The organism is Hymenobacter edaphi, from assembly GCF_003258365.1.
In the GTDB taxonomy this organism is placed as follows: Bacteria; Bacteroidota; Bacteroidia; order Cytophagales; family Hymenobacteraceae; genus Solirubrum; species Solirubrum edaphi.
The window spans coordinates 1,197,095-1,308,143 of the sequence record NZ_QHKM01000001.1; the positions used below are offsets into that span (position 1 = coordinate 1,197,095).

General features: G+C 65.3%; 107 protein-coding genes and 2 tRNA genes (2 of these 109 cut by a window edge). 54 read left to right on the forward strand and 55 right to left on the reverse strand.

What is annotated here, in order from left to right; all coding sequences use genetic code 11:
- Nucleotides 1-357, reverse strand: partial view of a sensor histidine kinase gene (locus DLM85_RS04880; protein ID WP_111476918.1) — the 5' portion only. The gene continues 765 nt to the left of window position 1, outside the view; only the first 357 of its 1,122 coding nucleotides appear in the window; the start codon lies at nt 355-357; its stop codon lies beyond the left edge, outside the window.
- Nucleotides 354-1,556, reverse strand: coding sequence for a sensor histidine kinase (locus tag DLM85_RS04885; protein WP_111476919.1), 1,203 nt, complete (start codon nt 1,554-1,556; stop codon nt 354-356). Before DLM85_RS04885 ends, DLM85_RS04880 begins: the two co-directional genes overlap by 4 nt.
- Nucleotides 1,557-1,815: 259 nt before the next feature.
- Here DLM85_RS04885 and DLM85_RS04890 point away from each other — a divergent pair, with 259 nt between their 5' ends.
- Nucleotides 1,816-2,157, forward strand: coding sequence for a hypothetical protein (locus tag DLM85_RS04890; protein ID WP_111476920.1), 342 nt, complete (start codon nt 1,816-1,818; stop codon nt 2,155-2,157).
- A gap of 36 nt (nt 2,158-2,193) precedes the next feature.
- Here the strand turns inward: DLM85_RS04890 and DLM85_RS04895 are convergent, their stop codons facing one another.
- The 5 genes from DLM85_RS04895 to ispG all read right to left on the reverse strand — a co-directional run bounded on the left by DLM85_RS04895 (nt 2,194) and on the right by ispG (nt 6,532).
- Nucleotides 2,194-2,850, reverse strand: coding sequence for an HAD family hydrolase (locus DLM85_RS04895; protein WP_111476921.1), 657 nt, complete (start codon nt 2,848-2,850; stop codon nt 2,194-2,196).
- Nucleotides 2,851-2,922: 72 nt separating this feature from the next.
- The gene (locus DLM85_RS04900) at nt 2,923-3,573 is read right to left on the reverse strand and encodes an HAD family hydrolase (protein ID WP_243635864.1); all 651 of its coding nucleotides are present in this window, start codon (nt 3,571-3,573) and stop codon (nt 2,923-2,925) included.
- A gap of 79 nt (nt 3,574-3,652) precedes the next feature.
- The gene (locus tag DLM85_RS04905) at nt 3,653-3,943 is read right to left on the reverse strand and encodes a GIY-YIG nuclease family protein (protein WP_111476923.1); all 291 of its coding nucleotides are present in this window, start codon (nt 3,941-3,943) and stop codon (nt 3,653-3,655) included.
- A gap of 37 nt (nt 3,944-3,980) precedes the next feature.
- On the reverse strand, nt 3,981-4,325 hold the full coding sequence (locus DLM85_RS04910) for a DUF7668 domain-containing protein (protein ID WP_111476924.1): 345 nt from the start codon (nt 4,323-4,325) through the stop codon (nt 3,981-3,983).
- A gap of 122 nt (nt 4,326-4,447) precedes the next feature.
- Nucleotides 4,448-6,532, reverse strand: coding sequence for a (E)-4-hydroxy-3-methylbut-2-enyl-diphosphate synthase (gene ispG, locus DLM85_RS04915; RefSeq protein WP_111476925.1), 2,085 nt, complete (start codon nt 6,530-6,532; stop codon nt 4,448-4,450).
- Nucleotides 6,533-6,755: 223 nt separating this feature from the next.
- On the opposite strand from ispG, the gene DLM85_RS04920 reads away from it, so the two are divergent.
- Complete coding sequence (locus DLM85_RS04920) at nt 6,756-7,124, forward strand: hypothetical protein (RefSeq protein ID WP_111476926.1); 369 nt, start codon at nt 6,756-6,758, stop codon at nt 7,122-7,124.
- 73 nt (nt 7,125-7,197) lie between these two features.
- On the opposite strand, the gene DLM85_RS04925 is transcribed toward DLM85_RS04920, so the two are convergent.
- The 3 genes from DLM85_RS04925 to DLM85_RS04935 all read right to left on the reverse strand — a co-directional run bounded on the left by DLM85_RS04925 (nt 7,198) and on the right by DLM85_RS04935 (nt 9,778).
- The gene (locus DLM85_RS04925) at nt 7,198-7,857 is read right to left on the reverse strand and encodes an NAD(P)H-binding protein (protein WP_111476927.1); all 660 of its coding nucleotides are present in this window, start codon (nt 7,855-7,857) and stop codon (nt 7,198-7,200) included.
- Nucleotides 7,858-7,932: 75 nt separating this feature from the next.
- Entirely contained in the window at nt 7,933-8,619 is a 687-nt protein-coding gene (locus tag DLM85_RS04930; protein ID WP_165822009.1) for a MarR family winged helix-turn-helix transcriptional regulator, read from the reverse strand.
- Nucleotides 8,620-8,803: 184 nt separating this feature from the next.
- A complete protein-coding gene (locus tag DLM85_RS04935) occupies nt 8,804-9,778 on the reverse strand; it encodes an NAD(P)H-quinone oxidoreductase (RefSeq protein WP_111476929.1) in 975 nt (324 codons plus the stop codon).
- A 164-nt stretch (nt 9,779-9,942) separates the two neighbouring features.
- On the opposite strand from DLM85_RS04935, the gene DLM85_RS04940 reads away from it, so the two are divergent.
- Genes DLM85_RS04940 through DLM85_RS04950 form a run of 3 tightly spaced genes read left to right on the forward strand, consistent with a single transcriptional unit; the run spans nt 9,943 to nt 11,768 of the window.
- Nucleotides 9,943-10,455 (forward strand): hypothetical protein, encoded by a 513-nt coding sequence (locus tag DLM85_RS04940; protein ID WP_111476930.1) that lies wholly within the window; start codon nt 9,943-9,945, stop codon nt 10,453-10,455.
- Between the two features lie 42 nt (nt 10,456-10,497).
- On the forward strand, nt 10,498-10,986 hold the full coding sequence (locus DLM85_RS04945) for a glycine-rich domain-containing protein (protein ID WP_111476931.1): 489 nt from the start codon (nt 10,498-10,500) through the stop codon (nt 10,984-10,986).
- Nucleotides 10,986-11,768, forward strand: coding sequence for a hypothetical protein (locus DLM85_RS04950; protein ID WP_111476932.1), 783 nt, complete (start codon nt 10,986-10,988; stop codon nt 11,766-11,768). Before DLM85_RS04945 ends, DLM85_RS04950 begins: the two co-directional genes overlap by 1 nt.
- 183 nt (nt 11,769-11,951) lie before the next feature.
- Here the strand turns inward: DLM85_RS04950 and DLM85_RS04955 are convergent, their stop codons facing one another.
- Nucleotides 11,952-14,138, reverse strand: a complete 2,187-nt coding sequence (locus tag DLM85_RS04955; protein WP_111477508.1) for a glutamine synthetase III family protein — start codon at nt 14,136-14,138, stop codon at nt 11,952-11,954.
- Between the two features lie 272 nt (nt 14,139-14,410).
- Between DLM85_RS04955 and DLM85_RS04960 the strand changes: the two genes are divergently transcribed.
- Nucleotides 14,411-16,279, forward strand: coding sequence for an LTA synthase family protein (locus DLM85_RS04960; RefSeq protein ID WP_111476933.1), 1,869 nt, complete (start codon nt 14,411-14,413; stop codon nt 16,277-16,279).
- Between the two features lie 31 nt (nt 16,280-16,310).
- Complete coding sequence (locus tag DLM85_RS04965; RefSeq protein WP_111476934.1) at nt 16,311-16,676, forward strand: hypothetical protein; 366 nt, start codon at nt 16,311-16,313, stop codon at nt 16,674-16,676.
- Nucleotides 16,677-16,683: 7 nt separating this feature from the next.
- Here DLM85_RS04965 and DLM85_RS04970 read toward each other — a convergent pair whose 3' ends face one another.
- Nucleotides 16,684-17,556: a pirin family protein gene (locus DLM85_RS04970; RefSeq protein ID WP_111476935.1), complete on the reverse strand. Its 873-nt coding sequence runs from the start codon at nt 17,554-17,556 to the stop codon at nt 16,684-16,686.
- Nucleotides 17,557-17,683: 127 nt separating this feature from the next.
- Between DLM85_RS04970 and mtaB the strand changes: the two genes are divergently transcribed.
- Complete coding sequence (gene mtaB, locus DLM85_RS04975) at nt 17,684-19,033, forward strand: tRNA (N(6)-L-threonylcarbamoyladenosine(37)-C(2))-methylthiotransferase MtaB (protein WP_111476936.1); 1,350 nt, start codon at nt 17,684-17,686, stop codon at nt 19,031-19,033.
- A gap of 80 nt (nt 19,034-19,113) precedes the next feature.
- On the opposite strand, the gene DLM85_RS24955 is transcribed toward mtaB, so the two are convergent.
- The 3 genes from DLM85_RS24955 to DLM85_RS04990 are packed head-to-tail and all read right to left on the reverse strand — an operon-like array spanning nt 19,114 to nt 21,905.
- Nucleotides 19,114-19,737: a helix-turn-helix domain-containing protein gene (locus DLM85_RS24955; RefSeq protein ID WP_133256906.1), complete on the reverse strand. Its 624-nt coding sequence runs from the start codon at nt 19,735-19,737 to the stop codon at nt 19,114-19,116.
- Between the two features lie 46 nt (nt 19,738-19,783).
- Nucleotides 19,784-20,647 (reverse strand): hypothetical protein, encoded by an 864-nt coding sequence (locus DLM85_RS04985; protein WP_111476938.1) that lies wholly within the window; start codon nt 20,645-20,647, stop codon nt 19,784-19,786.
- Nucleotides 20,648-20,654: 7 nt separating this feature from the next.
- Nucleotides 20,655-21,905: an ABC transporter permease gene (locus DLM85_RS04990; RefSeq protein ID WP_111476939.1), complete on the reverse strand. Its 1,251-nt coding sequence runs from the start codon at nt 21,903-21,905 to the stop codon at nt 20,655-20,657.
- Between the two features lie 260 nt (nt 21,906-22,165).
- Here DLM85_RS04990 and DLM85_RS04995 point away from each other — a divergent pair, with 260 nt between their 5' ends.
- From DLM85_RS04995 to DLM85_RS05005, 3 genes are all read left to right on the forward strand, one after another.
- Nucleotides 22,166-23,446, forward strand: coding sequence for an asparagine synthetase B (locus DLM85_RS04995; RefSeq protein WP_111476940.1), 1,281 nt, complete (start codon nt 22,166-22,168; stop codon nt 23,444-23,446).
- A 65-nt stretch (nt 23,447-23,511) separates the two neighbouring features.
- Nucleotides 23,512-24,315 (forward strand): carboxypeptidase-like regulatory domain-containing protein, encoded by an 804-nt coding sequence (locus tag DLM85_RS05000; RefSeq protein WP_133256907.1) that lies wholly within the window; start codon nt 23,512-23,514, stop codon nt 24,313-24,315.
- A gap of 176 nt (nt 24,316-24,491) precedes the next feature.
- Nucleotides 24,492-26,369, forward strand: a complete 1,878-nt coding sequence (locus DLM85_RS05005) for a glycoside hydrolase family 2 protein (protein WP_111476942.1) — start codon at nt 24,492-24,494, stop codon at nt 26,367-26,369.
- A gap of 332 nt (nt 26,370-26,701) precedes the next feature.
- Here DLM85_RS05005 and DLM85_RS05010 read toward each other — a convergent pair whose 3' ends face one another.
- The 4 genes from DLM85_RS05010 to lpxK all read right to left on the reverse strand — a co-directional run bounded on the left by DLM85_RS05010 (nt 26,702) and on the right by lpxK (nt 31,575).
- Nucleotides 26,702-27,793 carry a hypothetical protein gene (locus DLM85_RS05010; RefSeq protein ID WP_133256908.1) on the reverse strand — a complete coding sequence of 364 codons (1,092 nt, stop codon included), beginning with the start codon at nt 27,791-27,793 and terminating at the stop codon, nt 26,702-26,704.
- A complete protein-coding gene (locus DLM85_RS05015) occupies nt 27,777-28,418 on the reverse strand; it encodes a MiaE family protein (RefSeq protein ID WP_111476944.1) in 642 nt (213 codons plus the stop codon). The genes DLM85_RS05010 and DLM85_RS05015 overlap by 17 nt, the downstream gene beginning before the upstream one ends.
- 126 nt (nt 28,419-28,544) lie before the next feature.
- Nucleotides 28,545-30,518, reverse strand: coding sequence for a putative porin (locus tag DLM85_RS05020; RefSeq protein ID WP_165822010.1), 1,974 nt, complete (start codon nt 30,516-30,518; stop codon nt 28,545-28,547).
- The gene (gene lpxK / locus DLM85_RS05025; protein ID WP_133256909.1) at nt 30,511-31,575 is read right to left on the reverse strand and encodes a tetraacyldisaccharide 4'-kinase; all 1,065 of its coding nucleotides are present in this window, start codon (nt 31,573-31,575) and stop codon (nt 30,511-30,513) included. The genes DLM85_RS05020 and lpxK overlap by 8 nt, the downstream gene beginning before the upstream one ends.
- 102 nt (nt 31,576-31,677) lie before the next feature.
- Here lpxK and DLM85_RS05030 point away from each other — a divergent pair, with 102 nt between their 5' ends.
- The 5 genes from DLM85_RS05030 (at nt 31,678) to DLM85_RS05050 (ending at nt 37,187) form a co-directional block, all read left to right on the forward strand.
- Nucleotides 31,678-32,367 (forward strand): uracil-DNA glycosylase family protein, encoded by a 690-nt coding sequence (locus tag DLM85_RS05030; RefSeq protein WP_111476947.1) that lies wholly within the window; start codon nt 31,678-31,680, stop codon nt 32,365-32,367.
- A 97-nt stretch (nt 32,368-32,464) separates the two neighbouring features.
- Complete coding sequence (locus tag DLM85_RS05035; RefSeq protein WP_111476948.1) at nt 32,465-33,568, forward strand: Nif3-like dinuclear metal center hexameric protein; 1,104 nt, start codon at nt 32,465-32,467, stop codon at nt 33,566-33,568.
- Nucleotides 33,558-34,304, forward strand: coding sequence for a zinc ribbon domain-containing protein (locus DLM85_RS05040; protein ID WP_111476949.1), 747 nt, complete (start codon nt 33,558-33,560; stop codon nt 34,302-34,304). The genes DLM85_RS05035 and DLM85_RS05040 overlap by 11 nt, the downstream gene beginning before the upstream one ends.
- Nucleotides 34,305-34,380: 76 nt before the next feature.
- The gene (locus tag DLM85_RS05045) at nt 34,381-35,925 is read left to right on the forward strand and encodes a tetratricopeptide repeat protein (RefSeq protein ID WP_133256910.1); all 1,545 of its coding nucleotides are present in this window, start codon (nt 34,381-34,383) and stop codon (nt 35,923-35,925) included.
- Nucleotides 35,922-37,187 carry an anthranilate synthase component I family protein gene (locus DLM85_RS05050; protein WP_111476951.1) on the forward strand — a complete coding sequence of 422 codons (1,266 nt, stop codon included), beginning with the start codon at nt 35,922-35,924 and terminating at the stop codon, nt 37,185-37,187. The genes DLM85_RS05045 and DLM85_RS05050 overlap by 4 nt, the downstream gene beginning before the upstream one ends.
- 18 nt (nt 37,188-37,205) lie before the next feature.
- Here the strand turns inward: DLM85_RS05050 and DLM85_RS05055 are convergent, their stop codons facing one another.
- Nucleotides 37,206-37,754, reverse strand: a complete 549-nt coding sequence (locus DLM85_RS05055; RefSeq protein ID WP_111476952.1) for a cupin domain-containing protein — start codon at nt 37,752-37,754, stop codon at nt 37,206-37,208.
- Between the two features lie 75 nt (nt 37,755-37,829).
- Nucleotides 37,830-38,660 (reverse strand): helix-turn-helix domain-containing protein, encoded by an 831-nt coding sequence (locus DLM85_RS05060; RefSeq protein WP_111476953.1) that lies wholly within the window; start codon nt 38,658-38,660, stop codon nt 37,830-37,832.
- A gap of 339 nt (nt 38,661-38,999) precedes the next feature.
- Here DLM85_RS05060 and miaB point away from each other — a divergent pair, with 339 nt between their 5' ends.
- The 8 genes from miaB to groL all read left to right on the forward strand — a co-directional run bounded on the left by miaB (nt 39,000) and on the right by groL (nt 47,139).
- The gene (gene miaB, locus DLM85_RS05065) at nt 39,000-40,442 is read left to right on the forward strand and encodes a tRNA (N6-isopentenyl adenosine(37)-C2)-methylthiotransferase MiaB (protein ID WP_111476954.1); all 1,443 of its coding nucleotides are present in this window, start codon (nt 39,000-39,002) and stop codon (nt 40,440-40,442) included.
- Between the two features lie 41 nt (nt 40,443-40,483).
- Nucleotides 40,484-40,864: a four helix bundle protein gene (locus tag DLM85_RS05070; protein WP_111476955.1), complete on the forward strand. Its 381-nt coding sequence runs from the start codon at nt 40,484-40,486 to the stop codon at nt 40,862-40,864.
- 57 nt (nt 40,865-40,921) lie between these two features.
- Entirely contained in the window at nt 40,922-42,247 is a 1,326-nt protein-coding gene (locus DLM85_RS05075) for a sigma-54 interaction domain-containing protein (protein ID WP_111476956.1), read from the forward strand.
- Nucleotides 42,234-42,782 carry an LptE family protein gene (locus DLM85_RS05080; RefSeq protein ID WP_111476957.1) on the forward strand — a complete coding sequence of 183 codons (549 nt, stop codon included), beginning with the start codon at nt 42,234-42,236 and terminating at the stop codon, nt 42,780-42,782. The genes DLM85_RS05075 and DLM85_RS05080 overlap by 14 nt, the downstream gene beginning before the upstream one ends.
- Nucleotides 42,783-42,927: 145 nt before the next feature.
- Nucleotides 42,928-44,469: a hypothetical protein gene (locus tag DLM85_RS24960; protein ID WP_133256911.1), complete on the forward strand. Its 1,542-nt coding sequence runs from the start codon at nt 42,928-42,930 to the stop codon at nt 44,467-44,469.
- A complete protein-coding gene (secG, locus tag DLM85_RS05090) occupies nt 44,470-44,883 on the forward strand; it encodes a preprotein translocase subunit SecG (protein ID WP_111476959.1) in 414 nt (137 codons plus the stop codon).
- Nucleotides 44,884-45,174: 291 nt separating this feature from the next.
- Nucleotides 45,175-45,462 carry a co-chaperone GroES gene (groES, locus tag DLM85_RS05095; protein ID WP_111476960.1) on the forward strand — a complete coding sequence of 96 codons (288 nt, stop codon included), beginning with the start codon at nt 45,175-45,177 and terminating at the stop codon, nt 45,460-45,462.
- 33 nt (nt 45,463-45,495) lie between these two features.
- A complete protein-coding gene (groL, locus tag DLM85_RS05100) occupies nt 45,496-47,139 on the forward strand; it encodes a chaperonin GroEL (RefSeq protein ID WP_111476961.1) in 1,644 nt (547 codons plus the stop codon).
- A gap of 91 nt (nt 47,140-47,230) precedes the next feature.
- Here groL and DLM85_RS05105 read toward each other — a convergent pair whose 3' ends face one another.
- Together DLM85_RS05105 and DLM85_RS05110 are read right to left on the reverse strand one after the other, a co-directional pair.
- Nucleotides 47,231-48,475, reverse strand: a complete 1,245-nt coding sequence (locus DLM85_RS05105) for an MFS transporter (protein WP_133256912.1) — start codon at nt 48,473-48,475, stop codon at nt 47,231-47,233.
- A gap of 166 nt (nt 48,476-48,641) precedes the next feature.
- Nucleotides 48,642-50,378 carry a peptide MFS transporter gene (locus DLM85_RS05110; protein ID WP_111476963.1) on the reverse strand — a complete coding sequence of 579 codons (1,737 nt, stop codon included), beginning with the start codon at nt 50,376-50,378 and terminating at the stop codon, nt 48,642-48,644.
- Nucleotides 50,379-50,641: 263 nt separating this feature from the next.
- Between DLM85_RS05110 and pckA the strand changes: the two genes are divergently transcribed.
- Nucleotides 50,642-52,237: a phosphoenolpyruvate carboxykinase (ATP) gene (gene pckA, locus DLM85_RS05115; protein WP_243635865.1), complete on the forward strand. Its 1,596-nt coding sequence runs from the start codon at nt 50,642-50,644 to the stop codon at nt 52,235-52,237.
- An 89-nt stretch (nt 52,238-52,326) separates the two neighbouring features.
- Here pckA and DLM85_RS05120 read toward each other — a convergent pair whose 3' ends face one another.
- From DLM85_RS05120 to DLM85_RS05135, 4 genes are all read right to left on the reverse strand, one after another.
- Nucleotides 52,327-52,875: a hypothetical protein gene (locus DLM85_RS05120; RefSeq protein WP_111476965.1), complete on the reverse strand. Its 549-nt coding sequence runs from the start codon at nt 52,873-52,875 to the stop codon at nt 52,327-52,329.
- Nucleotides 52,872-53,294: a hypothetical protein gene (locus DLM85_RS05125; protein WP_111476966.1), complete on the reverse strand. Its 423-nt coding sequence runs from the start codon at nt 53,292-53,294 to the stop codon at nt 52,872-52,874. Before DLM85_RS05125 ends, DLM85_RS05120 begins: the two co-directional genes overlap by 4 nt.
- Before the next feature lie 80 nt (nt 53,295-53,374).
- Complete coding sequence (locus DLM85_RS05130) at nt 53,375-54,352, reverse strand: phosphatidylglycerol lysyltransferase domain-containing protein (RefSeq protein ID WP_111476967.1); 978 nt, start codon at nt 54,350-54,352, stop codon at nt 53,375-53,377.
- Nucleotides 54,353-54,479: 127 nt separating this feature from the next.
- Nucleotides 54,480-55,430, reverse strand: coding sequence for an NmrA/HSCARG family protein (locus tag DLM85_RS05135; protein WP_111476968.1), 951 nt, complete (start codon nt 55,428-55,430; stop codon nt 54,480-54,482).
- A 284-nt stretch (nt 55,431-55,714) separates the two neighbouring features.
- On the opposite strand from DLM85_RS05135, the gene DLM85_RS05140 reads away from it, so the two are divergent.
- Complete coding sequence (locus DLM85_RS05140; protein WP_111476969.1) at nt 55,715-56,212, forward strand: SRPBCC family protein; 498 nt, start codon at nt 55,715-55,717, stop codon at nt 56,210-56,212.
- Between the two features lie 99 nt (nt 56,213-56,311).
- Here DLM85_RS05140 and DLM85_RS05145 read toward each other — a convergent pair whose 3' ends face one another.
- Entirely contained in the window at nt 56,312-57,493 is a 1,182-nt protein-coding gene (locus DLM85_RS05145; RefSeq protein ID WP_207890955.1) for an SDR family oxidoreductase, read from the reverse strand.
- 154 nt (nt 57,494-57,647) lie between these two features.
- On the opposite strand from DLM85_RS05145, the gene DLM85_RS05150 reads away from it, so the two are divergent.
- On the forward strand, nt 57,648-58,469 hold the full coding sequence (locus DLM85_RS05150; protein WP_111476970.1) for a S1/P1 nuclease: 822 nt from the start codon (nt 57,648-57,650) through the stop codon (nt 58,467-58,469).
- 66 nt (nt 58,470-58,535) lie between these two features.
- On the opposite strand, the gene DLM85_RS05155 is transcribed toward DLM85_RS05150, so the two are convergent.
- Nucleotides 58,536-59,003: a hypothetical protein gene (locus DLM85_RS05155; protein ID WP_111476971.1), complete on the reverse strand. Its 468-nt coding sequence runs from the start codon at nt 59,001-59,003 to the stop codon at nt 58,536-58,538.
- 78 nt (nt 59,004-59,081) lie between these two features.
- Here DLM85_RS05155 and DLM85_RS05160 point away from each other — a divergent pair, with 78 nt between their 5' ends.
- The 3 genes from DLM85_RS05160 to DLM85_RS05170 all read left to right on the forward strand — a co-directional run bounded on the left by DLM85_RS05160 (nt 59,082) and on the right by DLM85_RS05170 (nt 61,110).
- Nucleotides 59,082-59,789 carry a 16S rRNA (uracil(1498)-N(3))-methyltransferase gene (locus DLM85_RS05160; RefSeq protein WP_111476972.1) on the forward strand — a complete coding sequence of 236 codons (708 nt, stop codon included), beginning with the start codon at nt 59,082-59,084 and terminating at the stop codon, nt 59,787-59,789.
- 92 nt (nt 59,790-59,881) lie between these two features.
- Entirely contained in the window at nt 59,882-60,550 is a 669-nt protein-coding gene (locus DLM85_RS05165; RefSeq protein WP_111476973.1) for a DUF4159 domain-containing protein, read from the forward strand.
- On the forward strand, nt 60,547-61,110 hold the full coding sequence (locus DLM85_RS05170; protein WP_111476974.1) for a hypothetical protein: 564 nt from the start codon (nt 60,547-60,549) through the stop codon (nt 61,108-61,110). The genes DLM85_RS05165 and DLM85_RS05170 overlap by 4 nt, the downstream gene beginning before the upstream one ends.
- A 14-nt stretch (nt 61,111-61,124) precedes the next feature.
- Here the strand turns inward: DLM85_RS05170 and DLM85_RS05175 are convergent, their stop codons facing one another.
- The 5 genes from DLM85_RS05175 to DLM85_RS05195 all read right to left on the reverse strand — a co-directional run bounded on the left by DLM85_RS05175 (nt 61,125) and on the right by DLM85_RS05195 (nt 64,660).
- Nucleotides 61,125-62,003, reverse strand: a complete 879-nt coding sequence (locus DLM85_RS05175) for a methylated-DNA--[protein]-cysteine S-methyltransferase (RefSeq protein WP_111476975.1) — start codon at nt 62,001-62,003, stop codon at nt 61,125-61,127.
- A 147-nt stretch (nt 62,004-62,150) separates the two neighbouring features.
- Nucleotides 62,151-62,708: a 1-acyl-sn-glycerol-3-phosphate acyltransferase gene (locus DLM85_RS05180; protein ID WP_111476976.1), complete on the reverse strand. Its 558-nt coding sequence runs from the start codon at nt 62,706-62,708 to the stop codon at nt 62,151-62,153.
- A 43-nt stretch (nt 62,709-62,751) separates the two neighbouring features.
- Nucleotides 62,752-63,543: a patatin-like phospholipase family protein gene (locus tag DLM85_RS05185; RefSeq protein WP_111476977.1), complete on the reverse strand. Its 792-nt coding sequence runs from the start codon at nt 63,541-63,543 to the stop codon at nt 62,752-62,754.
- 2 nt (nt 63,544-63,545) lie between these two features.
- Nucleotides 63,546-64,394 (reverse strand): MBL fold metallo-hydrolase, encoded by an 849-nt coding sequence (locus tag DLM85_RS05190; protein ID WP_111476978.1) that lies wholly within the window; start codon nt 64,392-64,394, stop codon nt 63,546-63,548.
- An 80-nt stretch (nt 64,395-64,474) separates the two neighbouring features.
- Nucleotides 64,475-64,660 carry a hypothetical protein gene (locus DLM85_RS05195; protein WP_111476979.1) on the reverse strand — a complete coding sequence of 62 codons (186 nt, stop codon included), beginning with the start codon at nt 64,658-64,660 and terminating at the stop codon, nt 64,475-64,477.
- Nucleotides 64,661-64,971: 311 nt separating this feature from the next.
- Between DLM85_RS05195 and DLM85_RS05200 the strand changes: the two genes are divergently transcribed.
- Nucleotides 64,972-65,223: a hypothetical protein gene (locus tag DLM85_RS05200; protein WP_111476980.1), complete on the forward strand. Its 252-nt coding sequence runs from the start codon at nt 64,972-64,974 to the stop codon at nt 65,221-65,223.
- Between the two features lie 213 nt (nt 65,224-65,436).
- On the opposite strand, the gene DLM85_RS05205 is transcribed toward DLM85_RS05200, so the two are convergent.
- From DLM85_RS05205 to DLM85_RS05215, 3 genes are all read right to left on the reverse strand, one after another.
- Nucleotides 65,437-65,510: transfer RNA gene (locus tag DLM85_RS05205), tRNA-Asp, on the reverse strand.
- Nucleotides 65,511-65,692: 182 nt separating this feature from the next.
- Nucleotides 65,693-66,748: an FKBP-type peptidyl-prolyl cis-trans isomerase gene (locus DLM85_RS05210; RefSeq protein WP_111476981.1), complete on the reverse strand. Its 1,056-nt coding sequence runs from the start codon at nt 66,746-66,748 to the stop codon at nt 65,693-65,695.
- 134 nt (nt 66,749-66,882) lie between these two features.
- Nucleotides 66,883-66,956 (reverse strand) — tRNA-Asp (locus DLM85_RS05215).
- Between the two features lie 288 nt (nt 66,957-67,244).
- On the opposite strand from DLM85_RS05215, the gene DLM85_RS05220 reads away from it, so the two are divergent.
- Nucleotides 67,245-68,195, forward strand: a complete 951-nt coding sequence (locus DLM85_RS05220; protein ID WP_207890956.1) for an acetyl-CoA carboxylase carboxyltransferase subunit alpha — start codon at nt 67,245-67,247, stop codon at nt 68,193-68,195.
- A gap of 246 nt (nt 68,196-68,441) precedes the next feature.
- Here the strand turns inward: DLM85_RS05220 and DLM85_RS05225 are convergent, their stop codons facing one another.
- Nucleotides 68,442-69,413, reverse strand: a complete 972-nt coding sequence (locus DLM85_RS05225) for an ADP-ribosylglycohydrolase family protein (RefSeq protein WP_111476983.1) — start codon at nt 69,411-69,413, stop codon at nt 68,442-68,444.
- A 501-nt stretch (nt 69,414-69,914) separates the two neighbouring features.
- Here DLM85_RS05225 and DLM85_RS05230 point away from each other — a divergent pair.
- The gene (locus DLM85_RS05230; RefSeq protein WP_111476984.1) at nt 69,915-70,163 is read left to right on the forward strand and encodes a hypothetical protein; all 249 of its coding nucleotides are present in this window, start codon (nt 69,915-69,917) and stop codon (nt 70,161-70,163) included.
- 90 nt (nt 70,164-70,253) lie between these two features.
- On the opposite strand, the gene DLM85_RS05235 is transcribed toward DLM85_RS05230, so the two are convergent.
- The 6 genes from DLM85_RS05235 to DLM85_RS05255 form a co-directional block, all read right to left on the reverse strand.
- Nucleotides 70,254-71,327 (reverse strand): DNA polymerase beta superfamily protein, encoded by a 1,074-nt coding sequence (locus DLM85_RS05235; RefSeq protein WP_111476985.1) that lies wholly within the window; start codon nt 71,325-71,327, stop codon nt 70,254-70,256.
- Between the two features lie 75 nt (nt 71,328-71,402).
- A complete protein-coding gene (locus DLM85_RS05240) occupies nt 71,403-72,164 on the reverse strand; it encodes a nucleotidyltransferase domain-containing protein (RefSeq protein ID WP_111476986.1) in 762 nt (253 codons plus the stop codon).
- 234 nt (nt 72,165-72,398) lie between these two features.
- Nucleotides 72,399-73,181: a class I SAM-dependent methyltransferase gene (locus DLM85_RS05245; RefSeq protein ID WP_165822011.1), complete on the reverse strand. Its 783-nt coding sequence runs from the start codon at nt 73,179-73,181 to the stop codon at nt 72,399-72,401.
- Nucleotides 73,174-74,217, reverse strand: a complete 1,044-nt coding sequence (locus tag DLM85_RS25345) for an SRPBCC family protein (RefSeq protein WP_165822012.1) — start codon at nt 74,215-74,217, stop codon at nt 73,174-73,176. The genes DLM85_RS05245 and DLM85_RS25345 overlap by 8 nt, the downstream gene beginning before the upstream one ends.
- Nucleotides 74,218-74,256: 39 nt before the next feature.
- Nucleotides 74,257-74,811, reverse strand: a complete 555-nt coding sequence (locus tag DLM85_RS05250; protein WP_243635866.1) for a GbsR/MarR family transcriptional regulator — start codon at nt 74,809-74,811, stop codon at nt 74,257-74,259.
- Between the two features lie 25 nt (nt 74,812-74,836).
- Nucleotides 74,837-75,772 carry a TIGR01777 family oxidoreductase gene (locus tag DLM85_RS05255; protein ID WP_111476988.1) on the reverse strand — a complete coding sequence of 312 codons (936 nt, stop codon included), beginning with the start codon at nt 75,770-75,772 and terminating at the stop codon, nt 74,837-74,839.
- 366 nt (nt 75,773-76,138) lie between these two features.
- Between DLM85_RS05255 and DLM85_RS05260 the strand changes: the two genes are divergently transcribed.
- The 8 genes from DLM85_RS05260 to DLM85_RS05295 all read left to right on the forward strand — a co-directional run bounded on the left by DLM85_RS05260 (nt 76,139) and on the right by DLM85_RS05295 (nt 86,149).
- Nucleotides 76,139-76,954, forward strand: coding sequence for an SDR family oxidoreductase (locus tag DLM85_RS05260; RefSeq protein WP_111476989.1), 816 nt, complete (start codon nt 76,139-76,141; stop codon nt 76,952-76,954).
- 141 nt (nt 76,955-77,095) lie between these two features.
- Nucleotides 77,096-79,846: an MGH1-like glycoside hydrolase domain-containing protein gene (locus tag DLM85_RS05265; protein ID WP_111476990.1), complete on the forward strand. Its 2,751-nt coding sequence runs from the start codon at nt 77,096-77,098 to the stop codon at nt 79,844-79,846.
- Nucleotides 79,847-79,973: 127 nt separating this feature from the next.
- Nucleotides 79,974-80,615, forward strand: coding sequence for a cyclase family protein (locus DLM85_RS05270; protein ID WP_111476991.1), 642 nt, complete (start codon nt 79,974-79,976; stop codon nt 80,613-80,615).
- A 126-nt stretch (nt 80,616-80,741) separates the two neighbouring features.
- The gene (locus tag DLM85_RS05275; RefSeq protein WP_111476992.1) at nt 80,742-81,728 is read left to right on the forward strand and encodes an NADP(+)-dependent, decarboxylating phosphogluconate dehydrogenase; all 987 of its coding nucleotides are present in this window, start codon (nt 80,742-80,744) and stop codon (nt 81,726-81,728) included.
- 84 nt (nt 81,729-81,812) lie between these two features.
- A complete protein-coding gene (locus DLM85_RS05280; protein WP_111476993.1) occupies nt 81,813-82,415 on the forward strand; it encodes a TMEM175 family protein in 603 nt (200 codons plus the stop codon).
- 335 nt (nt 82,416-82,750) lie between these two features.
- A complete protein-coding gene (locus DLM85_RS05285; RefSeq protein ID WP_165822013.1) occupies nt 82,751-84,439 on the forward strand; it encodes a M28 family metallopeptidase in 1,689 nt (562 codons plus the stop codon).
- A 546-nt stretch (nt 84,440-84,985) separates the two neighbouring features.
- On the forward strand, nt 84,986-85,357 hold the full coding sequence (locus tag DLM85_RS05290; protein WP_111476995.1) for a hypothetical protein: 372 nt from the start codon (nt 84,986-84,988) through the stop codon (nt 85,355-85,357).
- A 336-nt stretch (nt 85,358-85,693) separates the two neighbouring features.
- Nucleotides 85,694-86,149 carry a hypothetical protein gene (locus tag DLM85_RS05295; protein ID WP_111476996.1) on the forward strand — a complete coding sequence of 152 codons (456 nt, stop codon included), beginning with the start codon at nt 85,694-85,696 and terminating at the stop codon, nt 86,147-86,149.
- Nucleotides 86,150-86,224: 75 nt separating this feature from the next.
- Here DLM85_RS05295 and DLM85_RS05300 read toward each other — a convergent pair whose 3' ends face one another.
- Nucleotides 86,225-88,987, reverse strand: a complete 2,763-nt coding sequence (locus DLM85_RS05300; RefSeq protein WP_111476997.1) for a polynucleotide kinase-phosphatase — start codon at nt 88,985-88,987, stop codon at nt 86,225-86,227.
- A gap of 84 nt (nt 88,988-89,071) precedes the next feature.
- Here DLM85_RS05300 and DLM85_RS05305 point away from each other — a divergent pair, with 84 nt between their 5' ends.
- Nucleotides 89,072-89,578, forward strand: a complete 507-nt coding sequence (locus tag DLM85_RS05305) for a hypothetical protein (protein WP_133256913.1) — start codon at nt 89,072-89,074, stop codon at nt 89,576-89,578.
- An 81-nt stretch (nt 89,579-89,659) separates the two neighbouring features.
- On the opposite strand, the gene DLM85_RS05310 is transcribed toward DLM85_RS05305, so the two are convergent.
- The 3 genes from DLM85_RS05310 to DLM85_RS05320 all read right to left on the reverse strand — a co-directional run bounded on the left by DLM85_RS05310 (nt 89,660) and on the right by DLM85_RS05320 (nt 93,203).
- Nucleotides 89,660-90,100: a DUF5991 domain-containing protein gene (locus tag DLM85_RS05310; protein ID WP_111476999.1), complete on the reverse strand. Its 441-nt coding sequence runs from the start codon at nt 90,098-90,100 to the stop codon at nt 89,660-89,662.
- Nucleotides 90,101-90,259: 159 nt separating this feature from the next.
- Nucleotides 90,260-92,260, reverse strand: a complete 2,001-nt coding sequence (locus tag DLM85_RS05315) for an OmpA family protein (RefSeq protein ID WP_207890957.1) — start codon at nt 92,258-92,260, stop codon at nt 90,260-90,262.
- Between the two features lie 526 nt (nt 92,261-92,786).
- Entirely contained in the window at nt 92,787-93,203 is a 417-nt protein-coding gene (locus DLM85_RS05320) for a winged helix-turn-helix transcriptional regulator (protein WP_111477000.1), read from the reverse strand.
- Nucleotides 93,204-93,359: 156 nt separating this feature from the next.
- Here DLM85_RS05320 and DLM85_RS05325 point away from each other — a divergent pair, with 156 nt between their 5' ends.
- Both DLM85_RS05325 and DLM85_RS05330 read left to right on the forward strand, forming a co-directional pair.
- The gene (locus DLM85_RS05325) at nt 93,360-93,734 is read left to right on the forward strand and encodes a DoxX family protein (RefSeq protein ID WP_111477001.1); all 375 of its coding nucleotides are present in this window, start codon (nt 93,360-93,362) and stop codon (nt 93,732-93,734) included.
- 221 nt (nt 93,735-93,955) lie between these two features.
- Nucleotides 93,956-94,516, forward strand: coding sequence for a hypothetical protein (locus tag DLM85_RS05330; protein ID WP_111477002.1), 561 nt, complete (start codon nt 93,956-93,958; stop codon nt 94,514-94,516).
- A gap of 22 nt (nt 94,517-94,538) precedes the next feature.
- Here DLM85_RS05330 and DLM85_RS05335 read toward each other — a convergent pair whose 3' ends face one another.
- Entirely contained in the window at nt 94,539-95,963 is a 1,425-nt protein-coding gene (locus DLM85_RS05335; RefSeq protein WP_111477003.1) for a 3' terminal RNA ribose 2'-O-methyltransferase Hen1, read from the reverse strand.
- A gap of 279 nt (nt 95,964-96,242) precedes the next feature.
- Between DLM85_RS05335 and DLM85_RS05340 the strand changes: the two genes are divergently transcribed.
- Nucleotides 96,243-96,806: a hypothetical protein gene (locus DLM85_RS05340; protein WP_111477004.1), complete on the forward strand. Its 564-nt coding sequence runs from the start codon at nt 96,243-96,245 to the stop codon at nt 96,804-96,806.
- A gap of 95 nt (nt 96,807-96,901) precedes the next feature.
- Here DLM85_RS05340 and DLM85_RS05345 read toward each other — a convergent pair whose 3' ends face one another.
- On the reverse strand, nt 96,902-97,423 hold the full coding sequence (locus DLM85_RS05345) for an NUDIX domain-containing protein (RefSeq protein ID WP_111477005.1): 522 nt from the start codon (nt 97,421-97,423) through the stop codon (nt 96,902-96,904).
- A gap of 101 nt (nt 97,424-97,524) precedes the next feature.
- On the opposite strand from DLM85_RS05345, the gene DLM85_RS05350 reads away from it, so the two are divergent.
- The 3 genes from DLM85_RS05350 to DLM85_RS05355 all read left to right on the forward strand — a co-directional run bounded on the left by DLM85_RS05350 (nt 97,525) and on the right by DLM85_RS05355 (nt 99,587).
- On the forward strand, nt 97,525-98,955 hold the full coding sequence (locus tag DLM85_RS05350; RefSeq protein WP_111477006.1) for a DEAD/DEAH box helicase: 1,431 nt from the start codon (nt 97,525-97,527) through the stop codon (nt 98,953-98,955).
- A 155-nt stretch (nt 98,956-99,110) separates the two neighbouring features.
- A complete protein-coding gene (locus tag DLM85_RS25910; RefSeq protein ID WP_243635867.1) occupies nt 99,111-99,257 on the forward strand; it encodes a hypothetical protein in 147 nt (48 codons plus the stop codon).
- 99 nt (nt 99,258-99,356) lie between these two features.
- Complete coding sequence (locus DLM85_RS05355) at nt 99,357-99,587, forward strand: hypothetical protein (protein ID WP_341537756.1); 231 nt, start codon at nt 99,357-99,359, stop codon at nt 99,585-99,587.
- Nucleotides 99,588-99,691: 104 nt separating this feature from the next.
- On the opposite strand, the gene DLM85_RS25350 is transcribed toward DLM85_RS05355, so the two are convergent.
- From DLM85_RS25350 to DLM85_RS05365, 3 genes are all read right to left on the reverse strand, one after another.
- Entirely contained in the window at nt 99,692-99,865 is a 174-nt protein-coding gene (locus tag DLM85_RS25350) for a hypothetical protein (RefSeq protein ID WP_165822014.1), read from the reverse strand.
- Nucleotides 99,866-100,565: 700 nt separating this feature from the next.
- On the reverse strand, nt 100,566-101,135 hold the full coding sequence (locus DLM85_RS26330) for a helix-turn-helix domain-containing protein (protein ID WP_111477007.1): 570 nt from the start codon (nt 101,133-101,135) through the stop codon (nt 100,566-100,568).
- A 389-nt stretch (nt 101,136-101,524) separates the two neighbouring features.
- Nucleotides 101,525-103,315: a L,D-transpeptidase family protein gene (locus DLM85_RS05365; RefSeq protein ID WP_111477008.1), complete on the reverse strand. Its 1,791-nt coding sequence runs from the start codon at nt 103,313-103,315 to the stop codon at nt 101,525-101,527.
- Between the two features lie 392 nt (nt 103,316-103,707).
- On the opposite strand from DLM85_RS05365, the gene DLM85_RS05370 reads away from it, so the two are divergent.
- Both DLM85_RS05370 and DLM85_RS05375 read left to right on the forward strand, forming a co-directional pair.
- Complete coding sequence (locus tag DLM85_RS05370; RefSeq protein ID WP_111477009.1) at nt 103,708-105,513, forward strand: M1 family metallopeptidase; 1,806 nt, start codon at nt 103,708-103,710, stop codon at nt 105,511-105,513.
- Between the two features lie 147 nt (nt 105,514-105,660).
- Nucleotides 105,661-106,584: a cyanophycinase gene (locus DLM85_RS05375; protein ID WP_111477010.1), complete on the forward strand. Its 924-nt coding sequence runs from the start codon at nt 105,661-105,663 to the stop codon at nt 106,582-106,584.
- 167 nt (nt 106,585-106,751) lie between these two features.
- On the opposite strand, the gene DLM85_RS05380 is transcribed toward DLM85_RS05375, so the two are convergent.
- Nucleotides 106,752-107,726, reverse strand: coding sequence for an isoaspartyl peptidase/L-asparaginase family protein (locus tag DLM85_RS05380; RefSeq protein WP_111477011.1), 975 nt, complete (start codon nt 107,724-107,726; stop codon nt 106,752-106,754).
- Nucleotides 107,727-108,071: 345 nt separating this feature from the next.
- On the opposite strand from DLM85_RS05380, the gene DLM85_RS05385 reads away from it, so the two are divergent.
- The 4 genes from DLM85_RS05385 to DLM85_RS05400 all read left to right on the forward strand — a co-directional run bounded on the left by DLM85_RS05385 (nt 108,072) and on the right by DLM85_RS05400 (nt 110,961).
- Complete coding sequence (locus DLM85_RS05385; protein ID WP_111477012.1) at nt 108,072-108,488, forward strand: DUF3127 domain-containing protein; 417 nt, start codon at nt 108,072-108,074, stop codon at nt 108,486-108,488.
- A 104-nt stretch (nt 108,489-108,592) separates the two neighbouring features.
- Entirely contained in the window at nt 108,593-109,474 is an 882-nt protein-coding gene (locus tag DLM85_RS05390) for an SDR family NAD(P)-dependent oxidoreductase (protein WP_111477013.1), read from the forward strand.
- Between the two features lie 135 nt (nt 109,475-109,609).
- Nucleotides 109,610-109,993: a hypothetical protein gene (locus tag DLM85_RS05395; RefSeq protein ID WP_133256914.1), complete on the forward strand. Its 384-nt coding sequence runs from the start codon at nt 109,610-109,612 to the stop codon at nt 109,991-109,993.
- A 320-nt stretch (nt 109,994-110,313) separates the two neighbouring features.
- The gene (locus tag DLM85_RS05400; protein ID WP_111477015.1) at nt 110,314-110,961 is read left to right on the forward strand and encodes an AlbA family DNA-binding domain-containing protein; all 648 of its coding nucleotides are present in this window, start codon (nt 110,314-110,316) and stop codon (nt 110,959-110,961) included.
- Nucleotides 110,962-111,030: 69 nt separating this feature from the next.
- Here DLM85_RS05400 and DLM85_RS05405 read toward each other — a convergent pair whose 3' ends face one another.
- Nucleotides 111,031-111,049: the 3' portion of a DinB family protein gene (locus DLM85_RS05405; RefSeq protein ID WP_111477016.1), read on the reverse strand. The gene runs 524 nt beyond the window's last position; 19 of the gene's 543 nt are visible here — the last part of the coding sequence; its start codon lies off the right edge, out of view — the gene reads right to left on this strand; its stop codon occupies nt 111,031-111,033.

Sequence of the window (111,049 nt, forward strand, 5' to 3'; positions counted from 1 at the left end):
GTAACTGCCCCGGTGAAACGCCGAATGGGGCCGTTCGTGAAACAGAACCGGCGTTACCACCAAATCAAACCAGAGGACCGTCAGCATTGTCAGCAGGGCGCAGGCGGCCACCCAGGCGGCCAGCAGCGGCAGAAACGCGAGGAACTGGCGCTGCCGCATCAGCCGGGGCAGCAGCCAGTACAGCAGCGGGTACGTGGCCAGCATGGAGGCCGGCAGCTGGTTGAAAAACAAGCCGCTCACGTACAGCCGGGCGCCGTTGCCCCAGTGCGCGGGCAGCTGCATGATCAGGGAAAAGGCCAGCATGGCCGCCCAGAACAGCCCGTGCCGGACGACCCGGTGTCGTAGCCAGGTGCTCATGCCGGCACCGGGCTGGTCGCGCCTTCCAGCAGCCGGGCCAGGGCCGGCCGCCGGCGCCGCGCCGTCATCGACCCGCGCCGGCGCCGGCGCGGCGCCGCGGCCTCATCCAGCTCCCGCAGGCGCAGGCGCAGCTGCACGCTAAAGGTATCGGGCCGTGCCTCCACCGCTATCTGGTGCTGGCCGGGGTAGAGCAGCTGCAGGCGCTGGCGCACGTTGCGCAGGCCAATGCCGCCGGCCCCGGCGGGGGCATCGGCATTTTTCGTGTTATGGATGGTGCAGGTCAGGCAGTCGGCCTCCAGGGCCAGCCGGATGCTGATGCGGGCGGCGCCCAGTTGCTCGGCGGAGCCGTGCTTGAAGGCGTTTTCGACCAGCGGCAGCAGCAGCAGGGGCGCAATGGCCGCCCGGGGCGGCATGGCGGGGGCCTCGAACACCACCGTCAGGCGCGGGCCGTAGCGCAGCTGCTCCAGGGCGACGTAGTTGCGCAGCAGGGCCAGCTCGTCGGGCAGGCGCACCAGCGGCGCGTGGCCCTGCTCCACCACAAAGTGCAGCAGCCCCCGCAGCCGCTCCACCACCCGCGGCGCCTCCTCCGACTGCCGGAGCGTGAGGGCGTAGAGGTTGTTGAGGGTGTTGAAGAGAAAATGCGGGTGAATCTGGGCCTGCAGCAGCTGTAGCTCGGCCTGGTAGTTTTCCTGCTGCAGCTGCTCGTTGGCCAGCTCCTTGCGGCGCCAGCGGCGGTAGCCCCACAGCCCGGCGCCGGCCCCGGCCGTCAGCAGCAGGGGCAGGTGCATGCCCGCCGACAGGGCCAGCCACTCATCCGGGCCGCCGACGGCCAGCGCCACCCGCAGGGGCAGCAGCAGCTTCACCCACACGGCATAGGAGAGGAACGCCGCCGCGCTCAGCCAGCCCAGCGCCCGGAGCAGCAGGCGGCCGTAGCGGGGCTGCTCGGCCCAGAGCTCGGGCAGCACCCCGTAGAGCAGCGCGTAGGTGGCCGGCCCGTAGGTCGTCAGCACCAGCAGCAGCCCGAAAAGCAGGCCCAGGCTCAGGTGGTCGACAAACGCGCACTTGTAGCGCAGCAACACGGCCTCCAGCAGCCCAATGGCCAGCCAGAACAGCCCGTGGCGCAGGCCGCGTCGCTCCTCTACCGTCCGCAGCGCCTGCCGCAGCGTCTGCCAGAGTGTCTGTTGTAGTGCCTGAGCCATATCCACCGGTTGCGTTGAGCCCAGCTGAATATACCGATTCTGCCGCGGGTAAACCGCTTGTTATCTGATTTATAGACCAACAACAATGCTTCATCGACCAACGGCAGTACCGGCGGTTCATCGACCAACGGTTACCGTATTTCCGGCCCCGGGCGTCGCCGGGCGAATAGGCCGGCGCGGGCTGTCGGGGCGGGCCATCTTTACGTCAGTTAGCGGCTGGCCCCTAACCCGTATTTCACCCCTAGCCTACCCCAACGCCATGAAAACGCCCCTACTTGCCGCCTGCTTCTGCCTGCTGATGCCGGCCCTCGCCCACGCGCAGCAAGCCCCAAAAAGCGGCTACTGGAACCTGGAAACCAACCTTACCACCCAGGACTACACCATCGTGCGCTTCTACAACGACAAGGACGAGCTGCTGCGCGAGGAGCGCCTCGACGCCCTCTGCCTCAACCTGAGCCAGGGCACGCCGCTGTGCCGCCGCACGGCCCGCCTGCTCAACGCCACCCTGGCCCAGGTCATTCAGAACCCTGCCGGCTCCACCCAGCTGGCCGCGCAGCTGGGCCAAAGCCGCCGCATCCAGCGCGTGTACGCCGTGCGCTAGGTGCCCAAGCCGGGCGATGGGGCCCCAGCTCCGCTCCTACTCCAACGCCTGAATCTGCGCGGCCGACAGCTGCGTGAGGTCGGCCACTACGAAGTCGGCGTGGTGCAGGTCCTGGCCGCTGGAATGCTCGCTGCGGTAGCCGATGCAGAACATGCCTGCCGCCTTGGCCGCCGTCACCCCGTTGGCCGAGTCTTCGATGACCAGGCAGTGCTTGGGCACTACGCCGGCCATTTGGGCCGCCTGCAGGAAGATGGCCGGGTTGGGCTTGGACTGCGGAAAGTCCTCCCCGCTCACCATGTTGTCGAAGTACGGGTAGAGCGCGAAGCGCGTGAACACCCGGTTGATGGTTTCGTGCGAGGCCGAGGAAGCCAGCTGCAGCGGCACGCCGGCACGGTGCAGGTCGAGCACTAGGTCGAGGGCACCGGGCAGCAGGGTCAGCGTGGTGTTGGCCTCGAAGGCCACGCCGAACAGCTCCCGCTTGCGCCGCACCAGTTCGGGCACCTCCTGGGTCAGGCCGTATTCCTGTTTGAGGCGCTGGTACATGTTGGTGGTCGAGGAGCCGAGAAAGGTGGCGTACTCGGTGTCGGAAATCAGCAGGCCCAGCTCGGCGAAGTGGCGAAAAAAGGCGTCGTGGTGCAGCGGCTCGGTATCAACGAGCACGCCGTCCATGTCGAAAATGACGGTGCGAATCACAGGATCGGGGGATGAAAACGGATAGCCAGCAGCTGCCAGCGGCCGGCCGTTCCGCGAAAGTAGTGCCTTTGCCTACAGCAGCTGCCGAAAAAACGGGTCGCGAAAGTCTTCGGCGAAGTGCAGCACGTTGTCGAGGTAGCTGAATTCGGCCTCCTGGTGCGTCGTGGTCAGCACCACGCAGCTCATACCGGCGTTGCGGGCCGCTTCGGCGCCCTTGGGCACGTCCTCAAACACCACGCAGTCCTGCGGCTCCACGCCCAGCGCAGCGGCGGCTTTGAGGAAGGTTTCGGGGTGGGGCTTGCTCTCTTGCACGTCGTCGGCGCTGACCACGGCCTGCACGTACTGACGGATATCGAGCCCGTCGAGCACGAAATCGATGTTGAAGGGAATAGCCGCCGAGCCGATGGCCACTGGAATGCCGTGCTGCTTAGCCGCCCGCAGAAACGCCAGCAGCCCCGGCAGCAGCTGCAGGTGGGGCCGGTACTCGGCCTGGTACCGCTCCTCCTTGCGGCGAGCCAGCTGGTCCATTTCGGCCTGGCTGAACCGCTCCGGCCCGAACACGCGCACCAGCACCTCCTGGTTTTTGCCGTACATCTGCGGCTTCACCTGCTCGTAGGTAAACTGCCCGCCCAGCTCCTCGTTGAAGAGCCGCTGCCAGGCGCGGGTGTGGTAGTCCATGTCGTGAATCATGGTCCCGTTCAGGTCGAAGAGGAAGGCTTTCAAGGCGGTTGGGGTTTTGATGGGTGACGTATCCAGAACGTCATGCTGAGCTTGTCGAAGCATCTCTACCGCTTCGTTGGGGTCAGCCAGCCCAGGTTTCCAAATCAATGGGTTGCCAGGTTGGATTAAACGCGGCAATGAGCGCGACTTTCTTCTGCCGGGTCCAGCCTTTCAGCTGCTTTTCACGCGCTATGGCCTGCGTGGCATCGGGGCAGACTTCAAAATATATCAGCAAGTCCGCCTGATACCGCCCGGTGAACTTCCCAGCGTCGCCCCGCCCGCTGCTGTGCTCATACAAGCGGCGCTTAAGGTCATTCGTGACACCGATGTAGAGGACGGTTTGGGTAGGGTTGGTCAGGATGTAGACGTACATATTGGCAAGATTAGAACGTCAGGCGAAACGCAATTGCTTATAGCACGTCCAAGTCGGTAATGGAGAAGCGGTAAAGTCCGTTCAGCGTTTTGTCGGTGTGAAAGGCGCACTGCAGCCACATGTCACTTTCCTGACCATCAAACCACAAGCGAACATCGACAAAGATTTTATCTGTGATGTCTGCGTGTCTAATTACGTCGACTTTATATGCACTAGCAGTTGGAGCCAAGGTCACCCTACCGCCGTATTCTATAACAGCGTGCTTGATATAGCCAGATGGTAACTCCTGGCTATAGTCAAGTTCCTGTAATGCATCATAGCTCTCAGCAGCCAAGTGCTCCACTATAAAGGAAACCGTGGCTCTTATTCGGTTCTTCTTCATGTAATGCCTTTAGAAGAGCTGCTTGATAGCTGTTCCGGCGCACCCAACGAAGCGGTAGAGATGCTTCGACAAGCTCAGCATGACGTTCTTTTCCCGTCGTTCTATCCAAGCCGTTCTACCACCTACACCCCCACCGGCTCCTCCACCGCCACCGGCTCCACCCAGCGGCCGTCTTCGCGGATGAGGTTGATCAGTTCGTCCACGGCGGCTTCTTCGGGCACCGACTTCTTGATGACTTCCTGACCGCGGTAGAGGGCAATTTTGCCCCGGCCCACGCCCACGTAGCCGTAGTCGGCGTCGGCCATTTCGCCGGGGCCGTTCACGATGCAGCCCATGATGCCGATTTTGACGCCCTTGAGGTGGTCGGTGCGGCGGCGGATCATGGCGGTGGTTTCGGGCAAATCGAACAGGGTACGGCCGCAGCTCGGGCAGCTGATGTACTCGGTCTTGCTCATGCGGGTGCGTGCCGCCTGCAGAATGCCGAAGCTGAGCTGGTTGAGCGCGTCGAGGCGGGCCAGCCAGGTGTTCTGGTCGGCATCGGGCAGCTTTTCGGTGCTGAGCACCACCCCGTCGCCGAGGCCGTCGAGCAGCAGGCCGCCCACGTCGGTGGCGGCGTAGAGCTGGGTTTGCTCGGGCGCCTGGTCGGGGTACTGGCGGTTGATGATGACGGGATTGGTCACGCCCAGGTTCAACAGCCGGAAGAAGGCCCGGCGGATTTCGGGCATGGCGTGGGCGTTGTCGGTGTAGAGAATGACGACGGCCGTCTTATCGGCCCGCAGCTGGTCGATGGCGGCCGACGTCAGCGAATCCAGGTGGTGGAACACGAAGTTGGCCTCGGGGTGCTTGGCGGCGGCCACGGCGTATTCGCTCTGGGTCAGCACCGGAAAGTGGTCCGCGCGCTGGCCCGCATCCAGCCACGCCGAGTAGTCAACCAGCTCCTTGAGGCCGTTGGGCAGCATGAACGGAATGGGACGCTGGCCCGAGTAGAGGTAGTCAGCCCCGAGGTCGTTCATCTGGAACTTGTCGAGGAAGGCCGAGTACAGGTGCCCCACGCAGCGCAGGTCGTTGTATTCCACCTGCGGCAGGCGCGAAATATCGGCCAGCACCCGCGGCACGTTCGTCCCGCCGATGTTCAGCACCTCGTGCGTCGGGCGTCGGTGGTACTGGTAGGGGTCGATGGGAATAAGGGAGTTGTCAGTTGTCAGTTGCGAGTTGTCAGGGCTGCTCTCGGCCTGAACATCACTGACAACTGACAACTGATTACTGTCAACTGATAACGGCGCAATCGGCTTGGCCTCGGCGGCCCGATTCGTGTACCGGTCGATGAGCATGCGGGCCACGGGGGCTTCGGCTTCGGGGGGCTCGGTCAGGCTCACGCGCACGGTGTCGCCCAGGCCGTCTTCCAGCAGCGTGCCGATGCCCACGGCCGACTTGATGCGGCCGTCCTCGGCTTCGCCGGCTTCGGTCACGCCCAGGTGCAGCGGGTAGGGCTGCAGGCCCTCGGCTTCGAGCTTCTGCACCAGCAGGCGGTAGGCCTGCACCATCACCTGGGTGTTGGAGGCCTTCATGGAGAGGACCACGTCGTAGTAATTCTCATCCTCGCAGATGCGCAGAAACTCCAGCGCCGACTCCACCATGCCCAGCGGCGTGTCGCCGTAGCGCGAGAGGATGCGGTCCGACAACGAGCCGTGGTTGGTGCCGATGCGCATGGCCGTGCCGTACTGCTTGCAGATCTGCACCAAGGGCCGGAACCGCTCCCGGATGCGCTCAATCTCGCCCTGGTACTCGGCGTCGGTGTACTCGATGGTCTGAAACTTCTTCTTGTCGACGTAGTTGCCGGGGTTCACGCGCACTTTCTCCACGATGCGGGCGGCCAGCTCGGCGGCGTTGGGCGTGAAGTGGATGTCGGCAATGAGGGGCACCGTGCAGCCGCGGCGGCGCAGCTCCTTCTTGATTTCGAGCAGGTTCTGGGCCTCCTTCATGCTGGGGGCCGTGATGCGCACGTACTCGCAGCCGGCCGCCACCATGCGCAGCGTCTCCTCCACCGAGCCCAGGGTGTCCATGGTATCGACGGTGGTCATGCTCTGCACCCGGATGGGGTAATGGCCGCCGAGCGGCAGGTCACCGATGTTGACGACGCGGGCCTCGCGGCGCTGGTACTTGGTCAGGCTGGGGCAGTAAATCTTGGATTCCGAGGAGGTGCTCATGCGCGGGGTAACGTAGTCGGGGCAAAAACCGCATTCCGGGCGGCAAAGTTGCCAGCGGGCAAAGGTACGAGGGTTTGCGGGTGCCGGAATGCTATCAGAACATCATGTCGAGCCCCGCGAGGCATCTCGCCGGATGGTAATTCCTTCGTTGAGGTTACTATCGTCATGTCGAACTGTCCCGACCAGCCCGACACGACGTGCCTTTATGCTGACCTTAGCCCCCATGCCCACTCCGCCCATCCACCTCGACCGGCACACCGGCCACCTGCATTTCAGCGCCGGCGTCATCACCGACACCACGACCCCGGCCGAGCTGCCCCGGCTGTTACCCACGGCCACCATCACGCCCTACGATATGGACAACGGCTGGCAGCAGTACCACGTGCGGCTGGAACAGGATGCATGGCGAGTCAATCTGGTATTGTGGCTGGTCGGCCGTTATTTCGTGCAGTGGCAGTTGGCCTACTACCCCGCCGAGACCCGCGCCAGAACCTGGGACGACTGGAACGAGGCCGCCGATCGGCGGCAGGCCCAGGAGTTTCAGCAGTGGCTCGACGCGCAGCTGGGGGCCGACCAGCGGCAGTTCGACTGAGGTGAGGTGTGGGTGGGCTACGCCGCGCGCAGCGGCGGCAGCAGCATCGGGGTGCGCTACGGCGGCCCCGCGCCTACTCCCCGGCCCGCTTAAAGACGTCTGCCAGGGTATCGACCTGCACGCCCACTTCCTCGTCGAAGCTGGCGTTGATCATGGCCCGGGCCACCGTGCGGCCGTGGACGGGCCGGTACCTGCGCAGCAGCGGCAGCTGCCCCAGCAGCGCCGCCGCGCCGATGGCCAGCTTTTCCAGCCCCCGGGAATTTTCGCGCGGCCCGGCCAGCACGCCCGGCTGCAGAATGCGCGTGCGGGCGAAGGCCAGCGTTTGCACGTCGCGCTCCAGCTCGCCCTTCATGCGGTTGTAGAAGATGGCGGAGTCCTTGTCGGCTCCGGCGGCCGATACCAGCACGTAGGTATCGGTGCCGTTGCGGGCCGCGTGTTCGGCCGTTTGCAGCTGGTAGGTGTGGTCGACGCGGTACTGGGCTTCCTTGCTGCCGGCCTGCTTGAGCGTGGTGCCCAGGGCGGAAAACAGCACGTCCCCCTGCAGCAGCTCCTGCCACTCGCTGGGCTTGTCGAAGTCGACGATGTGCTCTTCGAGCTTGGCGGGGTTGTGGTAGCCGGTGGGGCGGCGGGTAAACACTTTCACGCGCTCAAAGCGCGCGTCCGTCAGCAGCTGGCGCAGCAGGTATTCGCCCACCAGGCCCGTGGCACCGATTACGAGGGCCGTCTTTTTCATGCGGGTACAGTCAGGTTCAACAGCCGGCGGCAGGTCGCGCCGGTATGGAAGTGTACTGTCGAGCCGCGCCGCGGGTTACTGCTCCGGCGCGGCTGCGGCGCGGAGCGGCTCCCACTGCTGCAGCAGCTCCGCGAAGCTCTCGGGGCGTGGGGCGAGGAAAATGGGCAGGTGAAACCGGTCGAGGCGCTGCAGCAGGTACAGCAGTTGCTGGCGCTCTTCCGCGTTCAGGTCGCCGGCCACCAGCTGCGAGGCCTGCGTCATGCGGCCCACCACCTGCCGCAGCACCGCGTGGCCCTCCGGCGTCACGCTGAGCTGCTTGCGGCGGCGGTCGGTGGCGTGGGCCTGCTCGGCAATGAGGCCGTTGGCCAGCAGGCGCTTGATGACCTCGGTGCCCGAGGCTTTTTCGTGCACGTTGCGGGTAATCAGCTCGGTTTTGCTCAGCGGCTGGGCGCGGTAAAGGCTGGCCAGGTAGGCAAAGTCGTCGATGGTGAGCAGCGGCGTGCCGGCCAGGGCCAGGCGGCTGTACACGCGGGCGTAGCGGTTCATAAACACCACCAGCTTGCTGATCTGCACCTCCACGGTTTCGTGCGAGCGGTGCATCTCGTCGGGGTGGGGCTCGTGGGCGGCGGGCGTCAGCACGGCCTGGGCGTGCAGCCACGCGGCAAAGCGCGCCAGCTTGTTGGACGTGCTGTGGCTGCCCTGCTGGTGCTGCTCATAGGCTTCGACCTGGTCGAGCAACTGCTTCAGCAACGAGTAATCCATGGCGGACGAGGTAAGCGAAACCACCGCCCGGCAAGGCGGGCGGCGGCAAAGAGAAAAGGAGCGCGGGTGCCAGGGCCGCAGCCCAGCTCCGTTAAGCTGAAGCGTACGGGCACGAAGCGGCCGCGTTTGCATTCGGGCAACAAATATTCCGCGCGGTCGATGGAGTAAGCGACGCCGGCGCCGGTCAGCGGTTTACGCGCAGCACGATTTTGCCGATGTGGGCGCTGCTTTCCATCAGCCGATGCGCTAATTCGGCTTCGTGAAGGGCAAACTTACGGAATAGCACTGGCTTGAACTGCTTGTTGACCAGCAGCGGCCACACGTGGCGCTCCACTTCGGCCGCCAGCGCGGCCTTGAAGTCGGCCGAGCGCGGGCGCAGGGTGCTGCCGCTGATGGTGAGGCGGCGGCGCATTACCTCCAGGGCGCTGAATTCGGCCTGGGCGCCCTTCATGGCGTTGATGAACACCAGCCGGCCGTCGTCGCGCAGCAGGCGCAGGTTTTTGGCCGTGTAGTCGCCCCCGATCATGTCGAGCACCACGTCGACGCCCCGGGCCCGCAGTTCGGCCTCGAAGTCCTCGCGGTGGTAGTTGAAGCAGCGGGTGGCGCCCAGCGCCTCGCAGGCGCGGCATTTTTCGTCGGAGCCGGCCGTGGCGTACACCTCCGCGCCCAGCAGCCGGGCCAGCTGAATGGCCGTCACGCCGATGCCGCTGCTGCCCCCGTGCACCAGCAGCGTCTCGCCGGGCTGCAAAGCGCCGCGCTGAAACACGTTGTGCCACACCGTCAGCACGGTTTCGGGCAGGGCGGCGGCTTCCGTCATGCGCCAGCCGGCGGGCACTGGCAGGCAGTGCCGGGCATCCACCACGGCGTAGTCGGCGTAGCCGCCGGCCGCGAGCAGGGCGCACACTTCGTCGCCCACCCGCCAGCGCGTCACGCCCGTCCCGAGCGCGGCCACCACGCCGGCTATTTCCAGGCCCGGCACGGTGCCCGTCACCTCGCCCGCGCCGCCATACTTGCCCTGGCGCAGCAGCACGTCGGGGCGGTTGACGCCCGCGGCCAGCACCTGCACCAGCACCTGGCCGGGGGCGGGCTGCGGGGCGTCGAGGTGCTGGAGCTGCAGAACTTCGGGGCCGCCGGGGCGGCTGATGACAATGGCGTGCATGCTAGGTAGGTTAGTGGAGGAGGGCGTAGCCAGGCCGGGGATAAGGCTTGGCCTCGCAATAGAACGATTCTGCGCCCTCCGCGCAAGCTTCTGCGTCTTCTGCGGGCTAATTCCGTTGCCGCCGGCCGCGTCACCTTTCCCCGGCTTTTCCGTTCTTGGCACTGATGAAAGCTCCCGCCATCTTCCCCACCCTGCTCGACGCCACCCGCGCCCTGGGCTTGCGCGCCTGGCAAACCGGCCCGCTGTTCCGCAAGGCCTTCCGCTCGGCGGCCGAATCGGTGCAGGAAGTGCTGCGGGCCGAAGTGCAGAAGGGCAATGCTAAGGTGGTGGCCGACTTCCTGACCGACAAGGCCGCCCCGGCCGTGAAATCCCTGCTGCTGGAGCGCATGACCCTCCGGCTGCTGGCCCGCCTGGGGCTGCGCGGCGCGCTGGCCTCCAACGTGGTCGGCTGGATTCTGCCCTTCGTAGTGGAGAAAATCGTGCGGGCCGTGCTCAAAACCGACATGGCGGCCAGGATGCAGCAGCACCCCACCGTGACGAACGTGCGCCAGACCCTGGACGAGCTGACAACCCGCCTGCGCCGGGCCGTCCTGCCCGATTTCGGCTCGCGGGCCGAGGTGCTGGAGCACGACCTGCCCGAGCTGCCGGCCGCCGCCCCAACCGCCGAAGCTCCGTAGCGTAGAAAGCTCGTCCGTCCTTCCCCGCCGCTTCCTCGCCCCATGCGCCCCGACCACCTCGCGCTCTGGCAGAAAATCGAGGCCTTCGAGCTCGACGACCCGCACGCGGCCCTGACGTTTACCGACCGCCTGGCCCGCGAAAACGGCTGGCCGCTGCACTTCAGCCTGCGCGCCGTGCACGAGTACAAGCGCTTTATGCTGCTGCTGTGCGTGGCCGAGCACCCGCTCACGCCCTCCGACCAGGTCGACCAGGTGTGGCACCTGCACCTGCTCTACACCCGCTCCTACTGGGACGATTTCTGCCAGGGCACGCTGGGCCGCGCTATTCACCACGGCCCTACCCGCGGCGGCGCCCGGCAGCAGGAGCAGTTCACCGACTGGTACGCCCGCACCCGGGAGCTGTATGCCCACACCTTCGGCCACGCGCCGCCCGCCGACCTCTGGCCCGACAGCGCCACGCGCTTCGGCGACATCAACTTCCGGCGCGTCAACCTCGGCCGCTACTGGCTGCTGCCCAAATTCCGCTTCTGATGCAGCTGCTCCGCTTCTCGCCCGCGGAAGTGCTACTTCTGCAGCGCACCACCTGGCCCCCCGTGCGCCGCATGCTGCGCCTCACCTTCGCCGACCTGATCCTACGGGATGTGTTGCGGCTGGAAAACCGTCCCTTCCAGACCTCGCCCCATGCCCCGCTCGCGCCCTGCTACTACGTGCGCCTCGGCAACGCAGCGCCTACTTACCAGCCCCGCCCTCACGAGCAGCTATTGTTGCAAGTGCTGCCAACAGGCCGACAAATGATGCTGCTCCGTCACTACGTAGGTGTGCTGCTGGAAAGTATGCCCGAGCCGCACCGCTTCTGCTTGGTAGTGGCCGAGACTCTAGGGTTACAAGGCAGCATCCTGCGCAATGGTTGGTACAAGTTTTTCCAGTCGTTTGCCTTGACTCACGACGGAAGCGTATTGCGCATCACCCTGCGGCAGGAAACGGATGCGCTTATCACCCAGATGGCCCACGAGGTGCCAGCAGTAGCCACCGTGTTGCCGCTTTTGTATGGCAACGCGCTGCTGGTCGGAGTAGAACCGCCTTTGGCGCTGCGCCTGTTTGATCAGGAATTCTTGCGGGCCTTACGCGCCAATCGTGCAGGGAGCGACTGGGGCGCCGACGTAAGCGGCTCCGATGCGGACGGCGGGGACGCAGACTTTGGCGGCGGGCACTCCGGCGGCGGCGGGGCCAGCGCCGACTTCGGGGACGACAGCGGCTGCTCCTCGGGCTGCAGCAGCAGCGGCTGCGGGGGCTGCGGCGGAGGCGGCGACTAACACCTAAACGAAAAAGCCCGGCCACCCAAACGGGTTGACCGGGCTCTAGCCGTCGGCAGCGAAAACCGACTAAAAATGAAAAAACCCGCCGGCTCCCGCACTTGCTGCGGGGCCAACGGGCTTAGTGGCGAACCGGTCGAACTGCATTCCCACCCGAATTCGAACCGGTTGCACCGGCGGCTGCTAATGCAAGAAGAGCAGCTCGCGGTATTTTACCAGCGGCCAATCTTCATCGGCCACCAGAAGTTCCAATTTGTCAACCTGCCGACGAATAACGTCGAACAGCGGACGAATAGTTGCGCCGTAGACCAGGGCCCGCTCGCGCGTATCCTCCAGCTTGTTGGCTTTTTTCCGTTCGTCAATCATCTCCCCCACCGTGTTTTTGATGGTGGCGATGCGCCGCGAAATTTCCTTGATGGAGTCCACCGTTACCTGCGAGTACTCGTCATCGAGGCCCAGTTCGCGCAAGCCGCGCACGTTTTGCACGAGCTTGTTCTGGTAGGCTACCGCGGTCGGAATAATGTGGTTTACGGCCAAATCCCCCATCACGCGGCTCTCGATCTGCACCCGCTTGATGTAATCCTCGAGGAGGATTTCGTGGCGGGCGTGCAGTTCAACGTGCGAATATATACCCAAACGCTCGAATAACTGCGAAGAGGCGTCCGTCACGAAGGCGTCGAGGGCCGGCGGCGTGGTCGGCACGTTCGACAAACCGCGGCTGGCGGCCTCGTCCTTCCACTCGTCGCTGTAGCCGTTGCCCTCGAAGCGGATGGCTTTCGAGTCAATCACGTACTGGCGTAGCACGTCGATAATGGCCATTTCCTTTTTGCGGCCGGTCTCGATCAGCGCGTCCACTTCCTTGCGGAACACGTCCAGCTGGTCGGCCACGATGGCGTTGAGCACGGTCATGGCCGAGGAGCAGTTGGCCGACGAGCCCACGGCGCGGAACTCGAACTTGTTGCCGGTGAAGGCGAAGGGCGAGGTGCGGTTGCGGTCGGTGTTGTCGAGCAGGATGGGCGGAATCTTGTCGATGCCCAGCTTCAGGTACAGGTTGTCGCCCTTGTCGAGCGGCAGCTTGGCGTTGCGCTCCAGCTCGTCGAGCACTTCCGACAGCTGCTTGCCCACGAACACCGACATGATGGCCGGCGGCGCTTCGTTGGCGCCGAGGCGGTGGTCATTGGAGGCCGAGGCAATGCTGGCGCGCAGCAAATCGGCGTGCTGGTGCACCGCCTTCACCGTGTTGATGAAGAAGGTGAGGAACTGCAGGTTTTCCTTGGGCTTGCGGCCGGGCGAGAACAGGTTCACGCCGGTGTCGGTGCTCATTGCCCAGTTGTTGTGCTTGCCCGAGCCGTTGACGCCCGCGAAAGGCTTCTCGTGCAGCAGCACTTTCAGGTCGTGCTTGTCGGCCACCTTGTCCATGACGTCCATCAGGAGCTGGTTGTGGTCGATGGCCAGGTTGGCGTCCTCGAAGGTGGGGGCGCACTCGAACTGGTGCGGGGCCACTTCGTTGTGGCGGGTGCGCAGCGGAATACCCAGCTTGTTGCATTCCTCCTCAAACTCCAGCATGAAGGCGTGGAAGCGGGGCGGAATCGAGCCGAAGTAGTGGTCTTCGAGCTGCTGGCCCTTGGCCGGGGCGTGGCCGAACAGCGTGCGGCCGGTCATCAGCAAATCGGGCCGGGCCGAGTACAGCGCCTTGTCGACCAGGAAGTACTCCTGCTCAATACCCAGCGTGGTGTTCACGCGCTGCACGTCCTTGTCGAAGTACTGGCAGATGGGCAGGGCGGCGCGCTCCAGGGCGGCCAGCGACTTCAGCAGCGGGGCTTTGTAGTCGAGGGCCTCGCCGGTGTAGGCCACGAAGATGGTCGGAATGCACAGCGTTTTGGCGCCGGCCGTTTCCAGGATGAAGGCGGGGGAAGTCGGGTCCCAGGCGGTGTAGCCGCGGGCCTCGAAGGTGTTACGGATGCCGCCGTTGGGGAACGACGAGGCATCGGGCTCCTGCTGCACCAGCGCCGAACCTTTAAAGTTCTCGATGGGGCGGCCGTCGGAGTTCAAATCAAAAAACGAGTCGTGCTTTTCGGCGGTGGCGCCCGTCAGCGGCTGGAACCAGTGCGTGTAGTGCGTGGCGCCCTTGCTCATGGCCCAGGTTTTCATGGCCCCGGCCACGGCGTCGGCGACCGAGCGCTCCACCGGCTGGCCCTGCTTGATGGCCGCCTGCAGCTTCTTGAAATAGTCGCCCGACATGGTGGCGCGCATGGCCTCCAGGTTGAACACGTTGCGACCAAAGGATTCCGAACGACGTTCGGACGAAGTGACCGGCACCGGCTTACGCTGGTCGACCAAATTCAAAGCACGAAAACGGAGGGTTGCCACGAAATGGGGAAAGGTTAGAAAAGCGGGGAAATGCTTTTGATAGGGCCAAAGGTAGAAGCGAAACTTATTTTTCACAAGTACCCCCTGTTTTTTTAGGGCCTTTTTCGACGAAGCAAACGTTTTCATCGACCATACCCCCTAAAATAATTACCACTCCGGCGGCCGAACCGCCTGAAAACCCGCCGACCAACCGCCCGCTACCAGCCGCGCCGAGCGGGGCGTATTCGGCGGCACGGGCGCGGCCGTTACCTTTGCGGCTTCGCACTCCGCCCGTGAGAAACCGCTTTCATTACCAGCCGCGCTATTTTCTGTTCTGGCTGCTGCTGTTCGCCCTCGGGCGGGCCGTCTTCCTTCTCTACCACTACGCGCAGCACACGGCCACCCTCGACGCGGGTACCGTGGCGCGCACCTTTCTCTACGGCCTGCGCCTCGACGGCTCGGCCGCGGCCTACCTGAGCCTGCCGGCCTTCCTGCTGCTGGCCCTCGGCGGCCTGTTGCCGCGCTGGCGCGGGGCCCGGGCGCTCGGCGCCTACACCGCCCTGGCCGGCGTGGTGGTCGGGCTGCTGACCACCGTCGACCTGGAGCTGTACAAGGCCTGGGGCTTCCGCCTCGACAGCACCCCGCTGCAATACCTCGACACGCCGGGCGAAATGGCGGCCTCGGCCGGCTCGGCCCCCTGGCTGCCGCTTACCCTGATTTTTGGCGCGCTGCTGGCCGCGGGCTACGGGCTTTACCGGCGCCTGCTCGCGCCGCTGCCGCCGGCCCCGGCCTGGTTTCCGCGCTGGCGGGCGGTGCTCGTCGGACTCCTATATATAGCCCTGCTGGTGGTGCCGCTGCGCGGCGGCGTGCAGCAGATTCCGGTGAACCAGAGCGACGTGTACTTCTCCACGCAGTTTCCCTTCGCCAACCACGCGGCCATCAACGTGCCCTGGAACGTGGTGCAGTCCCTGCAGCTGGGCGAGGTGAAGCCGAGCACCACCGTGTATTTGCCCGACAGCACCGCCCGCCGCGTGGTGGCCGAGCTGTACCGCCCCGCGCCCGATTCGGCGCCGGTGCGGCTGCTGCGCGCCCGGCGGCCCAACGTGCTGTTCATCATCCTGGAAAGCTTTACGGCCAAACTGGTGGGCCACCTCGGCGGCGAGGCGGGCGTCACGCCTACCCTCGACAGCCTGGCGCGCACGGGCGTATCCTTCCGCAACCTCTACGCCAGCGGCGACCGAAGCCAGAAGGGCATCGTGGCCCTGCTCAGCGGCTACCCCAACCAGCCTACGACCAGCATCATCAAGTACCCGCGCAAGACCGAGGGGCTGCCCAGCCTGGCCCGCACCCTGGGCCGGCAGGGCTACCGGTCGGCGTTTTACTACGGCGGCGAGCTGGCTTTTGCCAACATGAAGTCCTACCTGCTGGCCGGGGGCTACCAGCGCCTGGTGGAGCGGCAGGACTTCCACCAGCGCGACCAGAACTCGAAGTGGGGCGCCCACGACCACGTGCTGCTCGCGCGCCTGCTGCGTGATTTGCGCCAGCCCCAGCCGGCGCCGTTCTTCGTCACGGCTTTCACCCTCAGCAGCCACGAGCCCTTCGAGGTGCCCATGCGCCCGCGCTTCCCCGGCACCGACCTCGACAATCAGTTTCGCAGCTCGGTGGCCTACACCGACCACGCCCTGGGCCAGTTTCTGCGGACGGCCCGGCAGGAAGCCTGGTGGTCGAACACGCTGGTGGTCATCGTGGCCGACCACGGCCACCCGCTGCCGGGCTGGTCGGCCATTCAGTCGCCGGAGAAGTTCCGGATTCCGCTGCTGCTCACCGGCGGGGCGCTGCGGCCCGACCTGGCCGGCCGCCAGGTAACCACGTTCGGCAGCCAGACCGACGTGGCCGCCACCCTGCTTCCCCAGCTCGGCCTGCCCGCCCGCGACTACGCCTGGAGCCGCAACCTGCTGGCCCCCGACCCGGCCGCGGCGCCCGGCGGTTTTGCCTTCTACTGCTTCACCGACGGCTTCGGCCTGATGACACCCGACGGGGAGCTGACCATGGACAACGTGGCGCACCAGTTGATGTACCGGGCGCCGGCCGTGAAAGACCGGCAGCTGCTCCAGGGGCAGGCGTACCAGCAGGAGTCGTTTGCCGATTTTATGCGGCGCTGAAGCCGTCTTCCGTTTCGTCCGCCTCCGCCCCATGCGCCAGTTGCTCTTCGTCTACAACGCCACCGCCGGCCCGGGCCACGCCCTGCTCGATTCGCTGCACAAGGTCCTCTCGCCCGGCACCTACCCCTGCACGCTGTGCGGCCTCACCTACGGCCTGACCAGCATGCGCCCCGAGTGGAAGGCGTTTCTGCGGACCCTGCCCCTGCCCGCCCGCTTCCTCTACCGCGACCAGCTGCCCGACACGTACCCGGCCCTGGTAGGGCAGCCGCTGTCGGCAGTGTTTATCGAGGCCGAAGCCGGCCAGGTGGCCCCGCTGGTTACGGCGGCGGAAATGCAGCCACTGGATCTGCCGGGGCTGATGGCGCTGCTGCGGGAGCGGTTGGCCCCCGCGGCGTAAGCCGGCATCAGCGCGTTTCGCTTTCCATCAACATGCCCATACGCCCCATCTGGTAGTCGCGCACGGCTTCCATCAGCTGCGTGGTGGTGTTCATCACGAACGGGCCCTGCCGGGCCAGCGGCTCGTTGAGGGGCGCGGCGGCCCCGAGCAACAGAAGCGCGTCGGCCTCGGCCCGCAGCTCGATGGTGTCGCCATCGGCCGCCAGGGGCAGCAGCTCGCGGGCCGCCAGGATCTGACTGTTCGCCCGCACGGAGCCGCGCACCGCGTACACGAAGGCGTTCTGCGGCTCGTCGACGCGCCACTGGTAGCGGCCACCGGCCTGCAGCTGCAGCAAAGCCAGCTGCACCGGGCGCAGGGGCTGCGCCGGCCCGGCGGCCCCCGGCCAGCTGCCGGCCACGGCCGTCAGTCGGGCCCGGCCCTCGTCAGATGCCACCTGCGGCAATAGCTCGGCGGGCAGGCCCTGGTAGGCGGGCTGTTCCATTTTCAGCGCCGCGGGCAGGTTGATCCAGAGCTGCAGCAGCTCCAGCTCGCCGCCCGTTTCGCGCAGTTCGCGCGGCAGGTTTTCGGCGTGAATAATGCCCCGGGCCGCGGTCATCCACTGCACTCCGCCCGCGCCCACCGTCTGCCGGTTGCCGCGGCTGTCGTGGTGCAGCACCGCCCCGGCCAGCACCAGCGTCACCGTCGCAAAGCCCCGGTGCGGGTGCGGGCCGAAGGGCAGCCCGGCGTTGTGGGGCGCCAGCGTGACGGGCCCGATGTGGTCGAGCAGCAGAAACGGGTCGATTTGCTCCAGCGCCCCCACCGGCAGGGCGTGGTGAATGGGCACGCCGTCGAGGTCGGCGGCGCGGGCGGCTTGGGGCGGCTGGGGCGTGCGTAGCGTCATGGCGCAAAACAACTACAGAAAACCCGGCGAATCACACCGACGGGCCGCGAAATCAGGGCGACGCCAGTGACTACCGGGTAACCGGCGGAACCACGACCCCGGCCGGCGTTGTATCTTTGCCGATCCTATGAACACGCGCACCGTTGCCTTTTACACGCTGGGCTGCAAGCTCAACTTCTCCGAAACCTCGGCTTTGGGCCGGCAGTTCGAGGAGCGTGGCTTCGCGAAAGTAGCCTTCGAGCAGGGCGCCGACGTTTACGTCATCAACACCTGCTCCGTCACCGACCACGCCGACCGGAAGTGCCGCAAGGTGGTGCAGCAGGCCCTCAAGCACAACCCCGAGGCCTACGTGACCATCGTGGGCTGCTACGCCCAGCTCAAGCCCCGGGAAATAGCCGAAATTCCGGGCGTGCACGCCGTGCTCGGCGCCGCCGAAAAATTCCGCCTGGCCGAAATCCTGGCCGAAACGGACTTCAGCAAGCCCGCCGCCGGGCAGCCCGGGCAGGTGTTTGCCTCCCCGATTTCCGAGGCCACCGAGTTTCACGCCGCTCATAGCTTCGGCGACCGGACGCGCACCTTCCTGAAGGTGCAGGACGGCTGCGACTATTCCTGCTCGTTCTGCACCATCCCGCTGGCCCGCGGCCACAGCCGCTCCGGCTCGGTGCGGAGCGTGGTGGAGCGCGTGCAGCAGCTGGCCGCCACCGGCGTCAAGGAAATCGTGCTGACGGGCGTGAACCTGGGCGACTTTGGCCTGCAGGGCGCGGAACGGCAGCGCCTCGAAACGTTTACCGATTTGGTAAAAGAGCTGGATAACGGCTCAGATATTCAGCGCTTTCGCATCAGCAGCTGCGAGCCAAACCTGCTCACCGACGACATTATCCGCGCAGTGGCCGCCTCGGAGCGGTTTATGCCGCACTTCCACATTCCGCTGCAGTCGGGCTCCAATAAAATCCTGGGGCTGATGCGCCGCCGCTACCGCCGCGAGCTGTACGCCGAGCGGGTGGCCCTCATCAAGGAGGTGATGCCCCACGCCTGCATCGGCGTCGACGTCATCGTGGGCTTCCCGGGCGAGACGGAAGCCGATTTTCGGGAGACATACCAGTTTTTGAACGAGCTGCCGATTTCCTACCTGCACGTCTTCCCCTACTCCGAGCGTGACAACACCCTGGCCCCGACCCTGCCCGGCCGGGTGCAGGACCGCGTGCGGCACGAGCGCACCACGCAGTTGCGCAGCCTTTCGGAAAAGAAAAAGCGCTTTTTCTACGAGCAGCACCGCGGCCTGGAAACCACCGTGCTCTTCGAAGACGACCTTGGCCCCGATGGCCGCATGGAAGGCTTCACCCCGAACTACATCCGGGTGGTGGCCAACTACGACCCGCTGCTGGTGGGCGAGTTGAAGCAGGTGCGCCTTACGCAGATCAACGCCAACGGGCTGATGGAAGCCGAAGAGCTGGGCTTCGAGGTGCTGACCCACTAGGCACCGGTAGAACAAGCTTCCTCAAACAAAGGGCCCGCCCGGATCATCCGGGCGGGCCCTTTGCCTTGTAACCCTGGGCACTAGCGCGGCTGGCGCAGCAGTTCCACCATTTGTTGCAGCATCTTTTGCTGCTCCTGCAGGTGCTGGTTGCGCAGCTCGGCCAGGGCCAGCTGGTGCTGCAGTTGCTGGGCATACAGGGCCGCCTCCCAGTTGGGGGCCGGGGCCGCAACTGGTACGGCAGGGGCTGCGGGTACCTGAACGGTAGGGCCAGGAGCGGCAGCCGGGACGGACTCAGCAGGCAGCACCGGCACGGACGGAGTTAAGTTGGAGCTTTCTTGTTCTTCTAGCGGCAGTGCCGGCACGGGCTTTTCCGCAGTTCGCAGCTGAGGCAAGGCAGGAGGAACGGGCACTACCGGCTTTGCCTCCGGGGCAACAATGTCGGCAGGCGGGGCCTGGCTCTGTTGCGGCGGTTGCACGTCATTATACATTTGGCCAACACCCTGCAAAAGCCAATCCTTTGACACATTTGGGTATACATCAAATACCTTGCACAAAAGGTCAAACCCGGGTTTATTGCGCTCCTCCACAATGTGTTGGATAACCGTAGCCGTTTTATCCAACGACAATGCAAACGCGTTTTTAGAAAGCCCGACTGCTTGGATTAGTTGGGTAAAACGCTGCCCAACGGTTTCTACATTTGCCATATACCCAAATGGTTTTTATAAAACAAATGTACAAACAAAATCTATCTTATTTCCCCTTGCTGTTTTTTCCTGCGCTGGCCTTCCGAGCCACGACTAGCAGCAACCCTTTGGGCTGCACCCGCTCGTAAGGAAAACGGTACGTTTCGTCGGGAAGAAACTCGAAGTCGAGGCGCGCCATGCCCACCGGATGAAACAGCAGCAACTCCTGCGGCGTCAGCGCGAATTCCAGGTGGTCGGGGAAATCTTCGTCGGGTGCGGCCAGATCCTCGGCCAGGCCGCGGGCGGGCGCGGCGTTCCAGTTGGCGAGCTGGTACAGCTCCGCTACGTGCGCCACCGCGGCTGAGTCGCCGTAATTGGCGGCTACCTGCGCCAACTCATTCCGCAGCCGCCGGCTGACGGCCGCCCGCAACCGGCGGCGCAGCCGGACCGGCGAATCAGCCAGCAGATCGGTTACGCTAAGCAGGTTGCCGGTGCGCAGATCGAATGTGAGATGCTGGGTCGCGGGGTCGTTGAGCCCCTGGTAGTAGCGCTGAAACTCGAACGACAGCAGGTAATCCTGGTTGAGCAGCACCGCGTACTCCAGCTCGGTCAGCCCGTCGCCGCCCGCGCGCCAGCGTTCCGTTTCCTCGTCGTAGCAGCACTCGCGGGCGGCGGCGACCAGTTGCCGGCGCGGGCTGGCCCCGGAGTTTTCTAGTCCGTGCTGCTCCGCAACCAGCCGCAGCAACTCCCGGTTGATGCGCCGGGCCACGGCCGCGTTGGGCAGCTTCACCTGCGGCACCTGAAAGCGGGCGGCCGGGCCGGTGGTAGCTACGGGCGCAACGGTGGCCTGGCTTCCTGGGGCCACCTGGGCCTGAGACTCTGCCCCGCTCAGCAGCGCGGCGGCCAGCCACGCGCACAGCACTTGTTTCATGACCGGACTACTCGTAGCGCAGCGCCTCGATGGGGTCCAGGTCGGCGGCCTTGCTGGCCGGGTAATAGCCCGAGGCCAGGCCCACGGTGATGCAGATAATCAAGCCCACCGTCATCCACAGCCAGGGCACCAGAAAGCCCCCCTCGCCCACCAGCAGCGACACCGCGTTGCCGGCCGAGACGCCGAGCACAATGCCGAAGGCCCCGCCCATCACGCAGATGACAATGGCCTCGATCAGGAACTGCTGGCGGATCTGCAGGGAGGTGGCGCCGAGGGCCTTGCGCACCCCGATTTCGCGGGTGCGCTCCGTCACCGACACCATCATGATGTTCATCAGGGCGATGCTGGCGCCGAGCAGGGTGATGAAGCCCACCACGAAGCCGCCGATGCGCAGGCTGCCCGACATGGTATCGAGCTTGCCGGCCAGCGAGTCGCTGCTTTCCATCTCGAAGCTGTCTTCCTGCCCGAGCCGGTCGTGGCGCACGGCGCGCATCAGGCCGCGGGCCTGGTCCATGGCGAAGGGCAGGTTTTCGGGCCGGGCCACGGCCGTTTTGATGTCGTAGGTCAGGGCCTGCTGCCGGGGCATCTGGTTGCCGGTGCTCAGCGGGATGAGCACCATGCGGTCGGCGCCGCCCCCGCCGCCCATACCCGAGCCGCTGCGCTCCAGCGTGCCCACCACCAGGAAGCGGCGGCCCAGCAGGTACACGTACTTGCCCAGCGCTGCGGACTGCGAGCCGCTGCCGAAGAGCTTTTCGCGGATTTCGGCCCCGATAATGGCCACGCTGCCGCCGCTTTCCAGCTCCTGCTGGGAGAAGGTGCGGCCCGAGGCGAGGTTGTAGCTTTGGTTGAGCAGGTAGTTTTCGTCGCCGGCCACCACGTTGGTGTTCGGGTTGGTTTCCTCGCTGCCGGCCTTCACCTTCACCGCCCCGCGGATAAAGGCCGAAAGGCCCACCCGGCCTTCGTCGCCGAGCTGCTGCTTGTACTGGGTGGCCTGCAGGTAGCTGATGGCCGGGTAGGTTTTGCCGCGCACCCCGCCGCGCCGAAATTTATTGGAGTAGCCCTTGGCCTCGATGTCGAAGGAGTTGGCCCCGAGGCTGGCAAAGGTGGAGTTCAGCGAAGCCTTCATGGCGTCGATGGCGGTGAGAATGCCCACCAGGGACATAATGCCGATGCTCACGATGAGTGCCGTCAGGACGGTACGCAGCAGGTTACTTTGAATGGAACGGAACGCTTCGCGAATGTTTTCCAGCAAATGCATGCCTACCGGGTCAAAAAAGCCAACAAAACCAACCACTGGCCGCGGGGCAGCAACTGCCCAATCAGCCCGCCGAAAGGTAACGGCTTTGGGGTAAACCTGTAGGCGTTTGCCTACATTTGTTTGGCTGGCTTCCGGCCCACCGCGCGCCGGCCGGGCCGGGCGCTGCTTGGGCCCGGCCGGCGCCCCGGCGGAACGCCCGGCCCGCCGCCGCCGTTCAGGGATGCAACGAACCGGCCGCTCCCCCCTTCCTTTGCTTTGTGATGCGTAGTGTTTTTAATCGTGTGCTGACCGGCGGGCTCTTGCTGCTCGCCACGCTGCTGCCCGCGGCGGTGCGCGCCAGCGAGATTCTGATTCCCATGGACGAGGCCCAGAAGGAGCACCTGAAGGCTTACGGCGCGGCCTACTGGCTGCTGACCAAGGACGTGGAGGTGGACTGGCTGCTGAACTACCGCGGCGGGGCCTTTGCCTGCCCGGCCATGCAGGGCATGGAGCAGGAGCTGGCCATCCGCGGGATAAGCTACCAGGTTATCAGCGACGCCCAGTACGCGGGCGTCCTGAGCCAGATAGCCGACCCCAACGCCAACATGGACGTGATGAAGCTGGAGAAGGCGCCCAAGATTGCCGTGTACACGCCCAAGGGCAAGCAGCCCTGGGACGACGCGGTGACCCTGGTGCTGACCTACGCCCAGATTCCCTACACCGAGATTTACGACGACGAGGTGCTCGACGGCAAGCTCACCAAGTACGACTGGCTGCACCTGCACCACGAGGACTTCACCGGGCAGTACGGCAAGTTCTTCGCCTCCTACCGCAACCGCCCCTGGTACCAGCAGCAGCAGCGCGACTCGGAAGCCGCCGCCAAGCGCCACGGCTTCGCCAAGGTGTCGCAGATGAAGGGCGCGGTGGTGACCAAGATGCAGGAATTCGTGGCCGGCGGAGGCTTCCTCTTCGCCATGTGCTCGGCCACCGACACCTACGACATTGCCCTGGCCGGCCTGGGCCTCGACATGGTGGAAGGCATGTATGACGGCGACCCGGCCGACCCGCAGGCCCAGCAGAAGCTCAACTACAACCGCACCCTGGCCTTCAAGGACTTCCAGATCGTGCGCGACCCGTACCAGTACGAGTACTCCAACATCGACATGCAGCCCATCGAGCGGGGCGTGGGCGAAGACAACGACTACTTCCAGCTCTTCACCTTCTCGGCCAAAAACGACCCGGTGCCCACCATGCTCACCCAGGACCACGAAAAGACCGTGAAGGGCTTCATGGGCCAGACCACGGCCTTCCGCAGGTCCCTGATCAAGTCCGACGTGCTGGTGCTGGGCGAAAACAAGGGCTCGGGCGAGGTGCGCTACATGCACGGTGAGCTGGGCAAGGGCACCTGGACCTTTTTCGGCGGCCACGACCCGGAGGACTACCAGCACTTGGTGGAAGAAGAGCCGACGGACCTTTCGCTGCACCCCAACTCCCCGGGCTACCGCTTGATTCTGAACAACATCCTGTTTCCGGCCGCCAAGAAGAAAAAGCAGAAGACCTGATATTACCTTCCGCTATAGCTATATATTTCCGGGCGTTTGTATTCCCTTATCTCCCCTATCACCGCATGACTCGCCTGCCGATACATTGCCTGGCTACGGCCGCGCTGCTAGGCCTGCTTCTGCCCGCTGGACTAAGCTCCTGCGCCAACGAAACGCCACTGGCGCCGCAGACGCCGACCCCGGTGCCGGACATCACCGGCACCATCCGGCCGGCCGGGGCCGCCACCGTCACCGTCGCTGATACCCGGGGCCTGAGCCGGACCGTCAAACCGGACACGACCACGGGCGTTTTTACCATCAGCAACCTGCCAATTGGCAATTACACGCTGGCCTTCACGCCTTCGCCGGGCTACAACCGCCCGGCCGAGCGGCTCACCAGCACCGTGCGCGGCCTCACCACCGACATCGGCGTGGTCACGCTGCAGGGCAATGGCACCGTTTCGCGGGGCGGCGGCAGCTGGACGGCCAACGGCAGCAGCTACACCGGTTTCTTTGCGACGGGTGCGGTATCGCCCGTCACCGGCCACGCGTCGGTCTACCTCTCCACGCTGGCCCAGGGCGGCGGGGAGCTGGTAAAGCTTGCCTGGGACGGCAACTTCCGGGGCCTTGGCACCTATTCGTTTGGCGTTGCACCGGGTCAAACTATTGCCGGGTACAGCAACCCGGCGGCCACGTACGGCGGCCTGGGACTGGCGTACTGGACGAGCCCGGCGGCCGGGTCCGTTACCGTGAGCCGGTTCGACGCGGTCAATGGTATCCTGGCCGGCACCTTCAGCTTTCAGGCGGCCGGCTCCAATCAAACCCCAGGCAGCCAGACGGTTGCCGTTACCGCCGGCAGCTTTTCGCTGCGCTACGTTCCGCGGCAATAACCGCCGGCCCGGCGCCGGCGCCAACTCCTTTGTGCGGGGCCGGGGGCAACCTGATCCTCAACCGCACCACGTTTTCGCCTCGAACAGCTTCGGGGCCTGGCCACCGCACGCGGCCGGTGCAGGCATCCCTGCACCGGCCGCGTGCGTTTGAATGGGCTGCACCCTTCCCAGCCCGCATGGATACCAACCACGTCAACTACGGACTCGCGCTCAGCGCCGAGGAACAACAGCCCATCGAAGACACGCCCAACCCGCTGCCGCGGGCGGTGCTACGCCTCAACAACGTGATGCTGCTCGACGGAGAGTGGCGCTTCGCCCTCGACGCCGACGACGCAGGCCTGAACGAGAGCTGGTACCTCGGGCGCGACTACGAGCACCGCGCCACCTGGCCCGGCTCGGTGGAGATGCACCTGGCCGAAGCCCGCGGCCTGAGCGACCCGGCCCGCTGGCACGACCAGGTGGTGGCCTGGTACGAGCGCGAATTCACCGTGCCGGCCTGCGCCGAGCCCGGCGGCCGCTGCATGTACCAGCTCACCTTCGGGGCCTGCGGCTACGAAACGCGGGTGTGGCTGAACGGCCGCCCGCTGCGCACCATCGAGGGCGAGGACGTGCACTACGGCGAGTACACGTCCTTTTCCTTTGAGCTGGACGAGAGCCTGCTACTGCCCGTCAACCGCCTCACCGTGCGCATTGCCGACACGATGGACGCCGAAACGCCGCGCGGCAAGCAGGAGTCGCACGTGTACAAGCGCGGCGGCATCTGGTACCAGACCTACACCGGGGCCGTGCGCTCGGTGTGGCTGGAAGTGGTGGAGCGCAACCGCCTCCGCTCCCGCGTGAGCGTGGTAAGCCTGGTGGAAGACCGGCTGGTGCGCTTCAACGTGGCCACCCGCATCCACGACCCGGGCCAGTACACGCTGCGCCTGCAGGTGTTTGAGCGCCCCAACGGGCATAGCCCCGCCACCGAGCCGCTGGCTTCGTCGGACTTCCCGCTGCGGCTGGAAGCGGGCCAGAAACAGCAGCGCGTGGTGCTGGAAGTGCCCGGCGCGGAGCTTTGGTCGCCGGAGCACCCGCAGCTCTACCGCCTGGTGGCCGAGCTCATCGACGAGCACGGCTACGCGGCCCGCATCGAGGCGCAGTTCGGGCTGCGCAAGATTGAGGCGCGGGGCCGCTACGTGTACCTCAACAACGAGCCCACCTACCTCGACGGCATCCTCTACCAGCCCGGCACGGCCAGCTACGAGGAAATTCGGCGCCACTTCCGGGCCATGAAGGAGCTGGGCTGCAACCTGGTGCGCGTGCACATTGCCGGCGTCGACCCGCGCATCTACCAGCTGGCCGACGAGCTGGGGCTGCTGCTGTGGGTGGAAGTGCCCAGCCCGCACTCCTCCACCCCGCGCAGCCGCCAAAACCACCGCGCCGAGCTGCTGCGCATGCTGGCCCTGATGGAAACGCACCCGTCCATCGTCATCTGGAGCCTCTACAACGAGGACTGGGGCGCCCAGGACATTGCCTCCAACGCCGCCACCCGCCGCTACATCATCGAGACCTACCACTACATGCACCTGGAGCACCCGCAGTTCCTGGTGGTCGATAACGACGGCTGGCAGCACATTTCCTGGGAGGGCCGGCTGAAATCGGACCTGCTCACGGCCCACCTCTACACGCCCGCCCTGGACCGCTGGCGCGAAGTGCTCGATCAGCTCACCGCCGGACAAATGGACGGGGTGGCGGCCTTCCCGCTGGTGGTCGGCGACCCGTTTTTCTACCGCCACCAGGTGCCGCTCATCGTCAGCGAGTGGGGCGGCTTCGGCTTTCCCGACTACGGCGGCCCGCAGGACGCCGACGCGCGCACCGAGCAGATCCGGCAGTTCAAGCACGAGCTGCGCCAGCGCCCCATTGCCGGCGACGTGTACACCCAGGCCACCAACATCGAGGATGAGCGCAACGGCCTGATCGATCCGCAGACCGGGGAGCTGTCGGTGCCGGCCGGGCTGCTGGACTCGCGCACCAAGCCCGAGGCCTCACCTGACCCGCCCATGCCCACGGTGTAAGCGGCAACTTCCGGACGATTGGCAACGCGGCCCGTCGGCGGCCCTCGGGCATGGGCCGCCGACGGGCCGCTTGGCAGATACTATTCCCCCGGCAATAGCCCGGGGCTGCCGGCGTACCGGAGGTTCGTGTTTTATCTTCCCAATCGACTATGCTGGGGGTTTTCCGCTCCCTGAACCGGCCTATTCGACGCCAGCCTGCACGCCACCGCCACCTCTTGCGCGCTTGCCCCGTCGCGTCGTTGAGCAGCGGCGGCCGCAGCGGCCGGGATGCTTCACCGGACGGATGCCAGATCGAGCAGCAGGCACAACACACTCACAATGAACCTATAATACTACCGCTTCATGCGCAGCGTCGCGGCTACTTTGCGAAAGTCTGCCAACGGATCAGCAGCCGGTTTGACTACGGCGGGTTTGCGGCCCTTTGCGGGGGGCGTGGGCCTGGCCGCCGCAGCCGGCGCGCCGAACACCACGCCGTGGAAAATCAGCGTAGCATCCTCATCGGTGCGGATGAGCTGGTAAAAGCCCGGGCGCCGTCCGCGCAGGTTGCTACTGCCGCTGACTTCGTAGCCGTAGGCCGGACTCGGGGGCAGCTGCCGCTCCTGGCTCTGCAGAAGGGCGCCGGGCGTAGTCAGGGCCTGGGCCCGGCGCAGCAGCCGCTGCCGGGCTTCGTCGGGCGGCGTGGGCGGCAGCACCTGCACGGTGAAGCGCGTGGCGAAGGTATCGGGCACGGCCCCGGCGCTGCCGGCTGGCCCGAACACGTAGGTTTTGTCGGCGGGGCGCACTTCCAGAAGCTGGTAGGGCGTGCCGGCCAGGCTGATGACGAAAGGCGCCAGCTCCAGCGGCGGCACCTGGCCCCGGGCGTCGTAGTAGCCGCCGAGCAGCATCTGCCGCAGCTCGGCTTCGGCTGCCGCGTCGCTGTCGGGGTACAGGCCGAAGACCAGCGTGAAGCCGACCGAGTCGCCGAAGGCCAGCACCATCAGGTCTTTGCCCGGCTCCAGGCTGGCGCCCTGGCCGAACACGGCCGGGTAGCCGTTGAACTGCAGCTCGTGCTGCTGCACCTGCGTGGCGCGCTTGGCCAGGTACTGCTCCACCACCAGAGTGCGCACTTTCAGGAAGTTGCCCTCGGGCACGCGCAGCACTTCCAGCAGGGAGCCGTCGGGTCGGGCCAGGCCGTTGAGCGACTCTTCGGCCACGTAGCCGGGGGCAGCCCGCACGTAAAACGTGGAGCCGGGCACGCGCCGGTGCCGGGCCGTGAGGGTGCTGCGCACGGTGTCGGGCAGGGCCGCGGGCGCCGCGGTGCCGGCCGGCGCTTCCTGGGCTACAGCCGCCTGCCCGAAACCCAGTAGCCACAGCAGGCCAGGTAGCCAGCCGCCAGGTAGTTGCAGCCAGCGCCGCGCCGCCCGCCGCTTAGTGCATCCGGTCATCCCGCACCGGCAGACTGGTCACGATGTCGCCCTCGATTTTGAGCAGCTCCTGCAGGCGGGTGTCCACTTCCTGCGGGTCGCAGTATTCCTTGGCCAGGTCCACGTAGGCCACGAAATGGCCCGCTTCGGACACCATCAGCTCGTAATAGAACTTGCTCAGCTCCGCGTCGGGAATGTGCTTCCAGAGCAGCTTGAACCGCTCGCAGCTGCGGGCCTCGATCAGGGCCGATACCAGCAGCTGGTCCATGAGCTGCCGCTCGCGGGCCCCGCCGCGGCGCACGTGCTTGAGCAGCTCCACCACGTACTCGTCGCGGCGCGGGCGGCCCAGCGGCAGATTGCGCTTGCGCAGCTCCTGCAGCACCCGCTCGAAGTGGCTCCACTCCTCGGCCACCAGCTCGGTCAGCTCGTCGACGAGGCGGGTTTTCTCGGGGTAGCTCACGATCAGCGAAATGCCGGTGCTGGCTGCTTTCTGCTCGCAGTAGGCGTGGTCGACGAGGATGTCGCCGATGTTCTTGCTGGCAATATCGACCCAGCGCGGGTCGGTGTTGAGCTTGAGCTTGAGGATGGTTTTTTCGCGCTGCTGGGCTACCTCGGCCGAGGGCAGTGCGGCGTGATGATCGGACATATCGGGGATTGTCAAATGGCTAAATGGTCAAATTACCGGCCGCTCTTTACTTGAAGCTATTGTTTAGCATACAAGAATGAACAGCCAACAAGTTAATCATTTAACAATGCAGCCATTCAAAGTCATTTAGTCGAAGAAATTCCACTTCAGCCCCAGTTGGAAGCTGCGGGGGTTGCCGGTGTAGAAGGGCGTGGGGAAGTAGCCGGCCTGGGGCAGGCCCTGGTTGACGTACGCCATTTTCAGGAACACCGATACGGTTTTGATGTCGGCCATGAAGAACACGTCGGCCACCGCGAAGCCGCGCGCGGTGAAGTGGTCCTGCACGTAGAACTGCTGCACGCTCGGCGCGTAGTCGTAGGGCGTCCAGCCCGACTGGAAGTACGTCTCGACCCCGAACTGACTGAACAGGGCCTTTTTGAAAATGAACCCCTGGGCGTAGATGCGCGAGTTGCCCACCAGCTTCGGCACGCGCAGGCCCTCGCCCTCGCCGCCCTGGGTGAAGGTCACCTGGTTGTCGAGGTGCAGCAGGCCGTAGCTCAGCTGGTGGCGCAGAAAGCCCACCAGCAGCTGCTTGCTGCCGTCGATTTGCATGGGCAGCAGGTCGCGCCGGTAGTTTTCGCGCTGGCCGTAGTACACCAGGTTGTAGATGGTCACGAACGAGGCCGAGGCCTGCACGCGCTGTTGCAGGGCGGCGTCGGCGCGGCTCAGGCGCTGGTTCAGGCTCACCGTGAGCTGGTCGACGGTGGTATTGCCCACGCTGAGAATGTCGCCGGTAGCGGTGGTATCGGGCCAGGCGTGGTGGTTGCCCCGGAACTGCTGCTGGGTGAGCGTGGGCGCGTAGGTGGAGTGCAGCACCTCGCCGGTGAGCGGGCCGAAGCGCAGGCGCCCGCGCAGCCACACTTCGTTGAAGAACTTGTACTCGCCGGCCGCTTCCACGTCGAAGAGCTTGCGCCAGCGGAAGGAAGCCGTGCCGCCGACAAACAGCTGGTTGGCCGCCACTTCGGGCAGCACGTCGATTTCCCGGTCGGGGTCGGCCGCCCGCGACTGGGTGCGCAGGCGGGCGTTGCGGTAGCGGCCGTAGAGGCGGTACTCCAGAAAATCGGTGCGGCCGAGCACGCCCAGCGTGTTTTCCAGCTGCCGGTAGGTGGAGCGGTCATCGGTCTGGGTCGAGCTGCGCAACACCCGGGCGTAGTAGTCGCGGTCGAGCGGGCCGACGGTAAAGTCGTCGGTGTAGCGGTTGTACTGCCGGCGCCAGTCGAGCAGGTGGTAGGCCGTCAGGCCGCGCCCCACCAGGTTGTAGGTATGGGTGAGGTGAAACTGGTCGCGGTGGTCCTTGTTCTGGGCCTGGCGCAGCCACACGTCCTCGCTGCGGTAGTCGAAGAGGTTGGCGAGCGTGTCGCCGTCGGTGGCGCGGGGCTTGATGCCGCCCTGCTCGATGGCCCGGTGCCGGGCCTGGTAGTAGTTGAGCAGCGCGTGGTACCGCTCGTTCTTGGTCTGGTAGCGGGCGAAGATGAGCACCCCCGCGTGGGTTACCTGCGGGTCGCGGTTGTTGGTGGTGCCCAGCTGCTTGTTGGCCCCGAACCGCTCGTAGGCAATGCCCACGTTCACCGCCTTTTTGATGCTGCGGGTGTAGGCGCCCTCGAACAGCTGCTCGCCCACCCCGCCCTGCACAAAGCGGAAAAAGCTGTAGGGCGAGCGGGTGTCGTAGTAGGGAATGGTGGCCGCGTCGCGGAAGTAGCGGTCGAAGGCGTTGCGGCCGACGCGGGCCCCCAAGCGGGTATTTGGCTCCCACAGCAGGCGGCGCGAGGCCAGGGCCACGTTGCCCAGGCTTTGCTGAAAGGTGCTGTCGTAGTACCAGTTGCGGCTGTTGTGCATGCCCGTCAGGGTGGTATCCAGCGGGTGGCCGTCGGGCTGGTTGCGCAGCACATCCACCTCCCGCACGACGAGGGTGGTTTTGGGCCCGTAAATGGCCTTGGTGGAATCGTCGACCACCTGGGCGCGGCTCAGCGTGGGCAGCAAGGCCAGCGGCAGCCCCAGCAGGAGCAGCCACCAGCGGCCAGGGCGTGGGGAGGTCGAACGGCAGATAATAGCGTCAGGCAACGGCACGGGGCGTAAGCAAGGGCGTGAGCAGGGCCTGCAGGCGCGCAGCGCCGTCGGCCAGGAAAGCGACCCGGATGGGAACGTAAAACAACGGCAAACTCGCCGCGCTGGTGTGCAAGGCCGGCTCGCGCAGGCGGGCGGCATCTTTTTCGGTGGTAATAATAACGGCCCCGGCCGGCACCGCCGCGCCCACCTGCCGCAACTCGGCCGCCGTGAAGGCGTGGTGGTCGGCAAAGCGGTGGTGGGCGGCAATGGGGTGGCCGCGCCGCCGCAGTTCGGCCAGCAGGGGCTCGGGCTGGGCAATGCCAGTGAGCACCACGACGGGCTGGTCCGGTCCGGGCGGCTGGTTGGTAGTGGCGAAAACCGGCTGCGGCGCGCCGTACTCGTAGCTCGAAAACAGCACCGGCACCCCGGGGCGGGCGTAGCGAAGGGCCCGGGCCGTAGCCTGCTGCCGGGCCGCCGCGGGCAGCGTCACCGGGCACTTGGTCACCACGATGACGTCGGCGCGGCGGGCGCCGCGGCGGCTTTCGCGCAGGCGGCCGGCGGGCAGCACGTAATCGAGCCAGAACGGCCGGGCCAGCTCGGTGAGCAGCACGTTCAGCTCGGGGCGCACGCGGCGGTGCTGGTAGGCGTCGTCGAGCACCACGGCCGTCACTTCGGGCGCCTGGGCGGCCAGCTCGGCCAGGCCGTGGCGGCGGTCCTCGTCGACCACCACCGGCACCCGGCCGCCGAAGCCGTGCAGGTGCTGCCAGGGCTCGTCGCCGATGCTGGCGGCCGTGTCGGCGCTGGTGGCGCGGCGGAAGCCCCGGGTCTGGCGGCCATAGCCGCGGCTGAGAATGGCCGGGTGCTGGCCCTGATCGAGCAGTTGCTGCGTCAGCCAGGCCACGTGCGGGGTTTTGCCGGTGCCGCCCACGCGCAGGTTGCCCACGTTGAGGAGGGGCACGGCCGCCGCCGTGCTTTGCCAGAAGCCCGTATCGTAGAGCCAGTTGCGCACCGCCGCCACGCCGGCGTACAGCCAGCTCAGGGGCAAGAGCAACAGGGTCAGCAAACGGGACATGGCAAGGGCAGCCGCGCGGCGCACGGCCACGACGGGCGGCAAAAATACGCGAAATGCCGCCGGCCCGGCCGCCCGGGGCGCTATTGCGTACTGATTTGGCCTATGACCGCGCCTTCCACCTTCGCCGAGCGCCTGCTGGCCCTGCTCACCGCCTTCCCCGCCGCCCCGCTCCTGCCCGACGACGTGCAGGCCCTGAACCCTTACCAAACCGAACCGACGCACGGCCTGCTCATGCAGTTTGCCCAGCGCTACTACGCTGATAATGAGCCGCGCGTGGCCCTGCTCGGCATCAACCCCGGCCGCTTCGGCGCCGGCAGCACCGGCGTGGCCTTCACCGACCCGGCGGCGCTGGAACGGCACTGCGGTATTCCGAACGCGCTGCCGCGGCGGCCGGAGCTGTCGAGCCAGTTCGTGTACCAGCTCATCGACGCGCTGGGCGGGCCGGCGGCGTTCTACGGGCATTTTTACCTCGGCTCGTTGTACCCGCTGGTGCTCGTGCGCCACGGCCGCAACTACAACTACTACGACTCCCGGACCGCGACGCAGGCGCTCTGGCCCGACATGCAGCAGTCCTTACAGCAGCAGGTGGCCGCCGGCCTGCGCCGCGACGTGGCCATCAGCCTGGGCCGGCGCAACGGGGAATATTTCGAGCGGCTGAACGCGGAGCTGGGCTTGTTCGAGCGGATTCTGGTCTTCGACCACCCGCGCTTCATCATGCAGTACAAGCGCCGCGAGGTGCCCGAGTACGTAGCGCGGTACGCGGCGCAGCTGGGAGAATTAATTTCTATCTGACGTTTTTTAGCCCGCAGAAGGCGCAGAACCCAGCGTCCTCAGTGGAAACTTCGGCGCCCTCTGCGGGCTAAAAACCTAGAACTACCTTCGCAGCACCATGTCCGCCACCGTCCAAGACCTCACCCGCGCCCTCGAAGCCTGGGCGCCCCTGCCCTACCAGGAAAGCTACGACAACGCCGGCCTGCAGTGCGGCGACCCGCAGATGCTCGTCAAAGGCGTCCTGATTGCCCTCGACTGCACGCCCGCCGTCATCGACGAGGCCGTGCGCCGCGGCTGCAACGTGGTCGTGGTGCACCACCCGGTCATTTTCGTGCCGCTGAAGCGCCTCACGGGCGCCACTGAGGTGGAGCGCACCATCATGCGCGCCCTGCGCCTCGACGTGGCCGTGTACGCGGCCCACACCAACCTCGACAACGTGCGCCACGGCGTGAGCCGCCACCTGGCCGAAAAGCTGGGCCTGACCAGCCTGCGCATCCTCGACCCCAAGCCCGGCCTGCTCGGCAAGCTCGTCACCTACGTGCCGCCCCGGCACACAGAAGCCGTGCTGCAGGCCCTCTACGCCGCCGGCGCCGGCCAGGTCGGCGACTACCACGACTGCAGCTTTCGCCTCGACGGCACCGGCACCTTCACGCCCGGCCCCGGCACCAACCCCGCCGTCGGCGCCCCGAACCAGCCCGAAACCGTGCCGGAGCAGCGCGTGGAAGTGCTGCTGCCGCTGCACCTGCAGCACAAGGCCTTGGCGGCGCTGCGCCAGGCACATCCTTACGAGGAAGTGGCCTACGAGCTGATCAAGCTGGAAAACGTGAATCAGGAGGTCGGCTCCGGCATGATCGGGGAGCTGCCCGAGGCGCTGCCGGCCCGGGACTTTCTGCGCCTGCTGCGCGAGCGGCTCGACGTGCCGGTAGTCAAGCACACCGAGTTCCACGCCGTGATTCGCCGGGTGGCGGTGTGCGGCGGGGCCGGCTCCTTCCTCACGAAAAAGGCCGTGGCGGCCGGTGCCGATGCCTACGTGACCGGCGACATCAAGTACCACGAATTTTTTGCCCCCGAAGGCCGCCTGCTGCTCTGCGACGTGGGCCACTACGAGAGCGAGCAATATACCGGGGAGTTGTTTCGCGAATTGCTTAGGGAGAAATTTGCGCGTACTTTTGCGGTCTTGTTAGCCGAGACCCCCACGAACCCTGTTCGCTATGATTTCTAATTCCGCTTCGGACATCACCGTAGCCAGCAAGCTGGAAGCCCTGCTCAACCTGCAACGCATTGACTCGCAGCTCGACGAAATTCGGCGCGTGCGCGGCGACTTGCCGGAAGAAGTGCGCGACCTGGAAGACGAAATTGCCGGCTACGAAGTCCGCGTTTCGAAATTCGACGAGGAAGTAGCGAGCCTGAACGACCAGATCAAGGCCCGCAAGCAAGCCGCCAAAGACGCCGAAGTGCTGATTCGCCGCTACGAGGACCAGCAGCAGAACGTGCGCAACAACCGCGAGTACGAAGCCATCGGCAAGGAAATGGAGCTGCAAAAGCTCGAAATCCAGATTTCCGAGAAGAAGATTCGCGAATTCCAGTACCAGATCGACCAGAAAAACCAGGAAATCAGCGGCACCAAGCTGCGCCTGGACGAGCGCCGCAAGGACCTGACCAACAAGCAGTCGGAACTGCAGGTTATCGTGGGCGAGAGCGAAGCCGATGAGCAGAAGCTCGTGGCCGAGCGCGAAGTGGCTGCTAAGCCCGTGGAAGACCGCCTGCTGTCGGCCTACACCCGCATCCGCGGCAATGCCCGCAACGGCCTGGCCGTGGTGATGGTGAAGCGCGACGCCTGCGGCGGCTGCTTCAACACGGTGCCCCCGCAGCGCCAGGCCGACATCATTGCCCACAAGAAAATCATCGTGTGTGAGCACTGCGGCCGCATTCTGGCCGACGTGGAAGCCCGCGCGTAAGTTTTCGTTGCGCGTTTTGCGTTGTTTGTTTTTCGAAAAGGAACGGCCCCGTGTCGTTCCTTTTTTCATTGTTCAGATGAAGGTTCTCGCAGAGGTGCGCCGAGGGTTGCGCGCAGGCGCGCTACGAGCGGCCCTGCTCCTGCTGCCGCTTTGCGCCTTCACGGCGCAGGAACCGGACTCGAACAACGAACAACGAACAACAAATAACGAAACGGCCGCCGACCAGCTCAGCCCCGCCGCCCGCCGCGCCTACACCGAACTGCTGAAGCTGCGCACCGGCACGGCCCAGGCCCTGGCGCGGGCGGAGCTCCGGCAGCAGCCCGGCAGCGCCGGCGCCCTGCTGGTGGCCGAGGGCGCGGGCTTCGCCGAGTTGGTCATCAGCCAGGACGCCGCCCGCTACGAAATCATCATCGACCAGCAGGATGCGGCCCTGGCGGCGCTGGACGCGCAGCCCCGCTCGGCCCTGCGCGACTACGTGCGCGGCGAGATTCGCCTGCACCAGGCCGTGGTCCAGGTGATGTTCGGCCACGAGCTGCAGGGCGCCTGGAGTTTGCGCCAGGCCTACCTGCAGGTGCAGCAGAACGCCCGGCGCTGGCCCGGCTACCTGCCGACGGTGAAGACGCTGGGTTTGTGTGAGTTCCTGATCGGCTCGGTGCCCGAGGGCTACCGCTGGTTTCTGAACCTGCTGGGCCTGCCCGGCAACACCGAAGCCGGGCTGCAGCACCTACGCACGGCCGCCCAGCGCCCCCACGACTTCCAGCCCGAAGCGCAGATTCTGGTGGCCCTGATCCGGCAGACCTACTACGGCGCCGACGAGGAAGCCGCCACGCTGGTAGCGCGCCTCAGCCGCGAACAGCCCGACAACCTGCTGTTCAGCTACCTGGGCATGTCGGTGCAGAAAAAGCTGCACCACGCCGACCAGGCCCTGGCCTACTACCGCAATCGGCCCACCGGCCCCACCTACGTGCCCGTGGCCTACCTGCACCACATGGCGGCCGATTTGCTGCTCTACCAGGGTCAGTACACCGCTTCGGAGCGCGCCAACCAGCAGTTTCTGAGCGAGTACCGCGGCGTGCACTACCGCAAGGACGCGTGGTTTAAGCTCTACCTGGCCTACTGGCTTAGCGGCGACGCGGCCCAGGCCGAGCGCAGCCGCCAGCAGATCAGCAAGGGCGGCGACACCACCGTGGAGGAGGACCGCTACGCCCAGCGCTTCGTCGACGACCGGGTGCCGCTCAGCCGCCCACTCACTCGCGCCCGCCTGCACATCGACGGGGGCTACTACCGCCCCGCCCTGGCCACGCTGGACGAGTTTCGGGCTACCGCCGCCACCCCGCTGCGCGACCGGCTGGAGGAGCCCTACCGCCGCGCCCGCGCCTACCACGGCCTGCAGCGCCTCGACTCGGCCCGGCTGTACTACGGCCGCTGCATCGCGGCCAGCGGCCCGGCGCCGTACTATTTTGCCCCGCAATCGGCCCTGCAGCTGGGCTATATCTGCCAGGAAGCCGGCCAAAAAGCCCAGGCCAAGGCGTATTTTCAGAAGGCGCTGGGCTACGGTAAGCACGAATACAAGACCAGCACCGACGCCAAGGCCAAGGTGGCGCTGGCGAGTTTGAAATGACGCCCACAGTTTCTCCGGCCCAGGCCCTGCGCTGGGCCGCCCAGTTTCCGTACTGCGCCTACTACGTGCCGGCCGTGGGCACCGCCGCACCCGGCGGCGCCTTCGCGCACCTGCTGGCCGTGGGCACGGAAGCGGAGCCTGGTCCAGTGTCGCTGGCGGAGCTGGATGCCTGGCTCGCGGCGCAGGCTGGTTCGACGGCCCCGCGCTGCGGCCTGCTTACCTACGACCTCAAAAACGAGGTGGAACCCCCGCTTGGCAGCCAGCACCCCGACGGCCTGCACTGGCCCGCGCTGCACTTCTTCGTACCCGACAAGTGGCTGCGCTGGCACCCCGACGGCCGCCTGGAAACCCACGGCCTGACCGCCGACGACCGGCGCGCCATCGACGCCGCGACGATGGAGGACGCACCCGCCGCCCCGGTGCCCGCGCTGCGCCCGCGCCTGCCCCGCGCGGAGTACCTGCGGGCGGTGGAAGCCGTACGCGAAGACATTCTGAGCGGCGAAGTCTACGAGCTGAACCTCTGCCAGGAGTTCTTCGCCGAAAACGTGCAGCTGGACCCAGTCGACACGTTTCTGCGGCTGCTCGACGCCTCGCCCACGCCTTTCGCGGGCTTTTACAAGTGGCAGGACCGCTACTTGCTTTGCGCCTCGCCCGAGCGGTTTCTGCGCCGCGACGGGGACCAGCTGCTTTCCCAGCCCATCAAGGGCACCAGCCGGCGCGGCGGCACGCCCGAAGAAGACGAGCAGCAGCGCCAGCGGCTGCTGCACGACGAGAAGGAGCGCGCCGAAAACCTGATGATTGTGGATTTGGTGCGCAACGACCTGGCCCGCGTCAGCCGGCCCGGCACGGTGCAAGTGCCGGAGCTGTTCGGCCTCTACCCCTTCCGCCACGTGTGGCAGATGATTTCGACGGTAACCAGCCAGCCCGCCCCCGGCACGACGCTGGCCGATACGCTGCGCGCCACTTTCCCGATGGGCTCGATGACCGGCGCGCCCAAAATCCGCGCCATGCAGCTCATCGAGCAGTACGAGCGGGCCCGCCGCGGCCTCTACAGCGGCAGCATCGGCTACGCCTGGCCCGGCGGCGACTTCGACCTGAACGTGGTCATCCGCAGCCTGCAGTACCGCCAGGATACCGGCTACCTCAGCTTCCAGGTCGGCTCGGCCATTACCTACGACTCGGTGCCGGAACGCGAGTACGAGGAATGCCTGTTGAAGGCCCGGGCCCTGCTGGAGGTGCTCGGAACGGCCATCAGCGCGTAGAGGCCAGGCCCTGCTTGCTCAGAGCTGCAACGGCGGCCCCAGTATTTTCATGCCGTGCTCGAGGTGGATTTTCCGCAGTTCCGCCGCCGCCGGGGGCTTCGCCAGGCCCTGTAGCTTCCGCAGAAACTCCTCGAACTTCCCGGCCGGCTGCAGCAGGTACAGCTGCTTGCCGGTTTCCGTGAGCTGAATCCAGGTATGCGGGACGTTTCTGGGCAGGAACACCGTGTCGCCGGTGCTGGCGACGAATTCCTCGGTGCCAACCACGAAGCGGTACTGGCCTTCCACGATGTAGAATATTTCGTCCTGGTGGTAATGAATGTGCAAGGGCGGGCCGACCTTTTCCCGCCCGCTGTACTGCAGCACGCTCAGCTGCTGGCCGGTGTCGTCGGCCGAGACTTTGACGTCCTGCCGGTTTACCCGCCGGAAGGTCAGCACCTCGTTGCGCCGGTTCTGCCCCGCTTTCACGACGAAGGGGCTGGGACTGGACTCGCCCGTCAGCGAAAACGGCACGCCCGCGGCGGCCCAAGGCAGGACGGCCGCCGCGCCCAGGAATGTTCTGCGTTTCATGGCAACAGTGGTTGGTTGGGCCAATTTGCCGCCCATCTGCTGCCGTTTGGTGGTAAAAAATGGACGTTTACCGCTTTACACCTCCCACTCCCCGAAGTACCGTTCGGGCGCCCGGGTTTCTATTGCATAAAATGCCGCGGGGCTGTGCCCGGTAAACGCGGCGTAGTCCTTGGCCAGGTGCTGGTAGTCGTGGTAACCGCAGTGGAGCGCAATGCTGAGCCAGTCCTGCTCCGGCGCCTGGTTTTTCCGGCGGAATGCCTGGTCGAACCGGATGATTCGGCGGTACAGCTTCGGCCCAACGCCCATGCGCTCCTTGAACTTCCGGTCGAACTGGCGGTAGCTCAGGCAGGCTTCCCGGGCAAACCACTCCAGGGGGTATTTATCGGGGTACTGACCCATCAGCCGCCCGATTCGGTCGATGGGATGGGGCTTGCCCCGCGCCCGGCGCACCAGCTGGCGCAGGTACTGTTCGACCACGCTCAGCATCTGCGGGTAGGATGCCGCCGTGGCCAGCTGCTCGTTTACGCGCGCCACCTCGGCCCCGAGCACCGCCTCGGCATCCAGGTAGCCGTTCACGAGCTGCTGGGCCGGAATACCCGTCAGCAAAAACAGCTGGCCGGGCTGGAACACCACCTGCAGCGTCAGGAAGTTCTGCCCGATATGGCGGTTGCTGACGACGGTAGGCTGCCCCGTCAGGGCCACCCTGGTCTGGGGACAGCGCCGCCCGCTTTGCGGAAGCACCACCTGCTCCGGGTCTTTGGGATAAAACTGCAGGCACTCCTGCACCCGGGGTGGGTACGCCTTGAACGGCGGCGGTTGGCCACCCGCAAACGAGAAATCGGCAATGCGGTATTGCTTCACGTAGGCCGCCAGATCAGCCGCAGGCGGAAGGTTTTCCAGCAGCATAGCAACTGTGCGTTTCGTTGTCGGATTGTTGCGCCGTCCTGACTCTGGCTTTCTTCGACTGCGCAAGTAAGATAGGCAACTGATTCTGTACCATATACACTGCGGCGCCCAGATTGCCGGCAAGCGCCCGCTTAATCCCAACGCTTCACCGCGCCGGACTTAGCGGCTGCAGAGCCCAGGCCTGCTCCTGACCAACCGGCTTGCAGCCGTTGCCTGCTTCGGAAGCAACATTCAGCCATTCATTCGTTTAGCCATGTAACAATCCGGCCAAACTGCCAAACTGTCATTTCTCCCCCGGAAGCCGTACCTTTGCGCTCCTTACGCTGATTTTCCGAGGCCATGTCTCAACCCCTGCTTACGCTCGATTTCCTGGATAACGCCCCCGCGCCGGCCGCCCCGGGCCAGCTGTCCGCCGACGTGCGCGTGACCGAAGCTACCCACACCGGCCGCCAGCGCCGGCTCTACATCGAGAGCTACGGCTGCCAGATGAACTACTCCGACTCCGAAATCGTGTCGAGCATCCTCTACGACGAGGGTTTCGACACCACCACGGAGCTGGCGGAGGCCGACCTGGTGCTGCTTAATACCTGCTCCATCCGCGAAAAGGCGGAGGTGACGGTGCGGCAGCGCCTCAAGGAAATCAACTCCCACAAGCGCAAGCGCCCCGGCCTGCTGGTGGGCGTGCTGGGCTGCATGGCCGAGCGCCTCAAGAGCAAGTTCTTGGAGGAAGAGAAGATTGTGGACCTGGTGGTGGGCCCCGACGCCTACCGCGACCTGCCGAACCTGATCCGGGACGTCGACAACGGGCAGCGGGCGGTGAACGTGCTGCTGAGCCGCGAGGAAACCTACGCCGACATCACGCCGGTGCGCCTGAACTCCAATGGCATCACCGCCTTCGTGAGCATCATGCGCGGCTGCGACAACATGTGCTCCTTCTGCGTGGTGCCCTTCACCCGGGGCCGGGAGCGGAGCCGCGACGCGCACAGCATCGTGGCCGAAGCGCAGGCGTTGTTCAACCAGGGCTTCAAGGAAGTGACGCTACTGGGCCAGAACGTAGATAGTTACAAGTGGCAGTCGGAGGACGGCACGGAGCAAGTAAACTTCGCCGGCCTGCTGGAGCGCGTGGCCCTGGTGAGCCCCGAGCTGCGCATCCGCTTCTCCACCTCCCACCCCAAGGACATCACCGACGAGGTGCTGCACACGATGGCCAAGTACGACAACGTGTGCAACTACATCCACCTGCCCGCCCAGAGCGGCAACTCCCGGGTGCTCAAGCTGATGAACCGCACCTACGACCGGGAGTGGTACCTCGACCGCGTGGCCGCCATCCGCCGTATCCTGGGCGAGGACTGCGGCATCTCCACCGACATGATTGCCGGCTTCTGCTCCGAAACCGAGGAAGAGCACCAGGAAACGCTGAGCCTGATGGACCACGTCAAGTACGACATGGCCTATATGTTCTTCTACTCCGAGCGCCCCGGCACCCTGGCCGCCCGCAAGCTGGCAGACGATATTCCGCTGGACGTGAAAAAGCGCCGCCTGGCCGAAATCATCGAGCGGCAGCAGCAGCACAGCCTCGTGCGCAGTCAGCAGGGCGTGGGCAAGGTGCACCGCGTGCTGGTGGAGGGCGTCTCGAAGCGCAGCGAGGAGCACCTGAGCGGCCGCAACGACCAGAACAAGGTGGTCATCTTCCCCCGGCAGCACTTTAAGAAAGGCGACTACGTGAACGTGCTCGTCCACGAATGTACCAGCACGACGCTGCTGGGCAACGCGGTTTCGTAGCGCGTTGTTCGTTTTTGGTTGTTCGTTTTTCGTGATGCGCCATGAACCCTGCTGCCGAGCCCAAGTCATACAAGGACCTAACGGTTTGGCAGCAGGGCCGCAAGCTGGTGCAATACGTCTACCTGATGACCAAGACGTTTCCCGCTGAGGAGCGTTACGATCTGGTCAGCCAGATGCGGCGGGCCGCAGTTTCCATTCCGTCGAACATTGCCGAAGGCTGTGGCCGGCAGCATCCGAAGGACACGATTCAATTCTTGATTATTGCCCGCGGCTCCTTGTATGAGCTGGAAACGCAGATTTATCTGTGCTTCGACCTGAGCTATATCACCGAAGCCGATTTAGAAGCAGCCGTAGAAAAGATTGAGAAGATGATTCAGCTGTTGCAGGGATTTATCTGCTACTACCGCACCCTAGCAAAATAAGTATCGACTGGTGGCGTCTATCCGAAAAACGAAAAACAAACAACGAAAAACGAAGATTTGACACCTTCTGAAATACAGTCCATCAAGCAGCGCTTCGGCATCATCGGCAACGCGCCGTCGCTGAACTTCGCCATCCAGGTGGCCGCGCAGGTGGCCCCGACCGACATGACCGTGCTCATCACGGGCGAAAGCGGCTCGGGCAAGGAATCGTTTTCCAAGATCATCCACGCCCTCTCCCCGCGCAAGCACGGGCAGTTTATTGCCGTCAACTGCGGCGCCATTCCGGAGGGCACCATTGATTCGGAGCTGTTCGGGCACGAAAAAGGCTCGTTTACCGGCGCCACGGAAGCTCGTAAGGGCTACTTCGAGGTGACCAACGGCGGCACCATCTTCCTCGACGAAATCGGGGAAATGCCGCTGGGCACCCAGGCCCGCCTGCTGCGCGTGCTCGAAAACGGGGAGTTTATCCGCGTGGGCTCCAGCAAGGTGCAGAAAACCGACGTGCGCGTGGTGGCCGCCACCAACGTGAACCTGCTTAACGCCGTGCAGGAAGGCCGCTTCCGCGAGGACCTGTACTACCGCCTCAACACGGTGCCCATCACGGTGCCGCCGCTGCGCGAGCGGGGCGAGGATATCTACCTGCTGTTCCGCAAGTTCGCCACCGACTTCGCCGAGCGCTACCGCGTGAAGCCCATCACCCTCACGCCCGACGCCCAGCAGGAGCTGATGCGCTTCCGCTTCCCCGGCAACATCCGCCAGCTCAAGAACATAGCGGAGCAAATGTCGGTGCTGGAAACCGACCGCGAAATTGAGTCGCGCGGGCTGCGGCGCTACCTGCCGCAGGATCAGTCGTCGAACCTGCCGATGCTGCTGGGCGCCACCGCCGACGGCACGGCCCCGCAGGGCCTCTCGGAGCGCGACCTGCTCTACAAGGTGCTCTTCGACATGCGCCGCGACATGACCGACCTCAAGCGCCTGGTGCTGGAAGTGGCCGCCGGCGCGGCCCGCGGCGACGGCGGCGCCGGCCAAGCCCAGGAACTGGTGCGCCAGAACAGCCACCTCTTCACCAATGTGGGCAGCAACCTGAGCGTGACGCCCTACGACGGCGGCAGCCGCCTCGGCGGCCGCCCGACCGAATCGGCGGAGCCCTTTATCCTCAACGCCGAGCCAGCCGACGCCGACTACGTGGACGACGAGGTGCAGCGCGTAGAGGACATCACCCACGAGACCGAGGAGGAGAGCCTTTCGCTGGAAGCCAAGGAGAAGGAAATGATTATCAAGGCGCTCAAAAAGCACCACAACAAGCGCAAGTACGCCGCCCAGGACCTGGGTATCTCGGAACGCACGCTCTACCGCAAGCTCAAGCAGTATGACCTGGAATAAGCACCGCGTGCTCCGCCCCTTCGTGCTGCTGACAGCGCTGCTGCTCAGCCTTTTGCCGCTGTCGGGCTGCGGGGTGTACTCCTTCACCGGCACCAGCATCGACTACACCCAGATCAAGACGTTCTCGATTGCGGTGTTTCAGAACAACGCCTCCAACGGCCCGTCCTTTCTGGCCCAGCGCCTCACCGAGGACATGAAGGACTACTTCCTGCGCAACACCACCCTGAAGCTGGTGCCCCGCGACGGGGATTTGCAGTTTGAGGGGCAGATTGTGGCCTACGACTTCGCGCCGGCGGCCATTCAGAGCACCAACGGGCAGGACCAGGCCGGCATCAACCGCCTCACCATTCAGGTGCGGGTGAAATTCACCAACACCAAGGACTCCAAGCAGGACTTCGAGCAGACGTTTCAGAGCAACGCCGACTTTCCGGCGGCCACCAACGTATCGAGCATCCTGAACGACCCGGTGGCCAACCGCCGCATCACCGACCGCATCATCACCGACGCGTTCAATAAATCGGTGGCCAACTGGTAAGCGGGCGGTTTTTGGCTTGCCAACCGGCTAAATTCCCGTATTGTTGCGGCCCCGTTTGGCAAATTCGCCCTCCCGCGTCTTTGTTGCAGTGGCTGACCGGATCCTATTCGCCGCGCCAGCCATTTAACAATCAACTCTTTAGCAGATGAACCGCGCCTCCCTGTTGCACATCCTGGACCACGCCAGCGGCATTTCAGAAGCCGAAGTGCGGGAGTTGGAGCAACTGGCCGCGGCCTTCCCCTACTGCCAGACGGCCCACCTGCTGCTGGCCAAAGCCGCCCACGACCGCGGCAGCATGCTGGCCGGGCAGCGCCTGCGCCGCGCCGCCACCTACGCCGCCGATCGGGAACTGCTGCGCGCCCTGATCGAGCAGCCGGCCGCCGCCGACCGGGTGGCCGTTGGTCCGGCTGCTGAAGCGGAAGTCCCAGCGGCCTCCTATTCTGCTACGTCCGCTGCGGGGGTTGTAGCCGTTCAGTCAGCGGACCAGGCTCCCAGTGCGGCCCCGCTGACCATTACCGAGGAGCCTGCGGTCAGCGAAGTCGCTCCCCCCGCTGCCGATCAGCTCACGGCGGATGAGCCAACTGCTACGCTTGATGCGCCGGCTGCTACTTCCGATGCGGAGTCCGATCTAGCCCTTGCAACGGAAGCAGAATCCCCCGCGGCTGAAACCTCAACAGCGGAGGCTGACTCAGCAGCCCAGGAGCTAGTATCGGATGAAACTACTGTTGCTGCTCCGACCGAAGCGGCCGGTGACACAACAGTCGGAGCCACAAATGAGGCCGCCTTGGATGCTGAATCAGCAGCTGCAATCGGCGCCGGTGAGGTAGCAGAAGCGCCCGTCAGCCTTGAAGCGGCGGGTATTGAGCCAGCTGCTACGAAGGTGGAACCCGCCGCCGACGAGCCCGTTGCCAACTTGGCACCCCCTGACGCGGAATCAGTATCAGCGGACGGCGCGCCCGAAACGGAAGCGACGCCTAAACCCGAAGCCGCCGCTGCGGAAACCGGCCTGATCAGTATTGGCGCAGCGGCCGTCGCTGTGCCGCCATCTTCCATAGCCCTGCTTGCCGCCGCGGCAGCAGCCGACGAGTTGCCCGCAGCCGCGCTGCCCATTCGGCCGCCGGTGGAAGCGGGCAGTTCCCGCTTCGAGTTCGGCCTGGGCGACGCGCCCGAACCCGGCCCGGCCTACCTGCTGCCCGAGCTGCCCGAGGCGCCTGCGCCCGGCACCATCCCGCCCTACCGCGCCGACGAGCTGCTGGCCTACGCCCTGAGCAGCGGCAGCCGCTTCGGGGCCGCCCTCACCCCGCGCGACGCCGAGCTGACCCACGACCTGCCCACCGCCGCCGCGTGGCATCCCGACGCGGCCCTGCAGGCCCACGCGGCCGCCCACCGCCCCGCCCTGCCCGCCGTGCCATCCTCGCTGGCGCTGATTGACAAGTTCTTGCGCAGTCAGCCGCGCATCAAAACCGCCCAGCGCCCCGCCCCGACCGACTCGCCGCAGGCCGATTTGTCGGTGCGCAGCACCAGCGCGGCGCCCAGCTTGGCATCCGAGAGCCTGGCCAAAATCATGGTCCGGCAGGGGAAAGTCGGGCGGGCCATTGAAATTTACGAGCAGCTCATGCAGCGGCAGCCGGAAAAAAAGGCGTATTTTGCCGCTCAAATTGACTTACTGAACCAACAACCGGAGTAGATGTACACCGCTATTATTGTCATTGCCCTCTTCGTCTGCTTGCTGCTGGCCCTGGTGGTGCTGGCCCAAAACTCGAAGGGCGGCGGCCTGGCCGGTGGCTTCTCGGCCGGCGGCACGGCCCAGCTCATGGGCGTAAAGCGCACCGGCGACCTGCTGGAGCGCCTGACCTGGGGCTTCGCCATTGCCCTGATGGTACTGGCTCTGGGCTCGCACGTGGTGCTGAGCACCTCGGGCAACGGCCCGGTGCGCAGCGTGAACCAGCAGAAGGCCATGGAGGCCCGCCTGCCCGCTGCCCCGCCCGTAACCGCCCCCGGCGCTCCGGCTCCCGGTGGTGCTGCCGCTCCGGCCCAGCCGGGCGCTACGGCTCCGGCAGCAACTCAGCCCGCTGCGCCGGCCACGGCCCCGGCTCAGTAATCCGCTTCGCCCCGCTTCAGACCGGCGGCTTTTCGCAGCAGCGAAAAGCCGCCGGTTCTTTTTTGCGGCGTGGCGGCGGCAGTTTGCCTATACTTGCGCCGCTCCGGCCGCCGTCCTGTCAGGTTGCGTGTCAGGTGCGGGGTCCCAACCCGGGCCGAAAGCTCCCTATTCGGGGGCATTCTGTCAGTTTTGGGCCCGTTGGCCACGGCTGGCACAAGAAATGCCCGGCCGCTGCCGACTCTATAGTCGTCTTTCCCTCCAACTTCAACATACCAAACCTAACACCACAGTATGGCAGTTAGCATCAAACCGCTGGCCGACCGCGTTATCATCGCGCCGGCTGCCGCCGAAGAGAAAACCAAGTCGGGCATCATCATCCCCGACACGGCCAAGGAAAAGCCGCAGCGCGGCGAAGTAGTGGCCGTAGGCTCCGGTAAGACCGAAAACGGTACGCTGGTGAAGCCGCAGGTATCGGTGGGCGACCAAGTGCTCTACGGCAAGTACGCCGGCACCGAAATTACCGTCGACGGCCAGGACTACCTCATCATGAAGGAGTCGGACATTTTCGCCATCCTGTAAGCATTTCCCCCCTAATACCTATAGCACAGCCCCATGGCCGCTAAACTCGTTCACTTTGACATTGAAGGCCGCAACAAGCTCGTTGCCGGCGTAGATAAACTGGCTAACGCCGTGAAGGTAACCCTGGGCCCGAAAGGCCGCAACGTGGTTATCGACAAGAAATTCGGGGCCCCGACCATCACCAAGGACGGCGTAACCGTTGCGAAAGAAATCGAGCTGAAGGACCCCATCGAGAACATGGGCGCCCAGCTGGTGAAGGAAGTGGCCTCCAAAACCGCCGACCAGGCCGGTGACGGCACCACCACCGCCACGGTACTGGCCCAGGCCATCTACCGCGCCGGTCTGAAAAACGTAGCCGCCGGGGCCAACCCGATGGACCTGAAGCGCGGCATCGACAAGGCGGTACACGCCGTGGTGGCCAACCTGAAGGCCCAGTCGAAGAAGATTGAAAACTCGTCGGAAATTGCCCAGGTAGGCACCATTTCGGCCAACAACGACCAGGAAATCGGCAAAATGATTGCCGACGCCATGGACAAAGTGGGCAAGGAAGGCGTCATCACCGTGGAAGAAGCCCGCGGCACCGAAACCGAAGTGAAAACGGTGGAAGGCATGCAGTTCGACCGCGGCTACCTCTCCCCCTACTTCGTGACCAACGCGGAGAAGATGGAAGTGGAGCTGGACTCGCCCTTCATCCTGATCTACGACAAGAAGGTCAGCACCATGAAGGAGCTCCTGCCCGTGCTCGAGCAAGTGGTGCAGACCGGCAAGCCCCTGCTGATCATCGCCGAGGACGTGGACGGTGAGGCCCTGGCTACGCTGGTAGTGAACAAGCTGCGCGGCTCGCTGAAAATCGCGGCCGTGAAGGCACCGGGCTTCGGCGACCGTCGCAAGGCCATGCTGGAGGACATTGCGGCCCTGACCGGCGGCACGGTTATCAGCGAAGAGCGCGGCTACAAGCTCGACAACGCCACCCTGGATTACCTGGGCCAGGCCGAGAAAATCATCGTTGACAAGGACAACACGACCATCGTCAACGGTAAAGGCGGCAAAGAAGACATCACCGCCCGCGTCGGCCAGATCAAGGCCCAGATCGAGACGACCACCTCGGACTACGACAAGGAGAAGCTGCAGGAGCGCCTCGCCAAGCTCTCGGGCGGCGTGGCCATCCTCTACATCGGTGCCAGCACCGAGGTGGAAATGAAAGAGAAGAAAGACCGCGTGGACGACGCGCTGCACGCTACCCGCGCCGCCGTTGAGGAAGGCGTGGTACCCGGCGGCGGCGTGGCCCTGGTGCGCGCCCTCGATGCTCTGGAAGCCGTTGACACCATCAACAGCGACGAGCGTACCGGTGTGAACATCATCCGCACCGCCCTGGAGGCTCCGCTGCGCACCATCGTGGCCAACGCCGGCGGCGAAGGCTCGGTAGTGGTGCAGAAAGTGCGCGAAGGCAAAGGCGACTTCGGTTACAACGCCCGCGAGGACAAGTACGAGAACCTGATGGCTGCCGGTATCCTCGACCCGACCAAGGTGACCCGCCTGGCCCTCGAAAACGCTGCCTCCATCGCCGGCCTGCTGCTGACCACGGAATGCGTGATTTCGGAAGAAGCCGAGGAGAAAGCCGATGCCGGCCACGCTGGTGGCATGGGCGGCATGGGTGGCATGGGCGGCATGATGTAATCAGCCGGCCCGAGCTGCACGGCTCTGGTTTACTAAAAAGCCCCGCTGGACCTGGTCCGGCGGGGCTTTTTTGCGTGGTAGGCAGTCGGCTTTAGCGGCCTTGCCACCAGGCCAGCAGCACTTCGCCCAGCACTCCACCGAGGCGGCTCATGATGAAGCCTACCGCCATCAGCAGGGCCAAGTGCCGGACCGGGGCGCGCCGGGCCGTCAGCGTAGGCAGCAGCACGTTCAGGACGTTGTTGGCCGGATAGAGCAGCACCATGGCAGCCAAGGCCAGGGCCCAACTGTTGGCCGACGCAGATACAGGGGCAGCCGCGGGCGTGGTATTCAGGGCCAAGGCGGCTAGCCAAAGCAGTACCGATAGGCCGAGCACAATTCCGCAGGCAACAACGAGGCGGCCCAGTGGCCCCGGCCCGCCAGCCGGCTGCCGGCTGACCCACAGCCAAGCGAGCAGCAGCCCCACCAACGGCCCGGCCACCATCAGTCCGATGCTCAGCGACGAGCTCATTTGCATGCCGTCGTAGCTCAGGCCTGGCATCAGCACCATTAGCACCACCGTCAGCACGTCGGTCAGCATGAGCACGACCAGCAGCCCGAGGCGGCGCAGGCCGACCCGGAAGCTGCAGTAAATCAAGGCAGCTGAAACCAACGCTGCACTGAGCAACTGCAATATCCAAACGGGCTCGGCTCGCAACAGCCACCAGGCACTGCCGGCCGCCAGGAACATCAGCCCAATTGATGGGCCCAGCCACAAACGGCCCGGCGACGGGGATTCTTCGGTTTCCGCTGCATCCGCCTTGGGCAGCAGCGCCAGCAACATGACCACAGCGGCAGCACTGGCGGCCGTCATACCCAAGCCCGTGGGGTAGCCAAACCCCGAGGCAAGAGGTATGACCACCGTCGAGGCCATGAACGCCCCGGCCATGACGAAAGCCGTCAGCAACACAAAGCTCGTCAGCAGGTTACGCAAATCCTCGCGAGTAAACAGCTGGCCTGCTGAAGCGTACAGTGCGGGGGCCAGCAGCGCGTTGCCAATGACCTGTAGCACCAAGCCGATGCACACGAGCTCCCACGCAAAAGCACTGCTTAGGCTGGCGCCGACCAGTACCAATTGCCCCACCAGCAGCACTACGCCGCCGGCCAGCCGAGCGCGGGCCAGGCCCCAATATCGGTCGGCAATGAACGCTCCGGCCAGCGGCAGCAGGCACAGCAGCGCATCAATCGTGGTGAGCAAGGGGCTAACCCGGGCCCGCGGCACCTGCAGCTGCTCCACCAGAAAGATGGTCAGGACGCTGCGGGTGCCGTAGTAAGTCAGGCGCTCCAGGCCGATGATCATGCCCAGCCAAAGCAGGTTCGGGGCAGCCGAGGTACGGGGGCGGGTCTGCGGCCGGGCTGGCAAGGTGACGTATTGGTGCGTCATATGCGCGAATAAGGGCGAAAAAAAGCCCGCCGAAATCAATCGACGGGCTTGGTAATAATCAGGCTGACCGAAGTAGGGGCGCTTACGCCACCGGCGCCACCGGCTCATCCATCATCTTCGTCAGCTTGCGGTAGATGACGAACAGGATCAGCGAAGCGGCTGCCGACAGCACCACGAAAATCATGAAGAAGTCGTAGAGGCTGTGGATCTGGTAGCCCAGGAACGAGGGCCACTGGTAAGGAATTTCCAGCTCCTTCAGCTTGGCTACCACCTCGGCCGTGGCCTGCTGGGTGCCGTTGAGGATGGCGGGCAGGTCGATGCCCGCGTCGGCGGCTTTCTTGAACTCGCCGGGGCCGGCCGGGTACAGGCCCGACAGCACGCCGGCCAGCTTGTTGCCGGCGGCGGTAGCCAGGAACCACACGGCCATCAGCAGCGAAGCGAAGCGGGCCGGGGCCAGCTTATTGACCAGCGCCAGGCCGATGGGCGACAGGCACAGCTCGCCGAAGGTGTGCAGCAAGTACATGGTAATCAGCCAGAACATGCTCACTTTGGTGTTGGCATCCACGCCCTTCACGCCGAAGGCAATGATGAGGTAGCCCACGGCCAGCAGCATCAGGCCGATGGACATTTTCAGCGGCGAGGACGGCTCGTTGCGGCCCAGACCACCCCAGAGCACGGCGAAAATCGGCGCGAAGATGATGATGAACAGCGCGTTGGCCGACTGGAAGAACGAGGCCGGCACGGTGTAGGTGCTGGTTAGCTGCCGGTTGGTTTGCTCGTCGGCAAAGAAGGTGAGCGAGGCCCCGGCCTGCTCAAACGCGCCCCAGAAGAAGATTACGAAGAAGCTCAGGATCAGAATCACGTAGATTTTTTCCCGCTCCCGGCTGCTCAGCGACGAATCCGACAGCACGGCCATGGGCATCACAATCATGGCCGAGAAGACCAGCGCGCCCACCCAGTCGTAGTTCATCAGCCAGGCAATGGCGGCGTATACCACCACGAACACGCCGATGAGCATGGGCAGCTTGCTGGCGAAGCCCTTGGCGGCCGGCTGGGCAATGGTTTCGCTGCGTACCGGCGAATCGGTGTTCACGGGCACCTGCGGGGCGTGCTCCACGGTGCGCTCGGGCTTGGCGCCCAGCGGCGCGCCCGAGGCGGTTACCACGTACTTTTTCTTGAACAGCTCGAAGGTGAGCGAGCCGATGAGCATGCCAATGCCGGCGGCGAGGAAGCCCCACTTGAAGTCGGCGGGGTTGCCCGTGTCGCCCAGGGTGCCGCAGACCAGCGGCGAGAAGAATGCGCCGAGGTTGATGCCCATGTAGAAGATGGTGTAGGCCGCGTCGATGCGCTTGTCGCCGGCGGGGTACAGCGTACCCACCATCGAGGAAATATTCGGTTTGAAGAAGCCGTTGCCGAAAATCAGGCAGCCCAGGCCCAGGAAAAACAGGGCCAGCTGCATGGTGGGCACGGTGGTCTGGCCGGCTTCGTAGAAGGAAGCACTGAAAAACAGCGCGAACTGCCCCAGCGCCATAACCAAGCCCCCCACCAGAATGGAGCGGCGGTTGCCCCAGTAGCGGTCGGCCACGTAGCCCCCGAGCAGCGGCGTGAGGTAGACCAGCGAGGTGTAGTTGCCGTAGATGAGCGAGGACGTCTCCTTATTTAGGAGCAGGGCCTTGATCATGTACAGCGACAACAGGGCGCGCATGCCGTAATAGCTGAAACGCTCCCACATTTCGGTGGCGAAGAGCACGTACAGGCCCTTCGGGTGCCCGGAGCTGGTGGGAGTCGGCGGCGGCGCCTGGGCGGTGGCTACTTGCATGAGTGCGGGGTAAGTGGGGTAAGAGTGAGAGAAAAAGGTAGCAAAAAAGCCCGACAGCGGCCGTGGCGGGGCTGGGGCTTACGGGTAAATCTAAGAAATCTTTCTAATTTCTGGTGTCGTAACCAACCTTACAAGTGTTAGCGCAAACGTTTGCAGTCCTAACGGTTTTTCGCCTACTTTTGTCCCACTAATCCCCTGTCCCCACCCCATTTCCAATCCCACAGTCTGTGCTTATGATGGAAACTGCTGCTTCCACCTCTGCCATGAACCGCCTCAAGCCGCTGGGCATCAGCCAGGCGAAAGAGGTTTGCCTGAACCTGACGCCTGCCGAACTGGTGGAAGAGGCGCTCAAAAACGGCGAAGGCACCCTGACCGACACCGGCGCCCTGATGGCCGACACCGGCAAGTTTACTGGCCGCTCGCCCAAGGACCGCTTCGTCGTGAAGGACGAGAGCACCGCCGACTCGGTGTGGTGGGGCGACATCAACATCGCCTTCGACCCCGAGAAGTTCGACCAGCTGCACGAGAAGATGGTGGCTTACCTGGCCGACAAGAAAATCTACGTGCGCGACGCCTACGCCGGGGCCCACCCCGACTACCAGCTGAAGCTGCGCGTGGTCAACGAGCTGGCCTGGCACAACCTGTTCTGCAACAACATGTTCCTGCGCCCCGAAGCCGGCGCGGACACCAGCTGGACGCCGGACTTCTCCATCATCTGCGCCCCCGGCTTCGAGGCCGACCCGGCCGTGGACGGCACCCGGCAGGCCAACTTCGCCATCCTGAACTTCTCGAAGAAGATGATTCTGATCGGCGGCACGGGCTACGCCGGCGAGATGAAAAAGGGCATCTTCGGGGTACTGAACTACCTGCTGCCCCACGAGCACAACACGCTGGCCATGCACTGCTCGGCCAACGTGGGCAAGCAGGGCGACACGGCCATTTTCTTCGGCCTCTCGGGCACGGGCAAGACGACCCTGTCGGCCGACCCGAACCGCGGCCTGGTGGGCGACGACGAACACGGCTGGATGCCGGGCGAGGCGGGCATCTTCAACTTCGAGGGGGGCTGCTACGCCAAGGTTATCGACCTCTCGCGCGAGAAGGAGCCCGAAATCTGGGACGCCATCAAGTTTGGCAGCATCGTGGAGAATACCCGCTTCCTGCCGGGCACCCACACGGTGGACTACGCCAACAAATCGGTGACGGAAAACACCCGCACGGCCTACCCCATCAACTTCATCCCCAACGCGGTGGAGCCCTCGGTGGCCGGCGTGCCGAAGAACATCTTCTTCCTGACGGCCGACGCCTTTGGCGTGATTCCGCCCATCAGCAAGCTGGACAAGTCGCACGCCATGTACCACTTCATGTCGGGCTACACCGCCAAGGTGGCCGGCACGGAAATGGGCGTGACCGAGCCGCAGACCACTTTCTCGGCCTGCTTCGGCCAGGTGTTCCTGCCGCTGCACCCCACCAAGTACGCCGAAATGCTGGGCCAGAAAATGGAAGAGCACCCCGACGTGAACGTGTGGCTGATCAACACCGGCTGGACGGGCGGCGCCTACGGCACCGGCCACCGCATGAAGCTCGGCTACACCCGCGCCATGATTACGGCCGCGCTGGAAGGCAAGCTGAACGACGTGGAATTCCACAAGCACCCGATTTTCGGGGTGGAAGTGCCCGCTTCGGTGCCCGGCGTGCCGGAAGAAATCCTGGAGCCGCGCAACACCTGGGCCGACAAGGAAGCCTACGACAAAACGGCCAACGACCTGGCCCACAAGTTTGTCGACAACTTCCAGAAGTTTGCCGACTTCGCCAACGAAGAAATCCTGGCTGGCGCCCCCAAGGCCGCCGTGGAAGCCTAAAATCCGCTTAACCCACTACCAACCACTCATTCACTCACCAAGGAAAACCCCGCTGGCAGCTGCCGGCGGGGCTTTTTGTTTAACCGAGTTCAGTGCTGGTAGCTGATTTCGACGGGGTGGCCCAGTGCCGTCAGCAGTTGCCGTAGCTGGTCGTATACCGACGTATCGGCTTCAATAAATTCCCCGGCTTCGCTCTGCAGATAGCGGCACTGCAAACAAATATTCAACACCTCCACAAGGTGGCCCGCGGAATCGTGAAACACCAGCGCGTCGCGGAAAATCGGGCGGCAGCCGGCGGCCAGGCTATTATTTACCGCAGTGGTGAGAATACCGCGCAGCCGTTCGGTCTGCTTATCGATTCCAACAAAGCGGGCAACGGGGCTGGCGGTAACGTCGAAACTGCCCGCCGCAGTAGTCAGGGGTACGTCCTGGCGCTGGCCAAATTGCGCCAACTCTTTCAGGCGCTGCCGCAACGCGCGCTGCCGCATGAAGCGGGCCGTAAGCAGCTCCAGCTGAGTGGCTTTCTGAAGCTCCGCCGCCGCCTGTTTCAACCGTTGCAGCTTGGGGCCGCGGTTGAAGGAATAGGTGACGATGTGGTCGAAGGGCGGCAGGCGCTGCCAGAATTCGGCGGAAGTCATGCCAGCGTCTCCCCTACCAGCTCACTGAACTGGTGCTTTTCGGCTAGCCGCTCGATGTTGGCCTCGGCCTCCTTTTTGGCGCTGAAGCCCCGGATCAGCCAGATCAGGCCGCCGAGCATCAGGCCGTAGAAAATCACGTAGGTGTCGCCGTCCAGGGCCAGGTAAAGCAAGAAATGGAAGGCGGCACCGGCGGCCAGTAGCACTGCGCCGATCAGTTGGTGCATGTCGGCCGCTTTGCTGGCTTTGCGCTGCTCCGCCAGGTGGTAGAGCAGGAAGCTGCGGTAATACTGCCGGGCCAGCGCGGGCGCTTCGGCTTCGGCGGCGCCCTCCGCCACCAACATGTGGCTGACGGCCTCGGGCGACTGGCCCAGTCGATACAGTTCAGTGGCCCGCTGGTGGCTGTAGTTGGTGCGAAGCATTGTGCTGAGCGGAATAAGACCGACCAAGGTAGCCCGGGCTCTGGCCCAGCCAAGTCATTCAGCTGCCCGGGCGCAGACGGCTACAGAATGTTATTGGCCCGGGCCAGGCGCAGCAGCGGCAGCAGCGGCAGCCGGTGCGGGGCGGCCAGGTAGCGGGGCAGGTCGGGGCCGGCAAACTCAAACTTGTTGCGCGACAGGTTGGTGAGCGGGTGGTACCGGTCGATGAGACGGAAGGTGGTGTCGCGGCAGTAGTCGTAGACGGCAGAGGCGGGCAATGGCTGCGCCCCGGCGCAGGCCGCCCCGATGCAGCCGCCCAACGACAGCACTTGGTAGCCCTCGGCGCGCAGCTGCTCGGCCAGCATGGCCACCGCCGAGAGAAACACGCCCCAGATTTTGGTGGGCAGCAGTCGGAACTGGTGCAGCTGGTAGCCCTTCAGCCGGGCGCCCTCGTACCAGGGGTCGAGCACGCAAAAGCCGATGGGCTGCCCGCCGGCTTCCAGGACGAAGAAACGCACGTCGGGCTCGGGGGCCAGCTGCAGGGCCCGGGAAATGAACCCGATTTCCTTTTTGGCGGGCGAGAGGCTGATAAACTGCGCGTTGATGGCCCGCAGCGGCGCCAGCTCGGCCGGCGTCAGCGCGGTCAGGTCGCGCTCCACCACCCGCAGCCCGGCCTTGCGGGCCTTTTTCAGCGCCCCGAGAATGGCCGGCGAGAAAGCCGCCTCGCCCGTCAGCTCCAGGCAACGCTCCACCCCGATGCGCACGAAGCGCATGCGCCGGCGGCTGGCCTGGGCCAAGGCCGCGGCGCCGGCTTCGCTCAGGTAGCCAAACACGCTGCGCGGGTGCGCCCGCAGAAAGGCCGTCAGCAGCGCCGGCAGGTCGGCGGGGGCGGCTACCGGGTCGCCCAGCACCACCGGGCCGGCCAGGGCCCGGCGGTAGGCCACAAAGCCCGCGGGGTGGTCGAAATACTGCAGCCCGGGCTGCAGGGCGGCGTAGGCATTGGGGTCGGCGGCGCAGCGGCGCAGGGTTTCGAAGCGGGCCTCGGCAGTCACGGTGGGCATTGTCAGCGCAAAAAGGACTACAAGTTACCAGTTACTGGGCAGTGGTCGTAACTCAGTTTGGTGGCTGCGCAAAGCTCCGTCGGTGTCCGCCGGCGGGGCCGTTGCCTGCAACCAGCAAGGGGCCGCGCTACCCTACGGGCAGGCGCGTGGCGTTCTGGGCCAGCCAGGCGTCGAAGCTTTGCAGCTCGGGGTTCAACTCGCGCGAAAAGGCCACGTCGCGGGCAGCCAGGTAATGCGGCTCGAAGTCCCGGTTGGCCTGGAACATGTTGCCCAGGTCCTCGGCGCCGGGGAAGCCGAACTGCCGGTAGGCGGCGGGCTCCACGGCGTGGTAGTGCACCTCACGGCCCAGGGCCCGGCTCAGCGACGCGGCCATTTCGTGCCAGGTAGACTGCTCGCCGGCAATACCTACCGTCTTACCAGTCATTGCCTTGCCCTTTTTGAAAATGCCGTAGGCGCAGCGGCCAATATCCTCGGCGGCAATGGTGGAAAGGCGTTTGTCACCCATGGGAAAAACCACGGCCAGGCGGCCGTCGGCGGTGGACTTGGGGCCCATACCGAAGTAGATGAGGTTTTCCCAGTAGAACGAGGTCAGCAGGAAGGTGGTGGGCAAGCCCAGGTCGCGGAAATACTGATCGGCCTCGCCCTTGGCGTCGGTGTGGGGCACTTTGTAGTGGCCCTGCAGGGTGGGCATCCGGTTATCGTTGAGCGGCACCCACTGGCGCACGTCTTCCAGCGTCGACCAGATGACGTGCTGCACCTGCGCGGCCTTGGCGGCTTCGGCCAGGTGCCGGGCCTCGGCCAGCTCCCGGTCGGGCGAGAAATGGTCCCAGAAGAAGGTCACGCAGAAGGCGCCATAAGCCCCCTGCAGGGCGCGGCGCAGGCTCTGCGGGTCGTCGAGGTCGGCCTGCACCACCTCGGCACCGAGGCGGGCCAGCTCGCGGGCTTTGTCGGAATCGGGGTTGCGGGTGATGGCGCGCACGGCAAATTCGCTGTGGGCATCGTGCAGAATGGCGCGGGCCAGGCCGCCGCCCTGGGCGCCGGTAGCGCCGAACACGGCAATGATTTTTTTGTCGGACATAAGGGAGCAAACGCATTTGTGACTCCCCGAAAGTAGTCGGCCCACGCAGGGCCGGGAATAGCATCATCGGGGCCAAAGCCCAGTACCGGCACCAAGTATGGCCCCGAAAATTTGCTGTCAAACAACAAACCATCAGCATCTTAAGCACCCACAACCGGACTACCGACAGCCGGGCAGCGTCACATGCTTGTGTGGTTGGCAGTGTCCGCCCGGGGCCCCACTTTCGCGGTACCCGGCCGGCCCGCCGCAGCCTGCGTGCCCTGCCTCGGCCGGCTTTCGTTGCCATGCTGCTTCTTGCATCCCCCCGTACACCCGTCATCGAGGTAGAGCGCCGCGTCACCATCGCGGCCCCGCTGGCGGCCGTTTTCGCCCTCGCCGCCGACCTGCGCCACGACACCCGCTGGCGCCGCGAAATCCACCGGACCCTGCTCGACGCGCCCGCCCCCGGACCGGGCGTGGTGGCGACGGAAGACGCGTTTCTCTCCCCGGCCTGCCCCCACGCCCTCACGCGCCTGGCCTACGTGGCCTACGAGCCCGACCACTTCGTGCGCTGCACGGCGCTGGCCGGCGAAACGGCCTGGCAGGACGTGGAGCGCCGGTTCTGCCCCGCGGGCCCGGCCCACACCGAGTTCACGTACACGCTGCGCTTCGAGCTGGCGGTGGTGCGTCGGGGCCTGCGCTTCGCCCCGCCGCGGTGGCTGCTGCGCGGCTACACCGGCTGGATGATGGGGCGCTACCTGCGGCGGCTGCAACGGCTGCTGGAACACGCCGCTGCATCCTAACACCTCGCGTGGCCCGGGCAGCCTTGGCCACGCGTCGCCATCAAAAAAAGCTCTTCCGGGGCGGGAAGAGCTTTTTTAGCAGTGAAACCGTCGTTTCCGTTAGGGCAGATCCTCGTGCCCGGTCTGGGTGGAGTAGCGGTGGTCGTGGCCCGCCAGGGTAGCCGAATCGGGGTGGTTGAGGCTGGCCGCGTAGCCGGCGGGGCGGCCGTCGTCGGGGGTGCTGCGGGGGTGGTAGCCGTTGCCTTCCCGGTGGCCGTCGGAGGTGCTGTGGCTGCGCGACTTGCTCAGCCAGGTGGCCAGGGCCAGGCCGGCGCCCACGGCCAGGGCGGTTTTCAGCACCGGGCTCTTGCTGGTCACGGCCTCGGTGTAGTAGCTGGTTTCACGGGTGTGGCCGTCGTAGTTGCCGCGCTCCTCCAGGCTGCCCATGGCCCGGTCGAGGCCGTTCTGGCTGAGGGGACGCGGGGCGTAGTCGGCCTTGGTCTGCTTGGCAAAGGATTTCTCCATGAACTTGTCGAGCAGGCCGGGCGTCCAGTGCTCCATCCCAATCATGGCGCGGCCGCCGCCGCCCACCACCACGCTGCGCTCGGGCGTGGCGCAGCTGTGCAGGATGGCGCGGGCCACCGTTTCGGGGGCGTAGGTGGGCGGGGCCTGAATGGCCTCGCGGTCCATGTAATTTTTGGCGTGGATGGGGTACGGCGTATCGATGGCCGCGGGCTGGATGAGCGTGACGGACACCGGGGCGCCGTCCATTTCCAGCTCCATGCGCAGCCCGTCGGTGAAGCCTTTCACGGCGTGCTTGCTGGCCGAATACGCCGTCTGCAGAATGGCCGTCACGTCGGAGAGGATGCTGCCCACGTTGATGAGCGCGCCGCCCTTGGGCTTAAGGTGTTTCACGGCTTCCAGCGAGCCTTGCACCAGGCCCCAGAAATTCACTTCAAACAGCTGGCGCATGTCCTCCACGGGCACCTCCTCCACCTTGCCGTAGATGCTCACGCCGGCGTTGTTTACCCAGGTATCAAAGCCGCCGAAGGCCTGCTGAGCTTTCTGGGCAATGGTGCGGGCGGCGGTGGGCTCGGCCACGTCGGCCACCACGTACACGGCCTGCCCGCCGTCCTGCTTGATTTCGCTGCTGAGCTGGCGCAGGGCTTCTTCGGAGCGGGCGGCCAGCACCAGCTTGGCGCCCTTTTTGGCGGCCATGCGGGCCGTTACGAGGCCGATGCCGGAGCTGGCGCCGGTAATGACGATAACCTGGTCTTTGAGCTTTTTGAGGTGCAGGGCCATTGGTGATGGTTTTGGTTGTGGATTTAAAAATGAAGGCTTGTAAGCTTTCTTCTACGGCGGGCCCGCGGCTTCGGTACGAACTTTTTTTGCCGGACCTTTGTGCAGCCCACGGCGCGCCGGCCGCGTCGTTGGGCTCTTTTTTCCCCTTTTCCGCATGCGTTCCTTGTCCCGTTTGCTCCGCCGCGCCCCCCGCACGGCGGCCCCCCTCATTGCCGCAGCCCTGCTGCTGCTCTCCCCCCTCGACGTGGCGGCCTGGGGCCGCGAAGGGCACCGCACCATTGCCCTGATTGCCCAGAAGCACCTTTCCAACAAGGCCGCGGCCCAGGTCAAGGAGCTGCTGGGCGACAAGTCCATTGCCGACGTGGCGTCCTGGGCCGACGAGGTGCGCAACCAGCCCGAGTACAAGGGCACCGGCGCCTGGCACTTCGTGAACCTGCCGCTGGGCTACGGCTTCGGTGAATTCACCCAGCAGCTCAAGGCCAAGACGGAGGCCAACGCCTACCAGGCCCTCAACGACAACCTCCGCCTGCTGGCCGACAAGCAGCAGCCCCGCGAAAAGCGCCTCGACGCGCTCAAGTTCGTGGTGCACCTAGTGGGCGACATCCACGAGCCCATGCACGTGAGCCGGGCCGAGGACAAGGGCGGCAACGACATTCAGCTGCAGTTTCAGGGCGAGGGCACCAACCTGCACCGCATGTGGGACAGCGGCCTGATCCACGCCCAGGGCCTGTCCGACGACAAGATGGCCGCCGAGTACGACCACCCCGACCGGCAGCTGGCCGCCGTCTGGGCCAAAGAGCCGGTGGAGCAGTGGCTGTTCGAGTCGTACCTGGTGAGCACCAAGCAGTACGCCGAAGCGCCCAACGGCACCACGCTCGACGCGGAATACTACAAAAAGCACATCGACGAGGTGCGCGTGCGCCTGCAGCAGGGCGGCATCCGCCTGGCCGAAGTGCTGAACGAGGCGCTGAAGTAAGGCTTCGCCGTTCTGGCCCGCCGCAATGCCCGCGCTGGATTCTTCCGCCGCGGGCGTTGCGCGTTTTCAGTGCGGTGGAGCTATGCGGACATCGGAGCCGTTTACTTCGATCAACGCCACGTCTTCCGTGTTTTCGGGCGTCAGCCGCACGGGTTTCTGCAGGGCTTCCGACACCCGTTGCAGGTACAGCAGCAGCGCTTCGTGGTCCTCGACTGACTGAAAGTCCCTGGGCCTGATGTCGTTTTCGATGTCGCCGTCCCAGAGGAAGTGGCAGTTGATGGTGTAGTTCCGCACGTGAATGCGAACTGTGCTCCATTCCACTTCATCGGGAGTGGCCCACCATTGCTGAATAACGGCAAAATCAATCCGATCCTCGGTTCGGCCGCTGACGCTGTTGCTGAACGCCACAGTATAGCTGCCATTCACCAGCTCCACCCAGCGCCGCCAGTCTTCCGCAGTGGTGTTCAGCACGTAGATGTCGCGCAGGGAGCCATCGACGTAGTAGACTTCTTCCCGTAGCTGATTCCAGTCCATAAGCCCGGCGGCGGCAAGGTGATGCCGCAAGGTAACCGGACGCCGGCAACCATTGCTCCGCCCTACCTTTGCCCCACCATGCCCCACACCTTCTACGCCCCCGACCTCGCCGGCCCCACCTACACCCTGCCCGAAGACGAAAGCAAGCACGCCGTGCGGGTGCTGCGCCTACAGCCCGGCAGCCCGGTGGAGCTTGTCGACGGGCGCGGCGGGGTGTACCAGGCCGAAGTCAGCGACGACAACCCCAAGCGCTGCCAGCTGCGCATCACGCAGGAGCAGCAGGTGCCGCGCCGCGCCTACGCGGTGCACGTGGCCGTGGCGCCCACCAAAAACCTCGACCGCATGGAGTGGCTGGTGGAAAAAGCCACCGAAATCGGCATCGACCGGCTCACCTTCCTGCGCTGCGCCCGCTCCGAGCGGCGCGAGCTGAAGCTCGACCGGCTGGAGCGTATTGCCGTCAGCGCCCTGAAGCAGTCGGGCCAGGCCTGGCTGCCGCAGCTGGACGAGCTGACCGACTTCGCCGCCTTCGTGCGCGGGGTGGCGCCCGAAACCACGTTCATTGCCCATTTGGTCGATGACCACCGGATTTCGCTGGCCCAGGTGGCGGCGCAGGGCGCGGGCTGCTGCATCCTCATCGGGCCCGAGGGCGACTTTACCCCCGATGAACTTCAATTGGCGCTGACCCGGGGCATCCGGCCGGTGGCGCTGGGCCACACCCGCCTGCGCACCGAAACGGCCGCGCTGGCCGCCTGCCACACCGTGCACGTGGCGCGGGAATTAGTCTAGCCGCCGCGTTGTCCTTAGCTTCGGCGGGCGGGCACCGGCTTCGGTCGGCTTCGCTGCCGCCCGCGTCATTTCCGCCTTCTCCGGCCTTCCCGATGAAACTCCGCTCCCGTCTTCTGCTTTTGCTGGTGTTACTGCTGCCGCTCGCGGCCGCCGGCCCGGCCGCGCCCAGCTTCCAGATTGCCCGCCTGCAGTACGGCGGCGGCGGCGACTGGTACGGCAACAAAACCTCCCTGCCGAACCTGATCCGCTTCTGCAACCAGACGCTCAAAACCAACATCGCGCCCGAAGAAGCCGTGGTGGAGCCCGGCTCGCCCCTGCTGCTGCAGTACCCCTTCGTGCACCTGACCGGCCACGGCAACGTCACCTTCACCGACGCGGAAGCCCGCAACCTGCGCCGCTACCTGCTCGGCGGCGGCTTCCTGCACATCGACGACAACTACGGCCTGGACAAGTACATCCGGCCCGAGATGAAGAAGGTGCTGCCCGAGCTGGACTTCGTCGAGCTGCCCTTCACCCACCCCATCTACCACCAGAAATTCGCCTTTCCCAAGGGCCTGCCCAAAATCCACGAGCACGACGGCAAGCGCCCCCAGGGCTTCGGCCTGATTTACAAGGGCCGGCTGGTGTGCTTCTACACCTACGAGTGCGACCTGGGCAACGGCTGGGAAGACCCCGAGGTGTACAAAGACCCGGTGGACAAGCACGAAGAAGCCCTGCGCATGGGCGCCAACCTGCTGGCCTACGCCCTGACGCAGCAGTGAATTCGTACCACAGCCGCCGCATTGATTTCGAAACGGCCCGGGGCGGCCGGCCGGACAGTTCAGCGAGCTTTACGTACTCCTCCTTCACTGATTCGCCGCCAACGGAGTGGGTACGCGAGTACCAGCAGCAGCCACTGGCCAGTCTGAGCCAGTTGCTCTGGTATACGCTGGACGGCAACCTGGCCATTATTGTGAATGGTCAAGTCAGCATAGAGGAAGAGTACTTCCCGCTCTTTCAGTTTGCAAACTTGCTGGCCGGCTGGCTATGCAGCCGCCCGGCCGACGGGGTGGAAAGCAGCCTAGTCGTCGATGACTACGAGCACAGCGCCAAGCTGAGCTTGGTGCAGCAAGATGGCGTGGTCTCGATGTGCTGGCCGGTGCCTACCAAGCGCTGGTGGCCGGCAGCAGAGGGCGTTGCCGCACCTATTGTGTCAGTTGCCTGCATTCCCGAAGCCGCCTTCGTGGCGGCCAGCAGCGCCTTTATTCAGCAGCTGCAGGTCGACGTTGCCGAGCAGCTAGGGCTGGATATGTCGCCCTTGCTGCCTAAGGCGAGTTACTAAACCGCTTTGTAGAATTAATCAGGCACAGTCTGCCTAACCGCTTCCCGCTCCGCCCGCGCCATTTCCCAGCCGATCAGCGCCTTCTTGGTGGCCGAGCCCCAGCGGTACTCGCCCAGCACGCATTCCTTGCGAATGACGCGGTGGCAGGGAATGAGCACGGCCACGGGGTTGGCGCCCACGGCCGAGCCCACCGCCTGCAGCGCCCTGGGCTGCCCGATGGCCCGGGCCACGTGCTGGTAGCTGACCACCTGCCCGGCCGGCACGCGCAGCAGCGCTTCCCACACCTTCACCTGAAAATTGGTGCCGCGTACCAGCAGGTGCAGCGGCTGCCCGGCCGTCGGCGCAAACGCCTGGGCGGCCAGCGGCGCGGTGCGCTCCGCAGCGGGCTCGAAATCGGCCCGGGGCCAGTTCTTGCGCAGCTCCAGTAGCGCGGCGGCTTCGTCGGGCCGGGTGGCATCGAGCAGGTGCAGGCCACAGATGCCGCGCTCGGTGGCGGCCAGCAGCGCCGGGCCGAAGGGCGTCGGGTGCGTGCCGTAAGCCACGCGCAGGCCCGCGCCGCCGCTGCGGTACTCCTGGGGCGTCACGGCTTCCAGGGTCACAAACAGATCGTGCAGGCGCGAGGGCGCCGAGAGGCCGGCGTCCGCGGCTGCTTCGGCCAGGCTGCCGGCCCGGGCCAGCCGCTCCTTCAGAAAATCGGCGGTGAGAAACTGCAGGAAGCGCTTGGGGCTGATGCCGGCCCACTCGCTGAACAGGCGCTGGAAGTGAAACGGGCTCAGGCTCACGGCGTCGGCCACCTCGTCCAGGCTGGGCTGGCGGCGGAAATTGGCTTCCAGAAACTGAATGGCCCGGGCAATGCGCTGGTAGTCGGGGCTGAGGGTATCGGCGGTGCTCATGGGGTAAAATTACCGGGCCTTTTGCGCCCCGCCGACCCGATTCTTGCGGAGTTGGAAACGGTCATTCCGAGCGCAGCGAGGACTCTGGGGCAGCATCGTTCAACGACTGCCCCAGAGTCCTCGCTGCGCTCGGAATGACAAACGGTTCTACCGAATTCCCTTCTCCGGGAAGCGGCCCTTTTTGGTGCGGTAAAAGGCTTTGATTTTCTCCTCGTCCTGCTCGTAGTTGCCGGTGGGGTATACCACCGGGCCCACGCCGGCCTCCTTGCGGCCGTAGTCGAGGAAGCCGAGCAGGATGGGTACGCCGGCGGCCTGGGCCACGTGGTAGTAGCCGCGGCGCCAGCGGGGCTGGTACTTGCGGGTGCCTTCCGGGGTGATAAGAATGATCAGGTCCGGGTACTGCTCGAACAGCTCGGTCATGGCTTCCACCATGCTGTTGTTCTTGCTGCGGTCGATGGGCAGCGCGCCCAGGCTCAGCATCAGCTGGCCGAGCACCGGAATGTCGGTCCACTCCTTTTTCACGGTGAAGCGCACGTTGCGGCGCATCAGGAAAAAGGCCGCGCGGGCGTACATAAAGTCCCAGTTGCTGGTGTGCGGGGCGGCAATCATCATGGCCTGCCGCACCTCGGGCGGAATGCTGGAGTGCAGGCGCCAGCCGGTAATCTTAAACCAGAACTTGGAAAAGGCCAGCCAGAAGCTGTTCATAGGGGCAACGGAAAAAGGGGCGTCAGGGGAAAAGCCAACAAAGCTAGCCAAAATCCCCGGCGGGGGCCACCAGCAGGGCCTCCAGCGCGGCGGCGTGCGCCAGGGTGTAGCGGTAGCCAATGTCGAACAGGGCCGGGGCGTGGCGCAAATCGGCCACGCGGTAGTCGCGCAGGGCGGGCGGCTGTAGCACCAGCGCGCAGCGGGCCAGGCGCGGGGCCACGTTGGTGCCGATGGCGAGCATAAAGGTGCGCTCGGCCACGTGGCGGATGCTCTCAATGCGGCCCTCGGGGTTGAACACGTTGGTGTGCGCGCCTACCACCGCCAGCTCGGGCCGGTCGAGCAGGGGCTCCACCGGCAGGTTGTTGAGCAGGCCGCCGTCTACCAGCACCCGCCCCCGGTAGTCGATGGGCTGGCAGAGCACCGGCACGGCGCAGGAGGCCAGCAGCGGCGGAATCAGCGGCCCTTCGTCAAAAAATGCGGTTTCGCCGGCCACCAGGTCGGCGGCCGAGAGCGTGACGGGCAGGCTCAGGTCGGCAAAGGTTTGGTTGCCGGGCAGGTGGGCCACAAACAGCTTTTCCAGCAGCGTCAGGCTCACCAGCCCGCGCCGGTAGGCCGGCCGAACCAGCCGCAGAAAGCGCGTGTCGGTGAGCAGGCGCAGCACCTCCCGGGGCGGAATGCCGGCCGCGAAGAACACCGCCGCCAGCCCGCCCGAACTCACGCCCGACAGGGCTCCGATGGGCAATTGCAGCTCCCGCAGCGCCTCCAGCATACCCAGGTGGGCAATGCCCCGGGCCGCCCCGCCCGACAGGGCAATGCCTAGCTTGCGCGTGGCCATGACTACAGGTCGCTCAGGCGCAGCGTTTCGTGCAGGCGCACGCCGCGCTCGGTCAGCTGCACGGTGCAGGCCTCGGTGTGGGCGTCGTGCTCGAGCACCAGCACCCACTGCTCCTCGGCCGCGCGGCGCAGCACCTGTTCCTTCTCGGCCAGCGTCTGCAGCGGGCGCACGTCGTAGCTCATCACCCAGGGCATGGGCAGATGGGCCGTGCTGGGCAGCAGATCGGCCATAAACGCCAGCTTACGCCCCCGGTAGTCGAGCAGCGGCACCATCATCTTCTCGGTGTGGCCGTCGGCAAACACGATGTCCTGCAGCACGGGCAGTTCGGCCGGCACGCCCGCGGCCGGGTCGACGAAGCGCAGGTGCCCGCTTTCCTGAATGGGCCGGATGTTTTCGGCCAGAAAGGAGGCTTTTTCGCGGGCATTGGGCGCTGTGGCCCAGTCCCAGTGGCTTTGGTTCGACCAGTACGTGGCGTTCGGGAAGGCCAATTCCAGCTTGCCGTCGGGCGTGCGCGTCACCGAGCCGCCGCAGTGGTCGAAGTGCAGGTGGGTCAGGAATACGTCCGTCACGTCGGCCGCCGCGAAGCCCAGCTTGCGCAATGAGCCGTCGAGCGTGGCGTCGCCGTGCAGGTAGAAGTGCCCGCGGAATTTCTCGTCCTGCTTGTTGCCGATGCCGTTGTCGACCAGCACCAGCCGCCCCGCGTCCTCGATGAGCAGGCAGCGCATGGCCCAGGTGCACATGTTGTTGGCGTCGGCCGGGTACTGCCGCGACCATAAAGATTTGGGCACGACGCCGAACATGGCGCCGCCGTCAAGCTTGAAGAGGCCGGTATCGAGGGTGAAAACGTTCATGCCCGCAAGATGCACAAAGCCGCCGGACCCCACGCGTAGTGGATCCGGCGGCTTTCAGGTAAGCCCCAGGCCGAAGAGACCTAGTGCATCCAGGCCAGCATCCCCCGGAAGGGGTTGCCCGAGCCCCGGTAAGGCGTGTAGTTAGGACGGTGCGTGTGCGGCTTGCCCTTCATCAGGGACTTTACGTAGCGCGGGCGGGGGCGGGCTTCCGCCTGGCCAGCGCAGCCAAGCACAATCAGAGCGAGCAGAAGTACCATTTTGTTCATAACTCAGAAGGCTTAAAGGTCCGTTACTGACACTAATTTATAACATAACCAATCATATAAACCAAATAACAAGAAAATAATATGATTATTTACACAATTACGCGGTTAAGTCAAATTGATTATTTATATAATTTTAACAATAAAAGCCTTGATAAAACAAACGCCCGCGCCGGGCAAACTACGTTTGTGGCGTCTGAGGGCAGATTGATCGACCAGCCTAACCGGGCCTCACATGATAATGTGATACCTCAAAGGCGCTCATTTGCGTTATTCTGGGAAGTTGTACTCGCCATTGTTTTTTACCCAGCCCTATGGACGAAGCCTACTTCCTCGCAATCGGTTTTGAGCGGTGGGTGAGCCTGCTCCCGCTCCAGACGACCATGTACGTGCACCGCTGCCCCGCCCGCGACGGCGCCCGCCTGTACCTGTCCATCCCCCCGACGGCAGCGGCCGAAAGCTCCGCTGCCGCGCGCGCCAGCCTTGAGGCCCGGGTTGAGCGGTTTTTCAGCAAACACGGCGGGCGCACCCCCGTGGCGCTCCAGCGGCTAACGCCCGTAACCTGATTCCCCGACGCCCTGGCATCACATATATATGTGACGCCCCCAGCCCACTCCGCCCTTTACCTTCGCCGGGTGCCGCACTGCTCGGCGGCACTTGGTGAACAATGGTAACGCCCCGACCAGCTGGTCGGGGCCTTTTTTATGCACCCGGGCCCGAGCGCACGTCACAGGCCGGAAAAGCAAAAGGCCCTCCAGCGTGCTGCTGAAGGGCCTTTGCGGTCCGGACGGGACTCGAACCCGCGACCTCCGCCGTGACAGGGCGGCATTCTAACCGACTGAACTACCGAACCAGGTAACCCGCTCTCGAAGCCGTGTGCTTTTCGTTAAGGTGCTGCAAAGGTAAGGCGGCTTTTGACATTTCAAAATTGACCTACGCACTTATTTGTTGAAAAAAACCTGATTCCAAGACATGGAGCTGGTTTTTAAGCAAATAGCCAAGCAACTTTTTTTCTAAACCGCGGCCACCTCGCGCCTAGCGCGGCTCCGAGGCCGCGGCCTTGATATCCACCAGCTCCACGTCGAAACGCAGCACGGCATGGGGCGGAATGTCGGCCCCGGCCCCGCGCGCGCCGTAGGCCAGGCCCGACGGAATCAGCAGGATGGCCTTGCTGCCCTTGCTGAGCAAGCCGATGCCCTCGTCCCAACCGGGAATCACCGCCCCTACCCCCAGCGGAAAATCAATCGGCTGGCCCCGCTTGAGCGACGAGTCGAATTCCTTGCCGCTGAGCAGCGTGCCGCGGTAATGCACCGACACCGTCTGGCCCTTGGTGGGCGGGGTGCCGCTGCCGGGCTGGGTAACGACGTAGTACAGGCCCGAAGCCGTTTTCTGGACCTGCAGGTTGTTTTGCTGCACGTAGTCCTGAATCAGCTTGTCGTCGACGGGCTTCTGCTTTTCCTCGCCCAGCTTCGCCTTGGCCTGCATGGCCTCCATCATCTGTTGCTGGGCCGCCATGGCGTCGGCCTGGCTCTGGATGGCGGCTACTTTCACCAGCAGGCGCATGGTGTTGCCGTGCTTCTTGATCTGGGGCGGGGCGGGCTGGCCGGAGCTTTTGAGGGAGAGCGAGTCGGCGTTGAAGCGAAACGCGGCCGAGTCGCCGGGCTGCAGCAGCGAAATGGCTTCTTCCAGGCCGCCCTTGCGCACCAGCGCCTCCAGGGGCACGCGCACGGGGAAGCCCCCGGTTTGCTGGCGCGAGCGGAACAGCACCGAGTCCTTGGCCGTGCGGTACTCCACGTGCAGGGCCATTACCTGCCCGATGCGCTTGGCATAGGCCGCAGCAGCGGCGGCGGGCACCAGGGCGGGCTGGCGCGTGTAGCGCCCGTTCACGCGCTTGTAGATGCGGTACTCGATGCCCGATTTCAGGCGGTTGTAGGCCGGCGGGGTGGACGGCGCGGGCTTGGCCGCAGTCGGTTTCTTCTGAGTTGGCTTGGTCTGGGTAGGCTTGGTCTGAAAAGACAGCAGCGCGGCCAGCCCCAGCCCCGCGAGGGCGTAGCTCGCCGGTTTATTCCAACGGGTCATCGTCGTCAGCATCGGATAAAAAGAATTGGGCTGGCAAGATAGGGGCCCGCAGGTAGAATAGCCCCGCCGCGCTGGCGACCGGCCGGCGCCTTGCGGCCACGCCGGAAAAGCAAAAGGCCCTCCAGCGTGCTGCTGAAGGGCCTTTGCGGTCCGGACGGGACTCGAACCCGCGACCTCCGCCGTGACAGGGCGGCATTCTAACCGACTGAACTACCGAACCAGGCTGCAATGTGGCCGGGGCGTTTCCCCGATTGCGCTGCAAAGGTAGGGGGCGATTTTGCCGCTTTGCAAGCCCTGAGCGAAAGTTTTTCACCAAATCATTACCCGGCGGGCTGTTCTGGCTGATACCCAACCAGAAAAATTTCCCCAGGCCCCGCCGAAGTTTTCGGGCTGTGCCCCCAAAATAGCCGTGCTATGCTTGGCGCGCGTCGCTTACCTTTGCCCTCCCCCATTTTCCACCGTAACCACGACAACTGCGCGGCGACTTTCGGCCGCCGCCCGTTTGGCCATGCTGCTCGACTTCGAACAACCGATTGCCGCCCTCGAAGGCAAGCTCCGCGAGATGCAAAAACTGGCGCAGGAAAGCCAGGTTGACGTCTCGGAAGCCGTTGAGGCCCTCGAAACCAAAATCAAGGCCCTTAAAAAGGAGACCTACGCCAACCTCACCCGCTGGCAGCGCGTGCAGCTCTCGCGCCACCCCGACCGCCCCTACACCCTCGACTACATCGAGGGCATGACCCAGAAGTTCGTGGAGCTGCACGGCGACCGGACCGTGGCCGACGACAAGGCCATGGTGGGCGGTTTTGCCGAGCTCGACGGGCGCACCGTCATGTTTATCGGGCAGCAAAAGGGGCGCAACACCAAGCAGCGGCAGCTGCGCAACTTCGGCATGCCCAACCCCGAGGGCTACCGCAAGGCCCTGCGCCTGATGAAGCTGGCGGAGAAGTTCGGCAAGCCCATCGTGACGCTGATTGACACGCCGGGCGCGTTTCCGGGCCTGGAAGCCGAGGAGCGCGGGCAGGGCGAGGCCATTGCGCGCAACCTCAAGGAAATGTTCATGCTGAAGGTGCCGGTTATCTGCATCATCATCGGCGAGGGCGCCTCGGGCGGGGCCCTGGGCATTGCCATCGGCGACCGGGTGCTGATGCTGGAAAACACCTGGTACTCGGTGATTTCGCCCGAGTCGTGCTCCAGCATCCTGTGGCGCTCCTGGAACTACAAGGAGCAGGCCGCCGAAGCCCTAAAGCTCACCGCCACCGACATGCTCAAGGCCGGGCTGGTCGACGGCATCGTGAAAGAGCCGCTGGGCGGGGCCCATACCGACCCGGATAAGATGATTCAAACGCTGAAAAAGACCATCCTCAAAACCCTGGACGAGCTGGAAGCCCTACCCGGCGACGAGCGGATTTCGCAGCGCATCGACAAGTTCAGCCGCATGGGCGTAGTCGTTGAGGCATAGGCAGTTGGCAGTTGGCAGTTGGCAGTTGGCAGTGCTTACTTCTTGACCTGAGCATTGTTATAAAAAAGCCCACGACTTGCGTTGTGGGCTTTTTTATTGAAGCTATTTGGAAACGTCATCCAGAGCGCAGCACAGCATCTCGCGTGCCGACACCAGATAGCATTTTCTCGTTCAACGAGGAAAGCATTATCCAGTGAGATGCTGTGCTGCGCTCTGAATGACGTTCCTAAACCGGGTAACCGACAATTATCCACCGACAACTCCTTTCACCGCGGCGGCCATGCGGACGGCCAGGGCTTCGATGTCGGTGCGGCGGGCCAGCACCTGCAGCCACTCGGGCGGAATGGCCTGCTCGCCGTAGTACAGGCCAGCCAGGCCGCCGGTGACGGCGCCGGTGGTGTCGGTGTCGTCGCCGAGGTTGACGGCGGCCAGCACGGCTTCGGCGTAGCTCTCGTAGCGCAGCAGGCACCAGAAGGCGGCCTCCAGGGTGTGCATGACGTAGCCGCCGCTGCCGATGGCCGTTGCGTGTACATCGGGCAGGCGGCCGCTCAGGATACGCTCGAAGTGCTCGGCTTCCTTGGCGGGAATATTCAGTTGCCGCAGTTGGGCAGGCGCGGCGGCGCAGAGCTGGGCATAAGCATCGACGGGTGCGAGGCCGGCGCGCAGGTGGCGGGCCATTTCCAGGTACAGCCAGCAGGCCACGGCCGAGCGAATGTGGCCGTGGGTAATGGCCGATACCTCGTGAATCAGCCGGAATCGGTCTTCCAACGGCATATCGACTTGGTAGAAAGCCAGCGGCAGGATGCGCATGAGTGCTCCGTTGCCGTTGCTGTACTCGTCGGTGCCGCCGGCCAGAATCAGGTCCGGATCAGCCTTCAGGCGTTGCAAGGCCTCGCGGGTGGTAATGCCGATATCGAACACGTGGCCGTGCGGCGTCCAGAGGTTTTGGTAGTACCAGCGGCAGCTGTATTCGGCCACCATGCCCACGGTAAAGCCGTCGGCAATGGCCTGGGCCAGGCAGAACGTGAGCGAAGCGTCGTCGGACCAGGTGCCGGCGGGCTGGTTATGCGTGCCGTACGCGCGCATGGTCACGACGGGGTCCAGATGGCGGCGGGCGCGGCTTTCGAACTCGACGGGCACGCCGAGGGCGTCGCCGACGGCCAGGCCGAGCAGAGCGGCGCGGATTTGGGCTTCGGCGGAGGCTGGGGTTACGGGCATTGGCGGAAGGAATAAGGCCCGAAAGTAACAACGATGCCCATCCGGCGGCACCGTACGACCGCGCTGGTGGCAGGGCAGGCGCTTGCGCCGCAAAAAAAAGCCCGCCGGAAACCGGCGGGCTTTAGGCAGACAGTCGGTCCCTCCTACGATCAAACCACTGTTTGCTTGCGCTTGATGAGTCCGTTTGGACTCGGTTGGTAGATGCAGGAGGTCAATTTTTTTCACAAACCAGCGCCATTTTTTTTCTGGCAACTGAGCAGCATCTGCGTTTTGCGCAAAACCGAACTGCACAAAATTGCTTTATCTGGTTTTTTTAGCAGGCAGCGGAACTTTTTTCGCAACAATAACAAGCTGATAAAAAGATAATTACCATCAATATGCATTTACTGTGGATGAGCAGTGTTATCATTCTGGCAGCAGGAGTATAAAATCTGGCACACAATTTTCAAGTGACCTGGAGAGTTTAACAGATACGAACCGCCACTTAACCTTCTCTCTCCGATGATCCGAATCCTGCTTCTCTGCTTTGCGCTGCTGGTGAGCAGCGTGGCCTCTACCACGCCGGCCGAAGCGGCCCGCATCAGCTCCTACGCCAAAGCCAAAATGAAGGGCCGCATCTACACGCACCGCCCCAGCTACAAGACTTACAAGGGCCGCAAGAAGGCCAAGCGCTTCAGCCTGCGCAAAACCGGCAAGAGCAGCAACAGGACCTTCCAGCTGCGCCCCAAGCACAGCACCACGCGCTTCTAACCGCGCCCGACAACCCCACCACCCGGCGGTTCGCCTGCTCCTGATTGCTCCCTTGCGGGGCCGCGCCTCCGGGTCGCGGCCCCGCTTTTTTTAGGCTCCGGCGTAAAAGCGCTGCCGCGTTTCGATGAGCACCTGCTCCACCGCGGCGCGGTCGGGCTCGGCGGGCAGCGCGGAGGCGGCAAAGGCCGCGTCGACGCGCGCGACCAGTTCCTCGGCCTGCTGCACGAGGTCGGCGTACTCGAACTCGCCGCGGCGGATCCGGAGCAGGAAGTCGCGGTTGGGGCGGCGCACGTAGAGGCGGCCTTCGCGGGCAATTTCCTCGGCCATCTGCAGCAGCCGGAACACGTGCAGCATGTTCTTGGCGTCGTAGTTTTTGCCGTGCTGCACGGTGTTCTGGTAGCGTTCGGCGTTGCGCTTCTGCACCCAGTCCCAGTACTCGCGGTACACGCGGCAGTAGGTGCTGTAGCCGTTGCGGTTGAACGACAGGTAGGCCGCCGGCTCCTCCCCTTTCGGCACGGCCGACAGCTGCACGTCGTTGCTGGCCTCGGCGTCGCGCACGAGGCCGCGGTAGCCCAGGCGGCCGTCGGGCGAGCGGTCCACGAACAAGGCGTAGAGGTCGGTGAGGTGGGGCACGTTGGCCAGGCCGCACTGCGCCGCCGCGAGGCCCTGGCGCTGCAGCCACTGCGCGGCGGGCTGGGCGCCGGCGCCGCGGGTCACGTAGCAGAAATCGAGCACCGACTTACGGGCCGGCGGCTCGGGGTTGTTGATTTTCTTGTTCAGTCCCTTGGCCTTTTTGATCTGCGCCACGGCGTAGTCGGCGAAGGTCTGGCGGCAGAGCTTGGAGAGAAACAGCTCGGGCCGGAACGCCGCGAACAGCGGGTGGCGCTGCACCACGCAGTCGGCCGGCGTGGCCAGCAGCTCCAGCACGTTGGGGTTGTTTTTCAGGGCCAGCTCCACGAAGCGGCGCAGCTCGTAGAACACCTCGTCATTGGAGTCGTTGGCCACCTGCGCCACGTAGTCGAGGCCCAGAAACTGCCGCTCGGGCAGCACGAATACGCCCTTCAGGTCGGTATCGGAGTGGGCCAGGTTGGTGCCGTAGGCCCGGCTGCCGCTGATGGCTTCGAAGAGGATGAGCTGCTGGGCGCGAAGGTCCTGGATGAGCATGGGGTGTGGGTGGCGCGGGTGGTTTTTAGCCCGCAGAGGGCGCGGAAGATCAACGCAGCGGACGCCGAGGCAAGGCTAAAAAGCGGCGGCCAGCAGCTCCTGAAACAGCTGATTCAGGGCCGGCGTGGGGTCGGGGCGGTGCGCGGGCGGCGTGGCCCGGGCCAGCTTCCCGGCGGCGTATTCCGCCTCGATGAAACGGGCCAGCGCCTCGGGGCGGGGCACGGTGGTTTTCTCGGTGGCCTGGGCTTTCTGGCGCAGCAGCGCGTCGATTTCGGCCTGCAGCTCGGCGGGCAGCAGCTCGCGCAGCTGCCGAAACTCCATCGGTGGCACCGTGCCCCTCTCCCGAATCCAGCGGGCGGCCAGCACGGAGCGCAGGGCGTAGAACAGCCGCTTCAGGCGCAGCTCGGCACCGGGCAGGTCTTCCTTCACGCCCCGGCCCACCAGGCCCAGATAGTGGTGCAGCCCGGCCAGCGGGTTGAAGCACTCGGCCAGCTGCGGCTGCACGGCGCGGCGGAAGTCCAGCGCCTCCAGGTACACCGCCGGCGACTGTAGCCACTCCAGCAGCGCCGCGTTGGAGCCGCGCAGCAGCTTCAGCGCCTTGCGCAGGTCCCAGCCGGCCAGGTCCAGGTCCGCGTCGACGGGGAAGTTGAGCGTGTCCGGGCCGTCGTCGAGGGTGAGGTACCAGCGGGCGGGGCGGCCGTAGATGAAGCGCACGTCGTAATCGGAATCGGGCGAGGGAAAGCCCCAGGCCCGGCTGCCGGCTTCGCAGGCGTAGAGGATGCGGACGTCGTGGGCAGCCTCCAGGCGGCGCAGCTCGGCTTCGATTCGCGGTTGCATACGGGCAAATTAGCGCCGTTTCGGCCGCCCGCAGCAGCAATAGCAGCACCAGCCGGCATTGGCAGGCGGCGCGGCGGATCAAAGGCCGCGGCCGATGTTGGATCAGCAAGAATTATAAATCAGCTATTAATCAAACCCTAACAATAAAATCACGCGGATTCAACACCATCAGCCGCGGCCTATTACCCGACTGGATTCAGCCGCCGCATCTGAGCAAAGTCACCTCGCTCAGCCTCAGTCCCGACGCACGCCCACCAGGGCCGTGGCGCAGCCCAGCAGCAAGGGCACCTGCCGCACTTCGGCGAAACCGGCGGCCAGCAAGGCGCCCTCCGCCGCGTCGAGGTTGGCGAAGCTGTGGGCGTAGAAGGGCAGGTAGCGGTGCAGGGCGGCGCGGCCCCGGCTCAGCCAGGTCAGCAGCGGCAGCACGGTACCGAGGTACTGCCGAAATGCCCAGCGCCGCCAGCCCTGCCGGGGCAGGGTGAATTCGAGCAGCACGCAGGCGCCGCCCGGGCGCAGCAGGCGCCGCACTTCGGCCGCGAGGTCCAGCAGCCGCTCGGTTTCCAGGGTTTTCAGCCCGTAGGCGCACACCACCGCATCGGCCGCGGCGGCGGGCAGCGGAGTGCGCAGCGCGTCGGCCAGGTGCAGGGTGGTATTGGTGTGGGCGGCGTCCGCCTGTTGCCGGCGGGCAGCCAGGCCGAGCATGGCGCTGGCGAAGTCCACGCCGTGCAGCTGCGCGGCGGGCCCGAGGCGGCGGCGCAGGGCGGGCCACAGCTCCCCGCCCCCGCACATCAAATCCACCACCACCCCGGCCGCGGGCAGCGCGGGCAGCAGCTGCACGGCCTGCCGGCGCCAGCAGGCCGTCAGGCCCAGGGCCATCCACTGGTGCCAGCCGTAGCTGGGGGCCATCTGGTTGAAGAGGTGACGCACGAAGCCGGGGCCGAACAGGGCGGCGTCGGGGGCGGTATCGGCGGGGGTGCGGCGGCGGGCGCGGGGCCGGCTCATGACGCGGCTACTCATCTTGGGCTTGGGTTTGGATGGCGGAAAGCACGCGCTGGTGCATGTCGTCGAGCAGGTAGTCGCTCCAGAGCTGCCAGTAGGCGCGCGGCGCGATGCTGTGGCGGTAGGTAGTGGTAGCTTCGAGCACGGTGCTGCCGTCGGGCTGGGGCAGCAGGCGGAAGGTGCCCTGCTCCACCCGGAAAAAGCCGTGCAAATGCGGGGCATGAATGCGCGGGTACGGGCTCAGCTCCCGCATCGGGGCGGGCATGTGGGGCACCCGAAACGTCAGCTCCCGCCCCGGCTGCCAGCTGCTGATGGGCAGCCGCGCCTCGCCCTGCGAGTAGGTGCAGACGAGCTGCGGCGCGCCGCCGGGACCGGTGCTCAAGGCCGTGCGCGTGGGGTAGGCCACGCCGGCCCGAAACAGCCAGCCCACTTCGGCCGGGTACTGCACCGGCCGCGTGAGCACCTGCCACACCCGCTCGGGCGAGGCCTGTACCCGCCGCCGCGTAACGACGCTATGCGGCGGCACCGGCGCGGGGTAGCGTGCTTCCAGCGCCTGCCCGGCCGGGTAGAGCAGCACCAGCACCGAAAACATGCGCAGCGAGGTCCGCTCCCCCAGCAGCCGGCCCAGGGAAGTGCCCACCACGGCGCCGGCCAGGGCCACAATCAGGGCCAGCGGGGCGGTCATCAGCACGCAGATCAGGCCTTCCAGGGCCGAAGCCACCAGCAGGGCCAGCGTGCTGAGCGCAGCCAGCACCACCGTCACCCACGAGGCCAACAGGCCGGGCCGGGCCTCGTCGGGGTTGTTCAGCCAGGTGTAGAGGGCATTGGCAATGAGCCCGGCCAGAAAGGGCACGGCCACGAACACCATCCCGCCGTAGGTGTGGAAGATGTTGGTCGATAGGTAGGTAAGGCCGGCGCTGAGGGCGGCCGTGGGCAGCACGGCCAGCAGAGTGCAGCCCAGGGGTGTGCCGGTCAGCCACTGCTTCAGGGAGCGGGGCGCGGCGGGTTGGTCGTCTTCGGGGTAGAGGCGGGGCGGTTGGTTGGCGGGGTCCATAGCGCGCGGGCGTTGCGGGCGGACCGGAGCCGGCCGCCCTTAGGTGAACATTCGGAGGAGTTTGTCGATCAGCCAGGTTTTTTCGGCCTTCATCACCCCGGTCAGCACCGTGTCGGCGCTGTCGGCCAGCTGCTGGATGTCGCCGAGCACGCGGTGAAACTCGCGGTAGCCGGGCTCGGTGGGGTCGCCGGGCAGGGCGGCCAGTTGGTCGAGGCTGCGCTTCATGGCGTCCAGCTCGCGGCGCTTCCGCTCGCGGATGATGCAGCGCGTGACCTGCAGCATGTCCTTCTCGGCCACGAAGTACTCGCGCCGCTCGCCGGGCTTCAGGGCCTTGTACACCAAGCCCCAATCGAGCAGCTCGCGCACGGTCATGCTGGCGTTGCCGCGCGAAATCTGCAGCTGCGCCATCAGGTCCTCGGTGCTCAGCGCCTCGGCCGATACCAGCAGCAGGGCGTGCATCTGGGCCATGGTGCGGTTGATGCCCCAGCTGGCGCTGGTGGCGCCCCAGAGGTGGATGAACTGTGCTTTGGCCTGCTCCAGCGTCAGAGGGGCGGCAGCGGCGGGGTCGGGCGTCGGGTTGGTTGGGTCGGGCATGAAGGAAAAGCGCAAAGGCCGCGGATCAGGCCTCTACGGTACGCACAATATCGGCAACGGCCGCTTCGCAGCCGGGAAACTGGAATTCGAAGCCCCATTCGAGCAGGCGCTGGGGGTACACTTTGCGGCTTTTGAGCACCAGCTCGGTCTGGGTTTGCAGGGCCCAGGCGCCGGCTTCGAGCAGCCACTCGGGCTGGGGCAGGCGCAGCAGGGGCCGCAGCGTCCGGGCCAGCAGGGCGTTGAAGTCTCGGTTTTGGATGGGCTGGGGCGCGCAGAGGTTGAACACCCCGCTGGCGCCGGGCTGCTGGGCCAGAAACTCCACGGCCCGGGCAAAATCGGTAGCGTGCAGCCAGCTGATCCACTGCCGGCCACTCCCCTGCGGGGTGCACATGCCCCAGCGCGCCAGCCGGGCCAGCACCGGAAAGGCCCCACCCTCCGCCCCCAGCACAATGGCCGTGCGCAGGGCCACCCGGCGGGTATTGGGCGCCGGGCAGGCCCAAAAGGCTGCTTCCCAGGCCTGGGCCACTTCCACCGAAAAGCCCCGCCCGATGACGCCGTCGGCCTCGGTGTTGGCCGGCCGCTCTCCCTCGGTGTGCTCGTAGATGGTGGCCGTGGAGGCGTTCAGCCACACCCGCGGCGGGCGGCGGCAGGCCGCCACGGCCGCCCCCAGCACCCGCGTGCTGTCAACCCGGCTGCTGAGGATGGCGCGGCGGTTGGCCTCGTGGTAGCGGCAGTCGACGCTGCGGCCGGCCAGGTTCACCAGCACGTCGGCTCCGTCGAGCTCGGCGGCCCACTCGTCGAGGGTGCGGCCGTCCCAGCAGGCGTAGCGCACGTTGGCATAGGCGGGCAGCTGCTCCCGCGACAGCACCACGATTTCCACCCCGGGGCGGCGGAAGTGGCGGATCAGGCATTGGCCCAGAAAGCCGGTGCCACCGGCCAGAACGATGCGCGTGGGTGCCATAGCAAACAGCGAAAGGAGGCGTTGAGAATCCGTGTTGCCTTTGTTCGCTCCAAATGTATCACAAGTTTCAATAATTATTGAAACTTGTGATACATAATTAATAATTGGTTAATTATCAGCGCCTTTATTTTCGAGCAATTCGTGCTGACTGGCCGCTGGTAAGCCGAAGTGCGGACTGCCCAAGTGGTGCATTGCCGCGGCCGCGGCGCATAAAATTGGCTTCTTCACGAAAAGATCAGCTAATACCGAAGAGTTTGCCGGCGCAGCCGGCAGGCCGTCCCGGTGGCGGCCACGAAACCCGCTGGGTGTAACCCCCGGGCCGGTTTTGCTGTCTAGCACTTAGGTTTTCCATTCCAAACAGCCGACATGACGCAGCCAGCTTCCCTCCCCCTCCAACACCAGATTGCCCTCGTCACGGGGGCCAGCTCCGGCATCGGCTACGGCGTGGCCGAGGCCCTGGCGGCGGCCGGGGCCACCGTGGTTATCAACTACAACCGCGAAGCCGAGCCGGCGGAAAAGCTGGCCCAGGCCATCCGCGACAAGGGCGGCGAGGCCCTGGCCGTGCAGGCCGACGTGAGCCAGGAAGCAGACGTGCAACGCATGTTCAAAGCCGTCATCGAGAAATACGGCACGCTGCACATCCTGGTGAGCAACTCGGGCATTCAGCAGGACGCGGCCTTTCTGGACATGACCGTGGAGCAGTGGCACAAAGTCATCGGGGTGAACCTGACGGGGCAGTTTCTGTGCATGCGCGAGGCGGCGCGGGAGTTTGTGCGCCGCGGGCCGCAGCCCGACATTTCCCGGGCCACGGGCAAGATTATCTGCATGAGCTCGGTGCACGAGGTGATTCCGTGGGCCGGGCACGTGAACTACGCCGCCAGCAAGGGCGGGCTGATGCTGCTGATGAAGAGCGTGGCCCAGGAGCTGGCCCCCAAGGGCATTCGGGTGAACAGCATCGGGCCGGGCGCCATTGCCACGCCCATCAACCTGGAGGCCCGCGACACTCCGCAGGAAGAAAAAGACCTGCTCAAGCTGATTCCCTACGGCCGCATCGGGGAACCCGCCGACATCGGCAAGGTGGCCGTGTGGCTGGCCTCCGACGAATCGGACTACGTGACGGGCCACACCCTGTTTGCCGACGGGGGGATGCTGCTCTACCCCGGCTTCGTGGGCAACGGGTGAGTTTTCAGGAGTTAGGAGCCCGAAACTAGAAGTCAGGAGCGTCGCCACGTCAGGCGAGCATTCCTGAGTTCTGGTGCCGGGCTCCTGGCCGCACCTATTCTAACTCCTTGCTCCTTGCTCCCAGCTCCTAGCTCCTTCTAAATGGACACTCCCGAACACCAACGGCTGGCCGCGGCCAACGCTCCCAAGGGGGCCACGCCCTGGCGCCGCTTCGGCCCCTACCTCTCGGACCGGCAGTGGGGCACCGTGCGCGAGGACTACTCCGCCGGCGGCGACGCCTGGCACGCCACCACCCACGACATGGCCCGCAGCTACGCCTACCGCTGGGGCGAGGAGGGCATTGGCGGCATCAGCGACGACAAGCAGCGGCTGTGCTTCGCGCCGGCCTTCTGGAACGGGCACGACCCCATTCTGAAAGAGCGGCTGTTCGGCCTGAGCGGGCCCGAGGGCAACCACGGCGAGGACGTGAAGGAGCTGTATTACTACCTCGATAACACGCCCACGCACAGCTACATGCAGATGCTGTATAAGTATCCGCAGCGGGCGTTTCCCTACGACTGGCTGGTGCAGGAAAACGGCCGGCGCAACCGGCACAAGCCCGAGTTTGAGCTGCTCGACACGGCCATCTTCCACGAAAACCACTACTTCGACATCTGCCTGGAGTACGCCAAGGCCGGCCCCACCGACATTCTGATCGAGCTGACGGTGTTCAACCGCGGGCCGGAGGACGCGCCGCTGCACGTGCTGCCGCAGCTGTGGTTTCGCAACACCTGGAGCTGGGGCCTCGATGCCTACCGCCCCGAGCTGCGCGCCGACGAGGACGGCCACATCGGCGTGGAGCACCGCGAGCTGCCGGCCCTGCGCCTGTACTGCGAGCCGCTGGCCGAGCAGCCCGCACCCGCGCTGCTCTTCTGCGACAACCACACCAACTCCCGGCGGCTGCACCAGGCCGAGCCGCCGGCCACGGAGCAGTTCTTCAAGGACGGCATCAACGACTACCTGCTGCACCAGCAGGCGGATGCCGTGAACCCGGCCGGCACGGGCACCAAGGCCGCCGCGCACTACCAGCTGCTGGTGCCGGCCGGGCAGCAGCAGCGGCTGCGGCTGCGCCTGGGCCCGCCCGAACTGGCCGAGCCCTTCGCCGACTTCGACGAGCTGATGCAGCAGCGCCGCGACGAGACGGACCAGTTTTACGCCGCGCTGCAAACCGAGCTGCCCAGCGACGACGCCCGCAACGTGCAGCGGCAGGCGCTGGCCGGCATGCTCTGGAGCAAGCAGTTCTACTACTACGACGTGCCGGAATGGCTTAAGGGCGACCCGGCCTTTCCGCCCCCGCCCGCCCAGCGCCAGCACGGCCGCAACGCCCACTGGCGGCACCTGAACAACGCCGACATCGTCTCGATGCCGGACAAGTGGGAGTATCCGTGGTACGCGGCCTGGGATTTGGCCTTCCACTGCCTGCCGCTGGCCATGATTGACGCGCACTTTGCCAAAAACCAGCTGCGCCTGCTGCTGCAGGACTGGTACATGCACCCCAACGGGCAGCTGCCGGCCTACGAGTGGAACTTCTCCGACGTAAACCCGCCGGTGCACGCCTGGGCTACCTGGCGCGTGTACAAGATGGACCAGAAGCAGCGCGGCGGCCAGGGCGACGTGGACTTCCTGGAAGCGGCCTTTCACCGCCTGCTGCTGAACTTCACCTGGTGGGTGAACCGCAAGGACGTGGAAAACCGCAACGTGTTCGAGGGCGGCTTTTTGGGGCTGGACAACATCGGCGTGTTCGACCGCTCGGCCGACATGGCGCCGGGCACGGTGATGGAGCAGGCCGACGGCACGGCCTGGATGGCCATGTACGCGCTGGACATGATGCGCATGGCCCTGGAGCTGACCAAGACCAACCCCATCTACCAGGACATGGCCAGCAAGTTCTTCGAGCACTTCCTCTACATTGCCGACGCCATGGCCGGGCAGAACGGCCCGGGCAGCTGCCTGGATTTGTGGGAGGACGAGGACGGCTTCTACTACGACGTGCTCAGCACGCCCGAGCGCGGCCGGCAGCCGCTGAAAGTCCGCTCCCTGGTGGGGCTGGTGCCGCTGTTTGCGGTGGAAGTGCTCGACGAGGACCTGATGCGGGAGATGCCCAAGTTTGTGGCCCGCATGAGCTGGTTTCTGGAAAACCGGCCGCAGCTGGCGGCGCTGGTGTCGCGCTGGCAGGAACCGGGCAAGGGCCAGCGCCACCTGCTGAGCCTGCTGCGCGGGCACCGCATGAAGCTGCTGCTCAAGCGCATGCTCGACCCGGCGGAGTTCCTCTCCGACTACGGCGTCCGCTCCCTCTCGCGCTACCACCAGGAGCACCCCTACGTGTACCACACGCCCGAAAAGGACTTCACGGTGCGCTACGAGCCGGCCGAATCGGAAACGGATCTGTTCGGCGGCAACTCGAACTGGCGCGGGCCGGTGTGGCTGCCGATGAATTTCCTCATCATCGAGTCGTTGCAGCGCTTTCACCACTACTACGGCGACGATTTTCGGGTGGAATACCCCACCGGCTCGGGCCAGTACAGCACCCTGCTCGGCATTGCCGACGCGCTGACCGAGCGCCTGACCCGCCTGTTTCTGCGCGACGCGCAGGGCCGCCGCCCCGCCCTCGGCCCCGACGCCCACTTCCAGGACGACCCGCACTTCCGCGACTACCTGCTCTTCCACGAATACTTCCACGCCGAAACCGGCCAGGGCCTCGGCGCCAGCCACCAGACCGGCTGGACCGGCCTCATTGCCAAGCTGCTGCACCCGCGCCGCCCGGACGGCGCCCTTTACGCCAGCGTGACCGACGAAGCCGAAGACCAGCGGCTAATGCGGGAGCAAGAAGTGCAGGAAGCGCCGGGCAAGTAGCAGGTTGCCAGTTGCCAGTTGCCAGTTGCCAGTTGCCAGTTGCCAGTTGCCAGTTGCCAGTTGCCAGTAAAAAAGAACGTCATGTCGAGCGCAGTCGAGACATGACGTTCAACCAAAACCTCCCTCTATGCCCGACTCTCCCGCTGCCACGCCCTGGCTGGACCTGACCACGCCCATTACCGACCAGATGCTGCACTGGCCCGACAATGCCCCGGTGCACATTCGCCTGACGCGCAGCATGGCCTGGGGCGACGCGGCCAACGTGACCGAGCTGAGCCTGAGCGCCCACACCGCCACCCACGTGGACGCCCCGCGCCACTTCCTGGCCGACGGCGCCGACGTGACCCGGCTGGACCTGCACACGCTCATGGGCCCGGCCCGGGTGGTGCGCATCGAGCACGCCGCCTTTGTCACCCGCGAGGAGCTGGAGCAGCAGCTGCCCGACCTGCCGCCCGGCGCCCGCCTGCTCTTCCGCACCCGCAACACCGAGCGGACCTGGGCCGCGCAGCCCTTCACCCAGGACTTCGTGAAAGTGCGGGCCGACGCGGCCGAGTGGCTGCGCGAAAAGCAGGTGGTGTGCGTGGGCGTCGACTACCTCTCCGTCGGGCCGGCCGATACCCATAAGATTCTGCTCGGGGCGGGCATCACCGTCATCGAGGGCCTGAACCTGGCCCCCGCCGAGCCGGGCCCCTACGAGCTGCTCTGCCTGCCCCTGCTCATCGAAGGCGCCGACGGCGCCCCGGCCCGCTGCATTGCCCGACGGCTTTAGGTGAAACAGTGAGTTGGTGAACTGGTGAGTGTCGTGCTGCTTGCGCAAACCGCGCAGTTTGACCTCCCAAACGTCAAACTCACTATTTCACCAGTTTACCATTTCACCATTTCACTAAATCACCGCATGAGCAACACCCAAATCGGCATCGTCGGCCTCGGCAAGATGGGCGCCGCCCTGGCCCAGCAGGCGGCCGAAAAAGGCTACCCCGTGGTGGGCATGGACCTGCGCCCCCGGCCCGACCTCGAATCGGATATGATTGACATCGTGCCGACGTTGCCGGAGCTGGCCCAGCGGCTGCAGCGGCCCCGCAAGGTCTTTCTGTACATCCCGGCTGGGGCGGCCGTCGACGGCATCATCGAGCAGCTGCTCGGGGTGCTGGAGCCCGGCGACATCATCGTCGACGGCGGCAACTCCTACTGGGGCGACTCCATCCGGCGGGCCAAGCGCCTGACAGAGCGCGGCATCCACTTCCTCGACTGCGGCACCAGCGGCGGCCCCGGCGGTGCCCGCAGCGGCGCCTGCTACATGGTGGGCGGCGACGCCGACGCGGTGGCCCTGCTGCGCGACTTCTTCGTGGCCACGGCCGTGCCCGACGGATTTCTGCACACCGGCCCGGCCGGCACCGGGCACTACGTGAAGCTGGTGCACAACGGCATCGAGTTCGGCATGCTGCAGGCCATTGCCGAGGGCATGGGCCTGCTCACCCACTTCCGCGAAAAGCTGGATATCAGCGCCATCCTGCAGCTCTGGAACAACGGCTCGGTGGTGCGCAGCTGGCTGATCGAACTGATGAAGAAAACCTACGACCAGGAAGGCGGCTTCACCGTGCCCAGCTACATCGAGGACACCGGCGAGGTGAACTGGCTGGTGGCCGATGCCCTGCACATGGAAGTGCCCATCCCGGTCATCACGCAGTCGGTGGTGCAGCTCTTCACCTCCCGCGACAAAGACCCAACCTGGGCCAAAGCCATTGCCATGATGCGCCACGGCTTCGGCGGCCACCCCTACGGCGAGGACGCGGGCATCCGGCACGAGCGGCAGTTCGGGCGCGTGGGCGAGTACGAGCAGCCCGAAGAAACCGGCGAGCAGCCCGAGAATAACCCGAAGTGAATGGATAATTCTGAATTATGAATTCTGAATTTTGCCTGACCCCGATTCAGAATTCATAATTCTCCATTCATCATTCACTCAGCCATGCACAAGGGTCGGCTTGAAGCCTTCAGCGACGGTGTACTCGCCATCATCATTACCATTATGGTGCTGGAAATCAAGGTGCCGCACGGCGGGGGCACCCTGGCCGAGCTGAAGCCCCTGGTGCCGGTGGCGCTGAGCTACCTGCTCAGCTTCATCTACATCGGCATCTATTGGAACAACCACCACCACATGCTCAGCAGCGCCACGCGCATCAGCGGGGCGGTGCTCTGGGCCAACCTGCACCTGCTGTTCTGGTTGTCTTTGGTGCCCTTTGCCACCGACTGGATGGGCGAAAACCACTTTGCCCCGGCCACGCTCACTCTCTACGGCGTTGTACTGCTGCTGGCGGGCGTGGCGTACTGGGTGCTGCAGCGCCTGATCATCCGCGACGACGGCCCCGACTCCACTCTGGCCCACGCCATCGGCAAGGACCTGAAGGGCAAAGCCTCGCCCCCGCTCTACATGCTGGGCATCCTGGCCTCGTTCTGGCAGCCCTGGCTGTCAGGGGCCGTTTACGTGTTCGTGGCGCTGATGTGGCTGATTCCCGACCGCCGCATCGAACGCACGCTGGCCCGCAAAGCCGCCGGGCCGATGGGGCACTGAGGTAGACAGAAAGTACCCTGAACGTCATGCTGAGCGCAGCCGAGACATCTCGCCAGATAGTAGTGTCATGCCGAGCTTGTCGAAGCATCTCTACCGCTGCGTTGCATTGTATCTGACGAAGCGGTAGAGACGCTTCGACAGGCGGACGCCAGATGAAGCATGACCGTTCTTATTGTTGTCGTTCAACAAAGCCCGCGAAATGTTTCGTTGCGCTCTGCATGACGTGCCGGAGGTGACTGTCTGAACGAAGCCAGCCGATGCACTTGGTCTGGCGCGGGCGTTGTAAGTTGGCGGACCGCGGCCGCCGTTGCGCCGGGGCCTTCACCTGCTCGCTTATGCCTCCCGCCTGGTTTCGTTTGCTGCTGGCCGCGCCCCTGGGCCTGCTGGGCCTGCTCCCACTCTACCGCGTCCAGCCGGCGGCCTCTGCCCCTGCTTCGACCACGGTTCCGGCCGACCCCATTATCAGCGCGGCCACCATCGGGCGCTATCTGCGGGCGGTATCATCGGATGATATGCTGGGGCGCAAGCCCTTTACCGAGGGCGAAAAGCGCATCACCGCCTACCTGGCGGCGGAATTCAAGCGCCTGGGGCTGCAACCGGCGCCGGGCGGCAGCTACTTTCAGCCGGTGCCCTTGGTGGAAATAACCGGCACGCCCGCATCTACCCTGCAGATCAGGGGCGGCAAGGGCCCGGCGCTCAGCTTGGACTATAAGACCGACTTTGTGGCCTTCACCCAGCGTGAGCAGCCCGAAGTGGCCGTTACCAACTCCCCGTTGGTCTTTGCCGGCTACGGCGTGACGGCGCCCGAGTACGGCTGGGACGACTACCAGGGCCTCGACGTGAAGGGCAAGACGGTGGTGGTACTCGTCAACGACCCGGGCAACGCGGGCGCGGATACCACCCTGTTCCGCGGCAAGGCCATGACCTACTACGGCCGCTGGACCTACAAATACGAGGAAGCCGCCCGCCACGGCGCCGCCGCCGTGCTCATCGTGCACGATACCCAGCCGGCGGCCTACCCCTGGTCGGTGGTGCTGAGCGGGGCCATCAGCCCCAAACTGCGCGCCCAGACGGCTAACCAAGGGGCCGACAAGTGCGCCCTGGAAGGTTGGCTGACCCTGGAGGCGGCCAAGCGGCTGTTTCAGGCGGCCGGGCAGGACTACGAGGCGCTCTATAAAGCCGCCAATGCCAAGGGCTTTCGGCCGCGCCCGCTCGGGAACCTCACGCTCACGGGCAGCATCCGTAACCAGCTGCGCCGCCAGACCTCGCAGAACGTGCTGGGGGTGCTGCCCGGCTCCCAGCGCCCCGACGAGTACATCATCTACTCCGCGCACTGGGACCATTTCGGCGTCGGCAAGGCCATCGAGGGCGACTCCATCTACAACGGCGCGGTGGACGACGGTACCGGCCTGGCCGCCCTGCTCAGCATTGCCGAAGCCTTTCAGCGGGACAAGCAGAAACCCCAGCGCACCATCGTGTTCCTGGCCGTGACGGCCGAGGAACAGGGCCTGCTCGGCTCGGCCTACTATGCCCAGCACCCGCCGTTCCCGCTCAACAAGACGGTGGCCGACCTGAACATGGACATGCTCTGGCCCTACGGCCCGATGAAGGATTTGACGGTTATCGGCTACGGCCAGTCGGAGCTGGAGGACTACGCCCGGGCGGCGGCCAAGGCCCAGGACCGCTACCTCTTGCCCGACCAGACGCCCGAAACCGGCATGTTCTACCGCTCCGACCACTTCAGCTTTGCCCACATGGGCGTGCCTTCCCTCTACGCCGCCGGCGGCTCCGAGAGCCGCGCCCACGGCAAGGACTTCATTGCCCAGAAGCGCCGCCAGTACACCACCAGCATGTACCACAAGCCCGCCGATCAGTTCGACGCCGGCTGGGACCTGTGGGGCATTGCCCAGGACGCGGAGCTGTACTACCTAGTGGGCCGGCGCCTGGCCGCCGAAACTACCTTCCCCCAGTGGCGCCCGGGTTCGGAGTTTCGGGCAGCGCGGGAGAAGAGCATGGGAAAATGATCCGGCGCCCTGCTCCGATGCTACGGCTGCACTTGCTCAGGCAGGTGGCCTGCGAGGATTGGCTGTTGACGACTGAACCCGCCCAAGTCACTTTTGAATCCTCGGAAGTCTTTAGCTAATCCTCGGAAATCCTTAGCTAACCCTCCGAAGCCCTTGGCGAATCCTCCGAAGCCCTTGGCGAATCCTCGGAAGTGACTTCCTAATCCTCCGAAGTCCTTACTAAACCTTCGGAAGTTCTTACCGAATCCTCCCAAGTCACTTCCTAACCCTCGGAAGTGACTTGGGAGGATTCATTTGTGAGGTATAGCAGTTTCTTGAACGGGGTATTGGGCATGTAGAGACGCGTATTCGTATCCCGCCGTTGAACGGCGCGCGGCGCGCGCGCCAAGACGCGAATACGTGTCTTGACCCCATTCGTGAAACCGCTGTATACGGCTAAAATTCAGTGCTGGCACTGATGTGGTGCGACGCGCGGCCCTGCATTTTGGGATGCTTTTCGGCCAGGCCGGCCGGAGCACTGTTTACCCACCACTTTCCCTTACTATCATGGCGTACAAGCTGCGCGACTCCGAATCCATTACCAAGGCCAAGCAACGCCTGGCCGGACTCAATGCTATTGACCCTTCGGGCAAACTCGATCTGGGCAACGGCTATGGCACCGAAAGCCTGGCGACCAAAATTGACGATACGGAAGCTCGACTTAAAATTTACAACGAGGCCCTCAAAACCCTCAGCAGCCTGAAAAACGAGGTCGACAAGGCCGAAAAAGAGCTGGACAAGTTTTCGTCGGGGGTGCTGACGGCCGTGGGCCAGAAGTTTACCAAGGACAGCAACCAGTACGAGCAGGCCGGCGGTACCCGCGAAAGTAATCGGGTCAAGCGCGCCTCGAAGGCCCGCAGCAAGCCGGCCGTAGCGTAAGCCCGACCACCTTGCTCACAAAACCGCCGCGCCTTCCCGGGAAAGCGCGGCGGTTTTGTTGGGTGTCGTGCCGGTGTGCCCCGCCACCCCGGCCGGCACGGGCCTTGGGCTTTGCTTTTTGGTTTCGGACCCGCCGGGCGTAGCTGGATGCTCCCGGCCCGGCGGCGGCCCGGCGACCAAGCCGGGCGGCGCTGCGGGTACCCCGGCGCTTCAGGCCGGCCGGGCAGCGGGGCTGGACTGGTTTTTGAGCCGCACCCGGCCTCAGCCCGGGAGTTACCGGCGGGGCTGACCCGGATATTGCGCCCGCCATTCGTCAGCCTATTGCTTATTCCTTGCATGAAAAAACTTCTTCTCTTCGCCCTGCTCAGTCTGCTGACGCTGCCGGCGTACTGCCAGATGGACCACACGACGCTGGTGGAGCTGTTCTTCACGGAGTACACCGCCCTCGGCCCCGACAAAGCCCTTGAACACCTCTACGCCACCAGTGCCGCGCCGCAGCGCAACCGGGCCGCCTTCGAGCAGCAGCGCGCGGCGCTGCGCCAGCTGACCCCGGAAGCCGTAGGGCGGTACTACGGCCGGCAGCTTCTCCGGACAGACGGCCTGAGCTGGAACCTGGCGGCCAGCTCCTACCTGGTGCGCTTCGAGCAGCAGCCCGTGCGCTTCACCTTCACGTTCTACAAAGCCAACGACCGGTGGGGCCTGTATTCTTTTAAGGTGGACACCGACCTGGCGGAGGAGCTGACCGAACGGCTCCGCCTGAACTACCCGCTCGTGGAAATCCGGCAGCCGTAAGCGGCCGGGCCACGTTCGGCTTGCGGCGCGCCAGCAGGCCTGCAGCCCCCGAACAGCGAAGCCGCGGGTCCGCCCTTACAGGCGCGGGTCCACGGCTTCGCTTTCCAGGGCCAGCACGCCGAACACGCACTGGTGCACCTGCCGCAGCGGCTGCCCGGCCACGAAGCGCTCCAGGCCTTCCACGCCGAGGGCGAATTCGCGCAGGGCCAGGTTGCGCTTGCTCTTCACGTTCCGTTCGCGCAGGCGCTCCAGGTGGCCGGGCAGCAGGTAGTCGGGGCCGTAGATGATGCGCAGGTACTCCCGGCCGCGGCACTTCAGGGCGGGCTGCACCAGGTTTTTCTGGCCCGCGGGAATGAAGTCGTAGGGCTTCACCACCATGCCTTCGCCACCGCGGGCGGTCAGGTCCAGCCACCACTGGGTGGCGGCCTCCACGTCGGGAATGTCGCGCAGCGTCACCACCCGGTAGGACGTGGCGCGTAGCAGGCCTTCGTCGGCGCGGCAGATGGTGCGCAGGGTTTCCATGTGCCAGGCGTGGTCCCGGTCGAAATAGGTGCGCCCCTCGGTGGCCAGCAGGTGGAAGGGCGCCAGGCGCAGGTCCGCGAGGCTTCCCACCGGCCAGCAGTAGCGGCGGTAGGCCTCGGCGTAGTGCTCGGCCGCCGACTGCCGGGCCACGGTGCGGGCCAATAGCGCTTCGATGCCGTCGAGGCCGCGGGTGGCGGCCTGGCTGAGCACGGCGGCGGCTTCGGGCAGGGCGGCGGTAGCGGCCGACGCCACGGCGGCGTACTGGTTTTTGATCAATTCCTGGGCCTTAGCCGACCAGGGCATCAGCTCCGCGTCGAGGCACAGCCAGTCGGTACCGAACCGCTCCCAGAAGCCGCTGGTCGTCAGGGCCGCTTGCAGCCGGGCGAGGAAGGCAGATTCTAAGTCGGCGTCGGTGAAGAAGTTGCGGCCGGTGCGGGTGTACACCTTGCCCGGCCCCTCGCCCACCACCCCGAAACGGCGGCGGGCGGCGGCTTCGTCGCGGGCCAGCACCACCACCACGCGGCTGCCCATGTGCTTTTCCTCGCACACCACCCGCTCCACGCCCTGCCGGCGGAAGTAGTCGAAGGCTTCGGCCGGGTGCTCCAGCAGATCGGGCAAGGCCGAGGTTTCCGAGGGCGACATGGTGGGCGGCAGATACAGCAGCCACTTCGGGTTCAGGGCAAAGCGCGACATGACCTCCAGTGCGGCGGCCGCGTTTTCCTCCCGAATCGTGACCGAGGGCAGCAGCCGCGTCTTCACAATCTGCTTGCCCATCACGTCGCGCAGGTCCAGCACCTCGTCGTGCTGCTGCTGGGCAGAGAGGTGAGTTGTCCGTTGTTGGTTGTCAGTTGTCAGGTCGTTCTGGTGGTCGGCCCCATCTTCACCAACAACGGACAACGGATTACTGACAACTCCCCGCAGCGGCCGCACCGACTCGCAGTAGACTGCGGCGGCGGGCACCGTGACCAGTTCCCGCTCGGGGTAGCGCAGGGCGGTGAGGCGGCCGCCGAACACGCAGCCGGTATCGATGTCGATGGTGTTGTTGAGCCATTCGGGCTCGGGCACGGGCGTGTGGCCGTACACCACCGTGGCCCGGCCGCGGTACTCGGCGGCCCAGGGGTAGCGCACCGGCAGCCCGAACTCGTCGATTTCCCCGGTGGTTTCGCCAAACAGGGCAAAAGCCCGCACGGCGCCCGAGCCGCGGCCCTGCATTTCTTCGCGCAGGCCGGCGTGGGCCACCACCAGGCGGCCCTCGTCGAGCACGTAGTGGCTCACCAGCGCGTCGAGAAACTGCCGCACCTGGTTTTTGAAGGTGTCCGACTCGCCGGCCAGCTGCTGCAGGGTGGCGGCAAAGCCGTGCTGCTCGTTCACCTGCTTGCCGCTCAGGTGGCGCAGCAGCTTGATGTCGTGGTTGCCGGGCACGCACAGGGCCAGCCCGTCCTGCACCATGCGCATCACCAGGCGCAGCACCGCCGGGGAGTCGGGGCCGCGGTCCACCAGGTCGCCGAGGAAGACGACCTTGCGCGGGGCCTCACCCCCCGGCCCCCTCTCCAAAAGAGAGGGGGAGCCTGATGACTGGGTAGCGTCCGGGTCATTGGAAGGGAGCCGGCCGGCGGCCGGGCCGTCGGGACGGCGGCTGACGCGCACGCCCAGGTCGCGCACGTCCTGCACCGGCTCGTTTTCCACGGCGTAGCCCAGCCGGTCGAGCAGCTGCAGCAGCTCGTGGTAGCAGCCGTGCACGTCGCCGATGATGTCGAAGGGGCCGGTTTCGTGGCGCCGGTTGTTGTGCAGCGGGTCGCGCACCACGGCCTGCACCGCGTCGATTTCCTCGGGGCCGCGCAGGTGGTAGATGTGGCGAAACCCCTCGCCTTTCAGCAGCTTCAGGGAGCGGCGCAGCTGCTGGCGCTGCTGGGGCACCACGTGCCGGCCCAGGTGCTGCCGCTCGGCGCGCTGGCGGTTACGGTCCTCGGCCACGCGGTCGGGCACGTCGAGCACGACGGCGGCGGGCAGCACGTGGTAGTCGCGGGCCAGCTGCACCAGCGACTTGCGCGCCTCCGGCTGCACGTTGGTGGCGTCGACCACGGTGAGCAGGCCGCGCTTCAGGCGCAGGCCCACCAGGTAGTGCAGCAGGGCAAAGGCGTCGGTGGTGGCGCCCTGGTCGTTTTCGTCGTCGGCCACCAGCGCCCGGCACTGGTCGGACGACACAATTTCGGTGCTGCGGAACAGCCGGCGGGCAAAGGTGCTCTTGCCCGCTCCCGAGGTACCGATGAGCAGCACCAGGGAAAGTTCGGGGAGCTTGAGGGAGGTCAGGGGCATGGGTAAGGGGCGTATATTAAGCCGCTTTCGATACTGGGTAAGTCCGGTAAAAATGCGCAAACTCCGCTAACGGCGGCTTTTCTGATGAAGATATCCGTCGAGCAAATGATTCGGGAGGGCGACATCAGCCCGCTGCGCTGGGGCATGAATGCCGCCGACCTGGCGCCGATTCTCACCGACAACCCGCTGGACGACTGGGCCACCGGCCGCATCGGTCGGCAGACGCTGTTGAACGTCGACGGGGTGGAGTTCTACTTTGTGGAGCGCCGCCAAGGCCTGTGGATGCTGCTCGTTGCGGCCTGGCGCATCGCGCCCGCTGCGGCAAGCAGCTGCTTTGATTTTGGCTGGATCAACCAGGAGCTGACTTACGCCGAAACGCAGCGGCAGCTGGTTCAGCGCGGCTGGCCCTACGAGGTCATGCGCGACCCGCTCAACCAGCATCACCCGTTGCTGGTCATCGGCCGGCACGCCTGGGTTTACTTCGACGACGAAGGTGAACTAAGGAAGCGGCCGATCCAGAAAATCTGCCTGCACAACCCCGTCGACGCCCCGAGCCATTACGCACGACTGAAGCCCGGGCAGCAGGAATAACGTTCTTATCAGAGAAACTCGCGCGGAGCCGCAACGCCCAGGCCGGTAGTTCTGCTCGTCAGCAGCTGGTTGGGCCGAGGCCTACTTCCGCACAAACGCCACCTGCCCATCCTTGTAGGTTTCCAGCAGGCGCGGCTGCAGCTTGCCCCAGTACGTGAGGGTGCGGCCGGTCCGGGCATCCTTGTGCAGACGAAAGAGTACGTCGCCGGACTTAAGCTGCTGGAACCCGGCGCCGTCGAGGCCCTGCACGAAGATGACCTGGGCGTCGGTGGGCGTGCCGGTGGCGCGCACTTTCAGCTTCATGAACGTCTGCTGGCCTTCCACGCTCAGCTGCCCACCGAGGGCGCCATTCTGCGGCTGCAGGCCCAGCTTCCAGGTCATGGCCATGCTGTAGCCGGCCAGGGCTTTCACGGGTTCTTCCTCGTAGAGGTAGGCGCCGGCCCAATTGGCGACGCCGGCCGCATTGGGGCTGGCAAAAAAGAGCGTGGACCAGGCAGCGAGGGGCAACAGCAGCGTTGTCATGGCGGCAAAAGCGTTGGTGGAACCCTGCTTCTAACGAAAAGAAGGCCCCCACGGTCGAGCGTTGATTACCCAACCCATACCAGAATAGGTGAGCAGCAACCTATCCGAACGTCATGCTTGAGCCCCGCCAAGCATGACGACCGGTTTTAACGTCGTGGGCTATTTCGCCACGCTCGTCACCCGGAATTCCACCCGGCGGTTAAGCTTACGCGTTTCTTCCCGCTCGTTGCTGGCCCGCGGCTCGGCCCCGCCCAGGCCCACCCCGCTGATGCGCTCGGCGGCCACGCCGTGGCTGACGAGGTAGGTCTTGACGGCCGCCACGCGCTGCTCGCTCAGCTCCACGTTTTTCTGCGCGTCGCCCACGTTATCGGTGTGGCCGCGCAGCTCGATGCTCATGCCGGGGTTCTGGGCGAGCAGGGCGGCCAGCTGGTCGAGGGCGGCGAAGGACGAGGGCAGCAGCGCGGCCTGGCCCTGCTCGAACTGCACCTTGTCGAGGGCCGTGACGGTGCCCACGCCCAGGGGCCGCAGCAGGATATCCTGCGCCGAAGCGCCGGGTGGCAGCAGGTAGAGGCTGTCGGCGGCGAGGTAGCCGGCCAGCTGCGCCTCGGCCGCGTACGAAAAGCCGGGCTGGGCCGTGAAGCTGAAGGCACCGTCGGCGGCGACGGGCACGGCCCGGCCGCGCAGGCGCAGCTGGGCCCGCGGCAGGGGCTGAAACGTGACGGCATCGAGCACGCGCCCGCGCCAGGTGGCGCTGGCCGGGGCGGCAGCTACCGCAGCGGGCGCCGGGTCGGCCGGCGGCGGGGGGCTGCGCCGAAACAGGTTGCAGCCGGCCAGATCGGTATACACGCCGCGGTGCACCCGGCGGGCGTCGCGGAACGAGAGGTCGACCTCGTACACCGACTTGGGCCCGGCCAGGTACAGGCGGCGCTGCCCGCTGGCGTCCTTCTGCATCAGCAAGTCGCTGTAGCCGCCGCGCTCGGGCAGCCCGTCGATGGGCAGCAGATCGGGGTCGGCTTTGAGGGTGCCCAGGTCGATGCGCAGCACGGCGCCGTCGGTGCTGTAGACCTCGTAGAGCGTGCCCTTGTCGTCGAGGCAGAAGTTGGCGTGGGTGCCGGCGCCGGCAAAGCCGATGGCCGGGTAGTAGGGCGCCTGCTGCACCGGGTCGTGGGTCCACACCACCGTCACGCGGCCGTCGGCGGGGCTCACGCGCACGAGCTGGTTGGCGTCGGAGGTAATGAAGTAGAGGCGGCCCCACTCGTCGGTGGCGGCCGAAATCCAGACGCTTTCCCCGCCCTGGGCCGGCAGCTGCCACTCGGTGTAGCCGCCCTGCCGGGTGGCCGGGTCGTAGCGGTACACGTACTCGGGCGCGTTGGTGGGCGCCTTCGTCACGGCGTAGAGGCAGTTGTCGAAGCCCTTGGCCAGGGCGTAGGACTGAAAGGGCAGCACCTGCCGGTGCACCTTGGGCGGCGCCGAAAGGTCGTCGGTATTGAACTCGTGAATCGTGCGGCAGTCGTCCTCCCAGATGCCGTTGTGGGCGCGCAGGGCCGCAATGCCGTACATCTTGTCGTCGCAGCCTGGCTCAGCGGCGCGTTTGGGCGCGGGCGCACTGGCCGCTGCGGCGGCCGTGGGGGCGTTGCCCACAAACGCAAACGACTCGACCAGTTGCCGGCCTTCGGCAAGGTAGCGCCGCTCGGCCGCCGCTGCCCGGTATTCCACCTGAAACACCTGCCCGCCGCGCCATAGCCGGCGCCCCAGCACGCGGGTGCGGCCGGCGGCGCCCGGGGCCGCGTAGGTGTAGTCGTAGCTGAGCTCCTGGAAGGTGCCGGCGTCGTGCTCGGTCAGGCGCAGCACCTGACTACGGGGCAGGGCCCGCAGGCGGCGCCACAGCGTGTCCTGCTGCCCCTGGGCCAGCGGGTTCGGCGCGTGCGGGGCCTGGGGCCGCACGCGGGCGGTCAGTTCGACGGCGGCCGGCGGGGCCTGGGGCGAGCCGCCGGCGTAGAAAGTCACCGCGCCGGCCTGCTGGCTGACCTGCCAGGTGGAGGGGTACGTGAGCCGGTAACCCAGGCGGGCATCGGTGTAGGCCTGGCCCGCCGCCGGAGTCTGCGCGTGCAGGAGCGGCCCGCACAGCATCAGCAAAACCAGCGTCAGCAAAACCTTCATAGGCAACAAAACAAACTCGGCGCGCAACGACCGAACTACGGCGTTCGGCCGGCCTATTAACGCGAAGTTACGCCCGGTTTGCTCCCTGCGGCCGCAATTTACCGCCGCCCGCCGGCCCACGCAGATGGCTTCGGGTGTAGTCTACGGCTGATAATCAAGCAGAAGCCTGGCCTGAAGCAATTCCATAACGAGTAAAAAGGTGCGTCCTGCTCCTCCGGCGTCCGCGCTGCCGAACCGTAGAAAGGCCTACCGCTTCGCCAGGCTCCCCCGAAGAAGGCTTAATGCGCATTCCTTCTTCGGAGAGCGAGCCGGGGGTGGGGCGCAACGTCAGCCCGCGAGATGCCTCGGCTGCGCTGGACACGACGGGCAGCCAAATTCAACGAAGCGCTAGAGCTGCTTGGCTCCGCCTTCCTGCGGTTCGACCGGCGGACGTCAGATCAGTCATGACGTTCAAAAGGCACTTTCCCGCTCAACCGACCAGCTGCTAACCCCGTCTGGTTTTTTACCCAACAGGCAGCCCCCGGTCCTACGCCGACAGCGCCTCCGGCGCGGCCCACTCACCGGCGGCGGCCTCCAGGGTTTCGGGGTGCATGATGTGGCGGCGGTGCTGCTGGCCCCAGGTGCGCAGCGACTCGATGACCGGGTAGAGCGTGCGGCCGTAGGCGGCCAGCGTGTACGTGACAGCCACCGGGGCCGCATCGGCCTGGACATGACGGATGATGAGTCCGTTGATTTCCAGCTCCTTCAACTCCTTGCTGAGCATTTTGGCCGTGATGCCGGCCACCTCGCGCTGCAGCTGCTTGAAGCGCCGCGGACCGCTGGTGAGGCCCACGATGATGGGCAGCTTCCACTTACCGCCGAGCAGGTCGAGGGCGTCGCGCACGGGGCGCATGGCAGCGTTGCATTCCTGGGGCGTATGCGGGGTCGACGAGTTGGGGAGCATGGGGCAAAGGTCGTTAGAAATCAGGCCGCTATACCGGGGCACACCGGTATACTTCGGTAAACCGCTATCCGGAATACACCGCGGCCCGGGCACTTTTACGGGCAGTTGCGGGCCCCTGGCGGTCCGCCGTTCGTCCCACTCTCCACCGTTACGTCGATGGCACTCAACAAGAAAACCCTCGTGGCCGGGCTGGCCACGGCCGTACCCGCGCTGCTGATTACGGCCAGCGGCATCATGAAGCTCACCGGCAGCCCCGAAATCAAGGCCGGCATGGAAAAAATGGGCGCGGCCGAGCTGATTGTGCCGCTGGGCCTGATGGAGCTGGCCTTTACCGCCCTGTTCCTCTTCCCGCGCACCATGAAGCTGGGGTTGCTGCTGCTCACCAGCTACTTCGCCGGCGCCATTGCCACCGACCTCACCCACGGCAAAAGCCCCGGCCCGGCCGCGCTGATCCTGGCCCTGGTCTGGGTTGCCGCCTTCGTGCGCGACCGGTCGGCCTTCCTGCCCGCTGCGCCGCGGGCGCAGGCCTGACAGAGGCGTCGTCAGCAACCAAGGCCCGCCAACGAGGAGCAGCACGCCCGCATGTACCCGGAACGGTGGGTCTACCACTATGGCACCGGCACCCTTGTCGACGCCAACCAGTCGGCTGCGAGGAGTTGGCCCGAGCGGAAAGGTCCACGGCGTGGGGCGCGGGCAGTAGGCAACCAGCGCCTTATCTTGACGGGTTCCTACTACAACCCTCCCTATCCAGCATGGACGAAAGCGGATTTTACCGGGTGGAGCTGACCGGTGCGCGGGTACCGGTCAGCTTCGCCGCGATACACGCGCTGCGCCAGGATATTCTGCTGTATTTCGACGATAACCTCGGGGAGGGAATCAACGTGCTGCTGCCCTACGAGCAGCTCTGCCAGCCGTATTGGCAGTTTCTCTCCATCGGGTTCGATCAGGAACGGGCCGAGTCGGCGCACTACCAGAAGCTGGTAGAGGAAGGCTGCCTCGCCCTGCTTAACGGCCTCGCACTGGATCTGCTTGACCAGCCCCCTGCGCCGGAAAGTCCGCACTGGCAGAGCTTCGACATCGAACTGATTCTGCGCTACATCCAGCAGTATCAGCCCGCTTCGCCCCGCTTGGCTACGGCCCGGCAGCATCTGCTCCGCACGTACGACTTCATTCGCCGCTTCGGCCCTCACGACACCAACGCCGACGGCCTGCTGGTCGGGTTTGACCCGGCACCAGCCGGCGCTTGGTTCGATCGGGAAATCGTGCAGGCTTATTTCCGCTGGCATACCTCGTCCAGAGGGCTCAACCCGTAGCGCCGAAGTTGAATTCGCGCCTTTACCGCTCAAACACCGCCAGCTGCGAAGGCGCCCCCACCTCCGCGTCCGGCGGCCCCAGCGGCTCCACGCGCAGGCGGTAGCCGTGCCGCGCGGCCACGCCCGCGGCCCAGGCCTCGAACTGCGCCCGCGTCCACTCGAAGCGGTGGTCGTGGTGGCGGAACTGCCCGGCCGAGAGGGTTTCGTAGCGCTGGTTGTAGTCGGCGTTGGGCGTGGTGACAAGCACGGCGCCGGGCCGGGCCCGGGCAAACACCACCTGCTCGAACGTGGCCAGCCGGCTTTCGTCGAGGTGCTCGATAACTTCCACCACGGCCGCCGCGTCGTAGCCGGCCAGGCGCGGGTCGTGGTAGAGCAAGGAGCCCTGCGTGAGCGTGAGCCGCTCGCGCTGCCGCGGGGGCATTTCGGCCACGTGCAGCCGCTGCTGCGCCCGCTGCAGCTCCTGCCACGACACGTCCAGGGCCAGGATGTGCTCGATCTGCGGCAGGCGCAGCAGGCGGCGCACCAGCTGCCCCTCGCCGCAGCCCAAATCGAGCACCCGCTGGGCCCCGAGGCGCTGGATTTCCTCGGTCACGCGGTCGAGGCGCAGCGCGTGCAGCTTCTGGGTTTTCTCGTCGGCGGGCGCCGGTTCGCCCGCCGCTTCCGCCCCGCCGATGGCGGCCGTTTCCGTATCGTCCGACGCGGGCTCGTCGGCGGCCAGCAGGCGCGCCAGCGTGGGGTTCACGTACTGGGCCAGGTTGCGCAGGTAGCGGCGGGTGATAAACTCCCGCTCGGGGTGCTCGGGCAGCCAGCCGGCCCCGCGCAGCAGCAGCTTTTCGGCCTCGGCCTGGTTGATCCAGTAGTGCTTGTCGCCGCGGTCGAGCACGGGCAGCAGCACGTAGAGGTGGCTGAGCAAGTCGCGCAGGCGCCGGGCCGGGTGGCGCAGGCGCAGGGTGAAGTAGCGGCCCGCGCCCCAGGCCGGCACGGTGGGGTCGAGCGGGTGCGCTTCGGCCTCCACCGCGTAGCCCAGCGGTCCGAACAGGCGGTGCAGCTGCTCGGCCCCGGCGGCCGGCACCACCGCCACCGTGGCTTCCAGCGGCAGCAGGGTGTCGGGCAGTTCGGGGCGGTCCTTGCAGGTGCCATTCATGGCCGTGTTGAAGGCCTTGGCCAGGGCCGCGCTCAGAAACGACGACGCCACGTAGGGCCGGTCGTTGACGTACTGCTCCAGCGCAAAGCCCTCCCCCGCCGGCCCGCGGTGGTTGCGCACCAGCCCGATGGGGTCGAGGTCGAGCAGCAGGGCGGCGGTGCAGCGCTCCGCGGTGGCTTCGGGGTAGAAAATATGGGCGTGGCCCGCCGCCACCTCCAGCGTCTGCAGGCGGGCGGGGTTCTTGTGCAGTAGGTAGCCCAGGTCGGTGGCGGGCTGGTGGGTGGTGGTAATGGTGAGCAGCATAGCTGTAATATCGATACGAATCGGCCTGCGGAAGGCCTTTCGGGGCAAGATAGAGCCGTTTGCCGGTGGTGCCTCGTCGCCGGCCCGCCGGGGCCACTTTCCGGCCGCCGCCGTCACCCGCCGCAGCCCAGCGGCCCCAGCCGGTTAGCGCCCCCCTTCCCGGAGCCGCGCTTTTTCGCCGAAGCGGCGGCTATCCTGGCCGAAGGAGCGCGGCCGGGCGCGCCGGGTTAGCTATTTTTGTCGGCTGAAAAGCTCCCATTGGTTTCCCTCCACCCCTCTATGAAGAAGTTCGTTACCCTGTTCGCGTTGCTGGCCCTCGGTACCGTTGCGGCGCACGCCCAGTACCTGCCCGGCGCTGAGCGCAAAAAATACATGCTGCCCAAAAAGGACAGCGAGTGCCCCTACGTGCAGAACGTGACCAAGAACACGGAGGACGACCAGGAAGTGGAAGGCACTTTCACCCGCCTAGCCTACCGCCCCTACAGCGAGCTGCTGACGGAAATCAACGAGCTGCGGAAAATGAACAACTGGGCCGACTCGACCTACCAGCGCCGCTTCAACACCCTGCCCGCCGGCGGGACGCTCACCATCATCATGCACCGCAAAGGCCCCAAAAACGCCGACCCCAGCCTGCTCACCGTGGCGGCTTTGACCAAGGACGGCCAGCCGCTGATGAGCCAGCAGCTCACGCCCGGCACCGGCCGCTTCTGGAACCGCGACCTGTACCTGAGCACGCGCACCATACCTTTTGTTAAAACCGAGCAAGCCGGCCCCGTATCGGTCATCATCACCGACGCCAAGCTCAAGCAACACTTTGATTACATTGTCAATACGCAGCAATAACCTATAGCACGAGCGTTGACAGCAAACGCGGGCCGCAACGAACAGCACCAGTACAGTCTGCTCACCGCGGCCCGCGTTTTTCCAAATGGGTGCGGCTATTTTTTGTTGAGCCGCGCCCATTGCACGGCTATCAGCGTCTTGGCGTCGCGCCACTCGCGGGCGTCCATTTCGGCCCGGCTCAGGCGCAGCAGGGTGATATTTTCGTTTTCGCTCGCGACGCCGCCGCCCGCGCCGCTTTGCTGGCTAACCTCGGCGTAGTAGATGCCAATCGTTTCGGCGTTGCCGCCCGGCGAGGGAAAGATGGTGACGATGTGCTCCAGGTGGTCGACCTCGGCGTAGCCCAGCTCCTCCTCGATTTCGCGGCGCAGCGCCTCTTCCGGCGACTCGTGGCCTTTGTCGAGCATGCCGGCGGCAATTTCTTCCACCTCCTGCTCGGCCCCGATGCGGAACTGCCGCACGAAAACATATTCCTGCTTGTTGGTGTCATACACCAGCGCAGCCACGGCGCGACCCGGCTCAAACCGCTCGCGCGTGAGCTGCTGGTCGCCGTCCTGCACGGTGAGTTTGCGCAGCTTATAGAAGCCGTCGTAAACCGTTTCTACCTTTGTAATCTTCATGGGGTGGATTGGCTAGGGTTCGAACCTCGTTCCTTACGCCAAATATGCGGGCCAATGTTCGGCCTGCAGCCCACTCCGCCGCATTTCTTTTCCCATCGATTTTGACATTTGACGACCTTCACCTGCTGCCCGAGATTCTGAAATCTCTGCACGCCGCGGGCTATGAGCGCCCCACGCCGATCCAGCAGCAGGCCATTCCGCACGTGCTCGACGCCCGCGACCTGCTGGGCGTGGCCCAGACCGGTACCGGCAAAACCGCCGCCTTCACGCTGCCGCTGCTCCAGCGCCTGCACCTGGCCCGGCCCGCGCACCAGCCCACCGGCCCCCGCGCCGTGCGCGCCCTCATCCTGACGCCCACGCGCGAGCTGGCCATTCAGATTGGGGAGAGCTTCGAGAGCTACGGCAGCCACCTGCCGCTGCGCCACGCCGTTATTTTCGGCGGTGTGAGCCAGCACCCGCAGGTGCAGGCCCTCAAGCGCGGCGTCGACGTGCTGGTGGCCACCCCCGGCCGTCTGCTCGACCTCATCAACCAGGGCTTCATCGACCTGAAGCGCCTGGAAATCTTCGTGCTCGATGAAGCTGACCGCATGCTCGACATGGGCTTCATCAACGATATCCGGCGCATTCTGCCCCTGCTGCCCAAGCAGCGGCAGTCGCTGTTCTTCTCGGCTACCATGCCGCCCACCATCCGCGAGCTGGCCGATACCATCCTGCGCAACCCGGTGCCGGTGGCCGTGACGCCCGTCTCGAGCACCGCCGAAACGGTGGAGCAGGTGGTGTATCTGGTGGATAAAACCGACAAGCCCTACCTGCTGCTGGAAGTGCTGGAAGACCCCGCGCTGCGCCGCGTGCTCGTTTTCAGCCGCACCAAGCACGGCGCCGACCGCGTGGCCAAGGGCCTGAACGCAAAAGGCATCGGAGCCGAGGCCATCCACGGCAACAAGTCGCAGAATGCCCGGCAGCGGGCCCTGCAGAACTTCAAGTCGGGCGAAACCCGGGTGCTGGTGGCCACCGACCTGGCCGCCCGCGGCATCGACGTGGACGAGCTGAGCCACGTGGTAAACTACGAGCTGCCCAACGAGCCCGAAACCTACGTGCACCGCATCGGCCGCACCGGCCGCGCCGGCGCCGAGGGCCGGGCCCTCTCCTTCTGCGACGCGGAGGAGCGCGCCTACCTGCAGGACATTCAGCGCCTGATCAACCAGCAGATTACGGTGGTCGACACCCACTCCTACGCCCAGAACGACGTGGAGCCGGTGCCGCTGAAGGGCCCCAACATCACCAAGCCCAAAGGTTCGGCCGGCCGGCCGCCGCGCTCCGGCCCTCGTCCCGAGCGTGGTGGCTCGGCCCCGAAAGCCCCCAAAGCCGCTACCGGCGGCGGACGCTCGGCTGCCTCGGCCCCGCGCCCCAAGACGGAGCGCAGCGGCCAGCAGCGCTCCGGCACGGCTCCGGCGGGAGGCAGTGGTGGCGCGGGCAACGGCCGCTCCGGCCGGCGCCGCAGCCGCAACTCCCGGCCCAACCGCCCATCGTAGTTCGTTTCTGATTTCGCCGCCCGTCCTGCCAGGACGGGCGGCTTTTTTTAGGCCTTTCAGCAGCGTCTGGTGCGAACAAATTTCCGGGGACGACGCTTATAGGGAAGCCCGGCGGCTGCCGGGCCTTGCATGTGCCATTTCACTTCCGCGTTTTTATGGCTAGCTGTTCCCTTTCGGTTATTGAGGCGCTGCGCACCACGGCCCAACGCCTGAGCACGCAGGCGCCCTACCAATGGGGCCACATGGGCAGCTGCAACTGCGGCCACCTCGCCCAGACCATCACGCGCCTGAGCAAGGCCTAAATCCATGCCCGCGCCCTGCAGCGCCACGGCGACTGGCACCAGCAGCTGCGCGACTACTGCCCCACCAGCGGCCTGCCCATCGATGACACCATCGACGAGATGCTGGCGGCCGGCTTCACCCGCACCGACCTGGCCCACCTCGAACGCCTGTCCGACCCGGCCATCCGCGCCGCCATTCCGTTTGAGCGGCGTGAGGCCCTGCGCCACAACCAGCGCGACGACGTGGTGCTGTACCTGCGCACCTGGGCGCAGCTGCTGGAAGCCCAGTGGCTGGCTGGGGTTGAGTTGCCCGAGTGGCAGCTAGCGTCGGCCGCGACAGTTACCGAGTAAGCCCAGCGGAACGGTTACCGTACCCCCGCAACGCAACGCGCCCCACTTGACGAGCTGTCAGGTGGGGCGCGTTGCGTTGCGGGGGCCGCGTTGGGCCAGCCGGGTTACTTGATGGCGTTCGGATTGCTGCTCTGGGCCTCGCGGTAGCCCTCGGCCCGGTGACTGCGCTTGTAGGCAGCATCGGCGTTGGGGTCTTGTTCAGCATTCGGCGGGGGCGTGCACGACGTGGCCAGCACGGCCACCCAGGCAAATAAAGCGAGCAGGCAGGTCTTCTTCATGCCCCAAAGGTAAGCAGCGCCCGTTGATTCCGGCAAGGTCTAAATGAGATGTATGCCTAGGATTCGTTCCGATCATCTTTTCTGCGGGAGTTTACGGAAGAGCACACGGCCGGAAACCGATGGCGGAAGGCGTTTACAAAATGATGTCATTGCAGGCGAGGCCGATTATAAGCAACCCTATTGTTTACATACTCACACCAATGCAAAACACAGTAAGTAGGCACGCGCCCTGGTTTTACATTTCCACACCCAAAATCATCATCCGTGAAAAAGCTAAGCGAGTTGGCTAATCATTCGCTTCATAACAATATCACTTTACCCATAGAATGGCCAGACCTTATTTTTAGCAAAATACTGACTCACCAGCGCCCAAATGGGCTGCAAATATCTGCACCATAAATTTTAAACTAATCCTTTAAAAACGACACATCCTTCAGCCACTACACAACCACAAGCCGGACTTAAATACAAATGATTAATAACTCTGATAATAAACATGTTAAACAATAGCATATGACACTATTAACCATCTAGAATTCGCAACCTGACAACTTAAACTATACTACTACACCACCCCTTAAACAGCAGCCTTTGCCCTTAAACGGTTACGATATAACGTAACCAAACATGTCCGGCCACCTATCAGCAGTAGTTAATGTAACTTAAGCACACCCAAGGGTCATTGACCTTCGTCAATTGATCAGATATCCTCTGTGGATGGGCTAAAGTCCGTGAAGGTGCCGTCGTTGTAGAAGACCAGTACCCGACGAATCGTTTTGGGAGGCTTAGCGGGAACGGCGGCCTGAGCCAGGGCCATTACCGCCGATGCCATTGCTGGCACGGGAGGGGCGTCGGGTAGCGGTGGGGCCGCAACTGGCGGGGGCTGTGGGAGCGGCAAAGCCGGTGCAATAGGCGCGTCCAGCGGCGCAGCGGCGCGCAGCTCAGCTTCGGGCTGCTCAGGGGCTCGGGCGGCTTTGGAGGGGCGCCGGGATTGGGCCACGGGCTCCGAGGCTGCTACGAGGCGCTCCGGCTGCTTAGCAACCGTGTCGGCAGGGCTTTCCGCGGCCAGCATTGCTCCCTGGCCGGTCAGCAGCCAGGGCATGGCCACATCCGGGAAGGCGGCAATGATTTTCTGAACCACCTCCAGGCTGGGTTTATTGCGCCCTCCCAGTATGTGGCTGATAATAGGACGTGCTACCCCAATTGTATCCGCAAACTGCGTAGGGCTTAGCTGGCGGGCTTGTAGAAGCTGGCGGATTCGGTCGACCATAGTGCGGGAGCTGTATTTACAAAACTATTAACATCCCGGCAGACCCTCACCAAACGGGCGGCTTTATGATTCCACAACCATCCGTTACAATAATAAACAGAGGCAAGAGCGAATTTACATTAATAACACATGTAAACCACCTGACTACATAAGTAACAGTTGTAATCCAGCCGTTTCTTCATCCTTATACTGTTACCGTCCCGCTCGTTGGTTGCTCCCGGAGGAAGAGTGCCAGTGCCGGCTACGACCCTGCCCGCTCAGCCTTGCGCCGCCCGGCCACCGCAGCAGACGACAGGACCCAGAAAAACCAAAGCCGCCGCTTCCCCCAATTGGGAAGCGGCGGCTTTGGCAATGCGGTCCTGCGTAGGTTCGCCTCCGGCGGCGAGTAATCAGGTGCTGAAGTATTCCTGAGCCAGGGCCTTGTCGTGCCCGTAGATGTCGTCGCGGAAATGCAGGTTGCCGGCATCATCCACCCAGGCGGTGAAGTATACCAGGTACACCGGCAGCTTCTCGGGCAGGGTCACGTACTGCTCCTTCCCTTCCGCCACGGTCTGCTGGATTTTGCTCATGTCCCAGCCGGGCTTGTTGCGCAGCAGGTACTCGGCCAGTACCAGGGGTTTCTCGACGCGCACGCAGCCGTGGCTGAAGCCACGCTTGGCCTGGCTGAACAGCTCGTCGTGCGGGGTGTCGTGCAGGTAGATGTCCTGCGAGTTCGGGAACAGGAATTTCACGTCGCCCAAATCGTTCTTGGGGCCCGGCCGCCGGCGCAGCGTGTAGCGCCAGGTATTCGGAGTCAGGTTGGCCCAGTCGATGCTGGTCGGGTCGACGGGTGTGGCTTTGGCCCCGGAGCCCTTCACCACTTCCATGTCGAGGCGGTCGAGCGTGCCGTGGGGGTCGGCCGCCAGCTTGTTGCGCAGCTCCTTGTCGATGATGCTGTAGGGCACGTTCCAGTACGGGGCCACGACCACGTACTCCATCTTGTCGCTGAACACCGGCGTTGCGTTCAGGGTCTTGCCCACGATAACGCGCATGTCCAGGGCCGGCTTGCCATTCTCGTACACCCACATGTGGTAGTCGGGAATGTTTACGAGCAGGTAGTTCGGCTCGAAGCGCTTGGGTATCCAGCGCCAGCGTTCCATGTTCACGATGATCTGGTCGATGCGGCGCTGCAGCGGTACGTTGAGCAGGGTTACCGTTTCGGGCGTCAGGCGGCCGTCGGCTTTCAGCCCGGTCTGCTGCTGAAACGCCTTCACCGCATCCGCCAGCTCAGCGTCGTACTGGTGCGACTCGCGGGGCGCGGTAGCCGCCGGCTGGCCGGGCTTGTTCGACACCGGCACGGCCTGCATCGGGGCGTTGGCTACGGCCGGGCTGGGCGTGCCGTCGGGGTTGAAGCCGAGCAGGCGGCGCCGCAGCGCGGGCACCACCGCCGACGAGTCGCCGGGGCGTAGCGCCTTCTTCACGGCGGGCACGGGCAGCCAGCCGCCGTTGCGTTGCATGGCGCGGTAGCCGGCCAGCGCCTTCCGCAGCCGGTCGTACTCGGGGTGCAAAGGCGCGAATTCGTAGTACGGATAAGTACTTTCGCGCTCCTGCAGTATGGTCATGAGGGCCTTGTGCAACTTGATTTTGTTGCGCTTAACCTTCCAATCGATGTTTTTTACTTCGCGCGGATCCACGATGCCGCGGTAGAAGTCGTCGGCCCAGTTGAAGTACGTGGCCGACAGCGCCACGTCGATTTCCTTTTCGAGGGCGTTGCGCGCCGTGGTGTCCGGCGCTTTTTTGATCTGCGCAAAGAGCTGCTCGAAGTCGACGACCTTATACTTTTTGGGGTCGAGGCCGTTTTCGCCGGCCTTGCTTAACTCGGTGAGCATGCGTTCCGTCTGGGGCACCAGCTGGTGGTTCTTGAACCACCCAAGGCGGCCGTCGCGCTCCTTGTAGAACTTCTTGCCCCACTCGATTTCGTTTTTGAACGCGGGCTTGGCGGCCATGTACTTCTCGACGTACACGGTATCGACGTGGGGCTGCGGGCCGGTGGTCAGGTCCTTGCCGGGCAAAATGCCGGCGGCTGCATCCTGCACTTTCTCTTTCTGCTCCTGGCTACACGCACTGGTAACCAGCAGCAGGCAGAAAGCCAGCCACAGCATGAGGGTGGAAAGGAAAACGGATTGAACCGATGATTTCATTGGGGAGGGTGGAAAAACAATGCGGCAAGTGGTGCGCATCCGCGGTGGCAGGCCCAAACGCTCGTTTGGCCGCGGCGGCGCTTGCCCCGTTGTACTCCGTCGGTGGGCGGCGGGTTGCCTTGCTCCTGCGGTTTCCAGCCTGCAAGATAGCCGAAAACCGCAGTGCCGAAAACATTTCTAAACAGATATATATCCGCTGCCGGCGCCTCGCTTTGGGTTATCGGCTGCCCGCTTAGCCCCATATTTGCGGTGCCGTCGCCCACCCCGGCCGAGCTGGCTGCTGGCCCGGCAGCGGCGGCTGCTCCGATGGATTCCGGCCGGTGGCCTAAACCCGCCCGCCGCCCCGCCGGTTATCTTTGCCCTCCCGTTCACCTCACGCACTCCTTATATATATGGCCGCTCCCCTGCTCGCCGCCGACCCGCACAGCTGCGCCCGCCCCGCCGAGGCCGCGGTGCGTCACCTTTCGCTCGACCTGACCGTGGACTTCTCCGCCCGCACCCTCCAGGGCCGGGCGACCTGGCAGCTGGAGGTGCGGCCCGGTGCGACGGATCTGTGGCTCGATACCCGGGGCCTGGCCATCGAAGCCGTGACGCTGGCCGATGGGGCGACGCTCACCGACTTTGAGCTGAGCGACGACGACGACCCGGTACTGGGCCGCCCGCTGCGCATTCATTTGCCCGCCGGCACCCAGCAGATCAGCATCAGCTACCGCACCGCCCCCGACGCGGCCGCGTTGCAGTGGCTGAGCCCGGAGCAGACCGCCGGCAAGCAGCACCCGTTTCTCTTCACCCAGTCGCAGGCCATCCTGGCGCGCACCTGGCTTCCCTGCCAGGACTCGCCCGGGGTGCGCTTCACCTACGAGGCCACCGTGCGCGGCCCGCGGGAGCTGCTGGCGCTGATGAGCGCCGAAAACCCGCAGGCGCTGTCGGCCACGGGCGAGTACCACTTCCGCATGCCCCAGCCGATTCCGGCCTACCTCATGGCCCTGGCCGTGGGCGACCTGCGCTTCGAAGCGCTGAGCCCGCGCACCGGCGTGTACGCCGAGCCCGCCACGCTGCCGGTAGCCACGGCCGAATTCGGCGACTTGGAAAACATGGTGGCCGCCGCCGAGGAGCTGTACGGCCCCTACCGCTGGGAGCGGTACGATTTGCTGGTGCTGCCGCCCTCCTTCCCCTTCGGCGGCATGGAAAACCCGCGCCTCACCTTCGTCACGCCTACCATCCTGGCCGGCGACCGAAGCCTGACCAGCCTGGTGGCCCACGAGCTGGCCCACTCCTGGTCGGGCAACCTGGTGACCAACGCCACCTGGAACGACTTCTGGCTGAACGAGGGCTTCACGGTGTACTTCGAGCGGCGCATCATGGAGCGCCTCTACGGCCGCCCCTACGCCGACATGCTGCAGGTGCTCGGCCAGACGGCCCTGCACCACACCATTGACGAATTGGGCAAAGAAAGCATCGATACGCACCTGCACCTCGACCTGGCCGGCCGCGACCCGGACGAAGGCCTCAACGAAATTGCCTACGAGAAGGGCAATTACCTGCTGCTGACCCTGGAAAGTATTGTCGGCCGCGAAAAGCTCGACGCGTTTATCACGCAGTACTTCGCCGCCCACGCCTTCCAGGCCATGGACACGGCGCACTTCCTTGCCTACCTGCGGCGGGAGCTGCTCGACCAGGTGCCGGGCGCGGAAGAAAAGCTGCAGCTCGACAAATGGGTAAACGCCCCTGGCATTCCGCCCGTGGCGCCGCCGGTGCAGTCGGAACGCTTTGCCGGTGTGGCCGCGGCTCTGCAGAGCTGGCGCCACGGCGCGACGCCCGCTACGCTGGAAACCGCCGCGTGGAGCACCCACGAGTGGGTGCACTTCCTGCACGGCCTGCCCGAGCACATCAGCGCCGAACAGCTGCAGCAGCTGGACCAGGCGTTCCGCTTTACCACTTCCGGCAACGCCGAAATCCTGACGGCCTGGCTGCCGCTGACGGTGCGGGCCGGCTACGCCGCCGCCGGTGATGCCCTGGCCGCCTTCCTCACGCGCGTGGGCCGGCGTAAGTTTTTGGTACCGCTCTATAAGGCCTTGCTGGCAACGCCCGCGGGCACGGAGCACGCCCGGCAACTCTACCAGCAGGCCCGGCCCAACTACCATTCTGTATCCACCAGCACGCTGGATACGTTAGTAGGCAAACCCGCCACGGCGTAAGCCCCGCACACCCGCCTCGCAACGCCCGGCCGGCGTTGCGAGGCCCCGGCCGGACGTGCTCCAGGCGGCCGGCCGTCATTTTTGGCCGCAGACTTGCATACGGGCCCGCGGTTTATTGTTCACCCCACGTCACCCTCCCCTAGCTAATTGGACGCTCCAAAACCTCTGGGTAAGCTGATTGCCGTTGGCGGCAACGAAGACAAAGGCACCTACGCCAACCCGCGCCGGCGCAAGAAATACTACCTGAATTTCTTCGAGCTCGGCATTCTGAAACGCGTCGTGCTGGAAAGCGGCAAGACCGATCCGCGCATCGAAGTGGTGACCACGGCCTCCATGATTCCGGAGGAAGTGGGCGCCATCTACGTGTCCTCGTTTGGCATGCTGAACTGCCTGAACGTGGGCGTGCTCGACATCCGCGTGCCCGCCGACACCGACCAGCCCGACCATCTGCAGCGCCTGGCCCAGGCCGATATCATCATGTTTTCGGGCGGCGACCAGTCGCGGCTCAAGGAAATGTTCGGCGGCACGCGCTTTCTGAAGCTGCTGACGGAGCGCTACCAGCAGGAGCCGCACTTCGTCATTGCCGGCACTTCGGCCGGGGCCATGGCCATGTCGCAGATTATGATTCGCGGCGGCTCGGTGCCGGAAGCCCTGCTCAAGGGCGCCGTGAAGATGGGCACCGGCCTGGCGCTGATTCAGAACGTGGTCATCGACTCGCACTTCGTCAAGCGCGGGCGCTTCGGCCGGCTCATCGAGGCGGTGGGCCTGCACCCCAAGCTCATCGGCATCGGTCTGGGCGAAGACACCGGCGTGCTCATCCGCGACGGCAACCTGATTGAAACCATCGGCTCGAACCTGGTCATCATCGTCGACGGCCACAACATCCGGCACAACAACACGCCGGCCGCCGCCAAGGGCACGGCGCTGTCCATCGAGAACATGACCATGCACGTGCTGGCCAAGGGCAACGTGTACGACATCCGCGAACGGAAATTCTTCGTCGACAAGCGCACCCACGACGAGGCCGTGGGCACCTCCGCCACGGTGCTGCCCACGCCGGCAGTTTCGTAGCGGCTACTCCTTATTATATAGTGCGCGGGCCGGAGCGACGATTGTCGTTCCGGCCCGCGTGTTTGTAGCGCGAACCGAAGGTCGGCGAAGCCAACTTCCCGTTCGCGTATCGTTGCTGACGTCCGCCCAGCATACCGTTCTGCGCTACACGAACTAAAAGGCCTGCGCTACTGCTCGTCCTTGTAAATGCCGACGAACAGCCCCGATTCGCTGCTGACGCTGGCGCGGTACATGCCCTCCGAGTTGAAGGGCAGCGCGAGGTGGCCGCGGGCGTCAACGGCCACCAGCCCGCCTTCGCCCCCGACGGGCGCCAGCTTGTCGTGCACCACCACGCGGCAGGCTTCGGCCAGGCTCAGGCCGCGGTACTCCATCAGGCAGGCAATGTCGTGGGCCACCACGGCGCGGATGAAATACTCGCCGTGCCCGGTGCAGCTGATGGCGCAGGTTCGGTCGTCGGCCCAGGTGCCCGCGCCGATGAGCGGGGAGTCGCCGACGCGGGAGTAGCGCTTGTTGGTCATGCCGCCGGTGCTGGTGGCGGCGGCCAGGTGGCCGTGCTGGTCCAGCGCCACCGCGCCCACGGTCCCCATTTTCTTTTTCGGGTCCTCGTCGACAGCCTTCGGCTCTTCCAGCGGGGCGTCTTCGCTGTGGTCGAGGCGCACCTGCCCGCTGGCCAGGGCTTCCTGCAGCTGTTGGTAGCGGTGTTCGGTGAAAAAATACGCGGGCGGCTGCATGGGCAGGCCCTGCTGCCGGGCAAACTCCTCGGCGCCGGGCCAGGCCAGGAGCACGTGCTCCGATTTTTCCATTACCAGGCGCGCGGCCCGGATGGGGTTCTGAATGGCGCGCACCCCGGTCACGGCCCCGGCCAGCCGCGTATGGCCCACCATCACCGAGGCGTCCATCTCGTGGTGGCCTTCGTGGGTGAACACCGCTCCCCGGCCGGCATTGAACAGGGGGCAGTCTTCGAGCTGCACCACGGTGTGCTCCACCGCGTCGAGGGCCGAAGCGCCCTGGCGGAGCAGCTCGTAGCCGGCGGTCAGGGCGTCGTGCAGGGCTTGGCGGTAGCGGATTTCCGCGTCGGGAGTGAGCAGGTGGCGGGCAATGGTGCCGGCGCCGCCGTGCAGGGCAAGGGCAATGGATGACATGCAGCAAAGATGGGGAGTGCGTGGGCAAAACTACGACGACGCGGCCGGGTGGTTCGACTGAGCACTCCTTATTATATAGGAGCCGCTGCTGCGGGCCGGGTCCGCAGCCCCGGGCGGGCCCAGCGTCCAGAGTCCGCCTGCACCCATGCCTATTTTTTTAGCAAGCTCATTCCGACAACTATTTTTTTGAGCAAAATCGCCTTTTTGGGGCAGTGCCTTCATTCCCTGACGCTTATATTAGCAGGCGAAAATAGCCCTGACACCAACCCCGTTTTAGGCCTCTACCAGGGAATTATTTTTCGTAGATTTGGCTTACTAATTTTCAAACCTCCCCTTCTTTTGACTATGGCTTACGAAGCTACCGGCCGCCTGCACGACATCATGGATGAGCAACAGGTGAGCGAGAAATTCCGCAAGCGCGAGTTCGTGCTGGAAGTCGTAGACGGCCAGTATCCCGAGCATATCAAGTTTCAGCTGGTTCAGGACAAAACCGCGCTGATCGACCAATACAAGGTTGGTGATGAAGTGCGCGTGCAGTTCAACCTGCGCGGCCGCGGCTTCAACAAGAACGGCCAGATGCTGTACTTCACCAACCTGGAAGCCTGGCGCATCGAGCCGGCCGGCGGCGCCCCCGCGGCTGGTAACCAGGGCGGTGGCTACGCTGCTCCGGCCGCCAACCAGAACCCCGGCCTGCGCCGCGACGCCCAGCCCCAGCGCCCGGCTCCCATTGCCTCGGACGACGACAACGACCTGCCGTTCTAATCCGGCTTGACGCCTGCGTAAAAAAATGCCGCTTCTGCCTGTCGGAAGCGGCATTTTTGCGTACGTACCGGTAGGCGCCCGCCCGGGCACCGCTCCACCTTCGCATGAGAGTTGATTCCGCTGCTGGCCCGCTGCAGGGCCGCACCGTGTTGCTAACCGGCGCTTCGGCCGGCATTGGCCTGGCCGCCGCACGGCAGCTGGCCCTACTCGGCGCCCACCTGATCCTGGTGTGCCGCGACGCCGGCCGCGGCGAACAGGCCCGCGCGGCCGTGCGCCTCGCTGCCCCCCGCGCCCCCGCGCCCGACCTGCTGCTGGCCGACCTGGCCGTGCAGGCCGAAGTCCACCGCCTCAGCGACGCAATCCTGGCCCGGTACCCGCGCCTCGACGTGCTCATCAACAACGCCGGGGTGCTGCCCCACCAGCTCATCACCACCGCCGACGGCCACGAGCTGTGCTGGGCCACCAACCACCTGGCGCCGTTTATCCTGACCAACCGCCTGCTGCCGCTGCTGGAGGCCGCCGGCCCGGGCGCCCGCGTCATCACGGTGGCTTCGGAGGCGCACTGGATCGGGGAAATCGAGGCCACGGCGGCGGCCCGCGCCAACGCCAACCGCAGCAGCGCCTTCACGGCCTACTGCGACTCCAAGCTGGCCAACATCCTGTTTACCAAAGCCCTGGCCGACCGCCTGGAGCTGACGGGCATCACCGCCCACTGCCTGCACCCGGGCATTGTGCGCTCCAACCTATGGTCGCACAGCTCCTGGCTGCTGCGCCTGCTGATGGCCGGGGCCCAGCCCTTCGCCCGTTCCTGCGAGCGGGCCGCCGAAACCATTACGTACCTGGCCACGCTGCCGCAAGCCGCTCAGGCCAACGGCCACTATTTCAAGAACAAGCGGGTGGCGCGGGTTTCGAGCCGGGCGGCCAACCGCGCCGAAATTCACCGGCTATGGCGAATTTCGGTGGAGGAAACCGGCGTTGGCGAGTAATCAGCCGGGGGAAAAAGCCGGTGGCAAAGCCCAATATCACTCAGGCTAATTTCGAATTAATCGAAGGTATTAATATCCGTTTTTGCACGGGTTATTGCCGGCTGCGCAAATTAATTGCGACGAATAACATGCCATTTGCGGCTTGTTTTAGGCGTTTTAATCATTATCACGAAAAAAACCTACCACCACGGCGCTACTTTATTTTCTATTTCTCGTTCCTTTGCTCAGGTTTTGCACCCCTTTAACAGACTCCTACCAATGGCCGAACTCAACCTGCAGCATCTACAAAAAGTATTGTCGGACGCGACGCGCAATGAAAACCTGGTGCGCGAAATTCGCCGGGCCCACGGCAAAGTTCAGACTGCCCTGAACGAGCTGGCGGAATTGCTGGACCCGGCCTACGCCCCCACGGAGCGTAAAAAGCCCGGCCGCAAAGCTTCCGCCGCGGAAGGCGGCGAGGCCGGCGAAGGCCGCCGCCGCGGTCCGGGCCGTCCGCCCAAAAATGCCACCAACGCGTAAGTTGGTCGTTGGCACCGCCGTTTTGCGGCAGTGCCCAGCCCGTCGTCCGCCCGGTCGACGGGCTTTTTTTATTATCCGCCGCCGCCGCCGGGTTGCGGTGCCGGAGTGGCCGACGAGCAATATTGTTTCGGCCCGCCTGCCCCGGGTTGAATGCCAATAATTCCCTGAAGGTTTACAGCATAAAAAAATTGCGCGGCGGCATAGTCAGAAGACCAGCGGCGGAGGAAACCTCGGAAGCGCCGGCGCAGTTATTCCACCAGGAAGCCGACGGCACTGCTATTGGAGCAGCGGCCCGGCGCGCTTTCGATATTGGTTAGCAGATGAATTTCACCTTGCCGCGTCTGCGGGAATTGATTGCCCAGGGCGAAAACGAATTCCTGGAATTTAAAAAGCGCACGACGCACCCGAGCCGTATTTCGCGCACGCTCGCCTCGTTGGCCAATGCCCGCGGCGGCCGGGTGCTGGTGGGCGTGGAAGACAACGGCCGCCTGGTGGGAGTGCGCGACGCGGAGGAGGAGCGCTACCTGCTGCAGCAGGCCGCCGAGCAGTTTGTGGACCCGCCGCTGCCGCTGCAGATCGACGAGGTAGAGGACGAAGACGAGCGGGTGGTGCTGGTGGTGACCGTGGCCGAAAGCCCCCGCAAGCCCCACCGGGCGCTGGTGGGCGAGGGCGACTGGCGCGGCTACGTGCGCGTGGGCGACCAGAGCGTGCAAACCAGCCAGCTCACCGAAAAGGTGCTGCGCAACGCCCCCCCGCCCGAGCACCGCCTGGAGTGGCTGCCCCTGAGCCGCCACGAACAGGCGGCCCTGGACTACGTGCGCCAGCAGCCCCGCCTCACGCTGGCCCAGTACGTGAAGCTGGTGAACGTATCGAAGCGGCGGGCGCACCGCATGCTCATCAAGCTGGTGCTGCACGGCTACCTGCGCTACCACGACAAAGAAAAGGAGCCTTACTACACCAAGGCGTGACCTTGACAGCAACAGGACCGCCCGGCCAAGTTGGCCGGGCGGTCCTGTTTTACGGGCCGGGCGGCGGGCTTATGCCTCGGCGGTAATC

Coding starts and splice junctions, on each gene's coding strand:
- DLM85_RS04885 (WP_111476919.1), bottom strand. CDS start 1,556: ATGGCTCAGGCACTACAACAGACACTCTGGCAGACGCTGCGGCAGGCG.
- DLM85_RS04890 (WP_111476920.1), top strand. CDS start 1,816: ATGAAAACGCCCCTACTTGCCGCCTGCTTCTGCCTGCTGATGCCGGCC.
- DLM85_RS04905 (WP_111476923.1), bottom strand. CDS start 3,943: ATGTACGTCTACATCCTGACCAACCCTACCCAAACCGTCCTCTACATC.
- DLM85_RS04910 (WP_111476924.1), bottom strand. CDS start 4,325: ATGAAGAAGAACCGAATAAGAGCCACGGTTTCCTTTATAGTGGAGCAC.
- ispG (WP_111476925.1), bottom strand. CDS start 6,532: ATGAGCACCTCCTCGGAATCCAAGATTTACTGCCCCAGCCTGACCAAG.
- DLM85_RS04920 (WP_111476926.1), top strand. CDS start 6,756: ATGCCCACTCCGCCCATCCACCTCGACCGGCACACCGGCCACCTGCAT.
- DLM85_RS04925 (WP_111476927.1), bottom strand. CDS start 7,857: ATGAAAAAGACGGCCCTCGTAATCGGTGCCACGGGCCTGGTGGGCGAA.
- DLM85_RS04930 (WP_165822009.1), bottom strand. CDS start 8,619: ATGGATTACTCGTTGCTGAAGCAGTTGCTCGACCAGGTCGAAGCCTAT.
- DLM85_RS04935 (WP_111476929.1), bottom strand. CDS start 9,778: ATGCACGCCATTGTCATCAGCCGCCCCGGCGGCCCCGAAGTTCTGCAG.
- DLM85_RS04940 (WP_111476930.1), top strand. CDS start 9,943: ATGAAAGCTCCCGCCATCTTCCCCACCCTGCTCGACGCCACCCGCGCC.
- DLM85_RS04945 (WP_111476931.1), top strand. CDS start 10,498: ATGCGCCCCGACCACCTCGCGCTCTGGCAGAAAATCGAGGCCTTCGAG.
- DLM85_RS04950 (WP_111476932.1), top strand. CDS start 10,986: ATGCAGCTGCTCCGCTTCTCGCCCGCGGAAGTGCTACTTCTGCAGCGC.
- DLM85_RS04965 (WP_111476934.1), top strand. CDS start 16,311: ATGCGCCAGTTGCTCTTCGTCTACAACGCCACCGCCGGCCCGGGCCAC.
- DLM85_RS04970 (WP_111476935.1), bottom strand. CDS start 17,556: ATGACGCTACGCACGCCCCAGCCGCCCCAAGCCGCCCGCGCCGCCGAC.
- mtaB (WP_111476936.1), top strand. CDS start 17,684: ATGAACACGCGCACCGTTGCCTTTTACACGCTGGGCTGCAAGCTCAAC.
- DLM85_RS24955 (WP_133256906.1), bottom strand. CDS start 19,737: ATGGCAAATGTAGAAACCGTTGGGCAGCGTTTTACCCAACTAATCCAA.
- DLM85_RS04985 (WP_111476938.1), bottom strand. CDS start 20,647: ATGAAACAAGTGCTGTGCGCGTGGCTGGCCGCCGCGCTGCTGAGCGGG.
- DLM85_RS04990 (WP_111476939.1), bottom strand. CDS start 21,905: ATGCATTTGCTGGAAAACATTCGCGAAGCGTTCCGTTCCATTCAAAGT.
- DLM85_RS04995 (WP_111476940.1), top strand. CDS start 22,166: ATGCGTAGTGTTTTTAATCGTGTGCTGACCGGCGGGCTCTTGCTGCTC.
- DLM85_RS05000 (WP_133256907.1), top strand. CDS start 23,512: ATGACTCGCCTGCCGATACATTGCCTGGCTACGGCCGCGCTGCTAGGC.
- DLM85_RS05005 (WP_111476942.1), top strand. CDS start 24,492: ATGGATACCAACCACGTCAACTACGGACTCGCGCTCAGCGCCGAGGAA.
- DLM85_RS05010 (WP_133256908.1), bottom strand. CDS start 27,793: ATGACCGGATGCACTAAGCGGCGGGCGGCGCGGCGCTGGCTGCAACTA.
- DLM85_RS05015 (WP_111476944.1), bottom strand. CDS start 28,418: ATGTCCGATCATCACGCCGCACTGCCCTCGGCCGAGGTAGCCCAGCAG.
- lpxK (WP_133256909.1), bottom strand. CDS start 31,575: ATGTCCCGTTTGCTGACCCTGTTGCTCTTGCCCCTGAGCTGGCTGTAC.
- DLM85_RS05030 (WP_111476947.1), top strand. CDS start 31,678: ATGACCGCGCCTTCCACCTTCGCCGAGCGCCTGCTGGCCCTGCTCACC.
- DLM85_RS05035 (WP_111476948.1), top strand. CDS start 32,465: ATGTCCGCCACCGTCCAAGACCTCACCCGCGCCCTCGAAGCCTGGGCG.
- DLM85_RS05040 (WP_111476949.1), top strand. CDS start 33,558: ATGATTTCTAATTCCGCTTCGGACATCACCGTAGCCAGCAAGCTGGAA.
- DLM85_RS05045 (WP_133256910.1), top strand. CDS start 34,381: ATGAAGGTTCTCGCAGAGGTGCGCCGAGGGTTGCGCGCAGGCGCGCTA.
- DLM85_RS05050 (WP_111476951.1), top strand. CDS start 35,922: ATGACGCCCACAGTTTCTCCGGCCCAGGCCCTGCGCTGGGCCGCCCAG.
- DLM85_RS05055 (WP_111476952.1), bottom strand. CDS start 37,754: ATGAAACGCAGAACATTCCTGGGCGCGGCGGCCGTCCTGCCTTGGGCC.
- DLM85_RS05060 (WP_111476953.1), bottom strand. CDS start 38,660: ATGCTGCTGGAAAACCTTCCGCCTGCGGCTGATCTGGCGGCCTACGTG.
- miaB (WP_111476954.1), top strand. CDS start 39,000: ATGTCTCAACCCCTGCTTACGCTCGATTTCCTGGATAACGCCCCCGCG.
- DLM85_RS05070 (WP_111476955.1), top strand. CDS start 40,484: ATGAACCCTGCTGCCGAGCCCAAGTCATACAAGGACCTAACGGTTTGG.
- DLM85_RS05080 (WP_111476957.1), top strand. CDS start 42,234: ATGACCTGGAATAAGCACCGCGTGCTCCGCCCCTTCGTGCTGCTGACA.
- DLM85_RS24960 (WP_133256911.1), top strand. CDS start 42,928: ATGAACCGCGCCTCCCTGTTGCACATCCTGGACCACGCCAGCGGCATT.
- secG (WP_111476959.1), top strand. CDS start 44,470: ATGTACACCGCTATTATTGTCATTGCCCTCTTCGTCTGCTTGCTGCTG.
- groES (WP_111476960.1), top strand. CDS start 45,175: ATGGCAGTTAGCATCAAACCGCTGGCCGACCGCGTTATCATCGCGCCG.
- groL (WP_111476961.1), top strand. CDS start 45,496: ATGGCCGCTAAACTCGTTCACTTTGACATTGAAGGCCGCAACAAGCTC.
- DLM85_RS05105 (WP_133256912.1), bottom strand. CDS start 48,475: ATGATCATCGGCCTGGAGCGCCTGACTTACTACGGCACCCGCAGCGTC.
- DLM85_RS05110 (WP_111476963.1), bottom strand. CDS start 50,378: ATGCAAGTAGCCACCGCCCAGGCGCCGCCGCCGACTCCCACCAGCTCC.
- pckA (WP_243635865.1), top strand. CDS start 50,642: ATGAACCGCCTCAAGCCGCTGGGCATCAGCCAGGCGAAAGAGGTTTGC.
- DLM85_RS05120 (WP_111476965.1), bottom strand. CDS start 52,875: ATGACTTCCGCCGAATTCTGGCAGCGCCTGCCGCCCTTCGACCACATC.
- DLM85_RS05125 (WP_111476966.1), bottom strand. CDS start 53,294: ATGCTTCGCACCAACTACAGCCACCAGCGGGCCACTGAACTGTATCGA.
- DLM85_RS05130 (WP_111476967.1), bottom strand. CDS start 54,352: ATGCCCACCGTGACTGCCGAGGCCCGCTTCGAAACCCTGCGCCGCTGC.
- DLM85_RS05135 (WP_111476968.1), bottom strand. CDS start 55,430: ATGTCCGACAAAAAAATCATTGCCGTGTTCGGCGCTACCGGCGCCCAG.
- DLM85_RS05140 (WP_111476969.1), top strand. CDS start 55,715: ATGCTGCTTCTTGCATCCCCCCGTACACCCGTCATCGAGGTAGAGCGC.
- DLM85_RS05145 (WP_207890955.1), bottom strand. CDS start 57,493: ATGGCCCTGCACCTCAAAAAGCTCAAAGACCAGGTTATCGTCATTACC.
- DLM85_RS05150 (WP_111476970.1), top strand. CDS start 57,648: ATGCGTTCCTTGTCCCGTTTGCTCCGCCGCGCCCCCCGCACGGCGGCC.
- DLM85_RS05155 (WP_111476971.1), bottom strand. CDS start 59,003: ATGGACTGGAATCAGCTACGGGAAGAAGTCTACTACGTCGATGGCTCC.
- DLM85_RS05160 (WP_111476972.1), top strand. CDS start 59,082: ATGCCCCACACCTTCTACGCCCCCGACCTCGCCGGCCCCACCTACACC.
- DLM85_RS05165 (WP_111476973.1), top strand. CDS start 59,882: ATGAAACTCCGCTCCCGTCTTCTGCTTTTGCTGGTGTTACTGCTGCCG.
- DLM85_RS05175 (WP_111476975.1), bottom strand. CDS start 62,003: ATGAGCACCGCCGATACCCTCAGCCCCGACTACCAGCGCATTGCCCGG.
- DLM85_RS05180 (WP_111476976.1), bottom strand. CDS start 62,708: ATGAACAGCTTCTGGCTGGCCTTTTCCAAGTTCTGGTTTAAGATTACC.
- DLM85_RS05185 (WP_111476977.1), bottom strand. CDS start 63,543: ATGGCCACGCGCAAGCTAGGCATTGCCCTGTCGGGCGGGGCGGCCCGG.
- DLM85_RS05190 (WP_111476978.1), bottom strand. CDS start 64,394: ATGAACGTTTTCACCCTCGATACCGGCCTCTTCAAGCTTGACGGCGGC.
- DLM85_RS05195 (WP_111476979.1), bottom strand. CDS start 64,660: ATGAACAAAATGGTACTTCTGCTCGCTCTGATTGTGCTTGGCTGCGCT.
- DLM85_RS05200 (WP_111476980.1), top strand. CDS start 64,972: ATGGACGAAGCCTACTTCCTCGCAATCGGTTTTGAGCGGTGGGTGAGC.
- DLM85_RS05210 (WP_111476981.1), bottom strand. CDS start 66,748: ATGCTGACGACGATGACCCGTTGGAATAAACCGGCGAGCTACGCCCTC.
- DLM85_RS05220 (WP_207890956.1), top strand. CDS start 67,245: ATGCTGCTCGACTTCGAACAACCGATTGCCGCCCTCGAAGGCAAGCTC.
- DLM85_RS05225 (WP_111476983.1), bottom strand. CDS start 69,413: ATGCCCGTAACCCCAGCCTCCGCCGAAGCCCAAATCCGCGCCGCTCTG.
- DLM85_RS05230 (WP_111476984.1), top strand. CDS start 69,915: ATGATCCGAATCCTGCTTCTCTGCTTTGCGCTGCTGGTGAGCAGCGTG.
- DLM85_RS05235 (WP_111476985.1), bottom strand. CDS start 71,327: ATGCTCATCCAGGACCTTCGCGCCCAGCAGCTCATCCTCTTCGAAGCC.
- DLM85_RS05240 (WP_111476986.1), bottom strand. CDS start 72,164: ATGCAACCGCGAATCGAAGCCGAGCTGCGCCGCCTGGAGGCTGCCCAC.
- DLM85_RS05245 (WP_165822011.1), bottom strand. CDS start 73,181: ATGAGTAGCCGCGTCATGAGCCGGCCCCGCGCCCGCCGCCGCACCCCC.
- DLM85_RS25345 (WP_165822012.1), bottom strand. CDS start 74,217: ATGGACCCCGCCAACCAACCGCCCCGCCTCTACCCCGAAGACGACCAA.
- DLM85_RS05250 (WP_243635866.1), bottom strand. CDS start 74,811: ATGCCCGACCCAACCAACCCGACGCCCGACCCCGCCGCTGCCGCCCCT.
- DLM85_RS05255 (WP_111476988.1), bottom strand. CDS start 75,772: ATGGCACCCACGCGCATCGTTCTGGCCGGTGGCACCGGCTTTCTGGGC.
- DLM85_RS05260 (WP_111476989.1), top strand. CDS start 76,139: ATGACGCAGCCAGCTTCCCTCCCCCTCCAACACCAGATTGCCCTCGTC.
- DLM85_RS05265 (WP_111476990.1), top strand. CDS start 77,096: ATGGACACTCCCGAACACCAACGGCTGGCCGCGGCCAACGCTCCCAAG.
- DLM85_RS05270 (WP_111476991.1), top strand. CDS start 79,974: ATGCCCGACTCTCCCGCTGCCACGCCCTGGCTGGACCTGACCACGCCC.
- DLM85_RS05275 (WP_111476992.1), top strand. CDS start 80,742: ATGAGCAACACCCAAATCGGCATCGTCGGCCTCGGCAAGATGGGCGCC.
- DLM85_RS05280 (WP_111476993.1), top strand. CDS start 81,813: ATGCACAAGGGTCGGCTTGAAGCCTTCAGCGACGGTGTACTCGCCATC.
- DLM85_RS05285 (WP_165822013.1), top strand. CDS start 82,751: ATGCCTCCCGCCTGGTTTCGTTTGCTGCTGGCCGCGCCCCTGGGCCTG.
- DLM85_RS05290 (WP_111476995.1), top strand. CDS start 84,986: ATGGCGTACAAGCTGCGCGACTCCGAATCCATTACCAAGGCCAAGCAA.
- DLM85_RS05295 (WP_111476996.1), top strand. CDS start 85,694: ATGAAAAAACTTCTTCTCTTCGCCCTGCTCAGTCTGCTGACGCTGCCG.
- DLM85_RS05300 (WP_111476997.1), bottom strand. CDS start 88,987: ATGCCCCTGACCTCCCTCAAGCTCCCCGAACTTTCCCTGGTGCTGCTC.
- DLM85_RS05305 (WP_133256913.1), top strand. CDS start 89,072: ATGAAGATATCCGTCGAGCAAATGATTCGGGAGGGCGACATCAGCCCG.
- DLM85_RS05310 (WP_111476999.1), bottom strand. CDS start 90,100: ATGACAACGCTGCTGTTGCCCCTCGCTGCCTGGTCCACGCTCTTTTTT.
- DLM85_RS05315 (WP_207890957.1), bottom strand. CDS start 92,260: ATGAAGGTTTTGCTGACGCTGGTTTTGCTGATGCTGTGCGGGCCGCTC.
- DLM85_RS05320 (WP_111477000.1), bottom strand. CDS start 93,203: ATGCTCCCCAACTCGTCGACCCCGCATACGCCCCAGGAATGCAACGCT.
- DLM85_RS05325 (WP_111477001.1), top strand. CDS start 93,360: ATGGCACTCAACAAGAAAACCCTCGTGGCCGGGCTGGCCACGGCCGTA.
- DLM85_RS05330 (WP_111477002.1), top strand. CDS start 93,956: ATGGACGAAAGCGGATTTTACCGGGTGGAGCTGACCGGTGCGCGGGTA.
- DLM85_RS05335 (WP_111477003.1), bottom strand. CDS start 95,963: ATGCTGCTCACCATTACCACCACCCACCAGCCCGCCACCGACCTGGGC.
- DLM85_RS05340 (WP_111477004.1), top strand. CDS start 96,243: ATGAAGAAGTTCGTTACCCTGTTCGCGTTGCTGGCCCTCGGTACCGTT.
- DLM85_RS05345 (WP_111477005.1), bottom strand. CDS start 97,423: ATGAAGATTACAAAGGTAGAAACGGTTTACGACGGCTTCTATAAGCTG.
- DLM85_RS25910 (WP_243635867.1), top strand. CDS start 99,111: ATGGCTAGCTGTTCCCTTTCGGTTATTGAGGCGCTGCGCACCACGGCC.
- DLM85_RS05355 (WP_341537756.1), top strand. CDS start 99,357: ATGCTGGCGGCCGGCTTCACCCGCACCGACCTGGCCCACCTCGAACGC.
- DLM85_RS25350 (WP_165822014.1), bottom strand. CDS start 99,865: ATGAAGAAGACCTGCCTGCTCGCTTTATTTGCCTGGGTGGCCGTGCTG.
- DLM85_RS26330 (WP_111477007.1), bottom strand. CDS start 101,135: ATGGTCGACCGAATCCGCCAGCTTCTACAAGCCCGCCAGCTAAGCCCT.
- DLM85_RS05365 (WP_111477008.1), bottom strand. CDS start 103,315: ATGAAATCATCGGTTCAATCCGTTTTCCTTTCCACCCTCATGCTGTGG.
- DLM85_RS05370 (WP_111477009.1), top strand. CDS start 103,708: ATGGCCGCTCCCCTGCTCGCCGCCGACCCGCACAGCTGCGCCCGCCCC.
- DLM85_RS05380 (WP_111477011.1), bottom strand. CDS start 107,726: ATGTCATCCATTGCCCTTGCCCTGCACGGCGGCGCCGGCACCATTGCC.
- DLM85_RS05385 (WP_111477012.1), top strand. CDS start 108,072: ATGGCTTACGAAGCTACCGGCCGCCTGCACGACATCATGGATGAGCAA.
- DLM85_RS05390 (WP_111477013.1), top strand. CDS start 108,593: ATGAGAGTTGATTCCGCTGCTGGCCCGCTGCAGGGCCGCACCGTGTTG.
- DLM85_RS05400 (WP_111477015.1), top strand. CDS start 110,314: ATGAATTTCACCTTGCCGCGTCTGCGGGAATTGATTGCCCAGGGCGAA.